The 114,142-nt window shown below is 48.5% G+C and carries 118 protein-coding genes and 1 tRNA gene (1 of these 119 cut by a window edge); 85 read left to right on the top strand and 34 right to left on the bottom strand.

Annotated elements, in window-relative coordinates:
- Nucleotides 1–350: 350 nt before the first annotated feature.
- The 4 genes from ACJJIS_RS17950 to ACJJIS_RS17935 form a co-directional block, all read right to left on the bottom strand.
- Nucleotides 351–2,984, bottom strand: coding sequence for a TonB-dependent receptor plug domain-containing protein (locus ACJJIS_RS17950; protein ID WP_475708747.1), 2,634 nt, complete (start codon nt 2,982–2,984; stop codon nt 351–353).
- 258 nt (nt 2,985–3,242) lie between these two features.
- Complete coding sequence (locus ACJJIS_RS17945; RefSeq protein ID WP_475708746.1) at nt 3,243–6,158, bottom strand: TonB-dependent receptor; 2,916 nt, start codon at nt 6,156–6,158, stop codon at nt 3,243–3,245.
- Between the two features lie 107 nt (nt 6,159–6,265).
- A complete protein-coding gene (locus ACJJIS_RS17940) occupies nt 6,266–7,306 on the bottom strand; it encodes a FecR family protein (protein ID WP_475708745.1) in 1,041 nt (346 codons plus the stop codon).
- Nucleotides 7,307–7,648: 342 nt separating this feature from the next.
- The gene (locus ACJJIS_RS17935) at nt 7,649–8,176 is read right to left on the bottom strand and encodes an RNA polymerase sigma factor (RefSeq protein ID WP_475708744.1); all 528 of its coding nucleotides are present in this window, start codon (nt 8,174–8,176) and stop codon (nt 7,649–7,651) included.
- 235 nt (nt 8,177–8,411) lie between these two features.
- Here ACJJIS_RS17935 and dnaX point away from each other — a divergent pair, with 235 nt between their 5' ends.
- The 10 genes from dnaX to ACJJIS_RS17885 all read left to right on the top strand — a co-directional run bounded on the left by dnaX (nt 8,412) and on the right by ACJJIS_RS17885 (nt 17,548).
- A complete protein-coding gene (dnaX, locus tag ACJJIS_RS17930) occupies nt 8,412–10,388 on the top strand; it encodes a DNA polymerase III subunit gamma/tau (RefSeq protein WP_445363285.1) in 1,977 nt (658 codons plus the stop codon).
- Between the two features lie 55 nt (nt 10,389–10,443).
- Entirely contained in the window at nt 10,444–10,788 is a 345-nt protein-coding gene (locus ACJJIS_RS17925; RefSeq protein ID WP_445360426.1) for a YbaB/EbfC family nucleoid-associated protein, read from the top strand.
- A gap of 30 nt (nt 10,789–10,818) precedes the next feature.
- Entirely contained in the window at nt 10,819–11,424 is a 606-nt protein-coding gene (gene recR, locus ACJJIS_RS17920) for a recombination mediator RecR (protein ID WP_282934172.1), read from the top strand.
- Between the two features lie 9 nt (nt 11,425–11,433).
- Entirely contained in the window at nt 11,434–12,564 is a 1,131-nt protein-coding gene (gene rnd / locus ACJJIS_RS17915) for a ribonuclease D (protein WP_445363287.1), read from the top strand.
- Nucleotides 12,561–12,848, top strand: coding sequence for a YcgL domain-containing protein (locus ACJJIS_RS17910; RefSeq protein ID WP_475708743.1), 288 nt, complete (start codon nt 12,561–12,563; stop codon nt 12,846–12,848). Before rnd ends, ACJJIS_RS17910 begins: the two co-directional genes overlap by 4 nt.
- A 10-nt stretch (nt 12,849–12,858) precedes the next feature.
- Complete coding sequence (locus tag ACJJIS_RS17905) at nt 12,859–13,308, top strand: YcgN family cysteine cluster protein (protein WP_475708742.1); 450 nt, start codon at nt 12,859–12,861, stop codon at nt 13,306–13,308.
- 463 nt (nt 13,309–13,771) lie between these two features.
- Nucleotides 13,772–14,152 carry a hypothetical protein gene (locus tag ACJJIS_RS17900; RefSeq protein WP_282934168.1) on the top strand — a complete coding sequence of 127 codons (381 nt, stop codon included), beginning with the start codon at nt 13,772–13,774 and terminating at the stop codon, nt 14,150–14,152.
- Between the two features lie 415 nt (nt 14,153–14,567).
- On the top strand, nt 14,568–15,248 hold the full coding sequence (locus ACJJIS_RS17895; protein WP_108731891.1) for a YEATS-associated helix-containing protein: 681 nt from the start codon (nt 14,568–14,570) through the stop codon (nt 15,246–15,248).
- Between the two features lie 172 nt (nt 15,249–15,420).
- The gene (locus ACJJIS_RS17890; protein WP_475708741.1) at nt 15,421–16,266 is read left to right on the top strand and encodes an AAA family ATPase; all 846 of its coding nucleotides are present in this window, start codon (nt 15,421–15,423) and stop codon (nt 16,264–16,266) included.
- A gap of 100 nt (nt 16,267–16,366) precedes the next feature.
- The gene (locus ACJJIS_RS17885) at nt 16,367–17,548 is read left to right on the top strand and encodes a vWA domain-containing protein (RefSeq protein ID WP_475708740.1); all 1,182 of its coding nucleotides are present in this window, start codon (nt 16,367–16,369) and stop codon (nt 17,546–17,548) included.
- A gap of 42 nt (nt 17,549–17,590) precedes the next feature.
- Here the strand turns inward: ACJJIS_RS17885 and ACJJIS_RS17880 are convergent, their stop codons facing one another.
- Together ACJJIS_RS17880 and ACJJIS_RS17875 are read right to left on the bottom strand one after the other, a co-directional pair.
- Nucleotides 17,591–18,808, bottom strand: a complete 1,218-nt coding sequence (locus ACJJIS_RS17880; RefSeq protein ID WP_475710368.1) for an amidase family protein — start codon at nt 18,806–18,808, stop codon at nt 17,591–17,593.
- 12 nt (nt 18,809–18,820) lie between these two features.
- Entirely contained in the window at nt 18,821–20,314 is a 1,494-nt protein-coding gene (locus ACJJIS_RS17875; protein WP_475708739.1) for a peptide MFS transporter, read from the bottom strand.
- 166 nt (nt 20,315–20,480) lie between these two features.
- Between ACJJIS_RS17875 and hrpA the strand changes: the two genes are divergently transcribed.
- From hrpA to ACJJIS_RS17840, 7 genes are all read left to right on the top strand, one after another.
- Nucleotides 20,481–24,395, top strand: a complete 3,915-nt coding sequence (hrpA, locus tag ACJJIS_RS17870; protein ID WP_475710367.1) for an ATP-dependent RNA helicase HrpA — start codon at nt 20,481–20,483, stop codon at nt 24,393–24,395.
- A 239-nt stretch (nt 24,396–24,634) separates the two neighbouring features.
- Nucleotides 24,635–24,934, top strand: coding sequence for an HvfA family oxazolone/thioamide-modified RiPP metallophore (locus ACJJIS_RS17865; RefSeq protein ID WP_108731896.1), 300 nt, complete (start codon nt 24,635–24,637; stop codon nt 24,932–24,934).
- Nucleotides 24,935–25,019: 85 nt separating this feature from the next.
- Nucleotides 25,020–25,868: an HvfB family MNIO-type RiPP peptide maturase gene (locus tag ACJJIS_RS17860; RefSeq protein ID WP_445360421.1), complete on the top strand. Its 849-nt coding sequence runs from the start codon at nt 25,020–25,022 to the stop codon at nt 25,866–25,868.
- The gene (locus ACJJIS_RS17855) at nt 25,849–26,619 is read left to right on the top strand and encodes an HvfC family RiPP maturation protein (RefSeq protein ID WP_445360420.1); all 771 of its coding nucleotides are present in this window, start codon (nt 25,849–25,851) and stop codon (nt 26,617–26,619) included. The genes ACJJIS_RS17860 and ACJJIS_RS17855 overlap by 20 nt, the downstream gene beginning before the upstream one ends.
- Before the next feature lie 127 nt (nt 26,620–26,746).
- Nucleotides 26,747–27,649 (top strand): MlaA family lipoprotein, encoded by a 903-nt coding sequence (locus ACJJIS_RS17850; protein ID WP_413664483.1) that lies wholly within the window; start codon nt 26,747–26,749, stop codon nt 27,647–27,649.
- A gap of 38 nt (nt 27,650–27,687) precedes the next feature.
- The gene (locus tag ACJJIS_RS17845) at nt 27,688–28,866 is read left to right on the top strand and encodes a PP2C family protein-serine/threonine phosphatase (protein WP_413664484.1); all 1,179 of its coding nucleotides are present in this window, start codon (nt 27,688–27,690) and stop codon (nt 28,864–28,866) included.
- A 220-nt stretch (nt 28,867–29,086) separates the two neighbouring features.
- On the top strand, nt 29,087–29,605 hold the full coding sequence (locus ACJJIS_RS17840; RefSeq protein WP_444914685.1) for an STAS domain-containing protein: 519 nt from the start codon (nt 29,087–29,089) through the stop codon (nt 29,603–29,605).
- A gap of 43 nt (nt 29,606–29,648) precedes the next feature.
- Here the strand turns inward: ACJJIS_RS17840 and ACJJIS_RS17835 are convergent, their stop codons facing one another.
- From ACJJIS_RS17835 to dusA, 3 genes are read right to left on the bottom strand one after another with little or no spacing between them, the layout of a single operon-like run.
- Nucleotides 29,649–30,107, bottom strand: coding sequence for a tellurite resistance TerB family protein (locus ACJJIS_RS17835; RefSeq protein WP_282934160.1), 459 nt, complete (start codon nt 30,105–30,107; stop codon nt 29,649–29,651).
- Entirely contained in the window at nt 30,088–31,083 is a 996-nt protein-coding gene (gene tal, locus ACJJIS_RS17830) for a transaldolase (RefSeq protein ID WP_475708738.1), read from the bottom strand. The genes ACJJIS_RS17835 and tal overlap by 20 nt, the downstream gene beginning before the upstream one ends.
- Before the next feature lie 44 nt (nt 31,084–31,127).
- Nucleotides 31,128–32,105 carry a tRNA dihydrouridine(20/20a) synthase DusA gene (gene dusA, locus ACJJIS_RS17825; protein ID WP_444956751.1) on the bottom strand — a complete coding sequence of 326 codons (978 nt, stop codon included), beginning with the start codon at nt 32,103–32,105 and terminating at the stop codon, nt 31,128–31,130.
- Nucleotides 32,106–32,649: 544 nt separating this feature from the next.
- Here dusA and ACJJIS_RS17820 point away from each other — a divergent pair.
- On the top strand, nt 32,650–32,910 hold the full coding sequence (locus ACJJIS_RS17820) for a hypothetical protein (RefSeq protein ID WP_475708737.1): 261 nt from the start codon (nt 32,650–32,652) through the stop codon (nt 32,908–32,910).
- A gap of 84 nt (nt 32,911–32,994) precedes the next feature.
- On the opposite strand, the gene ACJJIS_RS17815 is transcribed toward ACJJIS_RS17820, so the two are convergent.
- Nucleotides 32,995–34,203 (bottom strand): glycerol-3-phosphate dehydrogenase/oxidase, encoded by a 1,209-nt coding sequence (locus tag ACJJIS_RS17815; RefSeq protein ID WP_475708736.1) that lies wholly within the window; start codon nt 34,201–34,203, stop codon nt 32,995–32,997.
- Nucleotides 34,187–34,879: a glycerophosphodiester phosphodiesterase family protein gene (locus ACJJIS_RS17810; protein ID WP_444934988.1), complete on the bottom strand. Its 693-nt coding sequence runs from the start codon at nt 34,877–34,879 to the stop codon at nt 34,187–34,189. Before ACJJIS_RS17810 ends, ACJJIS_RS17815 begins: the two co-directional genes overlap by 17 nt.
- Nucleotides 34,880–35,339: 460 nt before the next feature.
- Between ACJJIS_RS17810 and ACJJIS_RS17805 the strand changes: the two genes are divergently transcribed.
- Nucleotides 35,340–36,023, top strand: a complete 684-nt coding sequence (locus ACJJIS_RS17805) for a fimbrial biogenesis chaperone (RefSeq protein WP_445359458.1) — start codon at nt 35,340–35,342, stop codon at nt 36,021–36,023.
- A gap of 61 nt (nt 36,024–36,084) precedes the next feature.
- On the opposite strand, the gene ACJJIS_RS17800 is transcribed toward ACJJIS_RS17805, so the two are convergent.
- The 3 genes from ACJJIS_RS17800 to ACJJIS_RS17790 are packed head-to-tail and all read right to left on the bottom strand — an operon-like array spanning nt 36,085 to nt 40,098.
- Nucleotides 36,085–37,032 (bottom strand): hypothetical protein, encoded by a 948-nt coding sequence (locus ACJJIS_RS17800; protein ID WP_475708735.1) that lies wholly within the window; start codon nt 37,030–37,032, stop codon nt 36,085–36,087.
- Nucleotides 37,019–39,532 (bottom strand): TcfC E-set like domain-containing protein, encoded by a 2,514-nt coding sequence (locus ACJJIS_RS17795; RefSeq protein ID WP_475708734.1) that lies wholly within the window; start codon nt 39,530–39,532, stop codon nt 37,019–37,021. Before ACJJIS_RS17795 ends, ACJJIS_RS17800 begins: the two co-directional genes overlap by 14 nt.
- A gap of 38 nt (nt 39,533–39,570) precedes the next feature.
- Entirely contained in the window at nt 39,571–40,098 is a 528-nt protein-coding gene (locus ACJJIS_RS17790; protein ID WP_445359460.1) for a hypothetical protein, read from the bottom strand.
- A 276-nt stretch (nt 40,099–40,374) separates the two neighbouring features.
- On the opposite strand from ACJJIS_RS17790, the gene gltX reads away from it, so the two are divergent.
- The 3 genes from gltX to ACJJIS_RS17775 all read left to right on the top strand — a co-directional run bounded on the left by gltX (nt 40,375) and on the right by ACJJIS_RS17775 (nt 43,288).
- Nucleotides 40,375–41,850: a glutamate--tRNA ligase gene (gene gltX, locus ACJJIS_RS17785; protein ID WP_475708733.1), complete on the top strand. Its 1,476-nt coding sequence runs from the start codon at nt 40,375–40,377 to the stop codon at nt 41,848–41,850.
- A gap of 161 nt (nt 41,851–42,011) precedes the next feature.
- Nucleotides 42,012–42,087: transfer RNA gene (locus tag ACJJIS_RS17780), tRNA-Ala, on the top strand.
- A gap of 388 nt (nt 42,088–42,475) precedes the next feature.
- Entirely contained in the window at nt 42,476–43,288 is an 813-nt protein-coding gene (locus ACJJIS_RS17775) for an FRG domain-containing protein (protein WP_475708732.1), read from the top strand.
- Between the two features lie 185 nt (nt 43,289–43,473).
- Here the strand turns inward: ACJJIS_RS17775 and ACJJIS_RS17770 are convergent, their stop codons facing one another.
- From ACJJIS_RS17770 to ACJJIS_RS17705, 14 genes are all read right to left on the bottom strand, one after another.
- Nucleotides 43,474–44,676, bottom strand: a complete 1,203-nt coding sequence (locus ACJJIS_RS17770; protein WP_475708731.1) for a tyrosine-type recombinase/integrase — start codon at nt 44,674–44,676, stop codon at nt 43,474–43,476.
- A gap of 30 nt (nt 44,677–44,706) precedes the next feature.
- Entirely contained in the window at nt 44,707–44,952 is a 246-nt protein-coding gene (locus tag ACJJIS_RS17765; protein ID WP_444919080.1) for a hypothetical protein, read from the bottom strand.
- A complete protein-coding gene (locus ACJJIS_RS17760) occupies nt 44,945–45,877 on the bottom strand; it encodes a hypothetical protein (protein WP_475708730.1) in 933 nt (310 codons plus the stop codon). Before ACJJIS_RS17760 ends, ACJJIS_RS17765 begins: the two co-directional genes overlap by 8 nt.
- Nucleotides 45,874–46,539 carry a hypothetical protein gene (locus ACJJIS_RS17755; RefSeq protein ID WP_475708729.1) on the bottom strand — a complete coding sequence of 222 codons (666 nt, stop codon included), beginning with the start codon at nt 46,537–46,539 and terminating at the stop codon, nt 45,874–45,876. Before ACJJIS_RS17755 ends, ACJJIS_RS17760 begins: the two co-directional genes overlap by 4 nt.
- Nucleotides 46,539–46,985: a hypothetical protein gene (locus ACJJIS_RS17750; protein WP_475708728.1), complete on the bottom strand. Its 447-nt coding sequence runs from the start codon at nt 46,983–46,985 to the stop codon at nt 46,539–46,541. The genes ACJJIS_RS17755 and ACJJIS_RS17750 overlap by 1 nt, the downstream gene beginning before the upstream one ends.
- 235 nt (nt 46,986–47,220) lie before the next feature.
- A complete protein-coding gene (locus tag ACJJIS_RS17745; RefSeq protein ID WP_475708727.1) occupies nt 47,221–47,475 on the bottom strand; it encodes a hypothetical protein in 255 nt (84 codons plus the stop codon).
- A gap of 90 nt (nt 47,476–47,565) precedes the next feature.
- The gene (locus tag ACJJIS_RS17740) at nt 47,566–48,249 is read right to left on the bottom strand and encodes a hypothetical protein (RefSeq protein WP_475708726.1); all 684 of its coding nucleotides are present in this window, start codon (nt 48,247–48,249) and stop codon (nt 47,566–47,568) included.
- A 31-nt stretch (nt 48,250–48,280) separates the two neighbouring features.
- Nucleotides 48,281–48,568 (bottom strand): phage antirepressor KilAC domain-containing protein, encoded by a 288-nt coding sequence (locus tag ACJJIS_RS17735; RefSeq protein WP_444914665.1) that lies wholly within the window; start codon nt 48,566–48,568, stop codon nt 48,281–48,283.
- The gene (locus ACJJIS_RS17730) at nt 48,565–48,723 is read right to left on the bottom strand and encodes a hypothetical protein (RefSeq protein WP_475708725.1); all 159 of its coding nucleotides are present in this window, start codon (nt 48,721–48,723) and stop codon (nt 48,565–48,567) included. The genes ACJJIS_RS17735 and ACJJIS_RS17730 overlap by 4 nt, the downstream gene beginning before the upstream one ends.
- 165 nt (nt 48,724–48,888) lie before the next feature.
- The gene (locus ACJJIS_RS17725) at nt 48,889–49,191 is read right to left on the bottom strand and encodes a DUF7673 family protein (RefSeq protein WP_475708724.1); all 303 of its coding nucleotides are present in this window, start codon (nt 49,189–49,191) and stop codon (nt 48,889–48,891) included.
- The gene (locus tag ACJJIS_RS17720) at nt 49,188–49,370 is read right to left on the bottom strand and encodes a hypothetical protein (RefSeq protein ID WP_444914662.1); all 183 of its coding nucleotides are present in this window, start codon (nt 49,368–49,370) and stop codon (nt 49,188–49,190) included. The genes ACJJIS_RS17725 and ACJJIS_RS17720 overlap by 4 nt, the downstream gene beginning before the upstream one ends.
- Nucleotides 49,367–49,699: a response regulator transcription factor gene (locus ACJJIS_RS17715; RefSeq protein ID WP_475708128.1), complete on the bottom strand. Its 333-nt coding sequence runs from the start codon at nt 49,697–49,699 to the stop codon at nt 49,367–49,369. Before ACJJIS_RS17715 ends, ACJJIS_RS17720 begins: the two co-directional genes overlap by 4 nt.
- A gap of 304 nt (nt 49,700–50,003) precedes the next feature.
- The gene (locus ACJJIS_RS17710) at nt 50,004–51,341 is read right to left on the bottom strand and encodes an SNIPE associated domain-containing protein (protein WP_444919089.1); all 1,338 of its coding nucleotides are present in this window, start codon (nt 51,339–51,341) and stop codon (nt 50,004–50,006) included.
- Nucleotides 51,342–51,560: 219 nt separating this feature from the next.
- Nucleotides 51,561–52,235, bottom strand: coding sequence for a LexA family protein (locus ACJJIS_RS17705; protein ID WP_444919090.1), 675 nt, complete (start codon nt 52,233–52,235; stop codon nt 51,561–51,563).
- A gap of 96 nt (nt 52,236–52,331) precedes the next feature.
- Here ACJJIS_RS17705 and ACJJIS_RS17700 point away from each other — a divergent pair, with 96 nt between their 5' ends.
- Both ACJJIS_RS17700 and ACJJIS_RS17695 read left to right on the top strand, forming a co-directional pair.
- On the top strand, nt 52,332–52,601 hold the full coding sequence (locus tag ACJJIS_RS17700) for a transcriptional regulator (RefSeq protein WP_444919091.1): 270 nt from the start codon (nt 52,332–52,334) through the stop codon (nt 52,599–52,601).
- Nucleotides 52,602–52,737: 136 nt separating this feature from the next.
- Nucleotides 52,738–52,950 carry a hypothetical protein gene (locus ACJJIS_RS17695; RefSeq protein ID WP_444919092.1) on the top strand — a complete coding sequence of 71 codons (213 nt, stop codon included), beginning with the start codon at nt 52,738–52,740 and terminating at the stop codon, nt 52,948–52,950.
- Between the two features lie 17 nt (nt 52,951–52,967).
- Here ACJJIS_RS17695 and ACJJIS_RS17690 read toward each other — a convergent pair whose 3' ends face one another.
- The gene (locus tag ACJJIS_RS17690; RefSeq protein WP_444919093.1) at nt 52,968–53,150 is read right to left on the bottom strand and encodes a hypothetical protein; all 183 of its coding nucleotides are present in this window, start codon (nt 53,148–53,150) and stop codon (nt 52,968–52,970) included.
- Between the two features lie 118 nt (nt 53,151–53,268).
- On the opposite strand from ACJJIS_RS17690, the gene ACJJIS_RS17685 reads away from it, so the two are divergent.
- The 32 genes from ACJJIS_RS17685 (at nt 53,269) to ACJJIS_RS17530 (ending at nt 77,741) form a co-directional block, all read left to right on the top strand.
- Nucleotides 53,269–53,502 (top strand): hypothetical protein, encoded by a 234-nt coding sequence (locus ACJJIS_RS17685; RefSeq protein ID WP_444919094.1) that lies wholly within the window; start codon nt 53,269–53,271, stop codon nt 53,500–53,502.
- Nucleotides 53,499–54,332, top strand: coding sequence for a hypothetical protein (locus tag ACJJIS_RS17680; protein WP_475708723.1), 834 nt, complete (start codon nt 53,499–53,501; stop codon nt 54,330–54,332). Before ACJJIS_RS17685 ends, ACJJIS_RS17680 begins: the two co-directional genes overlap by 4 nt.
- 25 nt (nt 54,333–54,357) lie before the next feature.
- A complete protein-coding gene (locus ACJJIS_RS17675) occupies nt 54,358–54,603 on the top strand; it encodes a hypothetical protein (protein WP_444919096.1) in 246 nt (81 codons plus the stop codon).
- 118 nt (nt 54,604–54,721) lie between these two features.
- A complete protein-coding gene (locus ACJJIS_RS17670) occupies nt 54,722–55,036 on the top strand; it encodes a hypothetical protein (protein WP_475708722.1) in 315 nt (104 codons plus the stop codon).
- Between the two features lie 158 nt (nt 55,037–55,194).
- The gene (locus ACJJIS_RS17665; RefSeq protein WP_444926761.1) at nt 55,195–55,587 is read left to right on the top strand and encodes a DUF5675 family protein; all 393 of its coding nucleotides are present in this window, start codon (nt 55,195–55,197) and stop codon (nt 55,585–55,587) included.
- Nucleotides 55,587–55,943: a hypothetical protein gene (locus ACJJIS_RS17660; RefSeq protein ID WP_444956775.1), complete on the top strand. Its 357-nt coding sequence runs from the start codon at nt 55,587–55,589 to the stop codon at nt 55,941–55,943. The genes ACJJIS_RS17665 and ACJJIS_RS17660 overlap by 1 nt, the downstream gene beginning before the upstream one ends.
- The gene (locus ACJJIS_RS17655; protein WP_475708721.1) at nt 55,940–56,170 is read left to right on the top strand and encodes a holin; all 231 of its coding nucleotides are present in this window, start codon (nt 55,940–55,942) and stop codon (nt 56,168–56,170) included. The genes ACJJIS_RS17660 and ACJJIS_RS17655 overlap by 4 nt, the downstream gene beginning before the upstream one ends.
- On the top strand, nt 56,160–56,879 hold the full coding sequence (locus ACJJIS_RS17650) for a hypothetical protein (protein ID WP_475708720.1): 720 nt from the start codon (nt 56,160–56,162) through the stop codon (nt 56,877–56,879). The genes ACJJIS_RS17655 and ACJJIS_RS17650 overlap by 11 nt, the downstream gene beginning before the upstream one ends.
- A gap of 88 nt (nt 56,880–56,967) precedes the next feature.
- Nucleotides 56,968–57,489, top strand: a complete 522-nt coding sequence (locus ACJJIS_RS17645) for a hypothetical protein (protein ID WP_444919103.1) — start codon at nt 56,968–56,970, stop codon at nt 57,487–57,489.
- Entirely contained in the window at nt 57,461–59,452 is a 1,992-nt protein-coding gene (locus tag ACJJIS_RS17640; protein WP_475708719.1) for a terminase gpA endonuclease subunit, read from the top strand. Before ACJJIS_RS17645 ends, ACJJIS_RS17640 begins: the two co-directional genes overlap by 29 nt.
- Entirely contained in the window at nt 59,453–59,668 is a 216-nt protein-coding gene (locus ACJJIS_RS17635) for a DUF6148 family protein (protein ID WP_444927171.1), read from the top strand. It begins immediately after the preceding gene.
- Nucleotides 59,668–61,149 carry a phage portal protein gene (locus ACJJIS_RS17630; protein ID WP_475708718.1) on the top strand — a complete coding sequence of 494 codons (1,482 nt, stop codon included), beginning with the start codon at nt 59,668–59,670 and terminating at the stop codon, nt 61,147–61,149. Before ACJJIS_RS17635 ends, ACJJIS_RS17630 begins: the two co-directional genes overlap by 1 nt.
- 9 nt (nt 61,150–61,158) lie before the next feature.
- The gene (locus ACJJIS_RS17625) at nt 61,159–63,216 is read left to right on the top strand and encodes a ClpP-like prohead protease/major capsid protein fusion protein (RefSeq protein ID WP_475708717.1); all 2,058 of its coding nucleotides are present in this window, start codon (nt 61,159–61,161) and stop codon (nt 63,214–63,216) included.
- Between the two features lie 85 nt (nt 63,217–63,301).
- The gene (locus ACJJIS_RS17620) at nt 63,302–63,673 is read left to right on the top strand and encodes a capsid cement protein (protein WP_444934959.1); all 372 of its coding nucleotides are present in this window, start codon (nt 63,302–63,304) and stop codon (nt 63,671–63,673) included.
- 7 nt (nt 63,674–63,680) lie between these two features.
- Nucleotides 63,681–63,980 (top strand): head-tail joining protein, encoded by a 300-nt coding sequence (locus ACJJIS_RS17615; RefSeq protein ID WP_444934960.1) that lies wholly within the window; start codon nt 63,681–63,683, stop codon nt 63,978–63,980.
- A gap of 891 nt (nt 63,981–64,871) precedes the next feature.
- Nucleotides 64,872–65,204 (top strand): hypothetical protein, encoded by a 333-nt coding sequence (locus ACJJIS_RS17610; RefSeq protein ID WP_475708716.1) that lies wholly within the window; start codon nt 64,872–64,874, stop codon nt 65,202–65,204.
- Between the two features lie 446 nt (nt 65,205–65,650).
- Nucleotides 65,651–65,899, top strand: a complete 249-nt coding sequence (locus tag ACJJIS_RS17605) for a hypothetical protein (RefSeq protein WP_444934962.1) — start codon at nt 65,651–65,653, stop codon at nt 65,897–65,899.
- Nucleotides 65,900–66,608: 709 nt separating this feature from the next.
- Entirely contained in the window at nt 66,609–66,746 is a 138-nt protein-coding gene (locus ACJJIS_RS17600; RefSeq protein WP_444934963.1) for a hypothetical protein, read from the top strand.
- Nucleotides 66,747–66,919: 173 nt separating this feature from the next.
- Nucleotides 66,920–67,240 carry a hypothetical protein gene (locus ACJJIS_RS17595; protein WP_475708715.1) on the top strand — a complete coding sequence of 107 codons (321 nt, stop codon included), beginning with the start codon at nt 66,920–66,922 and terminating at the stop codon, nt 67,238–67,240.
- Nucleotides 67,241–67,483: 243 nt separating this feature from the next.
- Nucleotides 67,484–67,876 carry a phage tail terminator protein gene (gene gpU / locus ACJJIS_RS17590; protein WP_444934965.1) on the top strand — a complete coding sequence of 131 codons (393 nt, stop codon included), beginning with the start codon at nt 67,484–67,486 and terminating at the stop codon, nt 67,874–67,876.
- A gap of 51 nt (nt 67,877–67,927) precedes the next feature.
- Complete coding sequence (locus tag ACJJIS_RS17585; protein WP_475708714.1) at nt 67,928–68,407, top strand: phage tail tube protein; 480 nt, start codon at nt 67,928–67,930, stop codon at nt 68,405–68,407.
- 10 nt (nt 68,408–68,417) lie between these two features.
- Nucleotides 68,418–68,777, top strand: a complete 360-nt coding sequence (locus ACJJIS_RS17580) for a phage tail assembly chaperone family protein, TAC (RefSeq protein WP_475708713.1) — start codon at nt 68,418–68,420, stop codon at nt 68,775–68,777.
- Nucleotides 68,778–68,797: 20 nt separating this feature from the next.
- The gene (locus ACJJIS_RS17575) at nt 68,798–69,061 is read left to right on the top strand and encodes a phage tail assembly protein T (RefSeq protein ID WP_444919120.1); all 264 of its coding nucleotides are present in this window, start codon (nt 68,798–68,800) and stop codon (nt 69,059–69,061) included.
- A 16-nt stretch (nt 69,062–69,077) separates the two neighbouring features.
- Nucleotides 69,078–71,342: a hypothetical protein gene (locus tag ACJJIS_RS17570; RefSeq protein ID WP_475708712.1), complete on the top strand. Its 2,265-nt coding sequence runs from the start codon at nt 69,078–69,080 to the stop codon at nt 71,340–71,342.
- Entirely contained in the window at nt 71,342–71,932 is a 591-nt protein-coding gene (locus ACJJIS_RS17565) for a DUF2460 domain-containing protein (RefSeq protein WP_475708711.1), read from the top strand. The genes ACJJIS_RS17570 and ACJJIS_RS17565 overlap by 1 nt, the downstream gene beginning before the upstream one ends.
- Entirely contained in the window at nt 71,929–72,864 is a 936-nt protein-coding gene (locus tag ACJJIS_RS17560) for a phage/gene transfer agent baseplate hub protein (RefSeq protein ID WP_475708710.1), read from the top strand. Before ACJJIS_RS17565 ends, ACJJIS_RS17560 begins: the two co-directional genes overlap by 4 nt.
- 1 nt (nt 72,865) lies before the next feature.
- The gene (locus tag ACJJIS_RS17555; RefSeq protein ID WP_475708709.1) at nt 72,866–73,300 is read left to right on the top strand and encodes an NlpC/P60 family protein; all 435 of its coding nucleotides are present in this window, start codon (nt 72,866–72,868) and stop codon (nt 73,298–73,300) included.
- Nucleotides 73,288–74,208 (top strand): hypothetical protein, encoded by a 921-nt coding sequence (locus ACJJIS_RS17550; protein WP_475708708.1) that lies wholly within the window; start codon nt 73,288–73,290, stop codon nt 74,206–74,208. Before ACJJIS_RS17555 ends, ACJJIS_RS17550 begins: the two co-directional genes overlap by 13 nt.
- Nucleotides 74,208–75,140, top strand: coding sequence for a hypothetical protein (locus ACJJIS_RS17545; RefSeq protein WP_475708707.1), 933 nt, complete (start codon nt 74,208–74,210; stop codon nt 75,138–75,140). The genes ACJJIS_RS17550 and ACJJIS_RS17545 overlap by 1 nt, the downstream gene beginning before the upstream one ends.
- A 1-nt stretch (nt 75,141) precedes the next feature.
- Nucleotides 75,142–75,720: a hypothetical protein gene (locus ACJJIS_RS17540; protein ID WP_445360518.1), complete on the top strand. Its 579-nt coding sequence runs from the start codon at nt 75,142–75,144 to the stop codon at nt 75,718–75,720.
- Nucleotides 75,721–75,832: 112 nt separating this feature from the next.
- Nucleotides 75,833–77,284 carry a phage tail protein gene (locus ACJJIS_RS17535; protein WP_475708706.1) on the top strand — a complete coding sequence of 484 codons (1,452 nt, stop codon included), beginning with the start codon at nt 75,833–75,835 and terminating at the stop codon, nt 77,282–77,284.
- 16 nt (nt 77,285–77,300) lie between these two features.
- Nucleotides 77,301–77,741 carry a DUF2793 domain-containing protein gene (locus tag ACJJIS_RS17530; RefSeq protein ID WP_475708705.1) on the top strand — a complete coding sequence of 147 codons (441 nt, stop codon included), beginning with the start codon at nt 77,301–77,303 and terminating at the stop codon, nt 77,739–77,741.
- Nucleotides 77,742–77,956: 215 nt separating this feature from the next.
- Here the strand turns inward: ACJJIS_RS17530 and ACJJIS_RS17525 are convergent, their stop codons facing one another.
- Entirely contained in the window at nt 77,957–78,604 is a 648-nt protein-coding gene (locus ACJJIS_RS17525) for a hypothetical protein (RefSeq protein WP_475708704.1), read from the bottom strand.
- 384 nt (nt 78,605–78,988) lie between these two features.
- Between ACJJIS_RS17525 and ACJJIS_RS17520 the strand changes: the two genes are divergently transcribed.
- On the top strand, nt 78,989–79,438 hold the full coding sequence (locus ACJJIS_RS17520) for a hypothetical protein (protein WP_475708703.1): 450 nt from the start codon (nt 78,989–78,991) through the stop codon (nt 79,436–79,438).
- A gap of 86 nt (nt 79,439–79,524) precedes the next feature.
- Here the strand turns inward: ACJJIS_RS17520 and ACJJIS_RS17515 are convergent, their stop codons facing one another.
- Together ACJJIS_RS17515 and ACJJIS_RS17510 are read right to left on the bottom strand one after the other, a co-directional pair.
- A complete protein-coding gene (locus tag ACJJIS_RS17515) occupies nt 79,525–80,067 on the bottom strand; it encodes a hypothetical protein (RefSeq protein ID WP_475708702.1) in 543 nt (180 codons plus the stop codon).
- Nucleotides 80,068–80,078: 11 nt separating this feature from the next.
- Nucleotides 80,079–80,675 carry an AHH domain-containing protein gene (locus tag ACJJIS_RS17510; protein ID WP_475708701.1) on the bottom strand — a complete coding sequence of 199 codons (597 nt, stop codon included), beginning with the start codon at nt 80,673–80,675 and terminating at the stop codon, nt 80,079–80,081.
- Between the two features lie 168 nt (nt 80,676–80,843).
- Between ACJJIS_RS17510 and ACJJIS_RS17505 the strand changes: the two genes are divergently transcribed.
- The gene (locus ACJJIS_RS17505) at nt 80,844–81,062 is read left to right on the top strand and encodes a DUF433 domain-containing protein (RefSeq protein ID WP_475708700.1); all 219 of its coding nucleotides are present in this window, start codon (nt 80,844–80,846) and stop codon (nt 81,060–81,062) included.
- A gap of 1 nt (nt 81,063) precedes the next feature.
- On the opposite strand, the gene ACJJIS_RS17500 is transcribed toward ACJJIS_RS17505, so the two are convergent.
- Nucleotides 81,064–81,405: a helix-turn-helix domain-containing protein gene (locus tag ACJJIS_RS17500; RefSeq protein ID WP_475708699.1), complete on the bottom strand. Its 342-nt coding sequence runs from the start codon at nt 81,403–81,405 to the stop codon at nt 81,064–81,066.
- 245 nt (nt 81,406–81,650) lie between these two features.
- Between ACJJIS_RS17500 and ACJJIS_RS17495 the strand changes: the two genes are divergently transcribed.
- The 4 genes from ACJJIS_RS17495 to ACJJIS_RS17480 all read left to right on the top strand — a co-directional run bounded on the left by ACJJIS_RS17495 (nt 81,651) and on the right by ACJJIS_RS17480 (nt 84,133).
- A complete protein-coding gene (locus ACJJIS_RS17495) occupies nt 81,651–81,860 on the top strand; it encodes a hypothetical protein (RefSeq protein ID WP_475708698.1) in 210 nt (69 codons plus the stop codon).
- Nucleotides 81,861–81,955: 95 nt separating this feature from the next.
- Nucleotides 81,956–82,345: a LexA family protein gene (locus ACJJIS_RS17490; RefSeq protein ID WP_475708697.1), complete on the top strand. Its 390-nt coding sequence runs from the start codon at nt 81,956–81,958 to the stop codon at nt 82,343–82,345.
- A 401-nt stretch (nt 82,346–82,746) separates the two neighbouring features.
- Nucleotides 82,747–83,049: a hypothetical protein gene (locus tag ACJJIS_RS17485; protein ID WP_475708696.1), complete on the top strand. Its 303-nt coding sequence runs from the start codon at nt 82,747–82,749 to the stop codon at nt 83,047–83,049.
- Between the two features lie 463 nt (nt 83,050–83,512).
- On the top strand, nt 83,513–84,133 hold the full coding sequence (locus tag ACJJIS_RS17480; protein WP_475708695.1) for a Type 1 glutamine amidotransferase-like domain-containing protein: 621 nt from the start codon (nt 83,513–83,515) through the stop codon (nt 84,131–84,133).
- A 238-nt stretch (nt 84,134–84,371) separates the two neighbouring features.
- On the opposite strand, the gene ACJJIS_RS17475 is transcribed toward ACJJIS_RS17480, so the two are convergent.
- Nucleotides 84,372–84,740, bottom strand: coding sequence for a hypothetical protein (locus tag ACJJIS_RS17475; protein WP_475708694.1), 369 nt, complete (start codon nt 84,738–84,740; stop codon nt 84,372–84,374).
- A 664-nt stretch (nt 84,741–85,404) separates the two neighbouring features.
- Between ACJJIS_RS17475 and ACJJIS_RS17470 the strand changes: the two genes are divergently transcribed.
- The 23 genes from ACJJIS_RS17470 to ACJJIS_RS17360 all read left to right on the top strand — a co-directional run.
- The gene (locus ACJJIS_RS17470; RefSeq protein ID WP_475708693.1) at nt 85,405–85,683 is read left to right on the top strand and encodes a hypothetical protein; all 279 of its coding nucleotides are present in this window, start codon (nt 85,405–85,407) and stop codon (nt 85,681–85,683) included.
- Nucleotides 85,684–85,866: 183 nt separating this feature from the next.
- Nucleotides 85,867–86,244: a hypothetical protein gene (locus tag ACJJIS_RS17465; RefSeq protein WP_475708692.1), complete on the top strand. Its 378-nt coding sequence runs from the start codon at nt 85,867–85,869 to the stop codon at nt 86,242–86,244.
- A gap of 262 nt (nt 86,245–86,506) precedes the next feature.
- On the top strand, nt 86,507–86,797 hold the full coding sequence (locus ACJJIS_RS17460; RefSeq protein ID WP_444956811.1) for a YciI family protein: 291 nt from the start codon (nt 86,507–86,509) through the stop codon (nt 86,795–86,797).
- A 1,481-nt stretch (nt 86,798–88,278) separates the two neighbouring features.
- Nucleotides 88,279–89,070, top strand: a complete 792-nt coding sequence (locus ACJJIS_RS17455) for an ABC transporter permease (protein ID WP_475708691.1) — start codon at nt 88,279–88,281, stop codon at nt 89,068–89,070.
- Entirely contained in the window at nt 89,067–89,780 is a 714-nt protein-coding gene (locus ACJJIS_RS17450; RefSeq protein WP_282934141.1) for an ABC transporter ATP-binding protein, read from the top strand. Before ACJJIS_RS17455 ends, ACJJIS_RS17450 begins: the two co-directional genes overlap by 4 nt.
- A 9-nt stretch (nt 89,781–89,789) precedes the next feature.
- On the top strand, nt 89,790–91,034 hold the full coding sequence (locus tag ACJJIS_RS17445) for a KpsE/RkpR family capsule polysaccharide export protein (protein ID WP_475708690.1): 1,245 nt from the start codon (nt 89,790–89,792) through the stop codon (nt 91,032–91,034).
- Nucleotides 91,035–91,123: 89 nt separating this feature from the next.
- On the top strand, nt 91,124–92,758 hold the full coding sequence (locus ACJJIS_RS17440) for a polysaccharide biosynthesis/export family protein (protein ID WP_475708689.1): 1,635 nt from the start codon (nt 91,124–91,126) through the stop codon (nt 92,756–92,758).
- Nucleotides 92,759–93,035: 277 nt separating this feature from the next.
- The gene (gene rfbA, locus ACJJIS_RS17435; protein WP_475708688.1) at nt 93,036–93,968 is read left to right on the top strand and encodes a glucose-1-phosphate thymidylyltransferase RfbA; all 933 of its coding nucleotides are present in this window, start codon (nt 93,036–93,038) and stop codon (nt 93,966–93,968) included.
- Between the two features lie 133 nt (nt 93,969–94,101).
- A complete protein-coding gene (gene rfbC / locus ACJJIS_RS17430) occupies nt 94,102–94,650 on the top strand; it encodes a dTDP-4-dehydrorhamnose 3,5-epimerase (RefSeq protein ID WP_475708687.1) in 549 nt (182 codons plus the stop codon).
- Nucleotides 94,651–94,789: 139 nt separating this feature from the next.
- A complete protein-coding gene (gene rfbD / locus ACJJIS_RS17425) occupies nt 94,790–95,659 on the top strand; it encodes a dTDP-4-dehydrorhamnose reductase (protein ID WP_282934136.1) in 870 nt (289 codons plus the stop codon).
- A gap of 46 nt (nt 95,660–95,705) precedes the next feature.
- Nucleotides 95,706–96,815, top strand: a complete 1,110-nt coding sequence (rfbB, locus tag ACJJIS_RS17420) for a dTDP-glucose 4,6-dehydratase (RefSeq protein WP_475708686.1) — start codon at nt 95,706–95,708, stop codon at nt 96,813–96,815.
- Between the two features lie 15 nt (nt 96,816–96,830).
- Nucleotides 96,831–98,702 (top strand): glycosyltransferase family 2 protein, encoded by a 1,872-nt coding sequence (locus ACJJIS_RS17415; RefSeq protein WP_475708685.1) that lies wholly within the window; start codon nt 96,831–96,833, stop codon nt 98,700–98,702.
- Between the two features lie 10 nt (nt 98,703–98,712).
- On the top strand, nt 98,713–99,951 hold the full coding sequence (locus tag ACJJIS_RS17410; RefSeq protein ID WP_475708684.1) for a glycosyltransferase family 4 protein: 1,239 nt from the start codon (nt 98,713–98,715) through the stop codon (nt 99,949–99,951).
- Nucleotides 99,944–100,903, top strand: coding sequence for a hypothetical protein (locus ACJJIS_RS17405; protein ID WP_475708683.1), 960 nt, complete (start codon nt 99,944–99,946; stop codon nt 100,901–100,903). The genes ACJJIS_RS17410 and ACJJIS_RS17405 overlap by 8 nt, the downstream gene beginning before the upstream one ends.
- A 56-nt stretch (nt 100,904–100,959) precedes the next feature.
- Complete coding sequence (locus tag ACJJIS_RS17400; protein WP_475708682.1) at nt 100,960–101,889, top strand: alginate O-acetyltransferase AlgX-related protein; 930 nt, start codon at nt 100,960–100,962, stop codon at nt 101,887–101,889.
- Between the two features lie 26 nt (nt 101,890–101,915).
- A complete protein-coding gene (locus tag ACJJIS_RS17395; RefSeq protein ID WP_475708681.1) occupies nt 101,916–102,677 on the top strand; it encodes a hypothetical protein in 762 nt (253 codons plus the stop codon).
- A 502-nt stretch (nt 102,678–103,179) separates the two neighbouring features.
- On the top strand, nt 103,180–104,136 hold the full coding sequence (locus tag ACJJIS_RS17390) for a sulfotransferase family 2 domain-containing protein (RefSeq protein WP_475708680.1): 957 nt from the start codon (nt 103,180–103,182) through the stop codon (nt 104,134–104,136).
- A gap of 297 nt (nt 104,137–104,433) precedes the next feature.
- Complete coding sequence (locus ACJJIS_RS17385) at nt 104,434–105,576, top strand: glycosyltransferase family 2 protein (RefSeq protein ID WP_475708679.1); 1,143 nt, start codon at nt 104,434–104,436, stop codon at nt 105,574–105,576.
- 291 nt (nt 105,577–105,867) lie between these two features.
- Nucleotides 105,868–107,967 (top strand): glycosyltransferase family 2 protein, encoded by a 2,100-nt coding sequence (locus ACJJIS_RS17380; RefSeq protein ID WP_475708678.1) that lies wholly within the window; start codon nt 105,868–105,870, stop codon nt 107,965–107,967.
- A gap of 238 nt (nt 107,968–108,205) precedes the next feature.
- On the top strand, nt 108,206–109,939 hold the full coding sequence (locus tag ACJJIS_RS17375; RefSeq protein WP_475708677.1) for an SLC13 family permease: 1,734 nt from the start codon (nt 108,206–108,208) through the stop codon (nt 109,937–109,939).
- A 466-nt stretch (nt 109,940–110,405) separates the two neighbouring features.
- The gene (locus ACJJIS_RS17370) at nt 110,406–110,876 is read left to right on the top strand and encodes a glycosyltransferase family protein (protein ID WP_475708676.1); all 471 of its coding nucleotides are present in this window, start codon (nt 110,406–110,408) and stop codon (nt 110,874–110,876) included.
- Nucleotides 110,867–112,912, top strand: coding sequence for a capsule polysaccharide biogenesis protein (locus ACJJIS_RS17365; protein ID WP_475708675.1), 2,046 nt, complete (start codon nt 110,867–110,869; stop codon nt 112,910–112,912). The genes ACJJIS_RS17370 and ACJJIS_RS17365 overlap by 10 nt, the downstream gene beginning before the upstream one ends.
- Nucleotides 112,913–113,593: 681 nt before the next feature.
- A protein-coding gene (locus ACJJIS_RS17360; protein WP_475708674.1) for a capsule polysaccharide biogenesis protein crosses the window boundary here: on the top strand, nt 113,594–114,142 show its beginning. It continues 687 nt past the right edge of the window; the window shows 549 of its 1,236 coding nt (coding positions 1–549); the start codon lies at nt 113,594–113,596; its stop codon lies beyond the right edge, outside the window.

Raw genomic sequence — 114,142 nt, 5'->3', positions numbered from 1 at the left:
TACTTTTTACGGGGCCTCATCTGCCTCAAGCCTCCTGTACTGGTAAAACTGTCACTCAGGGAATTCGCTTGTTAGGAAATTTGTCTTTCTTCTGAAACTTATAAATTTAAGGCTTGTGAAGCTGGCTGAAGCATTGAGCTACTACTTGTTAGTCGATATTTTTTTCTAATTCACCGCTTCTTCTCTTGGAAAAAGTGGCTTGGATGAGGGGTAAAGTTGAGGGGCTTTGTGGGGGGAGTGCTTTGTTTGCGGTCGCTAATGGGTTTTAGGGGGGGTTATAGAGTGGTGGACTCGCCTAAAAAAAAGGGCCGGCAAAGCCGACCCTTTCGATCTTCTTAGAGGTTTAACTCTTAGAAGCTCATGCTGTACTCAGCGTACAATACACGACCAGTATTGTCGTATAGGTTGTAGTGGTCACGAGCAAACTTGCCATCTTTATCCAGAACTGGATCTTCGTTGGTCAGGTTGCGAGCACCAATCTTAATCATGCCGTAAGATTCTGTATCGATGCTGTAGGACAGATTCACTGTGGTCCAGGACTCCAGGTCTTCTCCACTCTTAACTAGCTCACCACTATCAGTAACATTGGTGAACTCATCGTGACTAGCAACGTAGTCAACAGTCAGGTCTACAGAGTGTTGGTCCATGCTCCAGCCAATACCAAATTGACCACGGAAGTCTGGGTACAGGTTAAAGCCAGAAACATCCTGAACAGGGCCTTGGTAGTAGGCATCAGTATCATAGGACAACTGGTGGCTCACCAAAGTGCTAAGTGAGAGAAGTCCGTAAGGAAGTTCAAAGCTACCATCAACAGAAATATCGAGGCCAGTTACGTCAAGAACACCAGCGTTGGTGGTCTGAGAGTAGAAAACAGTCGAAGCACTGGAGCCATCACCGGTAAAGTAAATGCCACTTTCTTCTGTCAGCTCGACACCAGAGGCCCAAGCATAGAACATGCTCTGAACAGTTGGCTGATAGATTACGTCATCAACTTCTACGTTCCAGAGGCTCAGGTCCAGAGTCCAGTCGTCGATGAACTCCCAGTTACCGCCGATGGACATAGAAGTGGAGGTTTCCGCTTCAAGGTCCTCGCTAGTGGAATAGTAGATATCCCACTGCCTGTAGGTTTCAGTGACTGGGTTGGTAGCACTCTCAGCAGAGAAGGACGATGGGCCGTACAGCTCGTCAAGAGCCGGAGCACGGAAGCCTTTACCCACTCGAGCGCGCAGGCTGAGGGTGTCAGTAACGCGGTAGCTGGCAGACAGGGTCGGAGCAACATTAGAGCCAAAGTCACTGTAGTCATCGTAGCGAAGAGCGGCACTAACTTCGATTGCGTCAGTTACTGGCATAATGGCTTCAGCGAACAAGGCGACTACATCGCGATCACCGCTGGAAGAGTTACCAGAACTGCCACCTACGTAACCAGCTTCGGAGGCTGCGTCGTATTGGTTACCGTATTCCATGTTGTAAGCTTCGGCACCGGTCAGGACAAGGGTCTCACCTGCACCGAACCAGTCGCCAACACCAAACTGCACATGACCGTAGGCTTTGGACATGGCTGTGAAGTTGTCCTGAGAGGTACTTGCCTTCATTGCATCGGCACCCGCTTCGGAGAGGGGATCGATGTCATTTGCAAGTACGTAATCGAGGCCAGTGTAAGACAGGTAGTAGCTACCGAACTCTTTAGACTCGTAACGACCGGTTTGAACGTAGGTTTCATAGCTCACGTTGTCAGACAGATCGCCACGAAGCCCCAGGGTAACATCGTACTGGTAGTCAGTAACAACGTTGTCACGGGGGCCAATGTTGGTCCAGCGGTAATAGCCAGTCAGAGTGTAATCGTCAGTGATTGTACCGTCGGCTATCAATGCGTCGATTTCATCAGTAGTAAACGGATTATCTGCATAGTCTACAGGTACGTCAGACCAGGTAGCTGCTGGCGGAGCATAACGGCCAAAAGACTCTACTTTCGAGAAGAGAACGTTGGAGAAGAACTCTACTTTGTCAGAAATCTCGTAGTTGGCGGTCATGTAGGTGTTGACGCGCTTCAGTTCTGCTTTGTTCGCTGAGATATTGCCGTAAGGGTAAGCACAAAGAGTTCCGTCGGTATCACCGAAAACGCTAGAACCCTGCTCCTGGAACACTGAGTCAGAATCACAGCTATTAGTAGCTCGGTATGATTCGTAGCCTGTTGTGCTGTCTGAAAGCAGCATGGTTCTTCCGTAGTAGGAATAACCATCTGTATCAATATATGTATCTATCGCGCCATCGCCATTTTGATCCTGAATCCAAGGCGCTGTGTAATCGCGATCACCATCGAAGATTGGGTCACGACGGTCAAACTCGGCAGCAAACGTGATATTGCCACGGTCACCGCTGATACCGGTGATAAAGCTGAAGGACTCTTCAGAGCCATCATCCTCAGAACGGTCACCACGGCGAACGGAGAACTCGAGACCGTCGAAATTCTCGCGCATTACCATGTTCACAACACCTGCTACAGCGTCAGAACCGTAAACGGCGGAAGCACCATCGGCAAGGATATCGATGCGCTCAACAGCGGCCATCGGAATCATATTCAGGTTGACAGTTGCTGCACCCAGGTTAGGGGAGCCAGGCAGACGGCGACCATTCAGCATAACCATAGTACGCTGATCGCCCAGGCCGCGAAGGTCAACAGTGGCGTTGGACTGAGCGGAGCTACCGGAGCGCTCACTGAAAGAACCCAGAGAGTTCAGGGGAGTATTGCGCAGGGTGTCAGCAATCATCAGGCTGCCACCGGCCTCAATGTCGGCACGGTCCATGCTCACTACTTGAGCTGCTTCATCGAAATTGGTGCGCTTAATGCGGGAGCCAGTAACAACAACTTCCTCAACGAGGGTAGCGTCATCTTGTGCAAAGGCAGGCATTGCCGGAACCATGATCGCTGCTGCAGTCAGACCTAAGGCCCCTTTTACAGCTGCGGACAGGAGATTCTTTTTCATTGTCAATCCTCTCTTGATCGTTGGATTTATAGTCTTTTGCCATAAGTGGCGATCGTTAAAAGTGACTACCCCCAAGTGGTCACTTTCCTCCCAACAAAGAACAAGACGATTGGCGGGCAGAACCCCTCATAAGAATCGTATTTTTTTTCTAATACTACGTATTGTCAGGTTTGTTATGTATAGGGGTGGTTGCTATTTAAGCAGTTGGGGTGTTTTCTGAGCTTATTACTGTTTCTACTGCGCTTCTAGGCAGTGGAATCAAAGCTTGAAGGAGAGGCTGCCGTAGAAAAAGCGGCCGGTGAGGTCGTAAGTTTGATAGTCGTAATTATTGCTTACGGCAGTTGAGGCAAATGGTGGCGAGCGGTCTAGCAGATTGTTAACACCAGCTGTCAATTTAAGTCGCTGATTGGCAGTAAAGGTGAGTTGTAAGTCGTGCGCGGACCAGTCACTGATCGTGCGGTTGTCTTCAATACCTTCAATATTTGTATAGGACTCTTCAAGGCCGCCTACGTAATGAACGGTGTACCCTGCTCCCCATGGGCCTTTCTTCCAGTAAATCCCTGCATTTGCTTTCCACTTGGGAAGTGAGCCTGCACCGCCGGTCAATATGTCAGTAAAGGTACCCGTGAGATCCTGTTTGGTTGATTCGGGAGAACTTTGGTTGAGGTAATGTAGTGTGCGACTGATATTCAAGGCGAGTTGGATGTGGCTATTAACGCCAGGGTGGAATTCATAGCGGAAGGCTGTGTCGTAGCCGCGAATTTCTCGGTTGCCCTGGTTTATACGTGATGCGTAAATTTGGGTGACATCACCATAGCCATCGCGAATAACGAGATCCGTATAGCGGTTGAAGTAAGCATTTTGCTCTAGAAGAAACTGGGGGTTGGTAGCGATGACCTTATCTTCTTTGATGTCGTAAAGATCGAATGTCCCACTGAATCCTTCAATTGCAGCTGGTTGCCAGGTGACTCCCAGTGATAGTGTGCGGGAAGTTTCTGGTTTCAGGTCCGGATTGCCACTGAACTCAGTCAGGTACTGTACCCGAGAGCTGTCTGCTTGACCTTGGCATCCTGGAAGACTGATTGCGTTAGAGCTTGTGCAGGGGTCAAATAAAAACTCTTGGGTCTGATAACCTTCCTGGTTCATATCCGTCAGGGTGGGGGCCCTGAAGCCGGTCGTATAACTGCCGCGAATGAGTACTGATTCTATTGGCTTCCATCTCACAGCAAGTTTTGGGTTGCTAGTATCCCCAAAGTCATCGTAATGCGAGGTTCGGATAGCTCCGTCCAGCCATAAACTGTCCGGCGAAAGCGGAATTGAGATCTCGGCAAATGCCTCCTTGATTATGCGGCTGCCTTTCGTCGAGCCGGGGGCGTGCCCCCCAATAAACGAAAGTCCCGAACTGTCATTGGAGTATAGGTTTACACTCTCGCGTCTGAACTCAAGTCCGGCTGCGGCGAGAATGTTTCCTGCCGCTATCCTTTTGATGATGCCGTCAGTGATAAAAGTTAGCGAGGTCATGCGGGAATTGCTGGTCGTAACGCTCTTGCCCCGAATGAAGTTCAGTTGCTCTTGGCTGATGCTGCCGCTAGGGCCTAGAAGGTTAATTGGGATGCAGGAGGTGGTTTCATTGCAGGTATCGGGCCCTTTAAGTCCAATCGATAGGGCGTATGGGTCTATAACATTACTCAAGCTCTCCTTCTTGTGGGTTTGGTGAGTTGAGGCATTTAGTTCCCACTGCCAGTCATCCCAGAAACCCTTTAGCCCTGTGTTTATCCTCCAGGTGTTCGCCCGGTTTTCTTGAGTTCGGGCACCTAGCTCGACGATACGTCGACGTACATCGTAAATGTCCTGACCGAAGCTGTTATAAATATTGTCTGCAGATATCGTCAGATCGCCATTGTCGAATCGGGTAAAGACGGGGGTGGGGGACGATGCTGCTTCTCCTGTTGAGCGCACTCCCATAAACTCAGAGAAGGCAAGGGTGCTCTCTCCAATATCCAGATTGCCAGCTATATAGAAGGAGTCACTCTGCGTTGCTGGAATAGCTGAAGAGTAGTCGCTATAGTCGAACTTATCCTCCGGCGACCAGTCCTGATATGTACCAGATGAGAGGTTGGTTAATATTTCATCCTTGCTTATAGCAATAAACCCTTCAGGGATTGCTGACGATCGCTGATCAGAGCCACCTTCATTGCGGCTGTCGGCCGACTCCGAAACCCCTCTGTTGCGACTCATAACCTCTGCTTGGCGGGTCTGCGAGAGGTTGAGCATCACTTGAGCGCGATCATTTTTCCAGCCCCAGGTTAGTTGATGAGATTCGCTGCGGCGATCACCCTGTTGGGCTTGTCCGTAGTAGCTTTTTACAGCAAGGCCTTCAAAGTTCTTTTGCAGGATAATATTAACCACCCCGGCAATGGCATCAGAACCATAAACAGCTGAGGCTCCATCTTTTAAGATTTCTACTCTCTCGACAATCGACAAAGGGATGGTATTTAAATCCGTTGCTTCACCGTTAAATCCATCACTGATAATCCTTCGCCCATTAATTAACACTAATGTACTACTTGCTGGAAGGTTGCGTAGAGAGACTGTGGCTGTCCCGTCACTTTCCTGGCTAACAGATGTGCTGGTTGAGTTGCCCGATATTGCAGGTAGGAATTGAAGTAGATCCGCAATAGTTTGGGCGCCAGTCATTTCAAGTTGATCGCGAGACAGTCTATCGACTGGCAGGTATCCGTCGGATTGAAAATGGCGTAAATGGCTGCCGGTTAAGCTTTGCCCGGTGACGGTTACCTCTTCCGTTTGTGTAGGGGTGGGAAGGGGCGTGGATGTTGGGTCTGCTGTTGATGACTCGATAATTGCGACAGAGGAGGGGCCGACTTTTTTAAAGGAAAGGGGGGCTTCTTTGAGTAGTTCGGTCAGGGCGGGTTCAAACCGGCCTTGTGGACTCTGTAGTAATTGCTTATTTACTCGATAGTTTGCAGCAAAAGAAGTTCTAACAAGTAGTGATATTTTGCATTGTTTTCCCAGTGATATAAGGGCCTGTGATAGGCTTCCTGAGGATATCTGGATCCCAGACTCTGGGCACTGGGCGAGGGCAGCACTGGGAAGGATGAGTGCTGTCGCAAGGGATATTTTTATCCAGTGCTTAAAAGTCAAAAGGATGCCCATTATTTAGGTGCCAGCCATTGTAGGCGGCAACGGTGTCGCTATTTTGGTTTTATGGGCGGACTAACCTAATTGGACAAGAAACAACCGCCCTGAGGGACGGTTATAACTTAGTTATTCGCGGGAGACAAGATAGTCAGGTTGGTGTTACTGCGGTCTTGCTGTAAATCCAGTGCAGTTGCGATGGCTTTTAGGGTGCTGTCCGGATCAGAAACCTCAAAAGTTCCAGATACAAGTCGGTTTTCCACTTGGGGCGAAGCAGCAACGGGTACATTGAGGTAGCGGTTTAGCTCTGTGAGAGCATCCTTAAGCGGGGTCTTTTCAAAGACTAGTAAGCCTTTTGTCCAGTCCGTGGCCTCTTCCGGGGAGGTCCGACCGATTGGGCTGAGTCCGCGGTCAGATACGCTGACTTTTTGGTTCTTAACCAACTGCACTGACTCAGGTTTCAAGCCAGGAGCGCTTTCAGCCTCGGTGACTGAAACTGTACCTTCGGTTACAGATACCCGTGTGTTTTCAGGGTTTAGCTCTACATTGAACTCGGTTCCCAAAACCCGGATATTGGCGCTACCCGCAGAGACGGTGAATGGACGTGATGTTTGCCTGGCTACTTCAAAGAATGCCTCGCCGCGAACTAGCTCGGTTCGGCGCTCGTTCCGGTTATAGATTACTCTCAGCTTACTGTTGGAGTTCAGTTTTACTTCGGAGCCATCAGGTAGGCTGATGGTTTGTATTTGGCCGAGTTCTGTTGCATACATCTGAGCCTGGGTTTCGCCCCCCATACCTTGGAAACTTACCCACAGGGTTACAATCGCTCCGCAGGTTGCGAGCCCCCCGCCAATGAGCCACTGGGGTAGGGTCCAACTCTTGGGTTTGGTAGCTTTGGTGGACTCTGTTCTATTGAGGTTTCTTTTCTTTTGGGATGGAATGCTTTCAGGGAAAAGAGTTTCCAAAGGCATTTTGGATAGAGCTCCCAGGTCGCCCCACAGCTCAGTGATTTCTGCAAAGGCCCGCTGGTTCTCCTCGACGGAGCACCACTCTTTAAATTGAGAGCGATCGGCTAGAGTAATCGAATCAGAGCGCAGGCGAGCCACCCAAGCGCAAGCCTGATCCAGGCTGTCTTCGCTTACTGCTTGCTTCGGGTTGGTTCTCATGGCTGCTCAAATACCTTGTATCTTTAAACTTTAATTAGCACTGTGATGCTAAAAAGAGCATCTTACTCAAAATTCTCCGATTTGTGTGGCCTTTACCTTGTGGTGCGTAGGTCAATACAAAACAATTCCGGAAATTTCTCTTAGTTAGCAGTGAAAGATGCTGCTAATAGCAGGGATCTTAGTGCGGCTCAATTTCTTAATTGGTCCTTGCAAGCTGAGACGGCTGAACAGGTTTCCCCCTCAACTAATTTTTTGACTTGGCGAATCAGCAGTTTATGACTGCATTTTTAGTTATCGTTAATATTAACGTCGCGCTTGGAGTATGCCTGGCCGGAAGACTGCTTACCCATTAGGGTTCACCTTTTTGCGGCAGGCTCTCAAGGCTTGCAAAATATACTTTTCTACACTGCTCACCGAGATATTCATTTCTTGGGCAATCTCGCTGTAGGAGAGGCCACGTGTCCTGTGCAGGAGAAATGCTTGGCGGCACTTGAGGGGCAGCTTATCCATGGTTTCGTAGATGGACTGCAGCTGCTGGCGGGCTGCCAGTACCCTTTCTGGTGACTGATGGTCCGCGTGGTCGTCGGTGTAGGGCTCTCCTTCCATGGGAGCTTGCTGGCTTACATACTCTACGTGCAGCTTGCCTCGGCGCAGCTGGTCTACGGCCAGGTTATTGGCAATCTGATAGAGGTAGGCCCGTGGATTCTCGAGTTCCTTTTCATCGCTGAGTTTTTGCAGGCGTAGATAGGCGTGTTGGGCGATATCCTCGGCATCGTCAGGGCTTTTTACAATGCGAGAGACAAAGCGCACCAGGGCCTGTCCGTGCTCGGTAAACAGCCTTTCAAGAAGCGTCTTCCTGGCCTTATTCATTACTGATCGTGATCCCCGTACCCTGCTCGCTGTAGTTATGGACTGATTGTTCTTAGTGCGAGCTGGCGCACAGTTATATCACAAGCATTGGTTTCGCTACGAGAGGTACGATCGAACTTGAATGGTCACACTCTCCGATTCTCTATGCCTGAAGATGGATGCCGGTATAATGGCGGCCGCGCCACAGGCGCAGACAATAAGACCTTGCAGAGGTGTGTCGAGCACCGGAGATTGAATGAGTTATCAAGTACTGGCACGGAAGTGGCGGCCGAAGCTGTTTCGCGAGATGGTGGGACAGGAGCATGTTCTCCAGGCGTTGATCAACGCCCTGGATAATGGTCGCTTGCACCACGCCTACCTCTTTGCCGGTACCCGTGGTGTGGGTAAAACCACGATCGCACGAATCCTGGCCAAGTGTCTGAATTGTGAAGAGGGAGTCAGTTCTGAACCCTGTGGCCAGTGCCACACTTGCAATGAGATTGCCGATGGCCGTTTTGTCGACCTGATCGAAGTGGATGCAGCCTCGCGTACCAAGGTCGAAGATACTCGTGAACTGCTTGAGAACGTGCAGTACGCACCGACCCGGGGTCGCTTCAAGGTTTACCTGATCGATGAAGTCCATATGTTGTCGAACAGCTCGTTTAACGCGCTGTTAAAAACCCTCGAAGAACCGCCCCCCCATGTGAAGTTTCTGCTGGCAACGACTGATCCGCAGAAGTTGCCGGTGACTGTGTTGTCCCGCTGTCTCCAGTTCAAGCTGAAGAATATGAGCCCCGAGCGGGTTGTGGGGCACTTGAAGTTTGTGTTGGAGCAGGAGCAGGTCCCGTTTGAAGAAGGAGCCCTGTGGCATCTCGGTCGCGCCGCAGATGGCAGTATGCGAGATGGGATGAGTCTTACCGACCAGGCCATCGCATTTGGTGGGGGGCAAATTACCGAGGCAGAAGTGCGCGGTATGCTGGGCAGTATCGATACCGGCTTGGTGTGGAAGCTGCTGCAAGCCTTGTCTGAAGAGGACGCACAGGCTTTATTTGCCACAGTTGCTGAGTTGTCCCAGCAGGCCCCTGATTACAGTGCTGCGCTGGCAGAACTCGCCGACAACCTGCACCGCATTGCAGTGGCCCAGGTGTTGCCTCAATCTATCGATAATTCCCTGGGTGATGGTGAGCGACTGAGAAATTTAGCTGGGCGTATCGCCCCGGAAAATGTGCAGTTGTATTACCAGATGGCCCTGCTGGCCCGGCGTGACCTGCCTTTGGCCCCGGATCAGCGCAGTGGCTTTGAAATGGCTCTGCTGCGGATGTTGGCTTTCCGCCCCCAGGGTGTTGCGGATATTCCCCGTTCGCCACTGCCATCGGCTTCCGAACCCGTTTCACCAGCACCGGCTCCAGAAGCGCTACAGCCACAGGCTCCTGTAGCGCCAGAAGTACCGGAGGTCAGCCCGGCAAAAAAGCCTGAAGCGGCACAGCCGCAGGCTGTTACAAAGGTTGATGTGGCTCCCCCGCAGGTAGTGCAGGGCCTGCAGCCGTCGCAGAATCAGGCAGAGCAAAGGGAGGCAGAGCCTGCAGCCCCAACTGAAATGGTCAGTGAGTCAGCGACGGAGGCTCAGCCGGAGCAAATTATAAGCCCGCCCCCTGTTCGGGGAGTGGCAGAAGAGCGTCCCCAGCGTAAAGATGTCCTGGCCGAGCTGCGCCAGCGAGTTGCGGAAGTGGAGTCGGCGCCGGCACCACAGCAACCAGTACCACAAAATACGGTGAATACCTCGCGGGAGGCTCCGGTAGAAAGCCGCAGTCAGGAAGTGCCAAAAGGGCGTTTGGAAGCATTAACGCCTGGCAGTTGGCCGGTAATGTATGGACAGCTGGGTATTACCGGTATTTTGCACTCCATTGCCCAGCACTTGGAGATGGTGGGCAGGCAGGACAATATACTCTCGTTCACCCTGGATGAATCCTACAGCAGCCTCTACGACGAAGTTCACCAGCGGCGTCTGGGGGACTCTCTGGCTGACTTCTTCCAACAGCCTGTGGTAGCGCAGATACAAGTAGGGCAGGTACATGGGAGTACCCCCGCCCGATTAGTCGCAGCTACCCGCCAAGCGCGGCTTGAAGCTGCCCAGGATGCACTGGTCGCTGACCCACTGGTTCAAGAATTACAGACAGAATTGAGTGCGGAACTGGTGCCGGGCTCCGTAGAATCACTAGTAGTAGAAGATTAATGACAATTAGGGCCCGGTTTATTCCGGGGCCACATGCACAAGATAGAGGTTACCTATGAAAGGTTTGGGCGATTTGATGCAGCAGGCCCAGAAGATGCAGGCTGACATGCAGGAAAAAGTGCAGAAGATGCAGCAGGAGCTGACTGAACTGCGCATTTGCGGTGAGTCTGGGGCGGGTATGGTCAAGGTGATGATGAATGGTCGCCACGATGTGGTATCTGTGGAAATTGATCCCTCCCTGATGACTGAGGAGAAGGAAATGCTGGAAGACCTGCTGGCCGCTGCGGTCAACGACGCTGTGCGCCGTGTAGAGGAAAAAACACAGGAACTGCAAAAGCAGGGGATGGGAGACCTGACTTCAGGTATCAATTTGCCTGAAGGCTTTAAGTTCCCCTTTTAAGAAGTGGCCATCCACTGGTTTTGAGTTTGTATGTTTAGTCCCCTGATTGAAGAGCTGATCCGCGCGCTCCGCTGTCTGCCCAGTGTGGGCCCCAAGTCCGCGCAGCGCATGGCGATGTACCTGTTGGAAAAAGACCGAGAAGCTGCCTCCCTGCTGGCCCAGAGTTTGGCACGAGCGGTGGAACAAGTGGGGCGCTGTGGGCAGTGTCGCACCCTGACAGAGGAGCCCGTTTGCTCATTGTGTAGCAATAGCCGGCGCGAGCAGGACTCACTGTGCGTGGTTGAGACGCCCGCTGATGTTCTGGCTATTGAGCAGGCCGGTAATTACCACGGTCGCTACTTTGTCCTGCATGGGCATCTCTCGCCCATCGATGGTATTGGCCCGGGGGACCTGGGGATCGACTTGCTGGAGCAGAGGCTCGCTACTGAGCAGTTGCGCGAACTTATTGTCGCCACTAACCCTACGGTAGAAGGTGAAGCTACCGCGCAGTACATCGCGGAGAGAGCTCGTGCCCAGGGGGTGACGGTGAGCCGGATTGCCCACGGTGTGCCCATCGGCGGAGAGCTGGAATATATCGATGGCGGCACTCTCGCCCACGCCTTTAATAGTCGAACCGCATTTTTTTCCGGCAGTTGAGTGATATCGATGACAGAAATAGATACCACTCCACGCTGGGTCGACAGTTACGAGCAGCTGGTAGAGTTGTGTGCAGAATGGCGCAAGCAGAGTGCGGTAGCCCTGGATACCGAGTTCATGCGCAGCCGTACTTTTTATCCCCAGCCGGCGCTGGTCCAGGTAGGTGATGGAAAACACTGCTACCTGATCGACAATTTGGCGATTGAGGAGTTACAGCCGCTTCGCGACCTCTTGCTCGATACCGCTGTCACTAAAATCATGCACAGTTGTAGTGAGGACCTGGAAACCCTGGAGCGCTTACTAGGCGTGATTCCCGAGCCCATTTTTGATACCCAAATTGCCGCTGCAATCTGTGGTATGGGAGCAGGCTTGGGTTATGCGGCGACAGTTAACCAGCTACTGCATATAGAGTTGCCCAAGAGTGAAACCCGCTCGGACTGGCTGCAGAGACCTCTCAGCGATGCACAGAAAACCTATGCCGCCCTCGATGTTGCTTGGTTGCCGGTACTCTACGGCGTACTGGTAAAGGACCTCAATGCGAAGGGGCGCCTGGAGTGGTTGCAGGAAGACTGTGCATCATTGGTGGTCACGGCTCGAAACCCGAGCCCACCTGAGATTTACTACCAAAAAGTGAAAGGTGCCTGGCGCCTGCGCAGTAAACAACTGGCAGTGCTACAGGATGTGTGTGCCTGGCGCGAAAAGCAGGCCAGGGCGCTGAATATGCCGCGCAATCACTTGTTGAAAGAGAATATCTGTCTCGGCTTGGCCCAACAGTTGCCGCGGCATAGAGGTGCCTTGAGCCAACTGGGTATGGAAGGGCGAGCTCTGCGTGAGCACGGCGACGCCCTGTTAAAAATCGTTGCCCAAGCCTGCGGGAGAAGCGATCCACCTGCGCGAATGCAGCAGCCCCTCAACCGGCAGCAGGGAGAAATCCTCAAGCAACTGCGGCTTGAGATGGTGTCTATTGCCGAGCGGGCCGGGTTGCCTGCCGAAATATTAATTCGCAAAAAAGAGCTGGAAGCCTTGGTCCAGGCCCGTCGACCCGAGTTAGAGGGTCGGCTCAGAGGGTGGCGGGCCGATGTGATTGGCCACCCTTTGCTCGAAGCTCTGAAACAATTGCGTAAAGAGGAATTGAAGTGAAAATTTTATGCGATATTTATCGCAGTCCAAATAAAGACGAGATGTATCTGTACGTGGATAAGCGCGAGGGCACTGCGAGGGTTCCCAAAAATCTACTGGAGCTTTTCGGCAAGCCGCAGCACGTCACTACGATGTTGGTGACGCCGGACAAAAAACTGGCCCGTGCGGAGGCGGACAAGTTGCTCAAAGAGGTGCGCACTCGCGGCTATTACTTACAGATGCCGCCAATAGCCGATTCCGAAATGAGTGAAATCGCGCTGAAGAACAGCAAGTTGCAACGCTGAGTCGAGCTAAATGGCACAGGAGCCTTTTTGGCGGCGGAAAACGCTGGAGCAAATGAGTCGATCCGAGTGGGAGCAGCTTTGTGACGGTTGTGGTCGCTGCTGTCTGCATAGTTTGGAGGATGAGGATACGGGTGAGGTCTACCTCACTAATGTGGCCTGCCGCCTGTTGGATACCCATTCCTGCCAGTGCAGCAAGTACAGCCAGCGCAAAGCCCATGTTCCCGGATGCATTCAGTTGCGTATAGAGGATATTGCCGAATTCGATTGGTTGCCGCTCACCTGCGCATACCGCAGCCTTGCGGAAGGGCGCCCTCTTGCGGACTGGCACCCATTGGTATCGGGAGACCCGGAATCCGTTCATCGGGCGGGGATATCGGTGCGTGGGCGCGTTGTCAGTGAAGAGTCGGTTCATCCAGGCGATATGGAGGATCATATTGTCTCTTGGGTTGAACAGGGTTGATCGCAAACGGGAACTGCGACCTGTGAACGCCTTTGGATATTGCGCATAATTAAGGAGCCTCTGAATAACTCCGTAATGCCTCTGCGGGTCTTGAAGGCTGCAGATGTTAGGCGCAGCTCGCCGCGAATGGCCGTAGCCCTTTGCAAGAGCTGCAACACAGCAGATGCGGCCTTCAAGGCCCGCCCTTCGGGGCATTCGGAGCGATTCACACTCCGCGTTGCGACTTCTTGAAAGGTCTAGACATTCCTGCGAAGCCGCGCCTTGATTGTGAACCGCTCTGCATGCCAGAGGCATCACAGAGTTACTCAGAGGCTCCTCAAATCATTCTTCGGATCGATTTATGGCTGGCAGTGCTTGTCTGCGAAGCGGCGTAAATATGCCGGTTCCGAGCGAGTGACGATGTAAAGGACCCTGGCATATTTGCCCGATATTGGATCGGTGTGCCAGAAAGTAGAGTGAGAGAATGACAGAAGATTTCCAATTTGCCTGGATGGTATACGCCGCTTCAACACTGGTTATGCTGTTGGCGGGCTGGTGGTTTATGCGCAATTGGCGCTGGAGTTGGGTACGCCAGACTCTACTGTTAGTGGCTGCGGCGGTGTTGCTGGCGCCGGCAAAGACCTCTGTAGCGGAGTCAGTTGCTGTGCCGGTGTTGCCGCTATTTGTTTATCAAACGCTGTTTGAAGAAAATGGAGCGGCGCCAGAAGTCACTACCAATTTGATATTCGCTTCGGGTGGAGCCCTGGCGATCATGGTTGTTTGGGGGATTGTCAGCTTGCTGATGAGGTTTCGCCGGGATAGGCGTCGTCGCTTTGATGAAGATCCCTACTTTAACGAACAATAACCCAAGATATGGCTGTCATGCCTGAGGGCAGGGTAGCCATTCCCCCAGTATTTTTTGTTGCACTTTAATTCACTTGCGCAGCCATCGTCTCTCCTCGACGCCTATATCCAGGCCTTCACTCGGTTGCTCGTATCAAAGGCGCTAAAACCCTTTAGACCGACAACCCCAGTCAATGACAGCTGCTATATCTATTAAGCTGGTTCCCGCTGTGGCGCAATGCAAAACAATGTAAAAGCCGCGTCACTTTTCTGCCAGGTATCCAGTAACAACAAGAGGCGGCTGTATCCAGCATGTGGGAAATACCTCGCACCTAATAGGGGAAGAGGGCAAGGGCAGTCGTGAATAGAGTGAAATATTCAGTTCAATACCCACTTGCCCGGATTGGCAGTGAGAGCCGAATGGCTGAGGAATGCTGATGCTCGATCACCTGCTTATATTGACTGCAGTAATGCTGGTTTCGGGCATTTTGGGTGGGCTGGTCAATTACTATCAAATGCTGTTCACCGAAGAAGATCCAGCGGGGCTCGCACGTTGCCTGATTATGGGGCTGTGTGGCGCCTTGATGGTGCCGATATTCCTTAAATTCACCCAGAGTGACTTGTTGATAGAAATCCAGGGTGACCCCTCGCGTTTATTGATTTTTACCGGTTACTGCCTGCTCGCTGCAATTGCATCCCGTATGTTCGTGTTTAACGCTGCGCGGCGCCAGTTGCGCGACGCCAGTATTGCCCGCGCCCGAGTAGAGAATATGGAGCAGGAACTGCGCACCATGCAGTTGGAAATGATGCCCCTATTGGAGCATGAAATTGAGGGCGATCCCGAGCAGGGGCCGACCATCGATTTCAATCAGATCCGTAAATTGGATGACAATGCCCTACAGGTGCTGCATTTGTTAAATACCGGGGAGTGTGTATTTCGGTCTCTTTCCGGCATGGTGCAGGACAGCGGTATGGAAACCAATTCTATAGCCCGCGCCTTGAATAGCTTGCTGGTGTTGGAGATGGTCGGGAAAATTCACAGTCACCTGGGCATCCGCTGGTATATCACCGGCAAAGGTCGCCAGGTTGTACACCGCCGCAGTACCCAGATGGCCTAGGCTGCTTCGGTAAGCCCACGCGTACTTTCAAGGCTCGCCCTGCGGGACTGGCAAATTTCCCCAGCGCAAGCTGGTCATCCAAATTGAGCGTTACCGCCTCGCCCCCAACCTGTTGTTCAATTATCATTCGCTAAAAGAGATAGTTAGCCTCGACGACAGGATTGGAGCAGTTATGAAGTTTACCGGTACCGAAAGCTATGTAGCGACCGAAGACTTGCAGATGGCGGTGAATGCGGCCGTTACCCTGCAGCGCCCACTATTGATCAAGGGTGAGCCCGGCACCGGCAAAACACTGCTCGCCGAGCAGGTAGCAGAGAGCCTCGGACTAAAGCTGATCCAGTGGCATATTAAATCCACCACCAAAGCCCAGCAGGGCCTGTACGAGTACGACGCGGTATCCCGCCTGCGGGACTCCCAACTGGGGGTGGATAAGGTTCACGATATTGGCAACTACATTAAGCGCGGCAAGCTTTGGGAGGCCTTTGCGGCAGAAGAGCGCGTGGTGCTGCTGATCGATGAAATCGATAAAGCGGATATCGAATTCCCCAACGACCTGCTGGTTGAGCTGGATCGCATGGAGTTCTTTGTCTATGAGACTGGAGAAACCATCAAGGCCAAGCAGCGCCCCATCGTAATTATCACTTCCAATAATGAGAAAGAGTTGCCGGACGCCTTTTTACGCCGTTGCTTTTTCCATTACATCAGCTTCCCCGATCGTGACACCATGCGCAAAATTGTCGATGTGCACTACCCAGGGATCAAAGGGCAGCTGGTGGCCGAGGCAATGGATATTTTTTTCCAGCTGCGCGAGGTTCCAGGCCTGAAGAAAAAGCCTTCTACCTCTGAGCTGATCGATTGGCTCAAGCTGTTGATGGCTGATGATATTCCCGGGGAGATCCTGAAAAACAGCGATAGCAGCAATGCCATTCCGCCGCTCTACGGTGCCCTGCTGAAAAACGAGCAGGATGTCCATATGCTGGAGCGCCTGGCGTTTATGGCCCGTCGCGATAATCGCTAAACTGTGTTGGTTAATGTCACCGAGGGCTTAGGTTGTCCTCGGTGATTTCGGCCCGGTTTAACCGGGTGTTATTTTTTCCCTGTGCTGACTGCGAATTATTATGCTGATTGGCTTTTTCCAGAATTTACGCCGCTATAAATTACCGGTAACCATCACCGAACTGCTGGCCCTGCTTGAGGCATTACAGCAGCGCCTGGTGTTTGCCGACCTTGAGGGATTTTACTTCCTTGCCCGCGTTTGCCTCGTCAAGGACGAGAAGCACTTCGATAAATTTGATCGCGCTTTCGACGCCTATTTTAAGGACCTTGAGACCCTCGACGACATTGTCGAGCAAATGATTCCCGAGGACTGGCTGCGTGCAGAATTTATGAAACAGCTGACCGAAGAGGAAAAGGCCCAGGTGCAAAGCCTCGGTGGCTTGGAAAAACTACTGGAGGAATTTAAAAAGCGTCTAGAGGAGCAGAAGAAGCGTCACAGCGGTGGTAATCGCTGGATTGGTACTGGCGGCACCAGCCCGTTTGGCAATAGTGGTTATCATCCCGGCGGTATCCGTGTGGGCGGCAAGGGGCGCAATCGCTCGGCGTCAAAGGTTTGGGAGAAGCGCCAGTTTAAAAATCTGGATGACAGTATCAGTCTGGGCACCCGCAATATCCAGGTGGCTCTGCGCAAGTTGCGCAAATTTGCCCGCACCGGTGCCGCGGAGGAACTGGATCTGGATAACACCATTTCCTCTACTGCACGCAACGCAGGGTTACTGGATATTCAAATGGTGCCGGAGCGACATAATGCGATTAAGGTGCTGATCTTCTTCGATGTAGGGGGCTCTATGGACCCCTATGTGCGCGTCTGTGAAGAACTGTTCTCCGCCTGTCGCTCCGAGTTCAAGCATCTCGAATATTTTTATTTCCACAATTTTGTTTACGAGCATGTGTGGAAAGACAACCAGCGGCGCTATAGCGAAAATACCTCGCTGCTGGAAATACTGCGCACCTATGGCAAGGACTACAAAGTAATTTTTGTCGGCGATGCGTCTATGGCGCCCTACGAAATTACCAGTCGTTTCGGCAGTGTCGAACATATGAATGAAGAGCCCGGTGCGGCCTGGATGGAGCGTGTTACCGATACCTACAGTAACCTGATCTGGTTGAATCCTGTAGGAGAGGAGTACTGGCAATATACTCCCAGTATCGGTATGACCCAGAGACTGGTGGACGGGCATATGTATCCGATGACCCTGGAGGGGTTGGATCGAGCCATCGCTTATTTGGTTAAAGGGCGTTAAAAAGCTGATCGCTTTTTCAGGTAGCACCTTAGGTGCTACCTGCTATTCGTGGGGTTTCGTTAGTTGCTCAACTAGAGAGAGAAGCGAAAAATCGCTTCGTGGAGTCATTATTAATGAGAAGCCACTGGGTTTCTCTATCTCTTTTCCCCCAGTATTAATCCCATTTTCTACGATAGAAAACAACGGCAGATGACACTGGGGGGTGCCCCAAAGCCCTGCAATAGCGGTTAAACCCAATAGTCGCTGGCGATTTGTTTGTACTTTGCTGGGTTCACTATCGGTCCCTTTCTTAATTGCGGTTGTGGGGGTGGTTGGTACTAGTAAAACGCTACTGTTGTCCGGTAGTAATGTTTCCATCAACTTGCACCACTGTTGTCGTTTTTCGTTGGCCCAGGATATCTCATCGTCGGTAATTGATAGGGCCATAGTAATTCTCGTGGCGATGTCCTCTGAAAATACCGGCCGGTATTTTCGCAACCAGTCTCCGTGAGTATTGGCGATGGCGCGGCCCTGCAAAATTCTGAATACATCCGCCAGTTCGCCCAGTAATTCAATGTCAGACAGGTGTTTAATCTCGCAGATAGGAAATTGATTATTTAATGTAGGAATAAATTCCTGGATTGCTGATTGAATGGGCGTATCTGCCAGTTGACTTATCTCGGGGCAAGTAACCAGGCGGGTTACTTTATTTGCGGACAAGTGCTGTGACGGGATTAGAATTTTGCCGACGTCTACAAGTAATGAAGGAGTTTGACTAAACCAACCGACAGTATCAAAGCAGGGTGCTAAACCGAAAACACCTTCGGTAGGAATAAGTGAGTGACTGGTTCGAATGCCGAATAAACCACAATAGCTTGCAGGTACCCTCACCGATCCGCCGGTGTCGGTGCCTAAGCCAATATCGGCTGTTCCTGAGGCCACGGCGGCGGCCGATCCCATAGAGGAACCCCCACAAAAATAGCCGGGCAGTTTAGGGTTGTCGGCAGAACCGTAGTGTAAATTACTCCCCTGCATGCTGTAGGCGAGTTCATCAAGGTGAGTAAACCCAGTAAAGGTTGAGCCGGCCTCCAGTAATTGCTGCAAGCTAAGTGCGGTTTTATTGGCAGGAGGGTGGGTATTAAACCACTCGGGGCTGCCTGCCGTATTTTTCTCCCCTTTCAATTGAAAGAGGTCTTTGACCGCTAAACGTACGCCTGTTAGTGGTCCGGAATCTGATAACGTTAAAGAGCGTGGTCCGTGCTCGCAAAATACGCCTTTTATGGGTTGGCTCCCTTATTTGTCATTACCGCTAAAATGCTTCGGCGGTACACCGTCGTGATCGGCGGTGATGCTCAGTTCCTCCTTGGTGGTTTCGCCCACCTTTACGTGAACCTCTTCTGCACCGTGCATCCAGTCCACCAGTTTCTCGCGAATAAAGTACAGGATAATTCCGGCAATAATTGCGGCCAGGGCTACTCCGCCAAAGGTTGCGAGTGGGCCGGATACACCAACGAGTTTACCGATCTCTGCGGCTCCTTTGTTGGCAATACCAATAAAGGCAAACCAAAGCCCCATCATCAGGGATAAATAGCGCAGCGGAGATAATTTAGTTACGACAGAGAGCCCAATTGGCGATAGGCAAAGTTCGCCAATGGTGTGGAAAATATAGGCAAATACCAGCCACCAAATACTCGCTTTAATGGTCTCTGAATCGCCAATTTGCAGGGCGGCACCGCACATGGATAAGAATCCCACGCCGAGAAAAACTAGTCCCAAACTGAATTTGGCCGGTGAGCTGGGTTCCCGGTCTCCCATGCCTACCCAGATACTGGCCATAATCGGCGCGAGGATAATAATAAACAGAGGGTTAACCATCTGCAGCCAACTGGCGGGAATCTCCCACCCCAGCACATTCAGGTCGGTTCGATATTTGGCGAATAAGTTCATTGAGCCGGCAGCTTGCTCAAAGCCAGCCCAAAAAATCACGATAAACACACCCAGCACCAAAATAACTTTGATGCGGTCGCGCTCCTCTTGAGTCAACGGGCGGCGCTTATCGACGTCCTCATCTTTCTTGTCTTTCAGTTCCAGGTGCGCAGAAGGTTCTACACCGATTTCTCCCAGGTAGCGTTTGGCTTGGGTCAACTGCAGGATTAGGCCGGCTAACATGCCAAGGCCAGCGACGATAAAGGCCAGCTGGTAATCCACCTTTTCCCCAATCCAGCCCACCAGTAGGTAACCGAGGATAGAGCCCAGGTTGATGCCCATATAAAAAATGGTAAAGGCGGTATCCCGGCGGTGGTCACCTTCCTCGTAAAGGTCCCCGACCATGGTAGAGATATTTGGCTTGAAGAAACCGTTGCCGATAATCAGTAAGGCTAACCCGATCCATAGCATATAAATTTGGCTGCCATTTGGCAGCCAATCGTGGGGGAATCCCAGGGCGAACTGCCCCAGCATCATCAAGGTGCCGCCGAACATAATACAGCGGCGCTGGCCCCAGCGATTATCTGCCATCCAACCGCCAATAATGGGGGTTAGGTAGACCAGCATTGCATACCAGCCCAGGTAGCTGAGGGCTTTGGATTGCAATTCGGTATCGGTCAGTTGTTCCCAGCCGAAGACTGCGGCAGTCGCTGTAGAGGTCAGGTAGAAGACAAAAATACCACGCATGCCGTAGTAGCTGAGACGTTCCCACATCTCAGTACCAAACAACAGGAAGAGTCCTTTGGGGTGGCCAAACAGCTGGCCTGCGCTGGCGGGGGGCTTGGGCTTGATCTCTTGCATAGTACTGCTCGCAAGGTATGACCCTGAGGAATTGCACCAGCAGTATAGGCCGTGCCCCTCAGAAGAAGTGCTATTCGCACCAGTATAGATGAGCGCCACAATAAGGTTTGATAGCCCTGCGGTGCTCAAGGGGTATAATCCCGCGTTTGCCATTGCTGTACGAATTATGAGTCACACCGAAGCAGAAAAAGTACTGGGGGCGCTGCAGGCCCGAATCTCCGCGACCATGGGGCGTGACCGCTATGGGTTGCGCAGGACTGTCAAAAATGTGCGCCGGCGCCAGAAAGAGGGCAAGCCGGTAGATCGCATGTTGGCCCAATTGGAGCAACAGCTCCAAGCGTCTGAGACCCTGGTGGAGGAGCGCCGGCGCAAGTTGCCGGAAGTGCAGTGGCCGGAGTCTTTGCCAGTGGTAGCGCGGCGGGAGGAAATCGCCGAGCAGATCGAGAGAAATCAGGTTGTAGTGATTGCCGGTGAAACCGGTTCTGGTAAAACCACTCAGTTACCAAAAATTTGCCTGTCACTGGGCCGGGGAATTTTCGGCCAGATCGGCCACACTCAGCCGCGCAGGATTGCCGCGCGCACTGTAGCCAATCGAATTGCTGAGGAACTGGGGCAGCCCCTGGGAGAGTCCGTCGGTTACCAGGTGCGCTTTACCGACCACAGCACCGAGCATACCCACGTCAAACTGATGACAGACGGTATCCTGCTGGCTGAAATTCAGCGCGATCCCCTGTTAAATAAATACGATACGTTGATCATCGATGAGGCCCATGAGCGCAGCCTTAATATTGATTTTCTGTTGGGCTATTTGAAAACCATACTGCCCAAGCGCCCTGACCTGAAACTGATAATTACCTCGGCCACCATCGACCTAGAAAAATTTTCCCGGCACTTTGGCGATGCGCCGATTATCGAGGTTTCCGGTCGTACCTACCCGGTGGAAGTTCACTATCGCCCCGCAGCGGATACGGATGCAGATCTCAACGAGCAGGTGGTCACTGCTGTGGAGGAGTTGCTGCACGAGGAAAAGTCCAGCAGTCGGCGCGGTGGGGATATCCTGGTATTTATGAGCGGCGAGCGGGAAATCCGCGAGTGCGCCAAGGCTTTGCGCGATGCACAGATAGCGCAATTGGAAGTGCTGCCCTTGTATGCCCGCTTGAGCCTTGCGGAGCAAGCCAAAGTTTTCCACGGCCATAAAGGCCGTCGCATTGTACTCGCTACCAATGTGGCAGAGACCTCTATTACGGTGCCCGGTATCCGCTATGTGATCGACCCGGGTACTGCACGAGTGAGCCGCTACAGCTACCGCAGTAAAATTCAGCGGCTGCCTATAGAGCCGGTTTCCCAGGCCAGCGCCAACCAGCGTGCCGGTCGCTGTGGCCGTGTCAGCGCCGGTGTTTGTGTGCGCTTGTATGAAGAGCGGGATTTTGAGCAGCGCCCGGAATTTACCGATGCGGAAATCCTGCGTACGAATCTGGCCGCAGTCATTCTGCAAATGTTGCAGTTGCGTATCGGTGATATCCGCGAGTTTCCATTTGTCGATCCGCCGGACCCACGACTGATTAATGACGGCTATAAATTGCTGCAGGAATTACAGGCGGTAGATGAGCAGGGCCGGGTCACTAAATTGGGGCGATCCCTATCTAGGTTGCCTTTAGACCCGCGCCTGAGCCGTATGTTATTGGCGGGGGCAGAGAATGGCAGTGCGCGGGAGCTCTTGATTATTGTCGCCGCTCTGGCCGTGCAGGACCCGCGCGAGCGCCCGGCAGAAAAGCGCCAGGCTGCGGATGAAAAGCATCGCCAGTGGCAACATGAACAATCGGATTTTTTATCCTTCGTTCAGCTGTGGGATGCCTTTGAAGTCCAGCGTCAGGAACTGAGTCAAAATCAGTTGCGCAAGTGGTGCCAGAAAAACTTCCTGTCCTGGCTGCGTATGCGCGAGTGGAGAGATATCCACCACCAGCTGCGTGTGGCCTGTCGCGATCTCGAAGTTAAAGAAAACAAAGAGCCGGCGGAATACGAAGCGATACACCGAGCCATCGTGGTGGGATTGCTGGGCAATATTGGCGCGCGGGATGAAAACAAGGAGTTTAACGGCTGCCGCAATCGTCGTTTCCATATTTTCCCAGGCTCCGGTCAATTTAAAAAACCTCCCCGCTGGGTGGTGTCTGCCCAGTTACTGGAGACCAGCCGCCTGTTCGCCCATACCGTAGCCAAGGTCGAGCCCGAGTGGATATTGGCCGCCGCGCAGCACCTGGTTAAGCGCAATTATTTTGAACCCCATTTTGACGCTCGCTCCGGGCAGGTAATGGCCTTTGAGAAGGTCTCCCTTTACGGTTTGGTGCTGGTGGAAAAACGCCGAATCCCCTACGGCAAACTGGACCCGCAAACTTCTCGGGAAGTGTTTATTCGCCAGGCGCTGGTGGAGCAACGCTATCGCGGTAAGGGCCGATTTTATAAGCACTATCTCGACCTGTTGAAGTCCCTGGAAGAGCTGGAAGCCAAATCCCGTCGCCGGGATATTCTGGTGGATGATGAAGTGGTGTACCGTTTCTTCGATGAGCGTATCCCAGCGGATATCGTCAACCTGGCTGGATTTGAGCACTGGCGCAAGAAAGCGGAATCCAGCGATACACAGCTGCTGTTTATTCCCCGCGACTTATTGATGCAGCAGAGTGCCGATCATGTGGGAGAGGCCCAATTCCCCAATGAGTTGCAGGCGGGCGGTATTGTCTATCCGCTCAGCTATCACTTTGAGCCTGGCAGTGTGGATGATGGCGTCAGTATCCAGGTGCCGGTTGCAGCGCTGCACCAGGTGCCGGCAGCTCGCCTCTCCTGGTTGGTGCCGGGAATCTTGCGGGACAAGTGCATCGCTCTGGTAAAAGCCCTGCCCAAGCAGTGGCGCAAGTATTTTGTGCCAGTGCCGGCTGCGATAGATAAGGCTTTGCCCCGACTGCGTGCAGACAATACCCCGTTGTGGCAGTCGTTGGCTCTGGAGCTGAAGCGCCAGACAGCGCAGCAGCTGCCAGATGAGGTATGGGAGTCTGCGGAACAGGCCCTGGAAGATTATTACCGTTTCAATATCCAGGTGATGGATGAAGCCGGTAAATTGCTGGATCAAGATCGGGATTTGGCCCTATTGCAGGCGCGCTACCGGGATCGGGTACAGCAGGGGCTGGCAACAGCTGGCGACAGTTTTGAGCGGGAGGGTATTTCCCGATGGGACTTCGGTAATCTTCCAGAGACCCACACCCTCAACCAGGGCGGGCTCAAGGTGCGGGCTTACCCCGCGCTGGTTGAAGGAAAAGACAGTGTTTCCCTGAAGCTACTGGATAACCCCAGTGAGGCTCGCAGGCTTACTCGCGCCGGTATTTGCCGTTTGGCTCTGTTGCACTTGCCGGAGAAGGTGAAGTATCTGCGCAAAGAGCTGTTGCGAGGCAAGGAGCTGGGGCTTTCTGCAGCGGATCTGGGGCGCCGTGAGGAGGTAGCTGACGACATCCTGATGGCAGCCGTGCGCGAAGTTTTCTGGCCCAAAGAGGAGTTGCCGCGCACCGAAGCTGAATTCCTGGCCGCTTTGGAAAATGACGGTGACTTGGTGGGGGTGGCCCAGGAGATTGGTGATCTGTTGGTCAAGGCCCTGGCTCAGCTGGTGCCACTGCGCAAACAAATCAAACAGCAGAAAAACCTGGCGGTCGCAATGGCGGTGGGGGATATCCAGCAGCAACTGGCTGGGCTCTTCTACCGAGGCTGCTTGTTTGATACTCCGCTGTCATGGCTGCGCCAGTACGGCCGCTATCTGAAGGCGATCGCAATGCGCTTGGAAAAGGCCGCTCTCGACCCTAACCGTGACCGAAAACTGCAAGTTGAATACCAGAAGGCGGCGGAGCCTTACTTGGCGCAAGTGGAGAAATATTCACCCAGAGAACTCTCTGCAGAGGCAGAATTGCGTGAGTTTCGCTGGATGTTGGAGGAATTTCGTGTTTCCTTATTCGCGCAGACTCTAAAAACCCTGATGCCGGTGTCATCCAAGCGCTTAAGCAAGTCATGGGCAGAAATTGATGGGAAAGGTTTGCTTGGTTGATTTTCTCTATGGAAAAGAGATCACAAAAAAAATTTTGATCAAGTGTAAGAATTTGATGGAGAGCCCGACAGAAGTACTGAAAGCAGGCCTGGAGCCCAGAATGACCCCTTGATACCGGTTATTTTGTGGCGGGTTCTATTCAATGACTGATTTTTGTTTCGCAGCATTATACTTCTGCGGAGTGGAAAAAAGTCTCTTGTACTTTTTATTGCTAAGGACACCTAGTTAGGAGATTCACTATGAACAAGAAGCACCTTTCCCCTGTAGCCGCCGCAGTTGGCGCAGCGTTTATCGCCACTGCCGCTATGAATGTATCTGCTGCCAACAGTAATGCTAACCCCTTTGCCGCAGCAGACCTGAGCTCAGGCTACAACGTGGCGCTGGCTGATCACGACGGTGATGATAAAAAGAAAGAGGGTAAGTGCGGCGAAGGCAAGTGTGGCGAAGGTAAGAAAAAAGAAGGCAAGTGCGGCGAAGGTAAGTGCGGCGAAGGCAAGAAAAAAGAAGGTAAGTGCGGCGAAGGTAAGTGTGGCGGGTAATTTTTCGCTGTACTCAAAGAGGGTGGATACGCTTTAGCGATCCACCCTGTTTTTTATTGATCGCTGAAAAAAGTGAGACCTGAAAGTGTTGCGCGAGTTTTCCATAGAAGGTGCTGGGTTTGGATTGCGCCGGTCAATGATGGGTGAAAACCTTGATACAGATGCCGTAGATTTTCTGGAGGTAGCACCTGAGAATTGGATTGGTGTTGGCGGTCGCTATGGGCGCTGGTTTAAGGAATATACAGAGCGTTTTCCTTTTTTACTTCACGGTTTATCTCTCTCGATTGGTGCACCAGAACCATTGGATATGGACTTGGTTGCAGCCATTAAAAAATTTATCAAGCAACACAATATTCGCGGTTACAGTGAGCACTTGAGTTATTGCTCAGATCACGGCCATCTGTACGATTTATTGCCCATTCCCTTTACGCAAGAAGCGGTGATGTATGTTGCCGAGCGAATCCGTATGGTCCAGGACGCACTGGAAGAACGGATTGCAATGGAGAATGTCTCCTACTATGCGGCGCCGGGCCAGGAGATGACTGAACTGGCTTTTTTAAATGCGGTGCTGGAAGAGGCCGATTGTGATTTGCTTCTGGACGTGAACAATATTTATGTAAACTCGATTAACCACCGCTACGATGCGCTGGACTTTCTATCTGCACTACCTACTGAAAGAATTCGCTACGTACATATTGCCGGGCACTATGATGAGGCAGAGGATTTAAAGGTGGACACCCATGGTGCACCGGTTATTGATCCTGTGTGGGAACTACTCGATCGCGCCTACGATATTCACGGTGTGATGCCGACGCTACTTGAGCGGGATTTTAATATTCCGCCGATTCCCAAATTACTCGAAGAAGTAGGACATATTAAAACCATTCAGGCCAGTCACCAGGTGGAAGAGAGTTATGTCCTCAGTCGTCGATAAGCCCGAGACATTCAAAAGTGTGCAGCGGGACTTTGCTGCCCATTTGCGCGCACCGGATCAAGTTGCGCCGCCGGCAGAAATTGAGGACCGGCGTGTCGCTATTTATCGAGATTTGATTTACAACAATATTGAATCCTTTGTTGCCAGTGGATTCCCGGTATTGCGCAGTCTTTATAGCGACGAAAACTGGCATCAAATGGTACGTGATTTTGTCCACAAACACACATCCGTTAGCCCGTATTTTTTGCAGATCAGTGAAGAGTTTCTCTCATATTTACAGAACGAACGGGGAGAACAACCACAAGATCCTCCGTTCCTGTTGGAGCTTGCCCACTACGAGTGGGTAGAGTTGGCTTTAGATGTCAGTGCTGTGGAATTACCGGAAGGGCTGGCGATAGAGGGGGATGTTTTACAGCAAGTTCCTGTAGTTTCCCCTCTTGTCTGGAGCCTCAGCTACCGCTACCCAGTGCATCGGTTGGGGCCGGATTTTCAGCCCCAAGAGCCGCCGGAGGTACCGACGTTCCTTTTCGTATACCGGGATCGTTCCGACAAAGTGAATTTTATGGAGATCAATGCCGTCACCGCCAGATTGTTGCAGTTGGTCTCTGCGGGCGATTACACCGGCTTACAAATATTGGAACAGATGGCTCAGGAATTACCCAATATTAGTCGTGACTCCTTATTTGATTTTGGTGCCGATTTATTAGAAAAACTACTGAATAAAGGGGTTATTGCCGGTTTAAAGGCTTAGCCTGTGATTGCCTGAAACTCCTTTATCTTTGGCAAATCCCAGCTGCTATGCTGCCGAGGGTAGCTTACGAATTACTAGGGCGTTAGAATCCTTGGTCTCACTAGTTTGATATAAGAGGAGCAGGGTTGTGCTTGGAAGCAAAACTTTATCGCCCTGGTTAATGGCAACTCTGATAGCTGTTACTCCAGTAGGGGCGCTAGCGCAACAAGATCCGTTTGGTGGTGCAGCTCAAAACCCGGCTGCGGTAGATACCAGCGGAGCAGAGGATGCCAGTGCCGATGACGGGGGCCTGTCTCTCGAGGATGAGTACGGCTTTGATCCTGCCGATGAATTTGGTGGTGCCGAGGGCGAAGATTTATCACTTCGCGACCCCTGGGAAGGTTTTAATCGGGCCATATTCTCCTTCAACGATGGTGCAGATCGCTATGTGTTGAAGCCCGCCGCTGTCAGCTATCGCCAAATTACCCCGATTTTCGTGCAGCACGGTGTCAGCAACTTTTTCGACAATCTGCGCGAAGTTACCAATACTTTTAATGATGTTCTGCAGGGTAAATGGGGCCAAGCGGGCAATGACGCGGGTCGTTTCCTGGTGAATTCCACGGTAGGTATTGTCGGTATTCTGGATGTTGCCCAGCACATGGGTCTCGAGCAGGGTGATGGCGAGGACTTTGGCCAGACTTTGGCTGTTTGGGGTGTGCCTTCTGGCCCCTACCTGGTTTTGCCGCTACTGGGGCCATCCACTGTACGGGATACCCCAGCTAGGGTCGTGGATTACTACACCAACCCCTTGACCTATGTAAATGACGACGCGACCAAATATGCATTGAAGGGTACAGATATCATTCAGAGCCGTGCCAGCCTGCTGCAAGCGGAGTCCCTGTTGCATGGTGATCGCTATGTACTCTTGCGGGATGCTTACCTGCAGCGCCGCGACTATTTGATTGTCGATGGTGAAATGGATGTTCAAACCGAAGAAGAGGCCGCAGAGGCAATTGATCAGGGTGAAGTGGAAGAGGCTTCCGACTACTGATTTGTCACCTAGGGCAGATAACTTTTTAGAGCCTTTATATGGCCGGCCCCAGTAGCCTGGTGCTTACCGACGATGAGCGCTCCCGCAATTTTTTGCGAGGGGCGCTTTCGCGTTTTGGCTTCCAGGTAAGTGTTGCCAACAACGGGGAAGATGGCATCGGCCAGTTCAGCCCCGGCGCTTTCCATATCGTATTGATTGATCGCTATTTGCCGGATATGAGTGGGCTGGAGGTGTTGCGGCGGATAAAGCGCATAGCCCCAGAGGTGGCTGCGGTAATTATTGCCTCAGATAGCGCTGCCGATGATGTACTCCAAGCGATGCGCCTTGGAGCCAAAGACTACCTGGTTAAACCCCTGGAAGAAGCAGCGGCTATTGATCGTATGATCTGCCGTATCAGCGGTGAAGAAAACCTGGCGAAGCAGAATCGCGAATATAAAGTGACCTTGGAGCGTCGCAACAGTGAACTGCGGGATCATGTGGAGCTGCTGCGCAGAGACCAGGAAGCTGGCCGTTTACTGCAACAGCATTTACTTCCCCGTACCCCCTATCACTACCCCAGCGGTGTGGAAGCATCCTACCGGCTGGTTCCCTCCCTGTACCTGAGCGGTGATTTTGTTGATTACGGCTTGTTCGGTGAGCGCTTTGTAGCCTTTTACCTGGTCGATGTGTCGGGCCATGGTGTCTCTTCTGCGCTGGTTACTGCCCTGATTAAGCACAGCATTATGCATCGTTTGCGGGAGCGCCCCTTATTTGCCCAGCTGGACTCCCTCAGTGATGACTTGCTGGATGTCCTTAATCTGGTCAATGGCGAGTTGTTATCCACAAAATTGGGCAAGCACGCCAGTATGTTTGTCGGGGTTGTGGATAGTAGTGCCCGGCAATTGCACTATGCCGTCGCCGGGCAAATACCTATGCCGGCCCTGGTTAGTGAGGCGGGTGCAGACTGGTTGCCGGGAAAAGGGCGTCCCCTGGGTATTTTTGAACGGGGTGATTGGCAAGTGATGCGTGCTGAGCTGCCGCCCGCTTGGCGCCTGGTCGCTTGTTCCGACGGTGTACTTGAATTATTACAGGGCGATTTGCTCGATAAAGAGGCCCAGCTTTTGCAGGCTATTTCAGAGAGTGGGGGAGAACTCGACAGGCTCTGTCAGTCTCTAAAAATGGATACTTTTGGTGCCCTTCCGGACGATATTACGATTCTCACTTTAGGCCGCCAGTAATGCCTAAAACTTCTATCGATAGTCTTCGACTATGAAGTCGAATTTTGTGCTTTATCGCACTTGTCAGTCTGCATAGTCAGGAGTAAGCTCCGCCCACTTTATGCACAAAATTGCACTAGGCGCCAAAAACGTCAAATGCTATTGTGTTCTCTACCAGTGAACTTTTGCCATCCGCCTGCACTTCTATCAAAAGGTGTATTCGGGTGAGCCAGGGGTTGTTATGCAGTCCGGGCAAATTATGGTTGGGGCCCACCAGGGCATCTACGTCATCAAGTTAGTAGGTGATGTTCGTCTCAACCTTTGTACCTCATTTGATAGCTTTATCGACAACATGTTTGCACGGGGTGATTTTGCCGGAGTGGCATTTGATCTCGGTGGTGCAGAAGGTGTCGATAGTACGACTCTCGGCCTGATGGCGAAGATTGCTATTCGCGCTCTGGAGCGGGGCTGTGATAAGCCGTTGGTATTCTCTGCGGGTAAAGGTATCCGCCACCTGTTGGACGCTATGGGCTTTGATTCGTTGGTTGAAATCAGCGATACGGTCCACGATTTGAGCGTACCCACCACGCCTTTGGTATGTAATAGCCCTGACGAATGTGCTGCGCGGGAAAAGGTGTTGGAAGCTCACCGGGTATTGATGAGCATGAACGAGCAAAACGCCGAGACTTTTCGCGACTTGGTACATACCCTTGAGCGAGAATGTTCCCCGGTTGCCAAATCTTCGGCGCATTATCACTAGCTCTTATTCTCTCCTAATCCCCAGTCCTGGAAATCTCCCTTTCTTAGCAACGCTTCATATCCCTCGCTTCGGCGCGTGCCTTGGTGAAGAGTCCGTGTGGCAGATAAATTAGCTCTGCCACCCTGCGAATCAGGTGCTCCTCGAAAGCCTCGATAACATCATCTGAAAAAGCTACCTGCCACATCTGCAAAATCAGCAGGTATTTATCTCTCTCGCTGAACTGTTCATTCACCGCCTGGGTGAACTCGAACAGGGATGTGGCTCTGTCCCGTTGGCCAATAGCTTCACTGACTATTTCTGTGGCACTAGTCTGGTCGAGAGAGTAGTGCTGGCATAAGAGCTGTGTGAGCGTTTCACGCTCACACTCATCGAGCTTTTGATCGACAGTGGCGACCTCGACTAACAGCGCAGCGCTGATCATCCGCACGTCTTTTTCGTCACGTGCTTCAACATCAACGCTATTTCCTATCTGCTCAAACAGTTTACGGATTTGTTGCAGCATGAATTTCCTGCTGTCCCTTTACTCGGTTCTGTAACAATAGCTCTAAACGTTCCTGATCCTTCACGAAGTTCCGGATGCCATCGGCAAGCTTTTCAGTGGCCATGGCATCGCTATTCAATTGAAAGCGGAATTCGGCTTCAGGCAGATCCTGTGTCGGCCGGGATTTGGTTGCGGATACCGGTGGCAGGCCAGCAGCGAGAGGTGCCTCACTGTCCTCCAGGGCCTGTAATAGCTGAGGGCTGATTGTCAGTCGATCGCAACCAGCCAGAGCCTCAATCTCCCCGGTATTGCGGAAGCTGGCGCCCATCACAATGGTTTTGTAATCCCGGGACTTGTAGTACTCATAGATATTGCGCACCGAGATTACGCCCGGGTCCTCTTCCGCAGGGAATGACTCGCGGCCGCTGTTGGCGATATGCCAATCGAGGATTCGACCGACGAAGGGGGAGATCAGAGTTACCCCGGCTTCGGCACAGGCAATCGCCTGGGATTGACTGAACAACAAGGTCAGGTTGCAGTGGATTCCCTCGCGCTCCAGTACTGATGCGGCAGCAATGCCTTCCCATGTCGACGCGATCTTGATCAATACCCGCTCTTTGGCAATACCTGCGCGTTCATAGAGGGCGATCAGGTGGCGTGCGTAATCAATAGTAGCGCGGGTATCAAAGGAGAGGCGAGCATCGACCTCGGTGGATACCACCCCGGGCACCAACTGCAAGATTTCCGTGCCGATGCTGACAGCCAGTTTGATGGCGGCCAGGCGTGCAATATTTTCCGCGTTCGAGCCACCCTGGTGGCTTTCGGCCCACTGAAGTGCCTCGGCGATATGGTTGTCGTACTGAGGGAGCTGGGCGGCCTTAAACAGTAGGGAGGGGTTGGTTGTGGCATCTTGAGGACAATATCGGCGAATTGCTTCAATATCTCCTGTATCTGCTACAACCTGGCTGCGCTGTTTGAGTTGCTCCAACTTGTTCATGGTTCCTCCCTTAATTATTCACTGGTCTACATATTGAAAGCGGTCTAAGCGGCTTGGGTGACCTGGGCCAATGCCTGTTCAAGCACCTCGGGACCCGCCCCCGGCTTGTGGGCATTTTCGCTCAAATGGCGGCGGAAGCGTCGAGCACCAGGAAGCCCCTGGAATAACCCGAGCATATGCCGGGTGATATGATTCAAGCGCTGTCCGCGCTGCATTTCCTGCTCGATATAGGGCAGCATCTGCTCTACCACCTGGATGGCATCCGGGCCGGTCTCACCGCCAAATAATTGGCTGTCCACCTGGGCCAGGATTGTCGGGGTTTGGTAAGCCGCGCGCCCCAGCATTACACCATCCACGTGGCTTAAATGTTGCTGGCATTCCTCAATTGAATTGATCCCCCCATTAATAACAATTTGTAGCTGGGGGTAATCCTTCTTTAACTGGTAAACCATGTCGTAATTGAGCGGAGGAATTTCACGGTTTTCCTTGGGGCTTAGCCCCTTTAGCCACGCTTTGCGCGCATGGACGATAAAGGTATCCACACCGGCATTGGCCTGGGCCTCCACGAAGCGGGTCAGGCCTGGGTAGTCTTCCATATCGTCGATGCCGATACGGTGCTTGACGGTAACCGGAATAGATACCGCTTCCCGCATGGCAGTGAGTCCTGCGGCTACCACATCCGGTTCCGCCATAAGGCAGGCACCAAAACGCCCGGACTGGACTCGGTCACTGGGGCAGCCACAGTTTAGGTTGATTTCGCTATAGCCCCATTCCTCGGCGATACGGGCGCATTCAGCCAGTTCTTGAGGGTCACTGCCCCCCAACTGCAGGGCGACAGGTTGTTCAGCTGCATCAAATTGCAAATGTCGCTGTTGGTCACCATGCAGTATTGCCCCGGTGGTCACCATTTCCGAATACAGGCGTGCATGCTTGCTCAATAGGCGCCACATATAGCGGCAATGGCGGTCGCTCCAATCGAGAAGTGGTGCAGTGCAGAAACGGTGGGTATTAAATTCGGACATAAACTGCGGAGTAAAACACTAATAAAAACAGAGTAGCCGCCATTATATGGGATGCCTATGGTGATGTGCGGCTTTATTGTGAAACTTCGGGCACCTTTCCTGGAGTGAGTGCTTGCGGAACAGCAAGGTGGAACTCGAATAAGGTGGAACTCGAATAATGGTTGGCGGGCTTTATAAGGGGTGCTCTTATCCTAGCGGTTGCTTGTGTAACTAATAGTGTGAGAGATCTACGGTGGATGTAAAAGCTGGAACGGGTTGATATACCAAGAGCTTCTCATTCGATCCTTGATGGCTGATGTATGCAAGGTAAAGAGAGATCAGGTTTTATTCAGTTTGTACTTGCTGGTAATTTGAATTATCCACATTAGCAAAATAAATAGTGAGTGAACACAATGTTCTTCTGCTGACAGATTTCTGTGATGAAAGATAGAATTGCTCCGTCCTTAATACTGAGCCGATTATTTTGAGTGCAGTCTTTTCTTTGGTGGCAGTGCACTTCTGACTTTTTGGCCAAGCTCAACAAAATTTATAAAAGGAGTTTAGTATGAAGTTAAAATTAATCAGTGTGGGAGCTGTGGTACTGGTTTTGGGTGGATGCGCTTCATTAATGAAAGAAACTGTATCTAAAAGGGCGCCTTTTGATCTGAACTGTGATGCGGGCTCAATAACGATCCAGCAACTGGGATACAGAACTTATGGGGTTTCAGGATGTGATAAGCGTGCCACTTATGTATTGCAGGGACCTTGTTCAGGTCCGGGAAGTCAGTGTTTAGCAGTAATGAATTCCAATGTGGATGAAGGTTAATAGTAAAATTCGGGGGTAGGAGGTTTTTCTTGCTCCCCATTTTCTGGCTCCCAAGTAAATGGGGGCTATTGCGAGAAAGAAATTTTAGATATTTCTCTCGCGTTCAGAAGAGTTTTTTGCGGTTTCGGAATGTTGGGTATTGGGTGGGGTGGGTGGTTCCACACATAAAGTGGGTTCAAGTTTATTTAGTAATTTACGTGCAGTGGCACGATAGCTGGTTAGCTTACCGCCTGCTACCGCTAGAATTCTAGGCTTCTTGTTATCATCACAGCAAATAATGGTTTCCCGGGAGCGCGCAAAAGGACTCTTTTCCATTTCCGGAAGTACCCGTAGTCCGGAATAACTCTCGCAAATATCTTCTCCATTGAGCTCCCGGGCTTGAGAGAAATATTTCTGTACGGTCTGCAGAAGGTAACTCTCTTCTTCTAGTGTGGGGGTGACATCCCGAGGATCGCCAAAATAGGGGCGTTCTGTAGTTCCAACCAGAGTTTTATCCTGCCAGGGCATCACGAAAATCGCACGGCCATCATCGGCCTCCACATAGTAGATTTTATCGCCAAGAGAGAGGGGCAATAAAATATGGGTACCTGCGACCAGATCGATAGGGGGCAGCTCCACTGGCGGTGAACAGCGTGCATTCGTGTTGGCTACCCAGGGGCCACTGCAATTTATGAGCGCCCGGGTGCGCAACGTGCTGAGCTTGCCATTAGCAACATAGTCAACGCGGACCCCATCCCCAGTGACTTCTGCACCTACTAGGCTACCGGGACAGATAATCTGCGCCCCATGGGCAACCGCTGAGGCAACTACGTCCCGGGTAAGGGCTGCGTCATCGGTCTGCGCATCGTTATAGCGGAAGACCTCTTTTAGGCCTTCCCTATTCAGGCCTGGAAGGCTGTCCCACTGGGATTTGGGTATTCTGCGAAAGTATGAATCGGTGTTACTCAGTCCAGACAGAAGGCTGTAGAGGCTCAACCCAAAGCGGACCAGCCAGGCCGGTCTCTTGCTGTGCTGGTAGATAGGGATATAAAAAGGGACCATTCTCACGAGTTCAGGCTTGTTATCCAGTAGCCACTTTCTCTCCCGCAGGCACTCGTAGACCAAACGGAACTGGCCGCTCTCCAGGTAACGCAAGCCGCCGTGAATGAGTTTGGAGGAGCGAGAGGAAGTGGCGGCGGCGATACCCAGCTGTTCGAGTATCACCACGGAATAGTGATTTGTGGCCAGAACCTCAGCGGCTCCCGCTCCCTGTATACCTGCGCCGACTACCAGGACATCAAAATCCGTAGACATCACTCGCTTCCCGGGAGCGCATCAGCAGCGGCAAGTTGCCGGTGAGAATATGGTGAGCACCGCGCTTGCGCCAGAGTACTGCCTCTTCTGTTGAGTTGATTTCATAGACAACCCATTGCCAGGGGCCTGGGGGCAATTCGTCACATTCAACCTGGCTGTCGCGAATTAGTAGATATTCTGGCGCCAAAGTAACAATGTCGGCAGATAGGCACCGGGAGACACTATTGATCTCAAGGGCAACCCGATGCCAGCCCATATTGCGGGCGGCTCTGAGGCTGCGGCAGTCTGCGGTGAGTAGAGCGAATGACTCATTCTCAGTGTGCATCAGCTCCATTAACTTTTTAACGGCGGTGACAAATCCAGTGGCGGCGATATTGGCAGGTGAGATACCGATAAACCAATCCAGGTGGCGATGGCAGCTGGCCCAGTCTACCAGCTCGATAAAGCGATTGATCGACTGGTGGTGTAACTGTGAATCCCTAAGGGAGTGGAAGACCTGGGACTGGTCATTGCCGGGGATGTGCAGGCTATCCTCGTGGAAGCACCAGGGGGTGCCGTCGGCGCTGAAGCGGATATCGCACTGAATAGCGCAGGCCCCCAGATTATGGGCCGCCTCGAAAGCGGCAATCGTATTCTCTGGTTGGCGGGTCTTGTCGCCGCGATGAGCAATTAACATGTGAATCTGGTCCGAAAAGCGGGTGTTATTGTCGTCTGGAATTGGGCGTGATTTGGCCTTTGCCCAGAGATGAACCGGACCCTGGCTGGAGCCGGGTCATACAGGAAAAATAGACGGTGCCACCGCTGTTGCAAGGTTCACGGGGAGGAAATACGGGACCAGAGGGCTATCAATGGAGGGCTGGGGTTTTTACATAGTGATGATGCTGAATCGATTGCATACTGCCCATATGGATAGCGCGCCACTGAGTGAGCTAGCGGTATGTCGCGTCAGGATGATCTATTACGTTGGCAGTGTTTTACTTTTCAGGCGGTGTAGGGCAAATCAGTATTGTCTCTTATTTACTAGCGGGGCTGGTGATATTGATTTAAGGGAGGCTCATTAGGTTCCGATTTGACTTGTGGATAAAACAGCCCGATATTGCGCTTACTATAAGAAGTTCTAAGACTACCCGCTCTTTATGAAAAAAGTACTGCTTTCACTGCTATTCTTTGTCGTCCAGCCAGTAATGGCAGCTATGTCTGTGGATAAAATTGTCCTTTACCTGGAAGATACTCCCAGCGCCCGGGATGATGTTCTCGTCAGCAATCCAGATAATGAGACGCTATATATCCAAACTGAAATATTCCGTGTGGATAATCCCGGCCATGATAATGAGAGTCGAGTCAGGGTGATAAATCCTGATGAATTTAAACTCCTTGTCAGCCCCGCAAGAGCTGTCCTGGCTCCCGGAGAGAGAAAGCGCTTTCGCTTAATGGCCTTAGATAAAGATCTTGAAGAGGAAAAAGTCTACCGGGTGACTTTTAAACCCGTTGTAGGTGATATCAAGAGTGACAGAACGGCACTAAAAATCCTTGTAGCTTATCAGGCATTGGTATTTGTGCAGCCAAAAGGCGGAGCTTATAAAATTGATTTAGTGGCTGAAGGGGATAATTACCGACTCACGAATAGTGGCAATATTAATGTAGAAGTCGTGGAAGTTCGTCATTGTGTGACTGAAGAGAAGTGTGAAAAACTTGAGGCCACCGGTCGGTTATATGCTGGCACCAGTATCGAAGTAACGGGTAAACCCGTTGGCGGCGAGCTGGAAGTTTTACTGCGAGGGCAGCAGAGTGAGCGGGTTCGTTTTCCTCTTAGTGGCTAATTAGAATTGGTTGCTTGCCTATAGCAGGCTGGGCGGATTAAAGGATTATTTTGTATTTAGCTCACTGGCTGCTCACCGTTACTGTGAGTACATCGGTGTAGAGAGGTTCGCCCGCGTTTTCCCAGTCTGAGGGCGCAATGGAAATATAAATTCGCGCATTATCAGAAAGGCAGTTTTCATCCGAAGTTCGGCTAAAACTGCCGGAGATATCGCCAAGGCTATCCGGGGAAATGCCTGAAGTTGCAGCCAGGTTGTCTGAGAAGGCAACGCTGTAGGGGATTTGTTCACTGTTTCCCCCCAATTGATAGGCACTACTGCCTGATCCCCCGGTGCTGCCATTGGCGCTGGACAGGTTTACTGTGTAACCGCTAAATCCTATACCGCCAACACAAAAGTCCTCACTGCCCTCAATGGCCTGTCCAAACAGGGTGCCACTGTTGCTGAGGTCAATATCACCCAGATTGCGAATGGCGATGTTTGGCTCTACGTCCAGCACAATGTCAAACTGAACTGTTTCGGTGCCGGCAGTCCAAATAATAAAATAATTATTCAGTGTCATCTCAAAGCTGGCGGAGTAGCGGCTGGAAGAGGGTATTTGGCTGCTGTCCAGCTCGATCACTAAATAAGTATCTGCATCGTCGCTGGTGCCAGCAAAAGTAGCGGACTGAGTTCCTGGACTGAGTGTTTCCGTGGTGCCGTTATTGGCTCGAAATGAAATATCAATATCCAGCTGTTCACCACTGTCCGCAAATAGTGCGAAAGTAGATCCACTGAGCGGACTCACTTCTACATCGTAGCGTAGGGTCCAGCTTCCCAGCAGGCTTCGGGTAGTGAACTGAATTTCTTTAGGTTCTGATTCGTAATCAATAGTGTGTGAATCTTCCAAGCCACAAACTCGCAAATCGTCATTGCTGGAGCAATTTACCTGGGCTTGTACTGGTATATTAAATAGCGGAATCAACAGCGCAGAGACTAGGCCAAGTTTTTGCAGCTTCTTAGTTATGGACACGGCTTACCTCTGCTATTTGCCCAGTCTGGCATTTGGCCTCTGACTCTTCTATGGTTCCCAGGTTGAGCCAGCTATCACCTGATGAAGTGGCCTCGATTGAGGCTTTACAATTTCCCCAGCGAACTTCTGTATTTAGGATGGTGTTATGTTCACCGTGGAATTCCATTTGGAAAACGCCGTATTGGTCAGTTTTCGCTGAGTGTTCGCCAATGATTACTTCTGTATTTGCCAGCCCCTGGCCAAGGCTGGTTAATCGGCCCAGTACCAGGATTTGTGGCAGTATTTGGTAGCTGCTGGCGCCCACATTGCCCGGATACAGGGTAATGGTTTCGGAGGTTTCCCGGTAATCGAAAAAGCCCTCTTCCAGAGGCCGGAGGGAAAGGTCGTAACTGCGATAAGCCGGTAAATTAATCACTGACGTTGTGCCGCCTTTGGCGTATCCACGGCGGCTGCCATTAACCAAAACTTCAAAATCTTTATCTTCACTGCCTTCGATATTTACGATAACTGCGCTCTGGAGATTTTGCTCACCGCCCCAATTGAGGGAATTTTTTGTGGCAATTAGGTTGGTGCTGAACCCTCCGAGGTAGTTGATCGCACGGCCTTCATCATCATCGTAAAGCCCAACTGCAGTATTCAAATATCCGTGATGTCCCGCTAAATGCGTACGGGCCTCCAGGTAATTGGCTTCAGGGGATGCTTCCATAGAAAGCTGCTGTTCAAATTCAGCCGCCCATAAATCCCGGTCGTACCAGCGGCTTTGTAGTGCAAATCGCTCGCTGCTAGTGGTTTGTTCGCTGTTGTCGCTATAGAGATTAGCGGTGTGTTGCCAGTGTTTGGAGCGCATTCGGAACTGGAATTCCAGACTGGTGTATTGATCGCCGTCTGCATCACTGTGGGACAGAGTGGCGTTGCCGAGCCAGCGGGTGCTCTTAAAAATGGGGTGGCGGAACTCCAGGGTTTTTAACTTCTGGGCACTGCTCAGTGAATCGCCGTTGTCGATACTGCCGGGGAGTTGGTTTTGGTCCCGCTCGCTGAATCTTAGGGATAGCTGTCCGCCCAATATTGCTGTGCGCAAACTCAGACTTGTTTGGGAATAGCTGCCCGGCAGCAATGTATATTTATCGTTATTGAACGGCGTTTTATTGGCATCCAGCTCGGTTTTTACTGCACTAAAAGTCCCGTAGGGCATTTTAAGTAATGCCTGCAATCGGTATCCACTGCGTCCATCACCGGATGTCACCAAGCTTGGGGAGACTTCAACGCCTTCGCCAATCCAGCGACCGCCGACTTCCAACAATTGCTGCTCCTCGGTTGCGGCACCAGAAACAAAAAGACCCAATCCGGTCGTTAAACGGCGTGCGATAGAGGCCGTAATAATTCCATCGTCGTAGTGGTCCGGCAGAGTATCGTCCCAAAAACTGCGGGTGGGCAAACCTGCCTGCAAGCTCCAAAACCACTCGCCTGGGGCTGGCAATAGCGAATCCTTGGCAAAGAATTCGATATGCCGGCTTAATACCCGCCCCGCTTCATCGTAGGTGCGCACCTCAATGTCGTAGGCGCCGTGGGGTAGGGTAGAGGTGTTTAACAGGCGGTTGCCGGCCTCCAGTAGTTCAGTGTGGATAAGTCGCTCATCCTGATATACCTCGACTCTACCGCGCACCGGCATATTAATTTCAACCGGCGCTCCCTGTTGATAACTGATATCGGTTCGGGTGCGCTGGGAAGTGCGTAGCTCTACGCCATAGATCGCTTCCAGGGGCCGGAAATAGCCAAAGCCACCCTGGGGTTGTAAAAGGCCGGCCGAATAGGCTTGCCCCCGAAAATCCCGACTCCAATACAGGCTATGGATCCGGCTGTCCTGCTCTGAGGCTGCAGACCATTGTGAATGCAGAGCGCTCTCACCAAAGCTTACTATGGTGTTGCCATTTAATGCAGCGCTATAGCTGTCCGGGCCCCAATCACTTTCAACCCCACTCCAGGAACCGCTCAGGTTTTGCACGATAGAGAAGTCAGAACTCGCTTCCGGCAGATAAGGATCATTGATTGCCGCTTGTTGCGGCAACAGCTCTTGTGAGAAAAAAAGATCCAACCGGTAGAGCTGCTCATCGTAAATAACGGCAAACTCCGAGGGCATTAAGTAGCCGCAGCCAATCTGCCGGTTTGAGCGGCATACATGGTGACTGTTTCTTGTTTGCGGTCGTTCGAGGATGGAGAGAATCCGCTCGGTATCGCGAACCTCGGGCAACAGTTCGAGTACCTCAGACGGGGAGTCAAAGCGAACAAAGCGCGGATCTATTGTGACTTGCGCAGCACCAATTTCCCGGCCGCCGTAGTAGAGATCCACCACGAGTTGCTGGGGTTCGGTGAGATCATCAAACCCTTCAGGAGCAGAGGTTTCCAATAGGAAAGTCGCTGCGGTCGCTGCAAGGGTATCGGGGCAGGAGGCTTGCACCAGACACAAAGCCAGCGCAAGGCGCCCCAGATGACGTCCTGCCATATTGAGCTATGGCTGGCAGGGCCAGCCACTCTTTACTGTTACTCGGAGGCGACAGTGATCAGCAGGGTATCGGTATAGGTGGTGCCATTTAGCACAGTTGCAGTTTCCCAATCGCTGTTGGCCACAGTGATTTGGAAGCGCGCATTATCGCTGGAGCCACAGGAAGCGATATTCCGGGTTTGGCCTGTCAACGCATCGCCTTCGGTAACAGTTGTAAAAGTACCGGAAGTGCTGTTATCAAAACCAACACTGTAAGGGACATTGTTGGTGCCGTCAGTGAGGGTGAACTCAGTATCATTTACTGAATCATTACTGTCGAAAGTGATGCTGTAGGTGGAGAACCCGAGGCCGCCCACACAGAAATCTTCGGTGCCTACGGCATCGGTACCCAAAGTGGGATCGGTAATCGTGAGGTTGTCTACACGAGTGATCTCAATGGTGGGAGTGAAAGAGAGGGTGATATCACTGCTTGCACTATCAGTAGCGGCCATTGAAGCGGCAGAAATGCTGAAAAGGGTACCTGCTGCAATAGCAGAAAACAGTGTGCGAACTACATTTTTTTGCATGGTATGCCATCCTGAGCGATTAATTTATCGTTCTTAGGGAGAAGCTGCTCGCGGAAACCCCTGCAAAATTTGGGGTAATACGTTAGTCAAGCCATTCCTTCTTTATGGCCGCAATAATACTTTTTTCGTGATGTATGTCACGTCATTAGCTCACAATAATGAAGTTATGGCGCGTAAATATTCTTATTGAGGAGAAAACCCCGCCTGTGCCAAGAGGCTGGCCAGCGCTATAATCCTGCGGTTTAACGAGTCCTCCATTTATCAATCAGGTTTATCATGACCGTAAGAACCCGAATCGCACCGTCTCCAACCGGTGATCCCCACGTTGGTACAGCCTATATTGCCCTCTTCAACCAGTGCTTTGCCCGCGCTCAAGGCGGCCAGTTTGTATTGCGTATTGAAGACACCGACCAGCAGCGCAGTACCCCGGAATCGGAGAAAGCCATTCTCGACAGCCTGCGTTGGCTCGGGCTGGATTGGCAGGAAGGACCGGATGTCGGCGGCCCTCATGGCCCCTATCGCCAAAGTGAGCGCGGCGATATCTACAAAACTTACTGCGATGAGCTGGTACAAAAAGGGCACGCCTTCCACTGCTATCGCACTGCGGAAGAGCTGGAGCAGCTCCGCGAAGAACTGCGTGAAGCAGGTCGCATCGCACTGAAGCCCAGCGACTTGGCGCTCCCTGAAGAGGAAGTGGAAAAGCGACGCGCTGCCGGAGCACCTTATGTGGTGCGTATGAACGTGCCCGAAGAGGGCTCATGTGTAATTGAAGACCTGCTGCGCGGTACTATTGAAATCGACTGGGCCCAAGTAGACGCACAAATTCTGCTCAAGTCCGATGGTATGCCCACTTACCACCTGGCGAACGTGGTGGATGATCACCTGATGGAGATCACTCATGTTCTTCGCGGTGAGGAGTGGATCAACTCCGCACCCAAGCACAAACTGCTGTACGAATACTTCGGTTGGGAAATGCCGGTGCTCTGCCACCTGCCGCTGTTGCGCAACCCGGACAAGACCAAGCTTTCCAAGCGCAAGAACCCCACCTCTATCCTGTATTACCAGCGCGCCGGCTTTATGCCCGAAGCACTGCTTAACTACCTGGGCCGTATGGGTTGGTCCATGCCGGATGAGCGCGAGAAGTTTTCTCTCGAAGAGATGCTGGAGCACTTCGATATTAAGCGTGTTTCCCTGGGTGGCCCGGTATTCGATGTAGAGAAACTGTCCTGGTTGAACGGTCTGTGGATTCGTGAACTGGAAAACGAGCAACTCGCCGATCGCCTGACCGAGTGGATGTTTAACCGCGACAACCTGCTTAAGGTTCTGCCCCAGGCGAAAGAGCGCATGGAAACCTTCGGTGACTTTGCTCCGCTGGTTAGCTTCCTCGCCTCTGGCAAACTGCCCCTGACCGAAGACAGCTTCAGCGGTAACAAGCTGCCCCTGGATGACCAGAAGAAGCTACTCCAGTTTGCCCTGTGGCGTTTGGAAGCCCTTCGCGCTTGGGACAAGGACAGTATCTTCCAGGCGGTGAAGGCGCTGTCCACGGCCATGGAAATCAAGCTAAAAGACTTTAACGCTCCACTGTTTGTCGCCATCAGCGGCACCACTGCGTCCTTCTCCGTGATGGAAGCCATGGTGCTCCTGGGCCCCGATCTCAGCCGCGCCCGCCTGCGTCAGGCGATCGACGTATTGGGCGGTGCCGGGAAGAAGGTGCTGAAGCGCTGGGAAAAAGAGTACGCTGGACTCAAGTAAGGCTGATTCGCGTTGGTGAGCCCCTGGAAGCGGCAGCCTCCGGGGGCCTATGGTGTCGGCAGCTAACTAATTGATTAAAGAGTTATTTTTTCTGTTGACAGGCGCCTAAACCTTGCTAAAATGCGCCCCGCTTTCGACGGAAACGTCAAGCAACAAAATTTGGGGCTATAGCTCAGCTGGGAGAGCGCAACACTGGCAGTGTTGAGGTCAGCGGTTCGATCCCGCTTAGCTCCACCAAATTTCCCTTGTAATTCAAGGGGTTGTAGAAGAAGAGAAATTGACTTCTACAAGGTGCACACAAACTGCACATAAACCCGTACACAAACTTGCGGGTAACAGAAAAGGGCCTTTCGGGCCCTTTTTTTTTATCTTGATTTTCCTTTTAAACCTACCTACCTACCTACCTACCTACCTACCTGTAGCCTGTTTTTGATCCGGCAAAAGTCTATTTCAATTCAGTTGGTGTCCCATTTAGCTTGGTATTTTGTGGTGATATTGAGCGGTAACAGAGGCGCTTTGTGAATTAATTGATTGCTTACTGAGAATTAAGATTTTGTGAGCTAAGTCTCTTTTAGAGTGGTATAAAGCCCTTTATTAGGTTAGCTGTCGGAAATTGGAGGTTGCGATGGAGGTGAAGAATGTTTCTACCTGGGGAGAGTTTAAGGAATTTGTTGAAAATATACGGGCTAAATATGGCATTATCGATCGAGATACTGACTATCCAATAAAAAATGATATTCTTTTCAGGGGGCATGCGGATAGTTCTTGGAAATTAGAAACAACTCTAGAGCGGCGTACAAAAGAAAAATTCCACTTGGCTAGCTATCTGGAAATAGCTGTAAGGCATAGTCGAGAAATAGAATCTTTTTCGGGAAAAGATTGGAGGCTCAAAGATTTTCCCCATATACAAGAAGAAATAGATAATTTTGGCAATAGCTTTCATAGTCTGCCTTGCTATGAATACCTTGTTTACTTAAGGCATTTTGGGTTTCCAAGTCCGCTATTGGACTGGTCAAAATCACCTTTTGTTGCTGCATTTTTTGCTTTTGAAGATCCTTATCAATCAGCTGATCGTTCTATATATGTGTATGTACCAAGTGCTGATGGCTGTAGAGGAGGTATAGTTGGCTCCCCTGATATTAAGATTCATCCATCTTTTGTAAAGACAGATAGAAGGCATTTTTCACAGCAAGCTTGGTATACAACTTGTACAAAGTACAACTATGAAAAAAATAGACATGACTTTATAAATCATGAGAATTTGTTTGCCGAAAATAGAGATGATCAAGACTTTCTCTATAAAATAGTTTTACCAGGGCATTTGAGGCAAGAAATACTTAGAGAACTGGCGGATTACAACTTAAGTAATTTCACAATATTCCATAGTGAAGATGCTTTGATTGATACAGTAGCTGCACGCGTGTTCGACTTAGGGTGAATGTTAAGATAGAGCAGATATTAAGGGGGCTTTGAAAAAGTCTCCATAATGTCTGCTATTTTCAAAATAGTTCTTACATGTGTTGGTGTTTCAAGTTTTTTTGTGGGTTAAAAAAGTTAGAAATTGAAGGTCGGTAGGTGAGTGGTTTAGGCGGGAAGCTAGAAAATGGCGAATCTTTAAATTATTCAAAATTCTCTCCCAATAGCCTGCTCATCCAAATAAATACTAATCTCCTCATAATCAATACCATGTCCCGCTTGGTAGGATTGTGTAACCCGCTCATCAGTATGCGCCATCAATTGCTGCACTGACTTCACGTCATACCCCATTCGCTTAAACCGGTCAGAAGCCAAGCTGCGCACTTCATGGAAACTGGGCGGGGTTTGGTTTTTGGGTAAGCCGATATAGAGCCCAGTAGCATTGCGGACTTCGGTGAACAAATCGCTAAGTCGGTCTGGGCTTACCTGGCAAACATGCTCTTTAGTTTTTCCTGTCCGCCGTTGTTTAGGTGTGTGGCTCAGTACATAAGGGCATCGGTAATTTCTTAAGCTGAGTTCTTTGGATCGGGTAATTAGCTTGCTGAGTTGTTGATGTGTTTTTAAGTTAAAACTTAAATGGCTTGAGGCGAGGCTATCCCGTTGCGCTTCGGATTTATTGATTGTCTTGCGTAGGTGGTCACCCTTAAGGTGTTTCTCAAAATTTAATTCGCAAATATCAGCGCGGCGCATGGTGGTTAGCATGCTGATACCCATGGCAACCTGTAGTGCCTCATAGCCTAGTTCGCCGGCCTTTTCATAGATGGTCCAATAAGATTCCAGGGTCAGGCGTTGGCGCTTTTTAATGGGTTTACCTTTTTCAAGTAAGCGTGGACGATCGTCGGCGGTGGTGAATGGATTGCTTTCCAGTTTGCACAAACCTTCAGCCATCAAAAAATTAAAGAACTTATTAAATTCTGCGCGGCGGGCATGTTGCTGGTGATAGGTAAGGGATTCCCACCATTTGCGCAGGTCAGCCAGTTTGGCTTTGTGGATGGGGGTCACTTCGAAGTCTTCACCAAACCTCTTCAAGGCGTTACAGCGATTGCGCCAGCTAGCCTTGTTGGGTAAGCGTGGGTCATTTTCAATACGCCAATCTATATAGCGTGCTGCGTGATAGGCGAAGCTAGCTCTGTCTGGGGCTTTTACAGCTTTGCGCTCAAGCTTAATACCGCGCTGTGTGTTGGCCTGCTCAGCCATACGAATAGCGTCTTCAAGCGTTGCTGAGAAAACTTTATCCGTCAGGTCTGGGCGGCGATAGCGCCAATAGTTTTCCCGTCCGCGAGAATCTGGATAAAGGTTATCGGGTAATAGAGTGTCACCCACCATACGGGGCTTTCTAGGTCTGGCCATTTCCTTGCTCGCCTACTGCTTAATTTGTTCTCAGCCTGCCAACAGGTCTAGCCCGCTTCTGGGCTGGCCGTCGTTGGCGGAGGTGTTTTGTGCTGGGGTTTTGCCGGTGTGATCGCGTATGGCGAACCTGTCGGCATCCACATAGGGCTCCCCGGCGATGATCTGGCCGGGGATATGCTCGGCCTCTATCCACTCCAAGATTTTCTCTTTGCCAGGGCGGGAGCCTTTTTCGAATTGCTCCTTGGCCCATGTGACCCCTTTAACCAGCTTACCCATTGGGCAGCCCTCCCTGACTCGCGAGGAAGTATCCCCGGCCATTTTTATTGAGTGCGCCCGCCTGTTGCAGGGCGTCGAAAACGGGTTTAACGGTTCCGTGCCTAAGGCGCATATCGTTGATGATGTTGCGCATTACGGGCTTGTGGCCGAACTCCCCGGCGCGGATTCGCTGGGCGAGCTGCTGTTGTTCTTCGTTCAAGTGGGTGGTGTGTAACGGTTGTGTTTCCACCGTTTCAGGCTGTTGCAACGGTGCAGTGGCGCGTTTCGCAACTGTTGCGGCGGCGTTAAACGCTAGTAACGCAACCAATCCTACGATATCTGTGATGATCGCTAGGGCGAGGAAGCCGATATGCTGAACCTTTGCCGGGTCTGCGTTGAGGGTGTTCGCCAAGCTGCTGAAGGCGCTGTGCGTGCTGGGTGTCTGTTCGATTGTGGATAGCTTTTCTATGAGCTGCGTGCGCTTAGCTTCCAATGTGGATAACTGTGCAGCGGTATCAATAGCGCGTTGACGGTAGCCGTTGTTGGCGTCGGTGTTGATCAGGCCGTTTAGGGTGTTGATCTGCTGTTGCAAACTGTTTAACTGCTGTTGCGACGCTTGGTATTCCTGGCTGTTACGGGTGCTGCGCTGTTGCTGTTCGTCGCTGTGGGTGGCGAGGAATCCGACCGTTGCAACAATGCTGATTACTACCAGCAGGGGCCAGAGGCAGAGTAGGGCATAGCCACTGGCCTGGCCCTGGCCGCGCAACCAAAGGCCGAGAGGGGCGAAGCTGAACTTGCACAGCTCCAGGGCCACCGCAGTAGCACCGGCCACCACCTGCCCGCCGAGACCTGCGGGCATGGATATCCACAGCTGCACAGTAAATGCGAGGCTGGTGCCGCAGAAGATCAGGGCGGCGATACCGGTGAGGGGTTGCCAGAGTTTCACGCGGCGGCCTCCGCCTGCTGTTCTACTCGACGAAACTCAATAACCCATACCCAGGGATTTTGGTCCCAGCTGTGGTCGCCGTAAATGGATTTCCACATCCGGCTAAATGCGGTAACTGGATAGCCACCTAAATTGCTATTCTGGTGATACGTTGGCCGCGCTTTAAAGCTGTCTATCCAAGATTGAATCCCTTCAGCATTGGCATCATCGCCGTTTATATCCTGAATGCGCTCGATGCGAACGTTGGTTATTTCTAAGCAGATACGGCTGGCCCAGCGGGGCATGTAGATTGAGGGGCGCCACTTCTCCCCAATCATTGAGCAGTCTTCCCCACATTCGTCCTCATTGAAAGGATTGAAGGGGTAATCGGCTCTATAGGTGACTTTGTTTTGGTGGCTAAAGTGATGTGTTTCACGCACCCATAAGCGGTCACTAGGTTTTCCAAGGGGGCAAGGGATATCCGCATACCCACTTCGCCAAGCTTGGTTAATTACCTGATGCAAGGAGAGTCTAGGGGGCAAACCACCAATTTGTTTGATGGCCTCTTCATCGCTTGCGCCATTAAATGGCTGCGGCTTTATCAGCCTGCGCGTCTGGGTTTTACGGCCATCCAGAATTGCACGCACCATTTCCGCATTAAATAAGATTGGTTTCTCTTTCACTACGCAGCTCTCCCTTTTTCCTGTTTACGATTCGGTAGAATCTCTGCCTGCCAGCCGTGGTCTTTGTAGTGGTTGGGGTTGGCTTTGTTTTTAATGGTGTCTAATTCCGGGCGCACTAATTCGGCTAGGTCATTAAGGCGGACGCCGTAGGCTTCGAACTCGGTCGAGTCTTTATAGAAATCGCCTTCAGGGGTTTTGCACTCGACAAATACCGTTACCAGCCAGTGGTGTTGCCAGTTCAATATTTCATGCTGGTAGTCAGCGCGGGCGATATCGCCCACGGCGCCGCGTTGGCGGCGGTGGGTGATCTTTAAAATAGGATCGCCATCGCTATCCAGGCCGGTGCTGCTGCGCGCGGTGAGAATTAAACCGGGTAGCCAGCGGTTTACCCGGCGGGCGTGCAGGGCGCGTTGGCTCATGGGTTTACGGGTTTTACGGTTAGCCATTGGGTTTTATTCGCTGCTATTTTCTACCCACTTAGCCCGCGAGGGGCGGGCTTAGGGAGCTATTTAGAGCTTGCAAATATATTGGTTCGCTCACTCGGTTCAACTCTAGGGGCGTTACTCCTGCGTTATCATTTTCTTACCCTCGGTTGGGTGAAATTACTGGTTAATTTAATGGGCTGAGCCCTGCACCCACTTAGCCCGCACGGGGCGGGCTTAGAAAGTTATTGGCTGTGGGTCAGGCGGCGTTCGGTTCTGGGTGAGGGCAGTCTTGGGGTTTGTCCTTGGTAATTTTTTTATCGTCGATAAGATAAATTTTTGCCGTATCGGTTTTCTTATCGAAGATTTGCGCCCAGTGTGTGAATGGGTCGGTTTGGGCAATGCGCTCTACCTCTTGGTAGGCTTCTTCTTCAGTGGCGTAGGAGCGTTTGAAATCTTTAATGCCACCCATCATTAAGTTGTAGGTGCCAGTGAATAGTGCGAATCTTTTCATGGAGTTCTCCAATTAATTAAAATTGGGCTCCGTACCGGCAGCCCTAACGGTTACAGCTGACTGATGCGCCTGGGGCGCGGGTAAAGGTTTTTAATCGTAATCGAGGTAAATAGAATCGCCGTAGACTTCATCTATATTGGTAATCAAAGTTCTGCGGGCATATAGCTTGAATAGTTCACCGGGAAGCCCGTAATTAAGTGTGTGGGCCTGCACTCCTCTTCTAAAGTTTTTGCCATCCTCTCGGATAATCGAGATGTAGTGATGCTCTTCATCGCGGTCCTTATAAAGTGAAATCTCAATATTATTGAATGAATATTCACCGTGGAGGATTTTCACTCTTGTAAAATATTCGGATCGCTCCCACTCTAGTCTTATTTCTTCATGCCCTTCACTAAGGTGCTCCTCTTGCCATTCCTTTTTAATGAGTTCTAAAAACTCTTCAGATGTTATTGCAGCCGGAACGGGTTGGAGAGCTTTATCTAATAGCGGTTTTAAATGTGCACCTGCTTGCTCATCTAGAGCTTTGATGTACAGCTCACCGATCATGTCGGTAATATATTTGTTGTACTCGGGCAGGGTTATTTGGTTTGTGCAGATAGAGATTTTATCTTCAATAGCCGTTTTTAAAGACTTTCCGAAATCGCTGTACTCTCTAAGTACTGAATCCAGAATTCCAACAATGGTTGCTTCAACTTTTAAGTCGATAGACTTTTCCAGTTTTCCGCTGTCGATGTACTTACCAAGACTTTCAGTGACGAGTTGCTGTAGTTCCATTTTTCAATCCTTTGCTTTTATTTGTGGGTGATTAACTGGCTTCGGGTACGGTTTGTTTTTCGATAAGGTCGCGCATCCAAACCATGCCGTTAGATGTAACTTTGGTATTGATATACGGTACTGCCACTGGACCGCGTTTGTATTCAGCGTTTTCTGCTACGAGCAGGCCCTGTGTGGTGGCCCACTTTGTGGGGGAGTTGCGCATGGGTTCTTGGCTGTGTAATAAGCCGTTGTTCCGCATGAGTTTCATTAAATTGTTTCTGCCCATTCCCAATAGGCGGGCGGCTTGGGTGACGGTGAAGGTTTTTTCCTTTCTCACGCTGCCTCCTGATTTTCTTTTTGTGGGGCTTGGCCTTGGATGGCTTCGGAAAGTGTCGCGACTTGTTCGCGCATACTTTTCATTTCAACTTCTTGCAGCTTCACCTTGGACAGCAGTTCTTCGTATAGCTCTAAGATTCGGGTGAATTCACTCATGGCCGGGCCCCGTTTTTTTGAACTTCCTTTCTCTACCGATGGCGGGTTCCCAGTATCGGCAGGGTTGGCAATTCCAGCCGCGTAATTGCAATTGCCCATTAAATACAGGCCCTGCTGGCTTGCCACAGTGAGGGCAGGGCATTTGCGGTAGCGGCTGGGCTTGGTTCACGCGGCTTCCTTCCTCTGGATTTCCAAGTGGTTCCAGTCGCGGTAGAGGGCGTGGAATTTTTTCTCACCATCCGCAATGACGTTTTCAGGTGATCTGCCGTGGTAGCGCAGATTCATCACGTTGATTGCGTGTTGGAAGTTGTCGCCATCTAGTAACGCAAGGCTTGCTACGGGGACTGAAAAGTCGTAGCTATTCCAGGCTGAAAGCAAAACCAGTGCGGCAATTTTGCTGGCTCCAGAATTTCCATTAGCGACGGTGAGCAGGGTTTCCACGCTGTGGGCTGGGTTGTTCTGGTTCATGCGGCATCACCTCCAAATGGTGGCCAGTTGTTATTTACTGGCTTTGCGGTGGTGGGTTTTGGCTGCACTAGGCGGGTGCCAATTTTGTGGACGGCGTTGGCGATATCGATGCGGCGCTTGAGGCGGTCGATATTGTTTTTGCTCATCGCCGTGGGGTGTACAAACACGGTGGCGGTCATGCGATTCCCTCCCGGTTGTTTCGGATGGTTTGTGAGGTGAGGCGGCGTTGGAATCGGGTGCGTAGCTGTTCTTGCTCTGCGCCAATTCCGCTGACAATCGTGGCGATCAGGACGAATTGGATTAATCCGTGCTTTACCGCCTTGGCCACGGCGTCTGTGCTGTTGCGGGCGTGGAGCTTGTAGAAGCACTCCGCGAGCAGGTTGCTGACGTTGGTGACGGAGCACTGCATAGCTTGGGCGGTTTCCCGGTTTGAGAGCCCTCGGGCGCGATGTGTTAGCGCTTCCGCTTGGCGTGGTGCTAGCTGTCGGAACTCCGTTTCGGTGCGCATTTTGGGTGCCCTGTCCTTGATTTGCATGAAGACAGTAGCCGAAAGTTAATGTGTTCGTCAATAGCCGAAAGTTAATACTAGGGGTTGTAGTGGTGTCGTTTGTCGTGAGGGGCAAGTAACTTATTGAATATCAATGGCGCTAGGAGTGGCTGCCAGAAAGGGATAATGGCTCTATCTAGTTTTGAGCTTGAGCAGAATATTGTCGCTTTATGAAGAATTTAGCGCCAATGGAGGCTGCGAGCTTCTACTTAATTGGGCAAGCAGCCAATGACTAGTGCATGTACAGGGTGCTTTTATGTAGCTGTTATATAGTTTCAGGAAACTCTTCAGCTAGATTATTTGCGGCTTTCTTACTTTGACGTTGGGCAATTATACTTCGAGATTCTCTGTAATCTCTGGCTTCAGCGGTTTTAATAAATTCAGCATTTGGATATTCCCTTTTAACTACTCTTTCAATATCCGAAAGGGATACACGGAAGAACTCTTTTCTTGTATTAACTAAATTGAGTCTTCTTTGATCAAATACCTTATGAAGTTTGTTTTCTAGCGCCGGAGCATTGTCTGAAAAGATCATGGCGTGGACATCAAAGGTGAAGGGGACACTAGCGTCACCAAGCTCTTTGACCCGATCATTTGGTTCTAGTCGTCTGGTCATTCCAATTTTATATACATGCGCACCAAATGATCCTACATTTGAAATAACATATACGTGCCCTTGTTTAGTTTGTTCTGCCATAGATTTGGCGCGTTCAGATTTTTTATGGGCCTCTGTGAGTTCTTCGTTTAGCTTGGCTATTTTTGCGTTAAGGTTTTCAAGTTTACTTCCTGTGGCTTTTTCAGCCTCTTTCTTTGCTTTGTCTAATAATTTTTTATACTTATCCTCCTCTTTGAGAGATCTTTCCATCTCTTGTTCTAGTTTTAACTCTTCTCGCATTTGGCGTTTAATTTCTTGCTGCTCTTCCTTTTCTTTTTGCTTCTTATCTTTGTATTCATAGGCTAGTCGTAGCTCTTTAAGCTTTAGGAGGTAGTACTCATGTGAGATAACTATAGAGTTAGATTGATTCATTTTGTTTATGGCGTCATAGGCAGCTTCTATTCGCTTTTCCATTCTGTCAACATTATTCCAGGTTGTATTGGAAATTGCGGAGTCGCATTCATTATTAAAAGCTCTGGCAGTTAACTTGATGGCCCGATTAGTCATCGTTCTGCCTTTCGCTTTGCTTCCTTCTACAGTCCACTGGGTGTTGCAATATATTGCCTTTTTAGAAGAAATTAAGCCTTTTTGTTCATTTTTTATATGGCCTATTTTCTGCTTGTATACCTCTGATGTGTCAAAGTCAAAGTGAGGTTTGTAGAATCCTAACTCAGCAAGCTGGATTTCCTCGTCATAGATGGCAGCTTTCTTGATTAGCTTGTTTAGTATTTCTCTTTTTTCTTTATAGTTTTGTATAAGGGTTGCTGTTTCAGTGGATATTTTTTGTTTCTCTTTTTTAGCTTTTTCAACTTCTTCATCAATATTTATTATTTTTGAATACTTCTGTTTAATTTTTTTAAGCTGTAGGTAAATTTTTGTTGTTACCACTGAAAGTGCTATAAGGGTCGCAATTGTTATGGATATTCCGATAATTAGCTGTTGCTCCATTTGACTCTATCCTTAGTGCAAGATGCAAAATCGACTATGTTCTATTTTTTGTTCACTTGAGGTGAAAGTGCAGAGAATTAGAAATATATCTAATCGGATAGATGTGAAGCAACAAAGTTATTTCATTTGTTGCTTTTTGATTGAGGTGAATTTCGGCTTGGGGGAGGCTATGTCACAAGTTAAAGTGATTTTTGTACATCTGTGCTAATTGCGAAGGTGTTAGTCTGGGGTGTAGGAACCAAGTATGACGCCGCAAAAGCTAACATCCATATCCGTGATATCCATTGATGGATAGCTGGGATTGATTGGCCGTAAGAAAGTGCGACCCATATCTTCGGCATAAATCTTGAAGGTAACTTCGTCATTAAGCTTGGCTATAACTCGACAACCATTAGTGAGAGGTTTGTCAGGGTCAACAAATATAATGGTTCCTTCAGGGTAAGATCGTTGGCCTGGGTAGGGGCTTGTCATGCTATCGCCATTAACACGTAGAGCGTAGGCTCGGTCAGAATGTGTTGCTGGGCAGGGCAGCCAAGCTTCGGCTTCACTCGGATCAATTAAGTCTAGAGCTTCACAAAAGGCTCCAGCTTGTACCCAGCTAATCAGGGGGATTCTCCCTTGAATCCTTGGTCCTTGGGTAACATTGCTTCCCTCCTTAGTGTTTCCTTCACCTGGTCCTTTACCAGTACCGGTGAGAAGCCAATCAACAGAGACACCAAGCGTTTCTGCAATTCGTTTGGCTGTACTCATTCGTGGCAGCTTCTCTCCATTGCGGTAGCTCCATATCGTTACGGTGCTTACCTCAAACAGGCGCGCCAATGCCTCCTGCGTATCTTCCACGCCGGCATGAGTAACCGCCTGCTTGAATCTCTTTGCAAAGTCTGGATGTTTCATGGCGACATATTAGCTATAAGTTAATTAATTATCGGCTATTGATTTCTGGTAGCTGAAAGTTAATACTCTAGCTTCTGATGACAAGGAGCAGCAGCAATGGTGCAGGAAACGACAGACTCTGCCCTAGATATCGCTATCAAACTGGTCGGATCACAGGCCAACCTTGCAAGGGCGATAGGGGTAACCCCGGTCTTTGTCTCCCAGATGCGTAATGGATTAAAGGCGATACCGCCAAAGCTTTGCTCAAAGATAGAGCTAGCTACTCAGAGGAAGGTTTCCCGGGCGTGTCTTCGGCCTGATGTCTTTGGGCCGTTGGATGATCTAGTTGAGGAGCAAGCCATGCCAGAAGTTCGGCAGGCAAGTTAAGGCCGTGCGGGTTCGTTTCAGAAACCAGAATAACGATCATTTTCAATTCCCCATTTTATTGTCCTGCCATTCTGCGGTTTCTGAAGATCGGGATTAATTCATTGCGGTATATGGGTATTTGTACAGGAGAGTGTAAATGGCTAAGGAGGTAGAGAAGTCCTTAATTTCAGAGCAGGGGGAAGCGCAGGAGACTGGTAACTCAGCAGGGCTTGGTCCAAAAGTAATTCTGACACGTGAGCAGATATTCGAGCGGGCAATGTGTCTCACAGAGACGCATGGTGAGGATGTGGAATTTTGGGTTAGTTCGATCCAGGGAGCAATTCAGGCAGTAAATGGGGCCCAGCTTTAACTGGGCCAATAGCCGGATTACTTCTGTTTACGTGCGTTGTGTACTGCATCAAAAATCGTTTGGTAGGCAGCTGTAACATTTTGTGTGGCTCGGTCAAGTTTATCGCCTGCAAGCTTCTCCAATTTGTTAGTGCTTTCTGTATTTGTGCCAATCATGGCGATAAGTATGTCTGCGGCAATGCGCTCATCTGAATCGCTCATAGCAAATCTCCGTTGCTGTTGGTGTAGGAGCTTTCAGCATACCGAGAAACCCGTCACCTGGGTAGTGGTGAGGCGGCCGGGGCTGTCCGGTGTTTTTCTCAAGGATAGGTATAAGAATATGAGCAACTTATTGTTTTATAAGGGGTATAGGGGTTCTGTCGAAACTGATCCCGATGAAGGTTTTTTGTACGGGAAAGTTTTGTATGTTGAGGACCTTATCAGCTATCAGGCAGAGAATATCAAATCGCTAAATGTGGCATTCGTTGAGGCTGTTGATGATTATTTGGCTGATTGCAAGCGGTTGAATATTTCTCCCTGTGATCCGTGTGATACAGCTGGAGGGAAGCAATGATTCGTCGAAGCGCTCGACCGTCTTCAAATTACTTGGTGGTTTCAAATTCCGTTGTGTGTGATCGCCGTATTTCATTCGCTGCTGGCGGCTTGCTGCTGCACTTGCTGTCGAAGCCGGATCATTGGGAGGTTTCACCTTCGGCACTGGCCAAAGAGGCTCAGGAGGGCAGGGACAAGATCTACAAGCTGCTGGGTGAGTTAATCGATGCTGGTTATTGCCAGCGAATTACTCGGCGTGGTGAGCGGGGAAAAATAGTCGGTACAGACTATGAAATCTCGGACATGCCACGAAATGCTGATCCACTTCCTGAAAACCCGGATACGGATTTACCGGATACGGATTTACCGGATACGGATTTACCGGATACGGATTTACCGGATACGGATTTACCGGATACGGATTTACCAGATACGGGTTTACCGTATCCGGATTTGCCGACACAAGAAAGTAAAGATACTAAGAAAGTAACCACTCTAGAAAATAACCAGAGAGAGAGCGGTCAGGGTGGTGCCCTTGCTGTCCGTCAGGAACCCGCCCCGCCATCGAAGCGTGGTACCCGCCTTCCCGATGATTGGCAGTTAACCCAAGAATTTTACGATGAGGCGGTCAAGACGCGGCCAGAGGTGATGCACCAGATCTACGACATTGCGGCCAGCTTTGGTGATTACTGGAAATCTCAGTCGGGCAAGCAGGGAGTACGGCGTGATTGGTTGGCGGTGTGGCGCAACTGGGTGAGGCGCGAAAAGTTTATTCCACCGCAGCGAGTAGCGCCCCAGCAGCGAACACGGGACCGGCCAATCGGTGAAATGCTGACAGACACTGGCTGGTAAACACGGATTTTCAAGGAGCGATGCTATGACCGTTGTGACTCTGACAGAAGCCAAAGAGCGAATTATGACTACCGTTGCGAGTAGACCCTTAGCGGTATTTCGCACGGATAACCCTCGCCAAGTGGATTTGGTGTTTGCCCATACGGTGGTGACTCAAAATAAAATTCGACAGGTGCATGAGGATTATTTGGGGACTTTCCATCGGGATAATCTGCATGTGGCGAGAAAGGTTTTTCAGGAGCATTTCGATAGTTTTCAGCAGGCTGCGTGATAGGGCGCGGTTGGTAAGTTAGTTGGTCGGGGAGAGGGTATTCGTAATGTCAGAACTAGGTATTCGTGAGCTATTGTGGGAATGGGCTAGGGCATATCCTGAGAGGGCAGGGGATTCTGTGTCCTGGCCTCGTATGGCGGCATTTCACAAGGGGATGGTTTGTGAGGGGCAGGTGATACCCGCATTAATCAACTGGGATAGGGCAGACAGGATGGATGCTGTGGTGCTGGCCTATTTGAATGCAATTGCTCGACGCCGGGACAAGGAGAAAGCGGAGTTGGAGGGGTTGGTTTTTTGGTTGAGATATTATTACCGGTGGGAAATGCAGGACGTGTGTAAAAAGCTCGGTCAGGGTAAAACCTGGGTGGTGAATATGTGTCGAGTAATTGAGGGAACGATTGAGGCATTTTATTTGGCGCGAGATGCTGCATAACTGGGTTTTAATTCAGTAGGTGGGTGTTGACAGTGCGCACGTGCGCACACTAATATCTGCAACGCTGCCGAGTTTTGTGATTCGGCGAACAGAATACCCCCCATAAACCGGCCCTTGAGCCGGTTTTTTTGTGCCCGAAATCCGGGAGCTAAAACCTCATGTTTGAATTAACGCGATTCGCCTATGGGCCAGATGCCACATTGGGGCGACTGAGAGTGCGCGACTGTGTGTTTTATACGGTTGAGCGTCCTTGGTTGGGTAACCGCCCGTTTGAGAGTTGTATCCCCGAGGGTATTTATTCTTGTGAGGCGTATAGCTCACAGCGATACCCCAATGTGTGGGAACTGCTGGAGGTTCCTGGGCGCTCAAAAATATTAATCCACACGGCTAATTATTCCTCTGATGTTCAAGGCTGCATTGGTGTTGGTTCTGGTGTGGCTCCGGGTGGCTGGTGGGTGATGCAGTCACGCAAGGCAATGGGGCAACTGCGGGATATGTTGCCGCCTAACTTTAATCTGACAATTACGCACTATGTGCCGGAGTATCCGTGATGGGTATTTTGTCTGGAGTTAAGAGTTTATTTGCTGGCCCCGAGTCGGCAGGCAAAGTGCTGGATGCCACTGTAAATACTGTGGATGCGGTGTGGTTTACCAATGAGGAAAAATCCCGTTGGTATCTCAAATACCTGGAAGCCACGCAGCCGCAAAACCGGGCGCGAAGATTAATAGCCTTTCTGGTGACATTGGTTTGGGCGTTGTTGGTTTTATTTATTGCGGCGGCCATGGCTTTCAAGGCGCCTTTTGTGGCGGACCTAAAGGGCCTGCTCGTTGATGTGGTTGTGCAGCCTTACAGCATCATCATCGGTTTCTATTTCGTGAAGTCGTGGGTGAGTGAAGTTAAGCGGTGAACACTGTAGCTCAAGAGGCAGCGAGGGAAGCCATGGTTCAAAAGGTCGCCAGTGCAACTACAACGGTTGCTGCGGGTACAGCGGTAGTCGGTGGATATGCAGCGCAGGAGTTATTGGCGGTAGGTGGTTTCTTGATTGCTTTGGGTGGGTTCATTGTTAATTGGTATTACAACCACAAGCGTTTGAAGCTGCAGGAAAGGCAGCGGGGTGAGGACGATGGACGTTAGTGTAAAGCTGGATACCTCGAAGTTTGATAAGGCAGCTGCTGAATTAAAAAAGCAGTTGCCTTATGCCAGTTCGGTTGCTCTGAATAATGTGGCGTTTCGTATTCGGGGGGAGGAGCGGGCAGAAATTGGGCGCGTATTTGTAAATCCGGCGAAGCTGACACTGAACTCTGTACTGGTAAAGAAAGCTACCAAGCGTTCGGGCGTTGCGAAAGTCTTTATTCGCGATCAGGCCCCGAACGGCACTGCACCTAGTGAGTATTTAGCACCGTCGGTAATGGGTGAGAACCGAATTGATAAACGCTTTGAGCGAGCGCTTCGACACGCTGGCTTCTTACCGAGTGGCATGTATGTGGTGCACGGGAAACAAGCCAAGTTAAATAAGCATGGCAACATTTCGGTGGGTATCTATAAAAGGATCTTGTCAGAGCTGCGCGCTAACTCGGGTGCTAGAAAGAGTAAGGCTGATAGTTCTCAAGGACCTAAGTCTAAATATTTTGTTGGGAAAATTAATGGTGTCCTGGGTATATGGAAAAGGGCGGGCGGCAAGCGTAATCCAACGGCTAAACCCATTCTTATTTTCCTTAAAGGCAGGCCGAACTACCGCCAGCGTTTCCCCTTTGCTCGAATTGCTCAGGGTTTAGCGCAGCGGTACCTGCCGATAGAGCTTGATAAGGCAATGGATCATGCAATCAAGACTTCAAAGCGTTGATGAACGGGTCCTCCTGGGCGACCCAAAACACGAGCAATTCGGGCGCGTGTTTTTAACAGCTATCTGAGATTTCCTAGGGGGTTATACCTTGGCTGACAACCCATCACTTAATGATCAGGCCACTCAGTCGGGGTTCGCTCGGCTGGTGGGAACTTCTCAACCGGCAATTGCTAAGCATGTGCAGGCTGGGGTGTTGCCGCAAGGCTCTACTTACAGCGTGTGGCTGCAAGTTTATTGTGAGCGGCTGCGTACTGAAGCTGCTGGCCGTCAGGCTAATGAAGCTCGCAATCAAAAAGATTTGGCTGATGCAGATAAGGCTAGGATGAGCGCGGAGAAAATTAGACGCGAATTATACCGAGAGGATCAATTAATAGTTGATGTTGAGTCTGTACGTAAGGTGATGGTGGAGTGGTCCACCATTGGTAAGAATGAATTTTTAGGAGCGGTAGAAAGCATCCTTATTGCTATCGAAAGTCAGCATGCCATTACCGTCGATCGAGAACCCTTACAGCCTAGTATTGACGCTGCCCTCAGAGCTATTGGTAGTTACGAGATCGAATCTCTCGCGCCTAGTGAAGGAGGTGCGGGAAACCTGGATACCGCAGCCTAAAGTCCCGCTGATTGAGTGGTTGCCGGAAAATATCAAACTGCCGTCTGAGGATAGCGATAACGCGGGCTATTACCGCAACGATTATGTGCCCTATTTCTGGGGCGTGATGCACGCGCTGGATAATCCGGTGTCATGGATGGTGGTGATGCAAAAGGCCGCGCAGATCGGCTGGACGGTTTTGCTGGCTACCGATATCTGCAAGGTTGCCGCTACTGAGCCCGCCCGCATCCTGATGCTGTTTCCCAAGGATGAAAAAGGGCGGCTGTTTATGGATGAAAAGCTGGTGCCGATTATCGAAGGCTCACCAGCAGTGAATCGGGTGATCGATGTCACCACCAGCCGCAAAGGCGGCAGCCGTTCAACGCGAAAGAAATTTCCCGGTGGTGAAGTGCGCACCATTGGCTCCAACTCTATTTCCAATGTGAAATCCACATCAGCCCGCCGGGGCTATGTAGAGGAGCCTGACGATACCAACAAAGACGTCGGTGATCAGGGCGATTCTATTCGCCACCTGCGCGAACGCCTTAAGCGGATGCGCAATAAAAAATTAATTATTGGCGGTACACCTGCGGTTGCGGATCTCTCCCAGGTAGAGCACTACACCAAACTCGGCACCATGCGTGTGTTACCGATTACCTGCCACGACTGCGGTGAGTCTCATGTGTTGGATTGGGAAAACGTCAGCTGGCTGGAGAAAGAGGGCGGCACACCGCACCCGGTATTCGGCCTGCACCAGCCAGAAAGCGCAGTGTATGGCTGCCCGCACTGTGGTAGCGAATGGGATGACTACCGCCGTCAGGCCAATATTTTGCAGACCTGTAAAACTGCTCTGGAAAATGGCGATGACTTTGCCGGCTGGGTAAAAACTCAATGCGGCGAGGATTATTCTGAGGACGAAATCGAACCGATAGAAACCTTTATGGAGCTATCGGAGCTTTATGTGTGTATCCCCGGTACCGGCCTTGCCGATGTAGTGCGGGATTTTCTTGAAGCGGAGCACGAAGCGAAAAGCGGTGATGAATCCGCAAGGATTGTTTTCCAGAACAACAAACTGGGCCGGCCCTATCAGTACGCCGCCAGTCGTTTGCTTGACCATGAAAAGCTGCAAGAGGCCGCCGAGGATTACCCGGAATTAGTATGCCCTGCCGGTGGCCTGCTGGTAACGGTCGGCATAGATGTACAGCACGACCGACTCGCAATCACCATTCGCGCCTTTGGCCGCAATGAAGAAAGTTGGCAGATGTACTGGGGCGAGATCGATGGCGATACCGCCGATAAAAAAGATGATTGCTGGTCAGCTCTGGATAAGCTGGTGTTCCAAAGTTTTGAGCACGAGCGCTTCGGCGAAATTCGCGCAGCGGCGGTAAGTATCGACTCCTCCGATGGTGGCACCAGTAACGCGGTGTACCACTGGGTGCGAACTCGCGATAAAAAATATCGCGGCGTGCTGGTGATGGCGATTAAAGGTGACAGCAACGACTTTGGCACCAAGGAAATCTTTAACCAGCCCCGGCAGGTGGATTTTAGCAACCCCAAGCGCCGCACCAAGGCAGACCGCTTTGGGGTAAAGGTATATATGGTTGGCACCCACAAAGCCAAAGACCTGATGGCCAAGCGGCTTCTCGGCACCAGTGCCTATATGCACAGCTGCAAGCATGTGCGGCAGGATTACTGGGAGCAGGTGACTGCGGAAGTCAAAGCCCCCAGCAAGAAAAATAAAGGCCGGGAAACCTGGCAGCCGCGCCCAGGCCGGCCCAATGAAGGCACCGATACCGAGGTCTACGCACTGCACGCCGCCCACGCCATGGGCATGCACAAATACAACGAGAAAAAATGGTCCACCATCGAATCGCGCCTGGGCCAGCGCACGCTATTTAGCGAACCTCAACAAACTACAGAACAGCCCATCGTTAAAAAACCAAGGCAGCCCGCGCAGCCAGCCGGCTCCCTACTGGATAGTTAAATGTCGAAAACTGCCGCTGAAATGGTCGACCTCTATATCGAGGCCGAGATAGACGTGCTCGCCGGAAAAACCACGGTGATTAATGGCCGCCAATTTACCGCCGAGAACCTGCAGGAAATCCGCGCGGGCCGTCAGGAGTGGGAGCGCCGCGCAACTGCTGAAACCTTAAAGGCCGCCGGCAAACGCCGTGGGCCCGCCTACGCGAATTTTAATTAATGAATAAATTAGATTCTGTCATCGGGTTTTTTGCACCCGAGGCTGCCCTGCGCCGTGTACAAGCCCGGCGCGCCCTGGAGATTGCCGCCGCCTATGAAGCTGCGCGCCCCAGTCGCCTGCGCAAAAACCCCGGTGATAACCGCAGCGGTGATCTGGTACTGGAAGGCAGTGTGGAAACCCTGCGCGGCCAAGCCCGGCACCTGGAGCAAAACCACGATTTTGCCTTTGGCATTCTCACCACCCTGGTCAACAACATTGTCGGCCCGCGCGGTATCGATGTGGAATTCCAGCCCAAAACCTGGGATGGCGATATCCATGACGGTCTCGCCAGCCAAATGAATGACGCCCACAAGGAATGGGCGCGGCGCCCGGAATGTACCCGGCAGTTCAGCTGGGGCAAAGCCCAGCGGCTTTTGTGCAATACCTGGCTGCGCGATGGTGAAACTTTAATGCGGCACTTGCAGGGCACAGTGCCTGGATTAAAGCACCGCACCCCGGTGCCTTACACCATCGAATGCCTGGAACCGGATTTCCTGCCGATGGATTACAACGATCCCAGCAAGCGTATTGTGCAAGGTATTCAAAAATCTGCCTGGGGCGAGCCATCAGGGTTTTGGTTGTACGACGAACATCCAGGGGCTTCATTTAACTGGCGTATGAAACGCAGGCTCCACAGCGCTGAAAATATCGAGCACCTGAAATTTGTACGCCGCCTGCACCAAACCCGTGGGGTTTCCATTTTTGCAGCGGTGATGAATCGCCTTACCGATATTAAAGACTATGAAGAAAACGAACGCGTTGCCGCCAAGATTGCCTCAGCCATGGTCGGCTTTATTCAAAAGGGCAGCCCTGATACTTATAACGCTGAGTCTTATGATGAGGATGGAAACCGCACCCTGGATATCCGTGCCGGTGCCATCTATGACGATCTCCGCCCTGGGGAATCTGTCGGCACCATTCAAAGCAATCGCCCCAGCGGTCTGCTAACGCCATTTTTAGAAACCATGCACCGCATGGCCGCCGCCGGCACCATGGCCAGCTTTAGCAGCATCAGCAAAAACTACAACGGCACCTACAGCGCACAGCGTCAGGAGCTAGTAGAGCAGTGGGGAAATTACGAAACCCTTAGCCTGGAATTCTGTGAGGAAATTGTAGAGCCGGCCACCCGCCGCTGGGTGCAGATGGGTTTGCTAGCGGATGCCTTCAAAGTGCCGAGTGATGTCGATCCATCCACATTAATGCACGTCGATTTTATTACCCCGGTGATGCCCTGGATTAATCCGGTTCATGAAGCCAGCGCCGATGAAACCCTGCTGGAAAATGTACTGGCCAGCCCACAGCAGACCATCCGCCGCCGAGGCAAAAAGCCGGACGATGTAATTAAGCAAACTGCTGCCTGGCAGCGGAAGCTCAAACAAAACGACATTACCACCCCAACCAAACGCGAAGCCGTACCCGCGCAAGAAACTGAATCTGAATAGGAGGCAGCCATGCCGAATAAATCCTGGTACAGCATGACCGCTGCCGCCAATACCAGTGAAGCCGATATTTATTTGTATGACTACATCGGCTACTGGGATATGACTGCAAAAGACTTTGCCCGCGATCTCAAAGCGCTCGGTGATGTCAGCAAGATCAATCTGCATATCAATTGCCCCGGCGGTGATGTGTTCGACGGTACCGCCATCTACAACCTGCTCAAAGATCACAAAGCCGAAGTGGAAACCTGGATTGAAGGCATCGCAGCCAGTATGGGCAGTGTGATCGCCCTGGCCGGGGATACGGTCCATATTGCCGAGAACGCCTATTACATGGTGCACAACCCCAGTGCCGGTGTTCGCGGTGATGAGCGCGCTCTGGAAAAAACCAAGAGCCTGCTGGCCAAAGTCAAAGCCACCATGAAAAGCCTGTATTCCTCCCGTTCCGGAATGTCGGATGAGGAAATCAGCCAAGTGATGGATGACGAGACTTGGTATACCGGCACCGAAGCGGTAGAGGCCGGCTTCGCCACCGACACCACCGCAGCCATAGAGATGGCTGCCAGCTTCAGTGCCGATCACTTAAATCAATTTAAAAACACCCCGCAAGCCATTAACGCATTGGTCATGCAGGGGCCCGCTGAATTTAGATTCCCGTCTGCGGTTGCAGGCAATCCAACCCAAACCCAAACCCAAACCAAGGAAGCGCAAGCTATGACCACAACTACCACCACCACGCCAGCTGCAACCGCTGCGCCCGAGGTTACCCCAGAAATGAAAGCGCAGATTGCCGCCGATGCCAAAGCGCAATTTGCCGCCGATGAGAAAAAGCGCAAAGACGATATCACGGCCGTATTTAAAGGCTTCGAAGCGCACAGTGTTGTGATGCAGGAATGTCTCAATGATATGGACTGCACCGCCGATAAAGCCAAAGACAAACTGCTCACAGCCCTCGGCAGCCAAACCCCAACCCCCGTGCAAAGCTATAGTGTGGTAGTACAGGAAGGTGAAGGCATTAAGCGAATGAAAGCCGATGCCGAAAATGCGATTGCTGTACGTGCCCTCGGTGAAAAACGCACTGAGGGCAATGAGCTCAGCGGCTACACCATGATGGAGATTGCCCGGATTCTGATGCAGGCCCACGGCCAAAGCCTGTCCGGACTCGACAGAATGGGTGTGGTCGCTGCAGCGTTTACCCATAGCTCGGGTGACTTCGCAACGGTACTCGGCAATATCGCCAATAAATCCATGCTCAAAGGCTATGAAGAAGCACAGGAAATCTTCCCGCGCTTTACCAGTGTCGGCAACCTCAGTGACTTTAAACTCACCACCCGCACGGACCTGGGCAGCTTCCCCTCACTGCGCCAAGTGGCGCCGGGGGCAGAATTTAAGTATGTGAGTATCGGCGAGCGCGCCGAAACTGCCGCACTGGCCACTTACGGTGAACTCTTCTCCATTAACCGCCAAGCGATTATTAATGACGACCTGGGCGCATTCACCCGCATCCCACAAAAGATGGGCCTTGCCGCCGTGCGCACCGTGGGGGATCTGGTATTTAGCATCCTGCTCAATAATCCCAATATGGCTGACGATAAGCCCTTGTTCGACGCAAGTCATGGCAACCTCGCTAGCGCAGCGGTAATCAATACCAGCAGTATTGATATTGCGCGGGTATTGATGGGCAAGCAGAAGGATGGTGAAGCAGTGCTCAACATCCGGCCCAAGTTCCTACTTTGTGATATTGCGGATGAAGGCAGCGCAAAGGTTGCCCTGGAATCTGAATTCGAAGTGGGCGCATCCACCAAAAACAACACCACTCCGAACAGCGTACGCAACATTGCCGAAGTGCTCTCTGATGCGCGCCTTAGTGGCCACAATGCGTGGTACCTCAATGCCGACCCAGTAGCGCATGACACTATCGAAGTGCTCTATCTGGATGGCCAGCAAGCCCCGGTGTTAGAAGAGCAAAATGGTTGGAGTATTGATGGGGTGGAATTCAAAGTGCGCCTGGATGCTGCAGCCAAAGCCTGGGACCCCAAAGGCATGGTGAAGACCCCAAAAACCAGCTAACAGCTAGTTCTAACAACATCCATTGAAAAGGCTGCATCGCGCGGCCTTTTTGCTTTCAGTTACAAACCCAATTGAGGGAAAGAGAATGGCTACTAATTTTGTACAAGATGGGCGCATGTTGGATTACACCAATAACTCCAGTGCGAAGATTACCTCTGGTCAAGTGGTGGTAGTAGGCGCGGTGCTGGGTGTGGCGATGGATGATATCGCGGTAGGTGAGTCCGGCGTGATTGGTATTGATGGCGTATTCACCGTGCCCAAGGTATCCGCCGCAGAAATCAATCAGGGCGAAACCCTCACCTGGGTGGTCGCCTCCAGCTCATTCGATAGTAATGCAGCCACCGCAGCCACTGGCGATATCACCGGCTCCACCGCCTTCGCCGCAGAGGCCGCCGGGAATGGCGTTACCAGTTTTGCTGTGAAGTTTACCGGCGTACCGGGCACCGTGAAGGCATAAGTGACTCATGGACCTGGACCAGAGAGCCGCAGAACGCGCGTTCCGCAAATGGGGCAAGGCCGCTACCTATACCGATGGTAGCGGCGCTGAGCCTATTGATTGCAAGGTGATCTTTGAGCAGGAGATCGACGAGTTCGCAGAGGAGGAGCGGCTGCGGGTAGCGCGTATTGAGTTGAGCCTTCTGGTGAGTGAGGTGGGGGCTTATAACCCTGATGCGGTGATTGTGTTGGGTGGTGTCGCCTATACAGTGCGTAAGCGGCTGGCGGATGATGGGGTGGTTTGGCGAGTGCAGGTAGTTGATTTATAAGATACGTTTTGGTGCGACTTTATAAATAAACGCGAAACAGAGATAATGGAAGGGCTGTACTGAAATCGATTTATATTAATTATTCTTTCTGTATATCAGAAAGTATCGACCGTTTTTTTTAGTTTATCTAAGGGGGCGAGACATAAGATTGATATAGGTAAAGAGGTTTCTGAGAGTATTCCGTTATTTTCTTTTGAGTGTGAGTTATGAAATACGTTTTATTTTTTATCTTTTATCTTTCTAATTTTTCATGGTCAGGCATCTGCCGATTGGATATACAATACTAAAATTGTCGATGTTCGCTGGTATACAGATTACGGTTTTATTACCGTTGAAGATGACGATGCCACTCAATGTCCTGGGGCGGAGCGAACAAAGCACAAAAGACTGCTTAAAGGTGATGAAGGTGGTGATGAGAAAATCATTAGCATGGCGCTAGCGGCCATGATGGCAAACAAACAGATAGATTTAAATGTAAAGGGTTGTTTTACGGATGAGTTCGGTAAGGAGTACCCGTTGGTCACTGGTATTGTTGTGAAATCGTAAAACCTAAAGGCGTTGTAGCTCAAACATGTCGATTAAGAATTAATTTAACAAGTAAAGTGGTGGGCACTTTTTATTCAGTGTTTAATCACATGAGGTACGGCGATGATAGTTATAAGCCCTAGAGCCCGAGTGTAACACCGGGCTCTTTTAATTATGGAGCGATCTTCTAAGAAGATGTCCTCTGTATACGCATGAGCGGAAGTGCAGACTTACAGAGGAAAGTGAAATACCGTGTTGGTTAACCCATACTAAAAAAGGCACCCATCAAGCGTTCAAAAATTCATCGTTTAAGAGTATAGTGAGGTCTTGGCTAAAGTCATCAATCATATAATAAAGGGGGTATATATGAAAAATTTACTTTCAATTTCAATTTCACTTTTGGCTAGCATTTCAATTTCTGTGAGTGCTGAGACTACTGAATGGCTTGACGCTGATAGTCTTCAGGAGTTCTTTCCGGATGATGGCGGTGTAAATGTGGTTTTGGACACTGTCACATCAAATTATTCGTCATGCAATAATGGGCGTAGATTCTATCTACCAATGACCCATCCAAATTATGAAGTTACATCTTCAACGCTTCTAACTTCATTTGCCAGCGGAAAAAAAGTTAAGCTCGTGATCAATCAAACCTCGGCTTGTGCTCCTGAGATACAGAAGGTTGTTCTCGTTAATTACTAGATTCGTTAATTTGATTGTCATAGTGCTGAAGCCACCCTGCTGCAATGCCCTCTGAGGGTACTAGTATTGCGTGCAAAGACGAGAGTAAATTGATAGTTAGTACATTGTGACTCCGTCCTATAGCCAACACCCAAACCCGCATTAGCGGGTTTTTTTATGCCCGAAATTCCTGGAGCGATCCCCAATAACCCAGCGCATAACAATCCGCGATGCCGCGCTAAACAAACTAAAAACCCTAACCGGCTACAACTTCTCCTCAGCGGGAAGCACTGAAGGTATCGAGCGGGAAAAGCTGCCGGCTATCCTTGTGGGGTTTGCTACAGAACAAAAAGAACAAGAATTCTCAGGTACTACCCGCCGTCTGGATCTTGTTATGGCGGTGGCGGTGCAATCCGGCGGGATATCTATGAACTGCTGGGTAAGGCTATCTGGGAAAATCGTACCAGATGAGTGCCCGAGAGTTCAACGCCATCCTACAGCAGATGGGGCTCCAGAAGCATGTGGAATACAAACCGCGCAAGAAACGCTGGGAGCTAACCCCCAAAGGTGAGGAGTTTGGCCGCTACTGCGATACCGGCAAGAATCACTCCGGCGGCGCCCCAGTGCAGCAGCTCAAATGGCGTAAGGCAGTATTGGAAGATGCCGAACAGCTCCGCGACAAGTTGCCTGGGGGCTCCTTCCTCAAAGTAGTTTAAGTTTCACGGCGGCCATGAGCGTGAATACAATACCGCAAGGAAATAGCGCTCGCCCACTTTTCATTCTCCTTTGGGTGTTCAATGGCTGCCGCCTTTTTAAAGGCTTTCTAAGGTGATATAAAGGGGTCTCTATTGAATAGACTATTAGAGATTAAGGGATTTAAGCACATGGATAGAAAAAAATTAGTGCAGTAGCTTGGGCAATTTCATCATGTATATTTTTATGGCTTTTTAGTTTGGTTCAAGCTGAAGGACTGTCAAGCCCTCCCGGTAGTGATGAGTTATTTAAATCATTTTGTTTATTTTCTTTTATGTTGCTTGGAGGTGGTGCTTGCTATCACTTTCTCACAGAAATTATTTTTAGTCCTTACACTTCAGAGAACGCGCATTTGTGGGTGCGGCTGTCTAAATATATGGTGTCTCTGATGTTGGTTTTAATTAGCATGCCTTCGTTAATGTTAGTGTTCAGAGAGAATCTACATTTATCTACAGCATGGATTCTATCATTCTTTTACTTGCTGACTGGTTATGGAGTCTCGGCTTGGTTGGGCACAAGAATTAAGCCCATTTTTATCGAAATACGTTCTATGGGTTCATTGCAGACGGTCGATAATATGGCAGGCTGATAGATAATCATTAAAAACCACAACAATTACCTAAACCCGCACCAGCGGGTTTTTTTATGCCCAAAATTCCCGGAGCAATCCCAATGACCCAACGCATCACCATCCGCGATGCCGCGCTAAACAAACTAAAAACCCTATCCGGCTATAACTTCCCCTCAGCCGGAACCATCGAAGGCATCGAGCGGGAAAAGCTGCCGGCAATCCTACGTTACCATAAGTAAAATTCAACCTCGCTTACATATCGACGAAAATTATTAACTTACTGATGTTAAAGCGCTTTCCAAAGTGGAAAAAAGCGCGCAAAATACTGGAGTAGAAAGAGGCTGCTTTATACCTATTTTGGTAAATTGGTGCCAGTTATTCACAAAACCATAAATTTTACGAAGGTTTGCATATGTTAAAAAAATTAAGTGCGTTTGTTCTGTTGTTTGGTTTTTCAGCAATTGGCCACTCTGAGACAATAGCTACAACTGTTGAAGAACTTGGATGCTACTCAGATAAGGACATTTGTTTTGCTTATGTCAGTACAGATTTGCCATCCGGTACTTGCGTCTCGAATAACTCACTTCGATGGAATGGTATTACTGACGAGTATGGTAAGGCACTGCTGTCAATACTGCTGACGGCTCAAGCATCAAACCAAACTGTAGTCTTTAATGTGAGTGGGTGTTATGAAAACAGGCCTACATTTGAGTGGGCAAAAATTAAAGGATAGTTCATTTAAAAAACTATAATGAAAACCTTCATGAATTTGACTAAGAAAACAGATAATCCCCACGGGATGTGCACTGAGTGTTAAAGCTAAAGACTTGATAAGTACATTTTGATTTTTAAGATTCATTGAGGCTCAGGTAGCCATTGCAAAAAACGGTTGATGCAAAAGCACGCTTTGCTACTATCGATACATAAACCCGCATCAGCGGGTTTTTTTATGCCCAAAATTCCTGGAGCAATCCCAATGACCCAACGCATCACCATCCGCGATGCCGTTTTAAGCAAACTAAAAACCCTATCCGGCTATAACTTCCCCTCAGCCGGTACCACCGAAGGCATCGAGCGGGAAAAGCTGCCGGCCATTCTCGTCGGCTTTGCCACGGAACAAACACAGCAAGAGTTCTCTGGCACCACCCGCCAGCTGGATCTTGTGGTAGCGGTGGTGGTGCACAGCCGGGGGGATATTTATGAATTACTGGATCAGGCTACTGAGGATGTTGAGAGTGTCCTGCAGGATCGAACCCTGGACGGTACTTGTGAACTCTTCGCTATATCACAAACCGATTTCGCCCTGGATCAAGACCACCCCTTGGGCGAAGTGCGCCTGACCTACAGCGCCCAATATTCCACTGAATGACGCACCCCTGCGTCGATTATTAATTTTCATTAAAGCGACTGGAGATTCCCTATGTCCCAATTGGCTCAGGGCACCAATATCTATTTTATCGACCCGGCAGGTTCTGGTGATACCGTGAAGGTGATCACCGGGGTAACCTCATTTAATCCCGGCGGCAGTCCCGCCGACCAGCTGGATGACACTTCCCTGGAGGACGTGAATAAAAAGTTCAAGCGCGGCCTGCGTACACCGGGGCAGGCGTCGGTAGGGCTCAAAATAAACCCGCAGAACGCGGTGCATAAGCGCCTGCATGAACTGTCCCAGGATGACACGGTGGATAGCATCAAGTGGGCGGTGGGTTGGAGTGATGGCACTGAAGCACCCACCGTAACAACCGGCGAGTGGTCACTGCCCACCACGCGCACTTGGTTCACCTTTGAAGGCTATGTGGCTGACTTCCCCTTTGATTTCCAGCTGAACACCTTGGTCAGTGGTGAAATGTCGATCCAGCGCAGCGGCGGTTCTGCCTGGACGCCCAAAAATATAACCTAAGGGGTAACCCATGGAATTATCGATTGAAGCCCTGCAGCAGCAGGGCAGCTTTTCCGGGGCGCCGGTTAAGCGTTCCATTACCTGGAAGCAGGGCGATGAGGAGTTCACGGCGACGGTTTATATTCGCCGTTTCTCCTACTACAGCGCCGTCAATGATGTGGAGGCATTGCGTGGTAAGGTCGATTTGGTTGCCGGGCGCATTGCTGCCTGTGTTGTCGATGCCGAGGGCAAGCCGGTATTTACTGCGAAGGATATTACCGGCGAGGCAGATCCAGATCGCGGCCCGCTCAACGCGGATTTAACCCAGGCGCTGCTGATGGAAATCGGTGCGGTCAATAACCTGGGAAAGGTGAAAAGCTCAGCGAGCTAGAGGAACTCTGGCACGAGCTGGTGCTAAACGGCATTGGCGGTTGCACCATCGAAGAGGCCCAGCGGCGGCTGAGCTATCAAGAAGTACAAAGCTGGGCGAAATATCGTGAGCTGCGCGGCTCCCTGCATCCGGGAATGCGCACTGAAAGATCCACGGCATTACTTGCCACCCTCTACGCCAATACCCATCGCGGCAAAGGCGCCCCCGCAAAAATCACAGACTTTATGCCCCATGAGAAGGAGCCGGAAATCTCGCTGGAACAAGCGATGAAGACCTGGCACTAAGGGGCGGTGGATCGTTATGTCTAATAAAAATCTGGGTACACTAAGCGTTGACTTAATTGCTAAAACCGGGGGCTTTGAAAAGGGTCTTGGCAAAGCTGAAAAGAGCACTGAAAAGTGGCAGAAAACAGTAAAGAGTAGTGTCTCTGCGGTAAATAAGGCATTTGCTGCGGGCACCGTTGCCGCTGCCGGCGCACTAGCGGTAATGACCTCGCGGGTGATAGAGCAATCTGCAGAGATTGAAAACCTGTCTGCGGTGGCCAACACCGGCAGCCTGGAATTCCAGCGCATGTCCTACGCTGCGCAGCGCTACGGCGTTGAGCAGGATAAGGTTGCGGATATTCTCAAGGATACCTCGGATAAGGTCGGTGATTTCCTGCAGACCGGCGCCGGCCCGATGGCGGACTTCTTTGAAAATATCGCCCCGCAAGTGGGAGTCACTGCCGAAGAGTTCCGCAATTTGTCGGGCCGTGATGCGCTGGGGCTTTATGTTAGCAGCCTGGAAAAAGCCAATTTATCCCAGAGCGAAATGACCTTCTATATGGAGGCCATTGCCAGTGATGCCACCTTGTTGCTGCCGCTGCTGCGCAACAACGGCAAGGAACTTGGCCGGCTGGGGGATGAGGCCGAGGACGTGGGCGCGGTGCTGTCGGACCTGGATCTGCAGCAGTTGGGTGAGGTGCGCGAAGATCTGGATAAACTGAAGGGCGCGCTTGATGGATTCGAAAAAGAAGTTGTAAAAGGCGCACTGCCAGCGATCAAGGATTTCACAGAGTTAATTGCAGACCCCAAAACCAGAGATGCCTTCGCATCACTAACCACGGCAATTATTAAAGTGGGATCTGCTGCGGCTTCTGCGGTGGTGGAGCTGGTGGAGTTCACCCAGGAAGTCGGTAAATCCGTGGCCCGTATGACGCACGGCGAACCGGAAGTTATGAAGCTGGAGCGTTCGCTGAAACAGCTGAGCGCAACGATTGATAGCGGTGTGATCGGTGATGGCAAACTGCTCACGGGTATTCGCCTGGCTACCGGGGAATATATTCATCAGGGTACTTCTGTCGATGACTTGCGGGAAAAGCTCGCGGAGTTACAAAAGCAGCGGGATGATTTCTATGGGTTTAGCACACCAGCGAAAACTAAAACCCAAACAGAGATCACCATTGAAGGACCGTTACTCGGCGATGATTTCCATCAAGCGCTTGCTGAAGCAGAGAAAGAATTAAAACTACAGGCAGCCATCGGCGATCCCTGGGAAACCTTCTCGGATGTATTGGGGGATATCGAAGGCGAACTGGAGAAAGAGGCGGAGCAGCGCGAGCGAATGCTGCGCGCGCAGCAGGCTTTTAATTCTCTGGTTTCAGACCTGCAAACCGATGAAGAGCGCAATCTGGATTTATTGCGCGAGCGCCTGGATATCCTCGAAGCGGTAAAAGATATCACCGACGAACAGCGCCAGCAGACGCTGGGCCGTATCGCCGACGCCGCCACTGAAGACTCCCCCGCACTCGGTGGCCTCGATAGTGGCTCCGATATCGAATCTGCGCGCACAGAACTGGAAGACTGGTATTCCACTCAGCTCGATATGCTGGAGCAATTCCGCAGCGAGCGCGCCGACCTCAATGCCACCTGGGATGAGGAAGAGCTGGCCATTCGCCAGCAGTATGAAGAAAAGCTCACCGAAATTACCCAAGCCAATGAAGACCTGCGCCGACAGCAGCAGCTGGAGGGCTACAACTTGTTGATGTCGGTGGCCTCGGAATATTACTCCGGTATGGAGGGCGAAGAGGCGGCCTATATGCGCGCAGCGCTCGCCATCGGTCAAACCCTGTTGGATGAGAAAAAGCGCAACGCACTAACCAGTATTATTGCCAACACCAATGATGCGGCCATGGGCGCCTATAACGCGATGGCTTCTATTCCCTATGTGGGCCCGGTACTGGGCGCAGCAGCAGCTGGTGCCGTGTATGTCACCGGTGGCCTGGCTGCGGCAAAGCTTACCGGTATGGCCCATGACGGCCTTGATGCGGTACCTGAAACCGGCACCTGGCTGCTTGAGAAAGGTGAGCGTGTAACCACCTCAGAAACCAGTGCAAAACTGGATCGCACCCTAGCCATGATCCAAGCGGATATGCACGGCGGTGGCCGTGGTGGCAGCTCCGGTAGCGCTATGGCGTTTACTCAAAATATTAATGTGTCCGGCAAAGTCGATAATCGCACGGCTAGCCAATTAGCCCGCGAGGGCACTCGCCAGCAACGTATTAACCGCAGGAGGCTCGGCTCTTAATGTTTAATGAAAGTCGATTGCTGGAGCGTGTGGCCTATGGCTCCGAATATGGCCACCGTTACAAAACGGATATTCGCGAATTGCGCAATGGGGTAGAGCGCCGCAATGCGGAGTGGGAGCGCCCGCTGGGGCAGTACTCGGTGATCTTCAAAAACCTGGATCATGAAGACCACCAGATAGTGATCGCCGCACACCACGCCTGTGCCGGTGCCCTGGTAGGATTTCGCTTTAAAGACGCCAGTGATTTTTTTGCAGACGGTGAGGTGATCGGTTACGGCAGCGGCAGTACCGAAACTTACCAGCTAATAAAAAGCTATATGTTTGGCTCACTGTCTTACCAGCGCGAGATTGTTAAACCGGTCACTGGCACGGTAAAAATTTTTGCCGATGGCCAAGAGGTGGCCGCTGCGATTGATTACACCACCGGCCAAGTGGAGATCAGCGCGACTGCCGGTGCAGAGATTACCTGGGTGGGTGAGTTCGATGTGCCGGTGCGCTTTGAGGACGATGTCAGCTTTAGAATTGAAAATCGCCATAGGGGCCAGCCGGTGTGTAGCGGCAGTGTTGAGCTGCTGGAGATTCGCTTGTGAGGTACATTCCCGGCGCACTGCAAGCCCACTACGACAGCGGCGTCACTACCACTTGCCGCCTATTAAAAATCACCCTCACCGATGGCCGCGTGTTTGGTGCCACCACGCTGGACCGCAATGTCGAATACAACGGGATTATCTATTACGCCCAGAACGGCTTCGACCCCAGTGTGATTGCCAGCGATACATCGTTTGATGTGGACAACGCCGAGGGCTATTCCCTGTACTCCACCGACGTACCCGGCATCACCGTCGAGATGGCCGAGCGCGGTGAGCTGGATAATGCAGAGTGGGTGATGTATGAGGTTAATTACCGCGATCTATCCATGGACGCTATCGAGCTGGACGGCGGTGATATTGGCGAAGTAAAGACGGTTCGCAATACGGTATTTATCCCTGAACTGCTGAGCTACATGATGCGGCTGCGCCAGTCTGTCGGCCATGTGGATTCCGTCACCTGCCGGGCCATATTCGGCACCGATGCCAATTCGCAAACCGGGTGCGGTGTGAATGCGGATGCGCTGTGGCAATCGGCTACGGTCACCGCCGTTAATAGCGACGAACCCAAAGTCACCTATCTGGTAGATGATATTGCCTCACTGTCTACGACGGCTAACCGCTGGCGAGTGCGCTGGAAATCCGGTGATAACGTCTCCTCGCGCCTCTATCAGGTCGAGGCCGTGGATACCGCCACCGGCCAGATCACCCAGATCGAACCCCTGCCGTTTGCCGTGCAACCCGGTGATGAGTTGGAAATTCGCGAAGACTGCGACGGACAATTTTCTACCTGTAAATACCACGGCAATTGGTTGGATTTTAAAGGCGAGAATCTAATCCCTATCGGGCAAGCCTCTGATACGCCCGGTGCCGGCATCTCTGGCAGTGCCGGCGGCGGCAGCGCCTGGCCCGGCGTGACCAGTCACCAGGAATAATATGAATCAACAAAGACAAGCGACACTGGTTTATGCAAGAAGCCTGGTGGCTAACCGCGTGCGCTGGCGTCACCGGGGTCGCACCGCCTGGGCCGTGGATTGTGTGGGCATGATCGTGCTCAGCCTGCGCGCTGCCAGTGTTGAGATTGAAGATGAAAAGCACTACGGCCGTGAACCCTGGAAAGATGGCCTGCGGCAAAAAATGCAGCGGCGTTTCGGCAATCCGGTCGCGGAAGCTTTGTGGCAGCCGGGGGATATTGCAGTATTTAAATCGCCGCAAAAATCCGACCCCAGCCATGTAGGTTTTTTAGGGGATTACCCGCACGGTGGATTCTCTCTAATTCACGCCCACGCCGACCAAGATTGCCGCGAGCATATTTTAGATAAGCGCTGGCGCCGCCTATTGGTGGAGGTGTATTCCCCATGGGTAACTTAATTTTCGGTACCACGACGATTGAGGGGCGCACCTTTGACGATATCAAAGTGCAGACCTCCAAAGCCGGCGTACCGCGCCCGATTATTTTTGGCAAGGTGCTGCCGGTCATCGGCAATATTATTGCCACCACCGCGCCCAAGATTGTTAAGAAAAAAGAAAAACAAAAATCCGGAAAGGGCGGCGGCTCGACAGAAGTTGTCAACGAGGAGGTTTACCGCACCTACGCCATACGGATTTGCGAGGGGCCTATCACCGGTATCTCCCGCGTCTGGCGCAACAACGAATTGGTATACGACCGCGATAGCATCGACAGCACGCAAGCCACCAACAACCTGGCCTTTTTACGCATTGCCGAATTCTTTCTCGGCGACTGGGATCAGATGCCCAGCTCAGTGATGCAAGCGGCGTTTGGGGTTAGCGAGGTACACGCCTATCGCGGCACCTGTTACATGGTGATCGACAACGAAAACCTCACCAGTACCGGCGGTGCTATTCCCCAATTTGCCTTTGAAGTGGAGCGGGCTGAGGGGGTGGCGCTCACCTCCAAGCCCTACGCACTGGAATTTGCCGATTCCCTTGAAGCGAACTTTATAGAAGCGCGAGGCGCGCCCGAAGCTCTGGCGCGCGATAGCGTGCGCGCGGGGTTCGCGGGTGTCTCGGGTGAGCTGCGTTCGATCAAGGCCAGCTACGAAAACTGGAGCCCGGAAAAACTGGAATCTGCATTTGTCGGAGTCGCGGGGGAGTTGCGTTCGCTATTAACGAGTTACGACCTCTACAGCCCGGAATCCGTTTCCTCGCAGTTTGTCAGCGTGGCGGGTGATTTACAAAAGGCCCTGATTAGTTATGACCAAAGCATCCCGGATAATTTGTCTGCGACGTTTGTCGGCGTTACTGGAGATTTAACCTAATGAAATCTAATAACCGCGTGCGCGGTTTCTACAAAATAGAAACCTTTAAAGCCACACAGTCAGAGGCGGGGCTTCGCGAAATCCCCGGTAGCCGCGTGTGTCGCGCCGAGTTTGAAAATCTGATTACGGATCTGGGGTTGGATCAGCTGGGCACCAAGTCGCCCCACAACTGCACATCCAACTGCTATGTGGGCAGCGGATCGACAACCCCCACGGTGAACGATACCGATATGTCCGCTTATAAAGCCATTCACAACACCTTGCAATCCAGCGCGCGCAGCGCCCAGGCCAGCACGGACCCCTGGTACCTGTCGCTGCAAAAAGTGTATCGCTTTGATCAGGGCGACGCCGCCGGCAATTTATCCGAGGTGGGTGTGGGTTGGGCTAACACGTCGAGCGGCAATCTGTTTTCGCGGGCACTGATTCAAGATGCCGACGGCAATCCCAGCAGCATCACCGTACTCTCTGATGAGTACCTGGACGTGACTTACGAGCTGCGTATTTACCCCGAACTGGACGACGTGACCGGGGTTGTCACTATTGGCGGTGTGGACTACGACTATATTGCCCGCCCCTGCCGCGTATCCACTGCGGGCTCTAGCGCTTGGGATTTTGACCGCTCCGGTAACAGCGGGGTTTATGCCTATGCTTATGCCGGTGATATTGGCGATGTGACCGGTTTACCAACCGGCACCAGCGTTAGCGGTAGCACTGCGGATGGCGGTTACTCCGCAGGGAGTTTTCAGGCTTCGGGGCAGTACTCCTGGGGGTTAAATCAAGCCAACTTTGGTGGGGTGCGTTCAATTGCCGCCAATACCGGTTGGGCGCGCTGGCAAGTGCAATTTGCGGCGGTGTCCGATGGCAGCGCCATACCTAAAGATTCTGAAACCGTTCTCACCATTACGCTCTCCCACTCCTGGGCGCGGGGCTGACATGCTGCCGGAGAATGAGTTGTCACAGGAAAGCGTGCCTGCGCCTTTTATGGGCGGTGCCGCCTTGCCGGTGCGGAATGTTACCGACTATGAATCCGGCGGTATTGCCCTGCAAGATCCCAGCGAGGGGCTGAATTATCAGGTCTGGCGCGCGCGGGTATTGAATAACGGCTGCGACATTGTGCTGAATGCCCATGAGGTGGCCGAGTTCACGCTAATCAGCGGCACGGATATTACTGAGGTCTCACTGTCCTTCGACCAGAATATGCGCCCCGTGGTTGCCTATGTGGAGGGCGGCACAGCCAAGCTCTACTGGTACGACTCCTCACAGGGTGCACAGGTGATTACCGACTGGCCCGGCATTATCACTCCGCGCGTTACCCTGGATGATAAGCGGCAATTACAGTCCGGTGTCAGTGATGTCATTTTTGCTTATCTCAAAGACGGCAACCTCTATTGCCGGCAACAGCGCGACCGCTACCAAACCGAATACCTATTGCACGAAAACGTGAATAGCGATGGCCTGATTAAAATCGGTATGCACAAACAGTACCGCCTGCAATTCCTATTAAAGTCTTAATCCTATGTCCGCCCAATATCCTCTATACGCCATCGTCGCCGAGTTGTGCGAGCGCGCCGGCCTGCCCCCTGGGAAATTTAATACCACGCGACTTGAAGGTTATGTGCAGGGAATGCAGGTCACGAATGAATCCCCGGTATACGAGCATATCCAAGAGCTGGCTCAGTTATTCTTTTTTGATCCGGTCAATCGCGGGGGTGAAATAGATTTTGTCCCGCGCGGTGGCGAGCCGGTAATGGAAATCGACGAGAACGATTTAATCGGCGATAGCGACGACGAGAAAACCCGACGCTCCCCCGAGGATATTGTGCAGGTATTAAACCTGAACTATTACGATTCTGTTGGCGGTATCGATACCTGCAAACAAACCTCAGACCGCAGTATCGATACTCGCGGCGAAGGGGAAAAAAGTATTGAAACCCCCGTGGTACTGGAAACCGATCAGGCCGCGCAGATCGCTGTCATCATGCATAAGGTGATGATCGAAGAGCAGCGCGGCGAGTTTGATATTACGTTACCCCGCAATTACCTGGGGCTCACCGCTGGCGATGTGGTGCTGTATCAGGGCGACCGCCTTCGCATTGACGAAGTGAATATCGATCGGGGCGAGCAAAAATACAAACTGATCCACGACCGCAAAAGCGCCTACCAAAGTCAGGCCCTAGGCGTGGCTCCCATGGCTGCACCGGACCCGGTGCCGCTGGTAGCCGGCTCGACCTATATCGAATTTATCGACGCGCCGATACTGTCCAGCGGCGACGATACCCAGCTGGGGTATTACATCGCTATCGCCGGCAGCAACAGCGCCTGGAGCGGCGCCACCGTCGCGCTGTCTTTAGATGGTGGAGAGAACTATACCGAGTCCGATACCACCGACGTGGAAGCGGTAATGGGTGAGCTGGTCACTGCACTTGGCACCCACAAGCGCGAGATCCCCGACACCCACAACCGCGTGCAAATCCAACTCTATGATGATGGCGACGCGCTCGAGTATCGCACGCTAGCGCAGCTGCTCAACCGGCAGAACCGGGCACTGATCGGTAATGAAATAGTGAGCTTTGGCGAGGCCGACGAGATCAGCCCCGGCGTGTGGGAAATTGGCTACCTGCTGCGCGGCCGCCTGAATACCGAAATCAGCCAGCACTCAGCGGGTACCCGCTTTGTCCTGCTGGATCGCAACACGCTCAACTATATCCCCACCGAGCGCTACAACCTGAACCAACTACTCACCTTCCGTGCCACCAGTAGCGGCAGCGGCGAGGAGACGACTACCGCCGCCACCTACACTGGCGCCAGCCACAGTGAACCCGCACCCACCAGCCTGCGCGCCTACCGCAGCGGCGGCCAGCTAACCATTGAATGGGGTGGGGTAGGGTATCTCGGCGGCCGCGCCGCCTACGATCAAAGCCAGTTCTTTACCGGCTACCGGGTAACGGTCAACGGCCAAAGCACCGACACCACTGCCACCACACTAACAATCACCGACCCAGGCACCGCCACGATTCAAGTGAGCCAAATCAACAGCATCACCGGTCCCGGCCCGGCTGCAGAAATTACGGCATAAATAGGATAAAAGGACCATGAGCAACACACCCAACAACGCCATACCCTACGCCGACGAAGGCACCCTGGACCCAGCCGCGAGCCTCAACCAAGCCCTGGATACCATCGACGCGCTGTTACAGATCGAAGTGCTGGGGATCCAAAACGATCCCCCCGGCTCCCCCAGTGATGGCGACCGCTACCTAGTTGCCACCGGTAGCGGCGATTGGGCAAACCAAAACGGCCAGCTGGCCCGCTATGTGGCGGCCCCTGGTTACTGGCAATTCTTCCCGGCAAAAGTGGCCCTGAATAAAGCGGATGGTCTTCTATATGTAAAAGCCAGTAGCGGCTGGCAGATCGCCAACCGCCCGGCAACGCTGCCGCAAATTACTGGTGACACAAGCAGCGATTTGGCTGGGGTGGTTGGGCAGATACTAAGCGCTTTGAATGGTGTATTTTGGGATGATCAGGTGAATTAAGGCGTAACGAGGTAAGGTCCTCTTTAAAGCCGGCAACTCGCTATAAGTTTATTGGAGCTAAGGTGATTCTGAATAGGTAGGTATGGTGGTGGTCAATTACGATGAGCTAGCTTATGGGGAAATGATAGTGATAATGTCCAATCTTGATATTGAGGTAACTAGCCGCAAGCTTGTGTATAGCATTATTGCGGCTATGACAATATCGAGTGGGTTTCCTAATAAAGTACAAGATCGTCTGGCCAACCGCCGGAAATGTTAAAGGATTTCTTCCCGTTCCTTGTCTGACGTGTATTTTGAAGTAGTGCATTCCTATTTATTCTAGACTTTATTCTATTATCAACGACTCCTCGTAATAAAGCTAAAGAGCTAGGTATCCCTGGTCCTTCTATGCTGCGAGCCAGTAATGCAAGCCCATGTAAATGTTCGTCTTGGAAAAGGTTTGCAGCATCCTCAGCGTATGAAGTATTGGTACTGGTAGATGAAAATAAGGTTACTTTGTATTGTCCGTTACCGCGTGGCCCGACAAAACTTCTACAATTTTCACATGGTATATATGGCCTCCCGCCAAGACCCGTGATGTCTTTGAAAACTATTTTAGTTAGATCGGTACATTGGTAATCTAATACCGCTCTCATTAGAGCGTGGGCTTCAGCGCATGCTTCACGTTGTATGTGATCAAATCTTTTAGTCGGCCTAGTAAGATTTTCGTATACTCTTTTGCAGGCAGCCTGCCGGGCACCCTGACCATGTTCACATGTATACTTAATTCTATTTAGCAAGTTTCCCCCTTTCCCCGAGCCAGCTACATACCAGTCACCATTTCCATTATTGACATTAAATGAAAGGCTAACAGAATTTGCCATTTTTTATCCTTAAATTATATTTTTTTTGTGGAGCTAAAATTGCTTCAAAGAAGACCTCTTAAATGTAATAGTTGTTGTGATTGATGTAAATATAAGAAAATGGTTTCAATTGTGATCAATAATGGCAGGCTGTGAGTTGCTTTTCTTTGAATTCTGTTCCCGTATAAGTCAGTAGCATAATGTCTGAAGTGTGGTTGCCTCCATAACAGTCCGCCCGCTCAATCTATAAGCGTCAGTTTGAGGTGCTAGCCGGTAAGTATGGGCTGATGTAACTAGTTGCGGTAAGCTGTTGGTTTTTGATTCAAATAATAACTAGTCTCATATGTTAATAGACTTTTATCTATTAGCCGGCTTGACTGTTCGAATGGGCAGTAGGGAGGAGGGGTGTATATTTTAAAGGGTGGTAGAAAAGATTTTTTAGACTTCTTAAGGAATATGACACCGCAGATAATTATCTTTTCCCTGATTGTCATATCGGGACAAAAGATGAGTTTGTCTGAATTTACAGGCGAAGGGGTGGGGATCACATTTATATTTTGGGTTTTTGTTGGGATTTTTGCCCTGGCCTTCTGGGCTAATACATCTTTACTCGTAAAAAGTATTGTCGAATCAAAATCAGAAATAGCTTTTGAATTTAAGGTGCTTGAGAAGCAATTTAGGCGATGTGGCCTGTTTGTAAGGAAGGTGATCCTTGTATGGAAAAAAGATAAATGGATATTCCTTGAGGCATTTATTGTTGGGGTTGTCGTTCAGTTTGTTCTTATTATTATAGTTATCTATGGAGCAAAGTCTGGGGCGGACTTCCTGATGCTTATGAAAGTTGATGGCCAGTGATGGATGATTTAGGGTAAATAATATGATTTATAATAAAAGCTACCCACTGACTGAGCTTGATTAAGTGGGTAACTTCTTGCTTACTACTAATAATGTGTCAGGTTGGTGCTAAATCTTAGCCCTTCAAGCTTCTCTGACTCTACGATGTTTTTGAAAGCTTCAGTGCAGTAAATGGTTATATTAGACTCTTTGCACCTGAATACCGGCACTTCTTTTAGTTTCTCCTCGTCAAATTCAATCCCTGAGATCAGGTTGCCTTCTCTTGTAACAGAGCCCGGCACTACCGCATTGAGATCTTCAGCGATAGTTAGAGGGTTAAACAGGTAAAACTTAGTTCCTTGATAAGTGCAGGGGAGAAATTCCCCATAAGGGCCTAACATGCCTTCGAGAGCCTTATAGGCTGCTTCGTGCAGCACGAGATAGTTTTGCCACCGCGATAGCGTGGGAATATTGGGGGGAGAGTCACAGGCTTTAATACTCAACTCTAAAGGTACCCAGTCACTGGCGTAGGGCTGTGGTTGTGTGAAAATGATAAAATCATCATCACCGCGCTTCTCTTCAACCTCATCAGGGTCGAAGTAGACCGTCATGTAGTTATTGTCGTCTTCAGATACTTGATAGATATTCATATTTTCAATGCTTAGAGTTTATCGGCAGGCAACATAACAAAGCTTGGGAAGCTGGAGAACTTCAAGTCGTACTCTATCCCTTTAAGAAGCTTTTCTACACTCTCAGCCGTAAGATTATTTAAGTCTAGGGTATCAAACTCCAGATTAAGCCACTGGTAATAACCATTCCTATGTATGCGCGAGTGAGGTACAGCGCTTGGCATTTTAGGGTGTGGAGTGTCCGCAGTTCTTCTTGGAAGCCAGGTACCATTTCTTATATCGTCTATGCGGACCTTCGCTCTCGCTAAGATACCCCGTTGCCGAGTGGCCTTTGGGTGTGCTCCTGAAACGATCGCATGGGCATCGCAATTTCCGCCGGGATGGGGCTTGCCATTTTTTTCCAGAAATTGGCCTAGCCGTGCGGAGTCGTGCTCTTCATCCCTCAATTCCTTTCTAGACATGGTGGTTGCTTCTTGGCGGTACTTGTCGAGGGTTTCTTCCACCTGCTCGACAACTTGTAGGGCCATATAGTCCGCCTTGGAGATATTGTCCTTAGAGGCGAACCTATCTATAGCGATCTCGCGGCGGTCTTTAAGGTAGTACGGCTTTGGCTGTTCATAATGTCCCATTTGACGCATTCCTCCTTGTAAAGCAGTTGCGAAGTATACAAAAGGGAATGGGCTGCAGAGTATGCTGTAAATCAAGATAGGGAAGATTAATTAACTCAAGTAGAAATAATTTGATTTTGGAGTGGCTATTGCCTGCTGAAAGATCCCAATAACCTGTGGAGGTGCTGAATGGACTATCAGCCGTATATTGAGGTGGATATGGAAAAGCGCGGTGGGAAAGCTTGTGTGAAAGGAACCAGAATAGCCGTGGTAGATATTTTGCAGATGCTCAGTGCCGGTATGACCACTAGAGAAATCATTGAAGACTTCCCCAACCTGGACGAAACCAAAATACGCGCGGCAATTGGATATGCCGCCGACCACCTTCCGAAAGGTGATGAGGTCTAATTTAACGTCGGCTCTTCCATAGCTGGTAGGTGTTCTCAATCATCCGATGAATATGCCGGCGAAACTCCTGCGGTAGCTGTTCATAGAGCTTTGCGACTATCGGCGGAAAGGGGATCTGTTCAAAGTGATGCCGGTTCTCTGCTCCGTACACTTCCGCCAGGGTAATACCCACCACCTCACACCAGTCAGGCAGCATCTCCGCCGGCACCTTCTGACCGCCTGTTTCCATTTTAGAAATCTGCGAAGGTGCTAGCCCCAGCCTCTTACTTAGCTGCGCCCCCGTCATCCTCTTTCTTATCCTTGCTTCGCGCAGGCGCCTGCCTAGTGTGCCTGGCTCTAACATCCAGCCGTTGCCGTACCCTCATGTATTGACAAAATTTCGATTATCGAAATTCAACCGCATTTTGCATTGCTAGATTGGAAATAATCCAGAATATTCATTTATACACTGTGATTTTGTTAGTAGTGTTTCGGTGTTTGTCGCCAAAAGCCCGAATAAATCACTGAAGGCATTCACGACGACAGGCCGCCGTCGCTCGGAGATTCTTGCGGCGGTGAGGGTTTAGAAGTTCCTACAGGAGGTAGACCATGCCAATCACTGCTCATATTCAACAGCTTCATCATATCGATAGCCTTTGTTCCGGCCTGGAGTGGGTCACGGACTGCCCGGATCAAGGTGCGCGGGATGTGTTGATACGGTTAATCGGCGAGGAGATGGGCGCAATCGTTCGCGGTGTAATTCATACGGCGGAGGTGTTGAATGCTGGTAGATGTTGCTTGAAGGAGGAGGCGGATTAGAACCCTACCCAGACAGTTAGCTTTTCGGGCCTGCTTGCCAAGTGGAGGGCTACAAAATAAACTGTATAAATATACAGCTTTCTGAGCATTCCCTTATGGCACTTACCCCCCTGTACAGCCACGGCATCAGCTGTGGCTTCCCTTCACCTGCAGATGATTTCAAAGAAGCCGCACTCAGCCTTGATGAGCACCTGATCACAAGGCCAGCGGCAACTTACATGGTCCGCGCCAATGGCGACTCAATGGTAAATGTCGGTATCCATAATGGTGATCTATTGGTTGTTGATCGATCGCTAACCCCTAAGCACGGTGATGTGGTTGTGGTGGCCCTGGACGGCCAGCTAACGTGCAAGATATTGGATCGACGCCGGGGACGGCTGATGTCAGCAAATGATAAATATGCGTACATTCCAATTTGGGAAGGGCAAGAGTTGATTGTGGAGGGGGTGGTTAAAGCGTCAGTGCGCTATCATCGAGGAGAGTGAGAGGGTTGAGGCTGGCAAACCGATGTTTTCCTTTAAAATTCAGTAACTTACATTTTTGTGTACTGAAGACTGGCAGTGTTGAGGTCAGCGGTTCGATCCCGCTTAGCTCCACCAAATTTCCCTTATCTATCAAGGGGTGCGAGAAGAGATGGAAAATCTCTTATCCAGAACTCGCAAAAATAAAAAGGGTCTTTTAGGCCCTTTTTTTTGCCTAAAATTCCTATCACGCCTTGCCTTCCAGTCAATCGATTTTAATCATCGGTGCAATACATGTATCAGCCAACAAAACCGGAGAAAATTGCTCGAGGGATAATGCTAGGCTGTATCCCGGTAACTCTTCTGCTTTTTCTAATGTGATTTTAATTATGGGGTTCGCCCGGGGGGTAAACCCCAAAGAGGGTATGGAAGAGCTGTTTTTTCCTGACCGTGAAGCCATATTCTTTTGTACTTTGTTTGTGGTTTATATCGTGGCTGCGATTTTCGGCTACTTTAAAGGCTGGGAAGGCTATACCAAAATATATTCGTTTTTTGCTAAATGGTTAGATATCACTGGTGGGATTCAGGTAGATTCGGGAGCAAGAGTGCTCACTCCGAAAGATCGTGTACGAAAAATGCATCATAAACAAGGGCAGCAAAAGCCGCAGCCTCTGGAGCGACTTATCTCCCCCTCCATTTTGCGTATGCTAATTGGCTCCTACTATTAGGTAAATGGTACAAAAGTTAAGCTGCCGAATCTTTATGTAATATGGTTCTTACAGATTTTGCTTGCTTATGCTTCTGGTTCTATGAGAGATGCCAAGATAGTGAATGATAAAGAAGTGATTTTGGTTACCTGTTAGTTCCACTTAGATCATACTTTAAACTTGGCTTTAGCTGCTTATAAATATTGTTGAAATTCATAGTCAAACCAGCCTGATATAAACATTCCTGTAAAAATCAGGGGGGAGAAGCTTCGCCATTTATTATTGGATTTAGTGACAAAGTTGGCCACTTTCAAGGTGGAATCGGTAATTGATGATTTTGTTGCGAGATAATAAAAAAATAATATTGGGCCCTCCATACATAATCGGATAATGTGATACATCTTTATTGACCTGTTCACATCTCGAGTAAACTATATCGATATCAAGTAATTGATTAATTAAGTACTTTAAAGGATTAAAATATATGGCCAAGCTATTCTTGACTTCGTATTTTGCTGAGGTCGCGAGCGCAATCGCGAGTTTTGATAAGCGGCTTGAAGGTAAGAAGGTTACATTCATCCCTACTGCAAGCATTCCCGAAGAGATCACTTTTTATGTGGAAGATGCCAAGAAGGAGCTGGAGCAGTTAGGTCTTATTGTAGATGAATTGGAAGTGTCTAAGGCTTCAGTGGATGAGATTAAAGATAAACTGCAAAACAATGAGTATATCTATGTAACTGGTGGTAACACCTATTTCCTACTTCAAGAGCTTAGGCGAAGTGGGGCAGACAAAATCTTGTTGGAGCAGATTAGGCTGGGTAAGCCCTATATAGGTGAGTCGGCAGGTACTGTAATCCTCTCGCCGAATATCGCGTATATTCGGGAGATGGATAACCCCGATGCAGCGAAGAATCTAGAGTCTTATGAAGGGTTAAATCTTGTGCACTTCTATCCCTTACCTCACTATGGAAACCAACCGTTTAAGGATGCTGCTGAACTTGTTATTTCTAAATATTCAGATGAGCTGGAATTAGCTCCATTCAGTAACAATCAGTTGATCGCTGTAATCGATGGGGAAGCAGAGACCTGGATCGCGGTGTCTTAGTGAGTCGATAACCGTTGTATGATAAGTCATACTATCTATATTTCATTAAGATTGCTGCAATTATCTAGTGGCGAAGAAAAAGACAAATTCTAGAAATTTTCTCTTCTTTAGGGCTTTTTTCAAGGAGTAGCTTAAAATTGGGGTAAGCAAGAAGTTATAGTTTGAGTTGAGCGGAATGTTAAAGAATACTGCCGGGGAGCAAGTGATAATGTGACTTGCTCCCTGGGGATGTTAGCGCTTATTCGCTAGCAGCACTACAGTTATAGATTTTCGCTGGGATATGCGTGCCTGTTACAGCCTTACCTGCCGATACTCCGTTAGGCATATAGATATCGCCAAATTGCGCCTTTGAAGAAGCCTTAACCACATGGGTTCCGCCTCTTCGCACAGCCCTTTTTTGTAACCAAGGAGTACAAACATCTCCCTGGTTAACCCTGATTGTTTTGCATGTTACATCTTCTACTAGTACGCATCCTTCTATAGCTTCAGCGTTAGAAAATACTATCTTCTGCATCGCTTCTTTTTCCTGGGCACTTGTACATCCCATCAAAGTAATTGCGGATGCTAGGATGGTAAGGCCAGTTTTAATGGATAACTTTTTATACATTACATCGTTTCCATAGGCTGAGAATTAATTTACGTAGTTGAATATGATGCCACAACCAGACTTTGCTTACTGTTTGAAAAATGCTCAAATGCTTTATAGGACTGTATTTTTTACCAATTAAGGTGGGAAACTTACAAGAAGTTCTTTAAGCGAATCTCTTATTTAGCTTATCGCGACATCTATGATTCGCGAACTCAAAAAAAGCTAAATATGACAGTCCTCTATTACCAGCTAAATTATACGGTTTTCAGATCGCCTAGATTTTTTGATATTGGGGTGAATAATTATTAGGGCATGCTTACTTGTGATTTTAGGGGGCCTACAAGAGATATTATGCACTTTTATCTATTAGACCAAATTCCTGACATTACGCTTCGGGTATTATGAAACGGTACTTTACGTGTAGCCTTTGCTACGTATGAGCTACTTGGAAACTTTCTTCGGTCGCTATTTCGATGGTTATTTGTAGAGTCATTACAAAGATAAAAATTAGCTCTCAACATCTATTCCCCACTTTAGAAATCTTTCGGCTGGTCAGATAGAGAAAAGTGGCTCAATCTAAAATAAAAGAAGGTGTATTTATTGACTTCTTAGTCGGCCATATGTTCCTATCGTAAAGGATGGATAGATAAGAAGTTTAAGAGTTAGTTCTAAAAGGAAGTCAATGAAAAAGCATAGTATCTTATTCTCTGGATTACTTGGATTAGTAGTTTCTCTTGGGGCTTTAAACGCTTTTGCTGAAGCTGATCCTGAGGAGAGTAAAGAGCAATCAGATGAGCAGCTAAGTGAATGCTTTGCTGCTACTTTATGGCAAGTATCTGGAAGGTCATTAAACAAAGGGGAAGTTCCAGAGAAAACTGTAAAAGTACCCGAGGGGTGGAAAGTTGTAGGGGGAGGTATTGGTGGAGCAAGAGGTGAAGCTCTTATGATTCTTTGCCGATAATACTCATTCGTATAACTCTAAGTTTATTAATGGGTGAATGCTTCGGCTGATTTGTGTCAGCATGCACAACGTATGCTGACGATTAACTGCCTCATAGAGTAGATGAGATAAAGTCCATATCTGTATCATGAAGTTACAATCATGCTGGTTTATATGGATAATTTTACTGTTAAGGATTATCAGATGTCAGAAGGATACCAGCGAGTAAAGTTATCTATCAAAAAATATATAGTGATTTTTTGTGCATTAGCTCTTGGTTTTGTTATTTCCAGTTTTTTAGATGCCAGAGCTCAATTGCTGGAGGATATGAGTAAATATAATAGAGAAGCCATATTTATTGATAGGCTATTAAAAATTTACAGCAATACCTGCAATAAATTTGAGTATGGTCAGTATTATTCTTTTCAAGAACATGCCTTAGCAAGATATGACTTTATTATATTCAGCAATAGTGGTTTTCCCTATTATTTGGATCCGAAGACTTTAACGTTCCACTATGATGCAAGTATTTACTATCGTGAAAACTGGCTTTTAACCAAAAAGCAAATAGACAACTGTTAATCTATTCTTCATTAATTTGGGGCCTTATTGAATCCTTATTTGGATTTTGCACTTGAGGTAATGCTATCTGGAAAGGTCCTTACTTATTAGGCATCAATACCGAGCTCTTTGTCCTTATTTGCAGATTGCCTGTAGGTATAATGCTCCTCTAATGAAGTCGAGAGTTGTAGATTGGCAATCTACGTTAATAAGAGATTGGATGGAAGATAAATCTACGATCTCTACTTTTGATATTTTGAATTGCAAGTAGAGGTTGATCAACATGTTCATAGTATCCCTTACCTATATAAAACCCCTTGAGGAGGTGGAAAAGTTTATTTCAGAGCACATTGATTTTTTGAATAAGTACTACGAGCTAGGATATTTCCAGCTTTCCGGCCGTAAGGAGCCTCGCACAGGTGGGGTAATCCTGGTGACCATAGATAGTCGGTCTGCGTTAGATCAGGTACTAAAACAAGATCCATTCTATCGTGAGGAATTGGCTGCTTATGAAGTGACGCAAGTTGTACCGACAAAATCCTCACCAGAGTTAGAGTTTCTGATTGATACTTAAACAAAAAATTAAGAAGGATGATAGTTTTTCGATTGCACAACTCTTTGGAGCATATTGGCCTAGATTGAGCATAATTGAACAAATAGACAAAATGAGGCAGCAGAAAATATGTAATTGAGGAGAGAACTATAAATCACCTGAAAGTAAAACTACTATGGGCAGTCTTAGGTACGCTGTTATTTTTGGGGGTTATATTCTACAGTATGCCCTTGTTCTTTTGCTTTGGTATTAACGGTAAAGCTGAAAATGATTCTACCTATGCTTGTGATTTGTCAGGTATGAAGAAAGGTGAATACAGAGAGTAGGGTTTATTCTCAGTTAATCGAAGGACCAACAGAGATAAGCCACTCGTTAATCACTATTTAGAAGCACTGCAAGACCCATACTCAATAGGAAGCTTTCAGCCTAGGAGCACTGATAACGTATGGAATTTGGGAGGTGAGGACCTCTCTGTATTTTACCCCTATGCCCTTAATCGCCACTGTTCAGTAGGTTTTTCGAGCTAATCATGAACCCTATGGAGAATGGATGAATACTAGCCATAACATCACACATTTTGTTGATCTCTGTGAGAGTAGGGTTTGGGATACAAGCAGAGGGATACTTAAAAAGGTCTTGCTCGCCCCTTGAGGTTAATCTTACTGTGCCAAAAGCAAAGTGATACTTAAGTACCAAAATGGTCTTGATACTGGGCGGTTAAACTTTCTGGCCACTCCCAATTACTTCTTCTCATTAACCTACAGCGAGTTAGATGGAGAGCAGTAAGATCATGTTGTACAGATGTGCCAAATTTGACTATCAAATCTGGGGCAAAGTGTTGGGAGTTTCTACTTAGATAGAATAGCCTCTTCCTTAACACCTTAAGTTCCCTTTTAAAAGTTATCTTGGCGTGGATTTTGCTCAGAAATATTGGGTAAATCTTGAAAGGGTTATGTATCAGAGACTCGGAGCTGGTTATATCTTAATCAGTACAGGATCTCAGCAATTAGGCCGGATATGGCATTAAGTGCTCTATTGATGTCTGTTTGCGTCTGTTTCTCCCAGTTAATGCTTGTGTATTCACATTCGCAAAATGCGTGAGTGATAGCATTGTTGTCCGCGGCTAATATGCATTTTGGAGATGTCGCCTGCTTATTCATAGAGAAATTGATAATCATCATTGGCGATCATCTAGAAGGGCGTATCGTCCACGATAGATAGCTTTGAGCTAGACTGTTGGGACGAACGTAATGGCACGTAATTAATTAAAAAATGACGAAGAAGAGACGCTGCGATAGGATTCCGCGTCCATTTTGCGGTGCCTTGAGCTCGAACTAAGCTTGGCGGCCCAGAGTGGTGGCGTCATATCTCGATAGAGCCGACCCAACAAGCGAAGGCATTTTGGCTTCAAGAATGCCTCGATATTATTTGAATTAATTGTCTCAGTTCTAACCCAAGATTGGGTAACGACTGGTTCACAGATTGCCAAGAAAGTAATCGCTATGCATCCATCAGTTCAACGCTCCGTCTGGCAAATTCAGCGTGACGTCATTTACGCATTGCTAGTGCGCGAGATGAAAACTCGCTTTGGCAAGTGGCGACTGGGATATGCCTGGATGCTTCTCGAACCAGTACTGCATATTATGGTCTTGGTTGCAGTCTTTAGTTTCCTGAAGGATGCATTCTATCCCGGTGTTCCAACTCCGCTATTCATGCTAGGAGGAATTGCCCCATTCCTATTTTTCACTCACTGTTTTCAAAAGGGGCTGGCAGCAGTGGAATCGAATCGAGGGCTCTTTAATTATCGTCAGCTAAGGCCCTTCGATGCTGTGCTTACACGGGTGCTCCTTGAATTTGCTATTTATCTAGCAACAATTATTACCTTAATAATTGTGTTTGCTTGGTTTGGCGTCACAAGCCCATTCAATAATTTTTTGCTCCTAGTAATAGTAAATATATTTTTCTTCTGCTTTTGCTTAGGCCTGAGCCTGGCTCTCTGTGTTGTTGGGGTAAAATTCCCTGAGCTTGCAAAGCTGTCACCAATGCTAATACGACCTTTGTATTTTATGTCTGGAGTATTTTTTTCTCTGGAGCAAGTTCCTCAAGAATACCATGTCTACCTAGCGTGGAATCCAATACTGCATGTGATTGAGTTGACACGTGAGGGGCTATTCAAAAACTACCATGGAATTTTTGGAAGCCTGCAGTACTTAATGGGTGCTTCAATTTCGATGTTGGCTTTCGGTCTGTTGTGTTACCGGGCCAATTGGCGGGATTTGGTAAGAAGCCAATGATTAGACTAGAAAAACTAACCAAATCTTTTCGAACTCCCCATGGAAGAAAGGTTCTCTTTAGGGATGTAAGTGCAAATTTCCCTGAGGGAAAAAATATTGGCATCCTAGGGCGTAATGGAGCTGGGAAAACAACTTTACTGCGGATTATGGGTGGTATTGATTATCCAGATTATGGGCGGGTAGTCACGGATCAGAGAATTTCCTGGCCCATGGGATTATCTGGAGGATTTCAAGGAAGCATGACTGGCCGCGAAAATGTGGCCTTTATTTGCGGTATCCACGGTATCTGGGGAGCTACCCAGCGGAAGTTGATGGATAGGGTTCAGGATTTTGCCGAGATTGGCAATTACTTTGATGCACCCGTAAAGAGCTATTCATCTGGTATGCGTTCGCGTTTGGCCTTTGGTTTAAGTATCGGCGTAGATTTTGATATTTATTTAGTCGATGAAGTGATGTCTGTTGGTGATGCTCACTTTAAAAAGAAATGTGAAGAAGTTATTGCCGAAAAGCGTAAGAACTCTTCTTTTATTATCGTTGCCCATGCAATGGGGATGCTTAAGAAAAACTGTGATGTAGGAATTTACCTTGATTCAAATGGCCTCAGAATTTTTGATACCGTAGATGAGGCTATTGATCTATACAAGGGCGAAAAACCAGTGAAAAAACCGCAATCCGAAAGTGGCGCAGCTAAGCCGGCAGTGAGTGCATAAGAGTCGATTATGGAAGCCAAAGAACCAGTCATTGAAGAGCAAAAAAAAGACCTTGAGCTAGCAGGGGGAGGATCGAATAGTTTTCTATATAAAACAAAAAAACTATTTATCAAATTAACCGGCAACAATGAGAATGAAGGGAAAGGGAAACTATTCAAAAAAATCTATCATTCCAGAGGTCTCGGCCTGTTAGTCATATTTCCCCTTATTCTAATGGCAGGATATTACCTATTTTGGGTTTCTGAGCGTTATGTAAGCAATACCCAATTAATCGTAAAAGATAGTGTTTCCTCACAGGCTGCATCACCCGCATTAGGTTTTTTAATTCCAGGGATGTCAGCAGATAATCAGGATGCGTTTTTAGTGGTGAACTATATCCAGTCATTGGATATGGCCCTGTATTTGGATGACACGTTACATTTGGCTGATTATTACAGAAGTACTAGCCACGATATCTTTTCGCGCTTGGCTTCAGATGCTACTCAGGAGGACTACCTGAAATACTATCGTGATCATATTGGTGTTATCCATAATGAAGCTACCGGAATTATTACTATAGAAATGCAGGCATTCGACCCGGCTTTTGCTAAAAGATTGGTTGAGACAGTTATTCAAAAGTCAGAAGATTTTGTTAACGAGATCAGCAATCAGCTTGCAGATAAGCAAGTGGCTTTTGTAAAGAGTGAAGTTGATTTGGCACAAGCTAAGTTACGCAGTACTAAGCAAGAAATTCTTGACTTCCAGAATAGTCATAAAGTTGTAAGTCCCGAAGAACTTACAAAAGGTATCAGTACCATTATTCAAGGGCTAGAGGCGCGATTGGCTGAGCAACGAGCAAACCTGACTGCAGCAAAATCCTATCTAAATGCTGATTCATCACAAGTGGTCTCCATGCAGGCAGACATCGATGCGTTAGAAAACCAAATTGAGATAGAAAAGGTACGCCTAGTGGGGATAGGGGAAGAAGAAGGAGAGCAACGGCTTAATTTTCTTGGTGCTCATTTCCAGAATCTTGAACTCGATTTGCAATTTGCAACCGATGCCTATGCAGCTTCTTTAAAAGCATTGGAAACTGCTCGTATGGAAGCGTCAGGTAAACTTAAGCACTTGATGGTGGTAACCCAGCCATCGTTAGCAGAGAAAGCAGAGTATCCGCACAAGCTCTATAACCTAGCCAGCTTGGGAATTATTCTGCTAATGCTTTATGGAATAGGAAAGATGCTAGTTGTGACTATTCGGGATCATAGGATGTAGCGACAGACAAAAGGCTGCAAGACAGAATAGTGTCGGTGAATTTTTGATGTCGCTGACAGAGTAAATATCAATTTACAAAGAACAAGCAAATGATTACTGAAAAAATAAAGCGCTTTAGTTTTGGTATAGGGTTGTTGTTATCACTGTCCAGTATTCAGGCCGGAGCATTGGAAACTCAATTAATTGATGAGGTTGCCTCAACAGAAATGCCTGAGACAGGTATACCCGTTTTTGGGGAGTCACTGTTTCAGGGCGCGTTTAAAGATCAGCCATTTAGTGGATTTAATCCCGACTATAGAATATCGATTGGCGACCAGGTTAATCTACAGCTCTGGGGTGCCTATAGCTTTAGTGCGACGTTACCGGTAGACCCGAAAGGCAATATTTTTGTCCCCGAGGTTGGCCCAGTTCATGTTGCTGGAGTAAAGAATGGCGCATTGAATGACTTCGTTCTGCGTCATGTAAAGCGAGTATTCAAGAATAATGTGCAAGCGTATGCCAACTTGGAGGCGAGCCAGCCGGTTAAAGTCTTTGTAACAGGCTTTGTGGAGAACCCTGGTCTCTATAACGGCTTTAGCTCAGACTCGATCCTTTACTATTTGGATAGTGCTGGAGGTATCGATGAGCAAAGTGGCAGCTTTGTTGATATCAAAGTAATGCGTCAGGGAGAGGAAATACAAAAGGTAAACTTGTATAGCTTCCTGGTGGATGGAATTATGCCTGCTTTACAACTTCGCAATGGCGATGTTGTAGTCGTTGGTGCTCGTAATGGTTCGGTAACAGTTGAAGGAGCGGTGCAGCAAGCTGCACAGATGGAGTTTATAGGACCCTACACCCAACTGGGTGAGATGCTTCTCGTAACAAAACCTGACCCTCAGGCGAACTTTGCACGAATTACTCAGGTAATTGATGGTCTTCAGCAAGCCGACTATATGCCACTTGCAAGTGCCATGACCACACGCCTCTATCCGGGAGCGCATATAGAATTGGTACGCGATAACGATATTGAGTCTATTTCAATCCGGGTATCCGGTGAGTTGGATGGGCCTGCAACTTATGTACTGCCCTATGGTGCAACTCTTGACGAATTACTTAGTCAATTGAGTTTTCGCGATAATGCAGATAGAAACTCTATACAGCTGTATAGAAAGAGTGTCGCTGATCGCCAGCGGGCTGCTCTTGATCGTTCTTTAGATGCGCTTCAGATGGAAGTTCTAACTCGCCAGCCCAATACTGACCTGGAAAAGTCTGCGCAAAAAGACAACGCCATGATGATTCAGAACTTTATCGAGCAGGCGCGAAAGGCCGAACCCAGAGGCCAGGTTGTTATTGCGAACAACCCAAACGCAGCAGAAATGCTGCTTGAAGATGGTGATGAGTTGATTGTGCCTTTGAAATCATCAACTGTGTCAATCGTGGGAGAGGTAATTTTCCCAACTTCCCTGGTCTTCAGCAAGAAGCGGACTTTGGAGGACTATATAGAATTGGCCGGTGGATTCGCCAATAATGCAAACCGTAAAGAGTTGGTGATTCTACATCTCGATGGAACGATTAATCGTATAGAAGATAGTGATTTTGATAATCGTCTGGGGGATAGATTACGCCCTGGAGATGAAATTATGATTATGCCAAAAATTCATTCCAGTGAATTACAAGTAACCAAAGATGTAACAGAAATACTCTACCGTATAGCTGTTGGAACCGCCGCAGTTCTATCTTTCTAATTTGGTACTGATAGGTTGTAAACTTTTTTAAGATTGGCTCCCATATTGCACGATATAAATCGGTATGGTTAGTTTCCTTACTGGCTGTTATAAGCTGTAAGTCTTACACCATACCGATTTAAAGTGTTGTATGTAATTATTCACTTCGAATTTGTCATTATAAAGTTTGATAACTTTCCTGGACTCTTAAGTCTATAAATCCTGTATTTTTGCATCGACATCTTTTTGTTTGATGTGATTAATAAATGAATATTGATTCAACGTTGGGGGAAAAACTGTGAAGGGGTCTTCTGATCGGAAGGGAATTATCTTGGCTGGAGGTTCTGGTACACGCTTATATCCCTTAACAAAGGGTGTCGGGAAGCAGTTAATGGCTGTTTATGACAAACCGATGATCTATTACCCCCTAACTACCCTTATGTTGGCAGGAATCAAGGATATTCTGATTATTACAACACCAGATGAGCAATGTTTGTACCGGCGTCTGCTTGAAGATGGTGCACAGTGGGGATTAAACATTTCTTATGCGGTGCAGCCGTCTCCAGACGGCTTGGCCCAAGCATTTTTAATTGGTCGTGATCATGTAGGCGATAGTAATAGTGCACTGGTTCTGGGCGATAATATTTTTTACGCACATAACTTTAGCCAAATTCTTCAGCAGGCTGATAAAAGAGACAATGGTGCTACTGTCTTTGGTTATCGTGTTGCAGACCCTAAAGCATATGGTGTTGTGGAGTTCGATACTGAAGGAAAAGCAGTCAGCCTAGAGGAAAAGCCCGAAGCACCCAAGTCAAACTATGCTGTAACGGGGTTGTACTTCTATGACAGCCAAGTCTGTGACATTGCTAAAGAAGTCAAACCTAGTACTCGTGGAGAGCTGGAAATCACTGATATCAATAAGGTGTATTTAGAGCAGGGGCAGCTAGATGTAGAGCACCTTGGTCGAGGTAGCGCCTGGCTGGATACAGGTACCCATGACAACCTTTTGGATGCAGCGCAATTTGTTCAGACGATTGAGCGCCGACAAGGGCAGAAAATAGCTTGCCCTGAAGAGGTCGCTTATCGCAAAGGCTTTATTAGTGCTCAAGAACTGGAAGCTCAAATACAGCCACTTATGAAAAGTGGATATGGTAAGTACTTAATGCAATTGCTAATTGAAAATGGCGAAATATCATCTTTAAGTGAGCGCAGGTATGCTTCAAATCTTTAAGTAAGCGATAACATATATTGGTTATTTGAAGTTTAACCAGGGTATCGTCTAAGGATGGACGGCTCCACTTCTTACAGTTTTTAGCTTGAGCTTGATAGAGCTTGGTCTTGGCAGTTGTAGACATTTAGACCTTATGAATATTATTGAAACAGATATACCCGATGTAAAAATCATCGAACCAAAGATCTTTGGTGATGAAAGAGGATTTTTCTTTGAGTCATTTCGTGATGATGTATTTTTGGATAAATGTGCAAATAGTGTATTTGTACAAGATAATCATAGTAAATCTTCCAGGGGTATTTTACGCGGTCTGCACTATCAAACAGAGCAAACTCAAGGAAAACTTGTGCGAGTGGTACAAGGAGAGGTCTTTGATGTTGCCGTAGACCTACGCAAAAGCTCACCAACTTTCGGCAGCTGGGTCGGTGTCTATTTGTCAGCTGAGAACAAACGGCAACTATGGATACCAGAGGGATTCGCGCACGGGTTTTATGTTACAAGTGAATCGGCTGAATTTGTATATAAATGTACAGATTATTACGCTCCAAGCTCAGAGCAGTCGATATTGTGGAATGATCTGGACCTAAATATAAGCTGGCCGATCGAAGATGGGCGTCCCCCCATACTCTCAAGGAAAGATGCTGAAGGTAGGCACTTTCGGGATGCCGACTACTTTGCATAACAAACGATAACAGTATATTTCTGAAGTTGTAGTTAAATCCTTATACAGGGTCTCCTCGTAATTTATAAATTAATTGCTATGCAATGCTGCGCATATAAGCCATGTGTATCGTTACTATAGGCAATCGGTTGGCGTATCTATGAAAATTCTAGTAACTGGCAAAAACGGTCAGCTTGGACGTGAACTTCAGCGTCTATGTCCTGTGGAGTATGAGCTGATAGGCTTATCTCGTGAGGAGCTTGATATTACTGATCGGTCCACCGTTGAATCGGTAGTAGAGAAGTATCGCCCAAATTTAATTATTAATGCAGCAGCTTATACGGCTGTAGATAAAGCTGAAAAAGAGCAAGACCTAGCTTTTTCTGTTAATGCAATTGGTGCATCAAACCTAGCTGAGGTATGTAAGAGACTTAGTATTAGACTTATTCACATATCTACTGATTTCGTTTTTGATGGGAAAAAGTCATCCCCTTATTTGGTAACAAATAAGTTGAATCCATTGGGGGTATATGGCGCTAGTAAAGCGGAAGCTGAAGTTGCCGTTCAGAATGTACTACCAGAAGCGGTAATAGTACGTACTGCTTGGGTTTATTCTGCCCATGGTAATAATTTTGTTAGTACGATGCTTAGACTAATGTCTGACAGGAAGATATTAGGTGTAGTTGCAGATCAGATAGGCACACCAACATGGACTGGAACTCTTGCTAAGGTTCTATTCATATTAGCCGAGCAAAATAGTGTAAAAGGTATCTTTCATTGCACCGATCTGGGAGTGGCAAGTTGGTATGATTTTGCAGTAGCAATATTCGAAGAAAGTAAGAAATTTGGCCTTATTCCTTCCGATAAAGAGCTTTCCATTGATGCAATTAGAACTGAAGACTATCCAACACCGGCTGAAAGGCCAGCATACAGTGTGCTAGATAAGAGCCGATTGATAAATGAACTGGAAGTTGAACTGCCACATTGGCGGGAGTCTCTGAGACAAGCACTATCCCTAAAATCTCAATAGTACAAATCGACTTTAAATAAATCGTAGCTAATTTTTTGGTATGAAGATGAAACACTTGCTGGTAACCGGTGGCGCAGGCTTTATAGGAGCCAATTTTGTTCACTACTGGATGAAAACCTATCCACAAGACGTAGTAGTAGTTCTGGATGCGCTCACCTATGCTGGTAATTTTGCAAATTTAGATTCAGTTAGTGATCTGCCAACCTTTAAGTTCTATCAAGGCGATATTTCAGATACACATTTAGTCGAAAATATACTTAGAGAGCATCGGATTGATACTTTGGTACATTTTGCAGCTGAGAGCCATGTAGACCGTTCGATAAGTGGGCCAGATGCCTTTATCCAGACAAATATTATCGGTACTCACAGCTTGTTAAAGGCGGTAAAAAAAGTATGGCTGGATGAAGGGCTCCATCGAGAAACTCACCGTTTTCACCATGTATCAACCGATGAAGTGTATGGCACTCTTGAAGCAGAAGATCCTGCGTTTAGTGAAACGAGCCAATACGCTCCAAATAGCCCATACTCTGCCAGCAAGGCTGCCTCTGATCATCTAGTTCGAGCCTATCACCATACTTATGGACTGAAAGTAACAACCAGTAATTGCTCCAATAATTATGGCCCTTACCATTTTCCAGAGAAACTAATTCCGCTGGTGATCACAAATATTTTGCTCAATCAACCATTACCTATATATGGAGATGGAAAACAGATTCGTGATTGGCTTTATGTCGAAGATCACGCTAGGGGCATTGAGCAGGTGATACAAAAAGGGCAACTTGGAGAGTGCTATAACATCGGTGGCATTAATGAATGGGCAAACATCGATATTGTTACACTCATCTGTGACTTGATGAATCGTGAGTTTGCTGAAAAAACTTCGTTAGCCACTAAGTACCCTCAAGCGCTATCTGTTATCAAAGGTAATGCGCAAGAGTTAATTACTTTCGTCCAGGATAGGGCCGGCCATGACCGCCGCTATGCCATTGATCCAAAGAAATCCAACAACGAACTTGGTTATCAACCCCTGGAGAGCTTTGAGACAGGCATTTATAAGACCTTGCAATGGTATTTGAACAATGATTGTTGGTGGAGAGCGGTAATGGATGGCAGTTACCGTAAATGGATTGCACAACAATATCGTACCGCTGAATAAGGATGGAATGAGATAATGGGAATTAAGATACTAGAGCGTTTAAAGGCGGCAACAACTAAGCCAACTAAGAATTTCCCGGAAATAGCTCAGGTTTGGGTTGATATATGTGGTGTTATTGGTGGCAAGCATTTATTGATACAAGGTTGGGCCTTTCACCCCGCCCATAGCACATTGGACTTTCGCCTTGAATATATTGATAGCGATGAAGATTTTGAAGGACCAAATATTGGTGAACTTAATTACTCAACGCTGCGCACAACTCGCTTAGATGTAAATCGACATTTTGGCTTTGAAGGTAGTGCCCGTTGGGGGTATAGCCTATTGGTAGACTGGCCTTATGATCACCCAGTGAACGAAAAATCCCTATGTTTATCTGTTTCAGCTAAAGACTCTAAAGCTAAGAGCGTTGAGTTAAATGCTTTTGTTGAATTAAGTGGTGAATCCCTATTTGGCCATTGTATGACTTGGCGTACGGATGAAAAGGCACAACTACTTGATCTGATGTTCGAAAGTATGGGTAGCAGTGTATTTGTAATCCCAGGATTGCGTACACTGGATGAAAACCAACTTAAATCTAAAGTTAACTCCCACTGGGATAACATTTTAGCAGTACCGGGGCACGGTTTATTCCTATCAGGCTGGCTATTAGATGGACAAAATGACTTGGCGAGTTTGGTTTTGCGTACTACCGATGGTAGTTATAGCGAAAACTTACTCAAAGAGTCTGCTCGTTATACTCGCCAGGATGTTCTGGAAGCTTTTCCTGGAAAAGCAAGTCCAACTTATAAGGCTGGATTCTTTGCTTGGATACCTATGCCACATTTAATTGAGCAAGCTAAGTTAGAACTTCTTTTTTTTACTAAAGATGGTGCTTTAGGCACAATTCCAGTACAGCAATCCAATGTGCGGGAAGATATTATTTTGGCTAGCCAACAAGTGTTAGTGAATTTTAATGTTACCGGAAGAGATTACCAGGTAAATATGCGTCAACATATCGGCCCGGCATTATCTGCACTTTGGTCGAATCGGCGTGATCTTCTAGATGAACCTCAAGTTGAAGTATTGCAGTTTGGCACAGAGGTTCGCAATCCTAAACGTAGTGTCATTGTTCCGCTTTATGGCCGCTATGATTTTCTTTTACACCAGATTGCACAGTTTATTAATGATGAAGATTTTAATGAAACTGAATTAATCTACGTCCTGGATGATCCCAGACTCTACGATGAGTTTATCCCATTCTGTTACGACACCAGTATGTTGTTCCCTATTGGCTTCAAGGTGATCTATGGTGGCAGAAACCTGGGCTATGCTGGTGCCAATAACCTGGGCGTCAAGTATGCAACCGCAGATAAACTAGTACTGCTTAATTCAGATATTATTCCAAGTCGTAATGGTTGGCTTTCTAGAATTGAAGAAAAATCATCGGGCTTGGAAGATGTTGGCGTTGTTGCACCAAAGCTGGTATTTGATGATGGCACTATACAGCATGTGGGTATGAGTTTTTCCAAGAGTATGCAGTTTGGCAATCTATGGCTTAATGAACACCCAGGAAAAGGTAATCCTGAGTGGCTGTTAAATATAGATCCGGTCACTGAGTCCCCAGCTGTTACTGGGGCTTGCATGTTTATCACTAAATCGCTCTACCAGTCTGTCGGTGGTCTAGATGAGACTTATGTGCTCGGTGATTTTGAGGATTCAGATCTTTGTCTGAAGTTGCGTGATATGGGATATCGCCATTACGTACTTTCTGATGAGAAGCTCTATCATTTAGAGAGATTGTCTCAGAACTTATTTGAAAATCGCGATTGGAAATTCAAGATTACCCTATACAACGCTTGGCAACACACAGAGCGCTGGGGAAATCTAATTGAGCAGCTGGTGCACTAAGGACTTACCGATGACAGAACAAAGAATACTGATCGTTTCGCATGGCCACCCGGATCACAGTAAAGGTGGAGCTGAAGTTGCTGCTTACAATTTATTTAAAGAGTATGAACGGCGGGGCTTGGATACCGTATTTTTAGCTCGGACTAACCAAGCGTCTCATGGTGGGTCTGCCTTTTCTACAATTAACTCTGAGAAAGAGATCCTATTTCATACGCATATGTCTGACTTCTTCCTGTTTCAATCAGGTTGTAAAAAGCATGTATGGCAGGAATTCCGCGCATTTCTCCAACGATATCGACCAACAGTAGTTCACTTTCATCACTATATTCATATGGGACTTGAATTAGTACGTGAAGTTAGAAATACACTGCCGGATACGCGTATTGTGATGACATTGCATGAATATTTGGCAATTTGTGCAAACAATGGACAGATGGTAAAGCCGGGCAAACAGATGAAGCTCTGCTATAAGTCATCACCAGCTGACTGTGGACGTTGTTTTCCTGAACGCTCTACTGCAGATTTTTTCCTACGGGAAAAATATATCAAGTCCATCTTTAATCTTGTGGATAAATTTGTTTCGCCCAGCCATTTTTTAATTGATCGTTATAAAGATTGGGGGATTCCCGAAGAAAAACTGATCATGATCGAAAATGGTCAACCAGAAGTAGAGCGCCCGGTTGCCAGGCCGCTGGGTGAAGGCGAAAAACGCGGTCGCTTTGCATTTTTTGGCCAAATCAATCCATTTAAAGGTGTTGATATATTACTAGAAGCCTTTAAATTACTGCCGGATGAAGTTCGGGAAGAAGTACATCTCGACATTCATGGCGCAAATTTAGAGGGTCAGACTGAGGAATTTCAGCAAAAAATTCATGATTTATTAGAGGAGCTGGGTGATCTAGTGACTTTGCATGGATCATATGAATCCCATGAGATTGGCAAGTTAATGGAGCAAGCGGACTGGGTAATTATTCCCTCGGTGTGGTGGGAGAACTCCCCAATGGTAATTCAGGAAGCTTTTAATCATGGTCGACCATTGATAGGTAGTGATATTGGCGGGATGGTTGAAAAAATTTCCGATAATATAAGTGGATATCATTTCCGTAACGGGAATAGTAACTCTCTGAAACAGGCAATACTGAAGGCCTGTGGAGAGGATAGTAGCTGGAACCTGATCGCAAGTAATATTCCGAAACCTCTAACTGTTAGTGAATGCGCAGATAAACATATGGGAGTTTATTGTGGCTAAATTATATTTACATGTGGGAATGCCTAAAACTGGCACAAGCTATATACAGTCTCTATTTAATTTGAACGTTAATTTTTTTCATTTAAATCATAATCTTGGTGTTCTTTCTAATAGGTTCCCTCATCAGTTGGCATGCTCATTTATTAACGATGAACATTTGAATGTAAGGGCTGATATAAAAAATTTAAAAGAAGAGATTGATTTAGAACGGGTAAAGGAAGATGTGCACAATCTCGCCAAGAGAAATAGTGCAGTTTTTTGTTCTTCAGAATATTTTATTCTCCCAGAAAAGGATTTGATATATAACTTTTTTAAAGAGTTTTTTTCTGAAATAGAGGTAATTTATACTGTGCGAAGACAGGACCGCCTTCTTGCTTCAGGTTTTAATCAAGATGTCAAAGCACTTAATAGAACAGCTGATCTCCTTTGGAGTAAAAAAGACAAGACCTTAAACTATTATGATAACTGCAAAGAATGGACTGAGTTGGGTTGTGAGGTTTCATTAATACCTTATGATTTAGTTATTTCTGAAGATCAAGGGCTTGACAGGGCTATTTCAAAAATTCTTTTTGGTGATGATAGGATTAATTCATCAAATCTTGATTTACCATCAAAAAAAGCGTCAAACTCATCTCTTTCAAAACAGGCGTTATTTCTTAAGTTAGCAATGAATCGATTGGGGTTGCAAAATAGTGAATTACTTCGCCTCTTTTCGCAAAAAATAGAGGAGAGTGATTCTGTATTTGAGTTACCTCCGGTGTTCGCAAAAACTATTATGTCTGCCTATGAATTGCCAAATACAAAACTTGCAGAAGAGTTTGGCGATGAAAATTTGGCAGCTAGCCTCACTTTTACTGAATTCTGTGAAAAGGATAGTTTGGGTGATGAGGTTCGCTGGAACCCATTATCCGGCGTTGAAGATCTCATTTCTTTTTTGTGCGCTAGGCAATAATATTTGCATGATGCAAAATCATAAATATCAAATTTGTATGGATGTTCAGGTATTTTATGCGTGAGAATTTGAATATACGAAACGGTGTTCTAATTGGCGCTCACGACGAGCTTTATCTGGCGCAAGGTAATCATAGCCCTGTTGATTATTTTCTTGGGAACGTTACGGTCGCCAGAGATTCAATAGACTCTTTTTGGGATAATTTTGATTTTAGGTCAAAGTTTTGCTCGGATCTAGGTGCTATTTTTTCACATGTAGTATTTCCTGATAAGCATGTTATAGAGAGTGATAACTTTCCATTAGGTAGAGTTTCTGGATTGTTTGAATGCTACAAAGAAAAGCGTCGAAGTAGTAAGGTGATATATCCCGCTTCCAGTTTAAGGGAATCAGATGAGAGGGTGTTTCATCGAGATGATACTCATATGAATATCCAGGGTGTAAAAATAGTTCTGCTAGAAATTGTCAGATCTATTTTGCCTGATCTGACCGAAAAAGAAGTTTGGAATTGCTTGAATCCCGTAGTTAAATTGAAATCCTGTGTTGGAGATTTGTCTTCAAAAATTGGAGCGGGTTCTAGAGAAATTGAGGTATTTACGCCTCCCAAAGGAACTAGGGTTCTCAGTAATGGGGTCAAGGGGGGGAATAATGGAATTGCTGATATTTATATAAATAAATCTGCAAAATATTCAGCAAAGCTTTTGATTTTTGGCGACTCATTTTTGAGGGGAATGTTGCCTGTTCTTAGCTGTTATTTTACGGAGATACTTTTCCTAAGGTCACCGTTTTTACATTGTGAAATGTTGAAAATGTTTAATCCTGATTATGTGATAACAGGGAACGTGGAACGATATTTATCTAGGGTTCGCTCGGATAAGGGTGCTCCGCCTTTTTTTTCATATCGATATGGGAGTTCAGGTGTTGATATGGAAAATGAAACTCAAGGTTTTTCAGAGTTATTTTTTTCTATGTTGAAAAATAATCACTAAAATGTGCTTTTAACTAGGTTGAAATTGTGAATACTTTCATTTTTCTGGCTTCTGCAACATCTGGCACTGGATCTATGATTAGAATTTTTAGTGAGATGGCAGGATTCAATGTAGCAGATAGTAAGTATGTAGATAAATTTATTCTGGAGGGCAAGCTTTCGGAGCTAAAGAAATCCATAGTGCCAATGGATGGAGGATTCCATGTATTCAATAGACCTATAGATTTTAATACGCTGATGGATTTCTCTAAATATCAATTTTTAGTTAATTTTAGAGATCCGAGGGATCGTCTGTGTAATATGTTTCATTGGACACAGTCTCATCCCGCTCCAGGGGTATGTAAGGATGAGCTTCAGAAGAGGAGGGAGAGGATAGCTGAGCAAGGTATAGATTCTTGGGTATTACAGCAATCTTTATCAGAAGCTAGTTATTATGAAAATTTTTGGAGGGTATTAGAAGGTTCTCTGGAAAATTCTATAGTTTTAAGTTATGCCGAACTATGTATGGATTTTGATTCATTTATTAGGCGTTCCAGTGAGTTTATTGGAACCACGCTGAGCATTGACTTGCTGGATAAGCTTGAAGTGGAGCGGCCTGAAAATATTTCATTAAATAAAAAATGGGTGGGCAATAAGTGGTCAGGATCAGATGTCATGCCAGGAAGGTATTTGAAAGAATTATCGCCTGATACTATTAACAAGCTTAATAAAAGCCTAGCCGATGTGTTAAAAAATATGGCACATTTCGATCCTAAGTACAGTGAGCTATACTTGAAAGGTATCGATTAAAATTATTGGCATGTATACATTATTGTGAGTTTTATATCGATGAAAATATTTCTCTTTTGAGTTTATGAAAGATTAAGATTGAGCATGTGCTTTACCGGATGCGCACAGGCAGTTTGCGTTGAAGGGGATCAGAAAATATGAATAGGTAGTTATTGGGTATATTAGCTCTCGCACACTGGTGGTATTGCAAGAGACTGGATTTATGGCTGTGGTTATCGAGAGCCTATGTAATACTCTCAGTTAGCTTTACATTAGTGATAAGCTATTATGCTTCTGTCGTGATGACATTAGGAGCTGCATATTGTTGGTCGAAGGTTTTTTGTGAACGCGATTTATGTCTTGATTCGCCCTTCTGGGTTGTAGGAAATAGGTGAGTTCTTGTATTTAAGGTTTCCCCTCTATTGTTGTACGCAGGCCTTCAGTTGTTTTAGTCAGTTGCATCTGATGAATTTATGAATAGAGAGCTATTTTTAGTCCTGTTAATATTGGTTGGGATGTTCTAGTGAAATCCATAATATTTGTGCATATCCCAAAAACTGCAGGTACCAGCTTCCGAAAAGGTGCCGATACTTATTTTGGTAAAAATAAAATTTGCCGGGATTATGGAAGGGGTTCAGCTTTGACAAGCCCTCTCGTTGAAAAATGGACTTCTGGAGGGGTGGATAGCTGGGGCTTTTATCAGGACTTTGACAGGCGAGGCTATAAATTTTTGACGGGTCATTTTCATGCATCAAAATACATTGATATATTTGGTGTTGGACGGATGGTAACGTTTTTACGTGATCCAGTCGATAGAATTATTTCTGAGTATAATCATAAAATTTGGAAGCAAAATTATAAAGGTAGTTTTGAGGATTTTTACCGGTCTCGTGAAAATATTAATAGACAGCTTCGTCTTGTCGGCCAGGAAGACTGGTCTCAGTTTGGTTTTATAGGGTTTGTTGATTCATATGAGGATTCTCTTTTCCTGCTTAACCAAAAATTTGATATTAAGCTTCCAGTTTTACGTCAAAACGTTGCTGTCAATGAGGCTGTTCACTCGAGAAAGCTCACAAGTGAACAAATATCTGAATTGCATGAGTTGAATGCAAAGGAGTATGAGTTTTATACCCTTGCCCGGAATCAATTTGACTGGCGCCTTCATCTGGCTCTAGATCAAGCATGCTTTACGCTAGGTGCTGTCACAGCTTTAGAAAATGGGTATTTGAAGGGATGGGCGATATCAGAGGGAGAAGCTGAAGCGACTCTGCTTAACGCTAGGTTAAATGGCAAAGTTGTGGCAGAGACTAGAGCTAGTGAATATAGTCCTATCTACAAGGCGCGAGGGCTGGGTCGGGGGGGGTTTGTTGGCTTTACTTTTGATTTAGCTCATATCACTGATTTAGCTTCTTTAGAGGTTGTTGTGGCCGGAACTGGCCAGCCTCTGCTGATTTTACCATCTCTGCCGAGATTTTCTTAGTGTGCATTGCCCATGATATTGGATCTAGGCTATTTCCTAAGAAGTTGGCGGGTTCAAGTCTGTCAGATCAAGTGTGTTGGAGAAAACCGTTCTCCCGTTGATGGGCGGAAGCTAAAAGAGTTTATTGGTTGTTCAAGATTGCATACTTCTTTTTATACACATGACCACTTGCTGGAGAAGTTGGGCGTTTACCTATTTGATAGATATATTAGGTACTCGCCAATCGTGAACTTTATATATTTTGTTGTGAGAGTATTGGAAATAGTACTATCACCTAAAAAGGTCTTTTGAGTGCGAATGAAGTTTGGAATCGCTGCAATTTTTAAGAACGAATATGAGTATATCCTTGAATGGATTGTGTATCACCAGTTGATCGGTGTTGATGCATTTTATGTTGCAGATAACATCAGTGATGATGGCACCTCTCAGTTGTTGGAGGCCCTGGATAGCCTGGGCGTGATAAATAGAATTTATTTTCCTAGGGTGGAGGATCGCGGTCCGCAGATGCCGGCGTATAACCTGATATTAAATCGCTTTGGCGATGAAGTTGATTTGCTAGGATTTATTGATGCTGATGAGTTTATCGTTAATACTCAAGACGTTAATCTAAAAGACCTGTTGTCTGGCTTCAATCAAATTGAGGATGCCGGTGCACTAGCGCTCAACTGGAGGAATTTTGGCTCATCTGGTCATAGATTTAAAAGTGATGGCCTAGTGATTGAGCGATTTACTCAAGCTTCCAAGCAAGGGCATGAATTTAATCGCCACATTAAAACAATCTTGAAGCCGCCTATGGTTGAGAAAATGCATGTCCATGAGTGTGTGCTTAAGGCCGGGTGTTATTATTCTGCTAACTTCCAACCTACTGAATTTGAAAATGGCGGGCCTAATGAACCCAAAACAGCTCAAGTTTCCTATGATGGGTTAAGAATTAATCATTATGTTGTCAAGTCCAGATATGAACATGCAATGAAAAAGGAGCATAAAGGTTCTGGTGCTGGCAGTTCAACTAGAAAAAAGGGTGAAGCTTATTTTAAAGCCCATGATTTAAATGATGAGCATGATGATGCACTTCTCTGTTATGTAGAGAATGTGAAGAACGGTGTTGCACAATTGAAGGAGCGCATAGCTGCCGAGACTCCTTATCTGTGTTATGGAAAAATTTTTATCGATGTAGGCCCGGACTTGATTACTGGTTGGGCGACAGCGGAATTTGCGGGACCGATAAAAATTCGCTTGCTAATTAACGGGGAAGAGTACTTAGTTGAGTTAAATAGAGACCGCCCCGACGTTGTGCGAAAGGGACTTTCACAGAACTTGAAATGTGGGTTTGCTTTTAAGCCTAAAAAGAGTTTATCCAGTCGAGATGAGATTGAGGCCTATATTTATGGTACGAACATTGCTGCCAAAGTGAACTCCAGACTGGATGCTAACCTTTAGGTTAAGGTGTGTACCAGGTAGTTCATACTTGCTAGTTTCAGCGTAATTTGAAATAGCTATTATTTTATTGATGAATGCATGCGGTGCGCCTAAGAGTGCTGAGTAATAATTGGATTTGTTACAGTGTTAAATATTTTTAAGTCCTTTTTCTATGTAAATTTGGCTCCCAGGCTTAAGCCTGGACTTGCGATTGAGCCCTCTGATTGCACCGAAACAGATTTTGTATGGCATGCATCTGGAGCGGATCCCCAATTCCAAGTACCGGGACGATCTCCTGGACCTGGCTGGTATATGGTGGAACTTGATTTGCGGCACAATCAGTCGTCTGCAGATTCTAAACTTTATTTTGACTACGGGAATGGCTTCAGTGAGTCGGACAGCATATTTCTTCCAATTAAATCGGGTCGTGTTAGTAAGCGTCTAATTTATCTTCAGCAGCGCCCTAGAGCTTTGCGCTTCGACCCTATGGAATCCGAAGGCCTATTTAGTGTACAACACTTCCAGTTTGTGAAGCTTCTCCCCCGGTTTGCCTATGATCGGCTGGCGCAGCGCTTGGCCAATATGCACTTTAAATTTCGTAGTCAGGGAAAGGCAAAGGTTTTACAAGTTATTCGTGAAGAGGCCCGTGATTCAGGTTGTAACTGGCGAAATTTGGCTTTACAGCACTATGCAAGAACTTTTGTTAAACGGAAGCAAACCAGTGATTATTCTGAATGGATTAGAACTGTAGAGGCAAAAAGAGTTGCTTCTTATCCGGACTCACCGGATTTAGCTAAAGGCTCTGGTAGACCTTTAATTTCTATTATTCTTCCAACCTATAACACTGATATTGAACTGTTAAGCTCATGTATCGATTCAGTTTTGGCACAAAGTTATAGTCATTGGGAGTTGTGTATTGCTGATGATTCTTCTCGCCAGGCTCAGGTTAAGTCTTGCTTAGAGAAATATCAAAAGCTGGACCAGCGTATCAAAGTAGTATTTCGAACAGAAAATGGACATATTTCGGCTGCAAGTAATAGTGCCTTGTCGTTGGCTGGTGGTGAATATGTTGCGCTATTAGATCATGATGACACCTTGGCTCCCTTTGCGCTACAGCGGGTTGCTCAGTCAATTGTAGATAATCCGCAGTTACTATTATTGTATAGCGATGAAGATAAAATTGATGAACAGGGCGTGCGCTTTGATCCTCACTTCAAGCCAGGCTGGAATCCAGATCTTCTGCTATCACAAAATTATATTTGCCATTTAACGGTATTGCACCGTGCGCTGGTTGAGCGTATAGGAAGATTTCGTGCTGGCCTTGAGGGAAGTCAGGACCACGATTTGTTACTGCGCTGTATGCCCTATTTGAATCAGGAAAACGTAGCCCATATTCCTGAAGTGCTCTATCACTGGCGGGCTATTAGTGGCTCGACAGCACAAGAGAGTTGTGCAAAAGGTTATGCGGCTTCTGCGGGTCTTAGGGCTGTGAGTGACTACCTGGAAAGTGAGGGCCTGAAAGCCAGAGCTCTGCCTGGCATAGCCCCTAATAGCTATCGGGTGCGATGGGATATTTCTGACCCCCCCCCTTTGGTAAGCTTGCTCATTCCAACCCGCGATGGCTTGGATATACTGAAGCCCTGCGTGGAGGCTATCCTTGCCCGAACATGTTATCCCAATTTTGAATTACTGATTTTAGACAATCAGAGTCGTTGTGAAGGAACATTGCGCTTTCTGAATGAAATGAAGGCTACTGATTCTCGAGTCTCAGTACATCGCTGGGATCACCCCTTTAACTACTCTGCAATTAATAATTTTGGAGTCAGTCTTGCCAAGGGCGAGATCATCGGACTGATTAATAATGATATTGAGCCAATTAGTGATGAATGGCTAACGGAGATGGTCGGCCAGGTTCGGAGGCCTGAAATCGGTTGTGTAGGGGCGAAGCTCTACTACCCAAATGATACCATCCAGCACGGTGGGGTGATTTTGGGGATTGGTGGTGTTGCTGGTCACTCCCATAAGTACTTCAGCCGCCATGAATATGGATACTTTTCGCGCCTGCATCTGGTACAGAATCTTTCCGCTGTAACTGCGGCATGCTTATTGATACGCAAATTAGTATTTGAGGAAGTAGCTGGCCTGGATGCGGAGAACCTGGCTGTTGCGTTTAATGATGTTGATCTGTGTTTAAAAGTACGTGAAGCAGGTTATCGCAACTTATGGACCCCATACGCAGAGCTGTATCACCATGAGTCGGTATCACGGGGTGCTGATAATACCTTCAGTAAACGCCAACGGGCACAGCGTGAGGCGGAGTATATGCGCACTCGCTGGGGGGATTTACTAGACACTGACCCAGCTTATAACCCGAATCTGACTCTGGCTCATGAAGATTTTTCCTTGGCTTAGTCGAGTGTGAGGTATCTCAATGTTGTTAAGAGCCTATGTTATGGCGAGTTTCCGGATCGAGTTTCGTTCAAACAGTGAGTATCGTGTAAGGGGGGTAAAAATCTCCAACTCAGGGCGTGATGGGGGGTGTTTACACTAGGGGTATACTCACCCAAGATTTGGCATAATTTGATTTCACCACAGGTGTGTATATAAAGACGAACAATAGTATTGGTAACCAGAGCGACCTTTCGACCTTATGACTTTCCCCCAAATATTTGTTTCCGGTATCTTCGCCCTGGTTATCGGATGTTTAATTTTCACTCACTTCCGACCGTCCCTGGTGTTTGCCGCGGCGGCTGGTGCCTGTTTTCTTACTGGTTTGGTTCCGGCGGAATCGGCGTTACAGAAAGGAGCCAACCCCGGTTTAGCCACCTTAGTTGTATTGATGCTCGTGTCGGTGGGACTGGAGAAGGCGCGCTGGTTGCGTTCTATCTCAGAGGGCCTGATCAAGGGGTCTTTAAAAGCCAGTTTATTGAGACTTACAACGGCTACCGCCTTAAGCTCCGCATTTCTTAACAATACGGCAGTGGTGGCGGCCCTATCTTCAAGTGTGAAAGGGCAGCGGCGCTTGCCTGCGGCCAAGTTGCTGATCCCGTTATCCTATGCGGCAATTCTCGGTGGTACTCTGACGCTTATTGGTACTTCTACGAACTTGATCGTTAACAGCTTTGTACTCGATCGCGGCCTTCCCAGTTTGGACTTTTTCGCCTTTGTGCCGGTGGGCTTGGCCGCAGCTTTAGTGGGCTTGGTGGTATTGCTTTTGTGCAATCGTCTTCTCCCTGAAGGGGGAGTAACGGAGGAGCCTGTCACTGAGTATCTGCTGGAGGCTGAAGTGGTGGCTAACTCTCCATTGGATGGGAAGAGTGTTGAGCAAAACCGTCTACGCCAACTTGAGACCTTTTACTTAATTGAAATTGTTCGCAGAAATCAGGTTATTAGCCCTGTCGGCCCCTCTGAAGTTATCCGTTGCGGGGACAAGTTAATTTTTAGTGGCGATGTACGTGATCTTGGTCGCTTGCAGGATATTGAAGGGCTGCGCTTATTTGCGCTGGAAGATGAGGATCTGGACCTGAATCTTACAGAAGTAGTGATTACGCCCAGTTCCAGTATTCTTGGCCAGACCTTAAAAGGGTGTAATTTTCGTACTCGCTTCGATGCGGCAGTGGTTGCTATGCGCCGTGGCGGTGAGCGATTGTCTGGCAAGCTCGGGGAGATTGAGCTTCGTGCTGGGGATGCCCTGCTGTTGGCGGTGGGTCCGGATTTTCGTCATCATCTGAATATTGATAAGAATTTCTATGTGATCAGCGGCACAGAGGTTCGGCGCGACCTCTCTCGACGTAATAACTGGCTTTTGGCGTTGGGTTTTGCTGCCGTTGTAGCTGGTGCGGCACTGGGTATCTTCTCGCTGCTAAAAGGGCTTATCGTTCTCCTTGGTGGAATGATTGGCCTGGGAATTATATCTACTACTGAGTTACAGCGGCGCTTCCCATTTCAGATATGGTTGATTATCACTAGTGCCCTGATTTTGGCTGAGGCTTTCGCGGGTAGTGGTTTGGCAGATTCACTGGCGCTAGGGCTGCGTAGTTTACTAGCGGACTGGGGGCCATTAGCTGGGTTGGTAGGCGTCTTCTTGTTGACATTGGCGCTGACAGAATTGATGACCAACAACGCCGCAGCTGCATTGGCTTTCCCCCTCGCATGGAGTTTGGCTGAGAGCTTTGGGGTTAGCTGGATGCCCTTTGTAATGGCCGTAGCCTATGGAGCGAGTGCCAGCTTTCTCACCCCATTTGGCTATCAGACCAACCTGATTGTGCAAAACTTGGGAGGATATCATTTACGCGACTTCCTCAGAGCTGGGTTACCCCTGACTATTGCTTACTCGATAACAGTTTTGATTTTGATTCCAATCGTGTTTCCGCTAGAAGGGTAGTAGTTTGGCACTTGACTCGAGTCCCACAGAAAGCTGTATAGTCATTGAAGAAGGTGCGAACCCGTCAACAGACTATTTTATCCGGCCATATTTGTATGACAGGGGAATCAATTTCCGGTGTATAACTTGGTCCAGCTCTCCATTTGAACAGGATATTAATGAAAAATCCTTAGTCTTTGTTCGTTATATTCCTCGAGAATGGAAGTTATTTATAGATAAAAACAGAGGTCAGTTTCAGAGGATCTACCTATTTATCGATGATGATTTATTTGATTGGTATGCGTTTTCCAGTATGCCACTTCGATATCAAGCAAAAATATTACGGCTTAGCTGGTCTAAGCAGAGTTGGCTGAAATCTGTCGGCGCGCAACTATTGGTATCGACCCCCTACCTTGCGGAAAAGTATCAAAGTTGGTCTCCAGAGTTACTGCAGCCTGCTCCCTTGAGTTGTGAGCAGGAGCAGCCTTTGACTGTGTTTTACCATGGCTCTGCGTCTCACCTTGAGGATGTTCAGTGGCTGCGGCCGGTGATCGAGGAAGTCCTCAGCCGCAGTCCAATTCTCAATTTTGAGATAATTGGAGATCAGCGTGTCAATCGGCTCTTTCGAGGAATGCCACGGGTGCAGATACTGCACCCGATGAAGTGGCCTACCTACGTGTCGATGCTTCGAGGGCGAGGGCGATCAATTGGTTTGGCACCTTTGCTCGATTTGCCGTTTAATCGCGCCAGGTCGCATACAAAGTTTTTTGACATTACCCAGGCTGGTGCCGCAGGTATCTTTGCTCAAGGGGACATATACGGTTCCGTAGTGCGGCATGGGGAAAATGGTCTGTTGTTACCAATGGAACCTTCAGCTTGGGTCGAGGGAATCTTGGATCTTGCCAACGATCATAGCCTTCGGGATGCACTTTCACTTGAGGCAAGGAAATGCCTGTAATTGGACACTGCTCACTCGGGCTTCGGCGTTTATCTAACCTTGATAACTTCCTGGAAGCTGAGTGTCGCTATGTAGCTCTCAAGCCGGGTAGATCAATTTCCATGATGGCGGGCTGGGGGTTAAAAAAAAGCGCCCTTAAAGCACAGCGCCTTGCCACTCATTTGAGTTTGCCTTATATCGCTATAGAAGATGGGTTTTTACGTTCACTCGGCCTTGGCGTAAATGGCGCTGAACCGCATAGTTTGGTTGTTGACTCGACAGGTATTTATTACGACGCCTCCCGGCCAAGTGACCTGGAAATATTAATCAGTGAGGCTGATTTCTCGCCGGATGAACTTGTTCGTGCAGAAAAAGGCTTAAAACTTATACGAGAGAGTCGACTGTCGAAATATAACCAATCGACTGATATATCACTGGAAATTTTGCCTGAGCAAAAGACCATTTTAGTGGTCGATCAAACACTTGGAGATATCTCCGTTAAAGGTGGGTTGGCTTCTAAGCAGCATTTCTCTCAAATGCTTGAGTCCGCAATTAATGAAAATCCTGATGCTGAAATTCTTGTAAAGATTCACCCTGATGTTATCGCAGGGAAAAAGCGTGGCTATCTAAAGGAACTGGCTGAACTGAGGGGTTGTAGGATTATCTCTGAGGATATCTCCCCATGGTCAATCCTGGATCGAGTTGAAAAGGTTTATGTGGTCAGCAGCCAGCTGGGTTTTGAGGCGCTGGTCGCCGGTAAGGAGGTCCACTGCTTTGGAATGCCTTTTTATGCGGGGTGGGGTTTATCTCGAGATAGGCAAAAGTGTAATCGCCGTGGTGTGAAGCGAACGTTGCTTCAGGTTTTTTGTGCTGCGTACCTAAAATACTCCCGATATATTAATCCGTATACTGGCAATCGGTGTAACTTTGAGGACACTGTGGCATTAATTGCTGAGCAACGCAGGCAATGGAGACGCTTCGATGGCGACTGGGTTGGAGTAGGATTTTCTCACTGGAAAAGGAGTTTTCTTCCAGGTTTTATCGGTGGAAAGGGAAGGATTAAATTTTCTTCTGCAAAGGTACCAGATGCAAGGGCAGGAACCAATATTCTGGTATGGGCAAGTCGGATTACAGATGGTTTGCTTGATGAGGCTAAGAAATCTGATTTAAATGTCTGGAGGGTTGAAGACGGTTTCTTGCGTTCTGTTGGTTTGGGGGCTGATCTAGTCGTTCCGAATTCACTGGTTCTAGATAGATGTGGTATTTACTTCGACGCCAGGCAGCCCAGCGATTTAGAGGTGCTGTTAAATACCTGTAGTTTTCCTGGTCCTCTTCTAGATAGAGCTAGAAAGTTACGAGATAAATTGATCGATAAAGGGATTAGCAAATACAACGTTGTAGAAGATCAACCTACAGTTGATTTTGATTTCTCCTCTGGTAAAAAAATTATTTTAGTTCCCGGGCAGGTAGAAAGCGATGCCTCGATAGCTAATGGCTCCCCAGTAATAAAAAGTAACTTGGCGCTTCTTGAACGCGTCAGGCTCAATAACCCCGATGCTCATATTATTTATAAACCTCACCCTGACGTAGTTTGTGGTGCTCGCCTAGGTACTTTGCAGGGGAGTTCTGATTCCCTTTATGACACATTGCTTGAACAGGGTGATATAGTTTCTGCTATTAAAGTCGCTGATGAAATTCACACTATGAGCTCCCTGAGTGGTTTTGAGGCACTACTGAGAGGCAAGCAAGTGGTAACTTATGGGTTACCCTTTTATGCTGGCTGGGGGCTCACAAGGGATACGCTTGTTGAAAATAGAGAAATCCCCACAGGTGAGTTAAGGAATTTTTTATCGAGAAGGCAGCGCAATTTAACTTTAAACCAGATGATTGCCGCTACTTTGCTGTTATACCCAGTCTATGTAGATCCCAAAACGGCTGAATTTGTCAACGCAGAAACTACCATTGAACTACTTGGGAAGGCGCGCTCTTTGGGAATTAAAAAAGGAGTAGTTTTTAAACTCTTCTCCTTGTACCGAAGAATATTTATGAGATATTGAAAATTGTACCCGTAATTCAGTATATGGCTATCTATTCAATTTCTTTTGATGCATTAGTTTAAATTTTTAGACCTCAGGGAATATAGTTTCAAACTTCTATTTTGCTAACTTTTATATTTCCCCCTTCTGCGCTAATTGTTCGGGAACTGGTTGTCAAGGTTTTCTGACCGCAAGCCAATCTTAGTCTATTACGCCCGATTACACTTTGGTGATTATAGTACCAGTTGTACTGACATCTTTTTTTTCCTGGTATAAGATGTGGTATTAAATGGAGTTGGAATTTATTCGGATTGTTACAGGATTGGCCTCTAGTTGCGTGTCGCTATATGCCAAGCGTCCTGGTGGGCGGAGTGGTTGTGCTTCTATATAAATTGACTTTATGGTTTGTACCAAATACAAATTGTGTGTTGGCATTTTTAGACTATACATTTTGATTGATGGGAAGACCCTTGAAGTAAGAAACCACAGAGGGCAATTTTTGATGCCAAATTTACAAAAGTTTCTGCCCTTCTCGTAGCAGCTCTAATATCCAAGTTCTATGTTGTTAGATGGTTCGCATAGATGTAAAAAGCAGTTCAATATAATAACTGTGAAGTTTGCTTAATTTCACAGTCATTTCTTTTTTATTCATCGCCTCGTTTCAACGTATCCAGTGACCTTAGCTCAAGGAAAAGCCAATACATGTCTGTGGCAGTATTTTTACAAGGACCTCATGGCCCATTCTTTGCCCAAGTGGCAAGGCGCTTGTCACAGAGCGGAGTCATTACTCATAAGATCAACTTTAATGGCGGGGATCGCTACTTCGCTTGGGCTGATTTTCAGGTGGATTTCACCGGGGAGGAAAGTGATTGGAGTGCCTTCTTCTCAGATTATCTATCTAAAAATAATGTAGATACTGTTTTTTGCTATGGGGACTGCCGCCGCCTGCATACCATTGCAAAATCCATCTGCGAGTCCAAGGGTATCGCTTTTGGTGTATTTGAAGAGGGATATTTGCGCCCGGATTTTATCACTCTTGAATTTGGCGGGGTTAACGCTCATTCGCGTACGGACTGGTCTCGAGAAGCAATTAATAGTTATCGAGCCAGGGAGCGAAAGCCGGTAAAATCTGTTGGGCAAACTTTTTTTAGGCGAGCGCGTTTTGCAATGGCCTATTATCTTGCGATGCGGGTTTCTCAATTGGAATTTCCCCACTATCGGCACCACCGAAGTCTCAGTTGGCTAGGTGAA

Source organism: Microbulbifer maximicatervae (SeqCode) (assembly GCF_056231245.1).
This window is presented reverse-complemented; position numbering and strand designations above follow the sequence as displayed.

Coding starts and splice junctions, on each gene's coding strand:
- ACJJIS_RS17950 (WP_475708747.1), bottom strand. CDS start 2,984: ATGAAAAAGAATCTCCTGTCCGCAGCTGTAAAAGGGGCCTTAGGTCTG.
- ACJJIS_RS17945 (WP_475708746.1), bottom strand. CDS start 6,158: ATGGGCATCCTTTTGACTTTTAAGCACTGGATAAAAATATCCCTTGCG.
- ACJJIS_RS17940 (WP_475708745.1), bottom strand. CDS start 7,306: ATGAGAACCAACCCGAAGCAAGCAGTAAGCGAAGACAGCCTGGATCAG.
- ACJJIS_RS17935 (WP_475708744.1), bottom strand. CDS start 8,176: ATGAATAAGGCCAGGAAGACGCTTCTTGAAAGGCTGTTTACCGAGCAC.
- dnaX (WP_445363285.1), top strand. CDS start 8,412: ATGAGTTATCAAGTACTGGCACGGAAGTGGCGGCCGAAGCTGTTTCGC.
- ACJJIS_RS17925 (WP_445360426.1), top strand. CDS start 10,444: ATGAAAGGTTTGGGCGATTTGATGCAGCAGGCCCAGAAGATGCAGGCT.
- recR (WP_282934172.1), top strand. CDS start 10,819: ATGTTTAGTCCCCTGATTGAAGAGCTGATCCGCGCGCTCCGCTGTCTG.
- rnd (WP_445363287.1), top strand. CDS start 11,434: ATGACAGAAATAGATACCACTCCACGCTGGGTCGACAGTTACGAGCAG.
- ACJJIS_RS17905 (WP_475708742.1), top strand. CDS start 12,859: ATGGCACAGGAGCCTTTTTGGCGGCGGAAAACGCTGGAGCAAATGAGT.
- ACJJIS_RS17900 (WP_282934168.1), top strand. CDS start 13,772: ATGACAGAAGATTTCCAATTTGCCTGGATGGTATACGCCGCTTCAACA.
- ACJJIS_RS17895 (WP_108731891.1), top strand. CDS start 14,568: ATGCTCGATCACCTGCTTATATTGACTGCAGTAATGCTGGTTTCGGGC.
- ACJJIS_RS17890 (WP_475708741.1), top strand. CDS start 15,421: ATGAAGTTTACCGGTACCGAAAGCTATGTAGCGACCGAAGACTTGCAG.
- ACJJIS_RS17885 (WP_475708740.1), top strand. CDS start 16,367: ATGCTGATTGGCTTTTTCCAGAATTTACGCCGCTATAAATTACCGGTA.
- ACJJIS_RS17875 (WP_475708739.1), bottom strand. CDS start 20,314: ATGCAAGAGATCAAGCCCAAGCCCCCCGCCAGCGCAGGCCAGCTGTTT.
- hrpA (WP_475710367.1), top strand. CDS start 20,481: ATGAGTCACACCGAAGCAGAAAAAGTACTGGGGGCGCTGCAGGCCCGA.
- ACJJIS_RS17865 (WP_108731896.1), top strand. CDS start 24,635: ATGAACAAGAAGCACCTTTCCCCTGTAGCCGCCGCAGTTGGCGCAGCG.
- ACJJIS_RS17855 (WP_445360420.1), top strand. CDS start 25,849: ATGTCCTCAGTCGTCGATAAGCCCGAGACATTCAAAAGTGTGCAGCGG.
- ACJJIS_RS17845 (WP_413664484.1), top strand. CDS start 27,688: ATGGCCGGCCCCAGTAGCCTGGTGCTTACCGACGATGAGCGCTCCCGC.
- ACJJIS_RS17840 (WP_444914685.1), top strand. CDS start 29,087: ATGCAGTCCGGGCAAATTATGGTTGGGGCCCACCAGGGCATCTACGTC.
- ACJJIS_RS17835 (WP_282934160.1), bottom strand. CDS start 30,107: ATGCTGCAACAAATCCGTAAACTGTTTGAGCAGATAGGAAATAGCGTT.
- tal (WP_475708738.1), bottom strand. CDS start 31,083: ATGAACAAGTTGGAGCAACTCAAACAGCGCAGCCAGGTTGTAGCAGAT.
- dusA (WP_444956751.1), bottom strand. CDS start 32,105: ATGTCCGAATTTAATACCCACCGTTTCTGCACTGCACCACTTCTCGAT.
- ACJJIS_RS17820 (WP_475708737.1), top strand. CDS start 32,650: ATGAAGTTAAAATTAATCAGTGTGGGAGCTGTGGTACTGGTTTTGGGT.
- ACJJIS_RS17815 (WP_475708736.1), bottom strand. CDS start 34,203: ATGTCTACGGATTTTGATGTCCTGGTAGTCGGCGCAGGTATACAGGGA.
- ACJJIS_RS17810 (WP_444934988.1), bottom strand. CDS start 34,879: ATGTTAATTGCTCATCGCGGCGACAAGACCCGCCAACCAGAGAATACG.
- ACJJIS_RS17805 (WP_445359458.1), top strand. CDS start 35,340: ATGAAAAAAGTACTGCTTTCACTGCTATTCTTTGTCGTCCAGCCAGTA.
- ACJJIS_RS17795 (WP_475708734.1), bottom strand. CDS start 39,532: ATGGCAGGACGTCATCTGGGGCGCCTTGCGCTGGCTTTGTGTCTGGTG.
- ACJJIS_RS17790 (WP_445359460.1), bottom strand. CDS start 40,098: ATGCAAAAAAATGTAGTTCGCACACTGTTTTCTGCTATTGCAGCAGGT.
- gltX (WP_475708733.1), top strand. CDS start 40,375: ATGACCGTAAGAACCCGAATCGCACCGTCTCCAACCGGTGATCCCCAC.
- ACJJIS_RS17775 (WP_475708732.1), top strand. CDS start 42,476: ATGGAGGTGAAGAATGTTTCTACCTGGGGAGAGTTTAAGGAATTTGTT.
- ACJJIS_RS17770 (WP_475708731.1), bottom strand. CDS start 44,676: ATGGCCAGACCTAGAAAGCCCCGTATGGTGGGTGACACTCTATTACCC.
- ACJJIS_RS17765 (WP_444919080.1), bottom strand. CDS start 44,952: ATGGGTAAGCTGGTTAAAGGGGTCACATGGGCCAAGGAGCAATTCGAA.
- ACJJIS_RS17750 (WP_475708728.1), bottom strand. CDS start 46,985: ATGGCTAACCGTAAAACCCGTAAACCCATGAGCCAACGCGCCCTGCAC.
- ACJJIS_RS17745 (WP_475708727.1), bottom strand. CDS start 47,475: ATGAAAAGATTCGCACTATTCACTGGCACCTACAACTTAATGATGGGT.
- ACJJIS_RS17740 (WP_475708726.1), bottom strand. CDS start 48,249: ATGGAACTACAGCAACTCGTCACTGAAAGTCTTGGTAAGTACATCGAC.
- ACJJIS_RS17730 (WP_475708725.1), bottom strand. CDS start 48,723: ATGAGTGAATTCACCCGAATCTTAGAGCTATACGAAGAACTGCTGTCC.
- ACJJIS_RS17725 (WP_475708724.1), bottom strand. CDS start 49,191: ATGAACCAGAACAACCCAGCCCACAGCGTGGAAACCCTGCTCACCGTC.
- ACJJIS_RS17720 (WP_444914662.1), bottom strand. CDS start 49,370: ATGACCGCCACCGTGTTTGTACACCCCACGGCGATGAGCAAAAACAAT.
- ACJJIS_RS17715 (WP_475708128.1), bottom strand. CDS start 49,699: ATGCGCACCGAAACGGAGTTCCGACAGCTAGCACCACGCCAAGCGGAA.
- ACJJIS_RS17710 (WP_444919089.1), bottom strand. CDS start 51,341: ATGGAGCAACAGCTAATTATCGGAATATCCATAACAATTGCGACCCTT.
- ACJJIS_RS17705 (WP_444919090.1), bottom strand. CDS start 52,235: ATGAAACATCCAGACTTTGCAAAGAGATTCAAGCAGGCGGTTACTCAT.
- ACJJIS_RS17700 (WP_444919091.1), top strand. CDS start 52,332: ATGGTGCAGGAAACGACAGACTCTGCCCTAGATATCGCTATCAAACTG.
- ACJJIS_RS17695 (WP_444919092.1), top strand. CDS start 52,738: ATGGCTAAGGAGGTAGAGAAGTCCTTAATTTCAGAGCAGGGGGAAGCG.
- ACJJIS_RS17690 (WP_444919093.1), bottom strand. CDS start 53,150: ATGAGCGATTCAGATGAGCGCATTGCCGCAGACATACTTATCGCCATG.
- ACJJIS_RS17685 (WP_444919094.1), top strand. CDS start 53,269: ATGAGCAACTTATTGTTTTATAAGGGGTATAGGGGTTCTGTCGAAACT.
- ACJJIS_RS17680 (WP_475708723.1), top strand. CDS start 53,499: ATGATTCGTCGAAGCGCTCGACCGTCTTCAAATTACTTGGTGGTTTCA.
- ACJJIS_RS17675 (WP_444919096.1), top strand. CDS start 54,358: ATGACCGTTGTGACTCTGACAGAAGCCAAAGAGCGAATTATGACTACC.
- ACJJIS_RS17665 (WP_444926761.1), top strand. CDS start 55,195: ATGTTTGAATTAACGCGATTCGCCTATGGGCCAGATGCCACATTGGGG.
- ACJJIS_RS17660 (WP_444956775.1), top strand. CDS start 55,587: ATGGGTATTTTGTCTGGAGTTAAGAGTTTATTTGCTGGCCCCGAGTCG.
- ACJJIS_RS17650 (WP_475708720.1), top strand. CDS start 56,160: ATGGACGTTAGTGTAAAGCTGGATACCTCGAAGTTTGATAAGGCAGCT.
- ACJJIS_RS17635 (WP_444927171.1), top strand. CDS start 59,453: ATGTCGAAAACTGCCGCTGAAATGGTCGACCTCTATATCGAGGCCGAG.
- ACJJIS_RS17630 (WP_475708718.1), top strand. CDS start 59,668: ATGAATAAATTAGATTCTGTCATCGGGTTTTTTGCACCCGAGGCTGCC.
- ACJJIS_RS17625 (WP_475708717.1), top strand. CDS start 61,159: ATGCCGAATAAATCCTGGTACAGCATGACCGCTGCCGCCAATACCAGT.
- ACJJIS_RS17620 (WP_444934959.1), top strand. CDS start 63,302: ATGGCTACTAATTTTGTACAAGATGGGCGCATGTTGGATTACACCAAT.
- ACJJIS_RS17615 (WP_444934960.1), top strand. CDS start 63,681: ATGGACCTGGACCAGAGAGCCGCAGAACGCGCGTTCCGCAAATGGGGC.
- ACJJIS_RS17610 (WP_475708716.1), top strand. CDS start 64,872: ATGAAAAATTTACTTTCAATTTCAATTTCACTTTTGGCTAGCATTTCA.
- ACJJIS_RS17605 (WP_444934962.1), top strand. CDS start 65,651: ATGAGTGCCCGAGAGTTCAACGCCATCCTACAGCAGATGGGGCTCCAG.
- ACJJIS_RS17600 (WP_444934963.1), top strand. CDS start 66,609: ATGACCCAACGCATCACCATCCGCGATGCCGCGCTAAACAAACTAAAA.
- ACJJIS_RS17595 (WP_475708715.1), top strand. CDS start 66,920: ATGTTAAAAAAATTAAGTGCGTTTGTTCTGTTGTTTGGTTTTTCAGCA.
- gpU (WP_444934965.1), top strand. CDS start 67,484: ATGACCCAACGCATCACCATCCGCGATGCCGTTTTAAGCAAACTAAAA.
- ACJJIS_RS17585 (WP_475708714.1), top strand. CDS start 67,928: ATGTCCCAATTGGCTCAGGGCACCAATATCTATTTTATCGACCCGGCA.
- ACJJIS_RS17580 (WP_475708713.1), top strand. CDS start 68,418: ATGGAATTATCGATTGAAGCCCTGCAGCAGCAGGGCAGCTTTTCCGGG.
- ACJJIS_RS17570 (WP_475708712.1), top strand. CDS start 69,078: ATGTCTAATAAAAATCTGGGTACACTAAGCGTTGACTTAATTGCTAAA.
- ACJJIS_RS17565 (WP_475708711.1), top strand. CDS start 71,342: ATGTTTAATGAAAGTCGATTGCTGGAGCGTGTGGCCTATGGCTCCGAA.
- ACJJIS_RS17555 (WP_475708709.1), top strand. CDS start 72,866: ATGAATCAACAAAGACAAGCGACACTGGTTTATGCAAGAAGCCTGGTG.
- ACJJIS_RS17550 (WP_475708708.1), top strand. CDS start 73,288: ATGGGTAACTTAATTTTCGGTACCACGACGATTGAGGGGCGCACCTTT.
- ACJJIS_RS17545 (WP_475708707.1), top strand. CDS start 74,208: ATGAAATCTAATAACCGCGTGCGCGGTTTCTACAAAATAGAAACCTTT.
- ACJJIS_RS17540 (WP_445360518.1), top strand. CDS start 75,142: ATGCTGCCGGAGAATGAGTTGTCACAGGAAAGCGTGCCTGCGCCTTTT.
- ACJJIS_RS17535 (WP_475708706.1), top strand. CDS start 75,833: ATGCAGGTCACGAATGAATCCCCGGTATACGAGCATATCCAAGAGCTG.
- ACJJIS_RS17530 (WP_475708705.1), top strand. CDS start 77,301: ATGAGCAACACACCCAACAACGCCATACCCTACGCCGACGAAGGCACC.
- ACJJIS_RS17525 (WP_475708704.1), bottom strand. CDS start 78,604: ATGGCAAATTCTGTTAGCCTTTCATTTAATGTCAATAATGGAAATGGT.
- ACJJIS_RS17515 (WP_475708702.1), bottom strand. CDS start 80,067: ATGAATATCTATCAAGTATCTGAAGACGACAATAACTACATGACGGTC.
- ACJJIS_RS17510 (WP_475708701.1), bottom strand. CDS start 80,675: ATGGGACATTATGAACAGCCAAAGCCGTACTACCTTAAAGACCGCCGC.
- ACJJIS_RS17505 (WP_475708700.1), top strand. CDS start 80,844: ATGGACTATCAGCCGTATATTGAGGTGGATATGGAAAAGCGCGGTGGG.
- ACJJIS_RS17500 (WP_475708699.1), bottom strand. CDS start 81,405: ATGTTAGAGCCAGGCACACTAGGCAGGCGCCTGCGCGAAGCAAGGATA.
- ACJJIS_RS17495 (WP_475708698.1), top strand. CDS start 81,651: ATGCCAATCACTGCTCATATTCAACAGCTTCATCATATCGATAGCCTT.
- ACJJIS_RS17490 (WP_475708697.1), top strand. CDS start 81,956: ATGGCACTTACCCCCCTGTACAGCCACGGCATCAGCTGTGGCTTCCCT.
- ACJJIS_RS17485 (WP_475708696.1), top strand. CDS start 82,747: ATGGAAGAGCTGTTTTTTCCTGACCGTGAAGCCATATTCTTTTGTACT.
- ACJJIS_RS17480 (WP_475708695.1), top strand. CDS start 83,513: ATGGCCAAGCTATTCTTGACTTCGTATTTTGCTGAGGTCGCGAGCGCA.
- ACJJIS_RS17475 (WP_475708694.1), bottom strand. CDS start 84,740: ATGTATAAAAAGTTATCCATTAAAACTGGCCTTACCATCCTAGCATCC.
- ACJJIS_RS17470 (WP_475708693.1), top strand. CDS start 85,405: ATGAAAAAGCATAGTATCTTATTCTCTGGATTACTTGGATTAGTAGTT.
- ACJJIS_RS17465 (WP_475708692.1), top strand. CDS start 85,867: ATGTCAGAAGGATACCAGCGAGTAAAGTTATCTATCAAAAAATATATA.
- ACJJIS_RS17460 (WP_444956811.1), top strand. CDS start 86,507: ATGTTCATAGTATCCCTTACCTATATAAAACCCCTTGAGGAGGTGGAA.
- ACJJIS_RS17455 (WP_475708691.1), top strand. CDS start 88,279: ATGCATCCATCAGTTCAACGCTCCGTCTGGCAAATTCAGCGTGACGTC.
- ACJJIS_RS17450 (WP_282934141.1), top strand. CDS start 89,067: ATGATTAGACTAGAAAAACTAACCAAATCTTTTCGAACTCCCCATGGA.
- ACJJIS_RS17445 (WP_475708690.1), top strand. CDS start 89,790: ATGGAAGCCAAAGAACCAGTCATTGAAGAGCAAAAAAAAGACCTTGAG.
- ACJJIS_RS17440 (WP_475708689.1), top strand. CDS start 91,124: ATGATTACTGAAAAAATAAAGCGCTTTAGTTTTGGTATAGGGTTGTTG.
- rfbC (WP_475708687.1), top strand. CDS start 94,102: ATGAATATTATTGAAACAGATATACCCGATGTAAAAATCATCGAACCA.
- rfbD (WP_282934136.1), top strand. CDS start 94,790: ATGAAAATTCTAGTAACTGGCAAAAACGGTCAGCTTGGACGTGAACTT.
- rfbB (WP_475708686.1), top strand. CDS start 95,706: ATGAAACACTTGCTGGTAACCGGTGGCGCAGGCTTTATAGGAGCCAAT.
- ACJJIS_RS17415 (WP_475708685.1), top strand. CDS start 96,831: ATGGGAATTAAGATACTAGAGCGTTTAAAGGCGGCAACAACTAAGCCA.
- ACJJIS_RS17410 (WP_475708684.1), top strand. CDS start 98,713: ATGACAGAACAAAGAATACTGATCGTTTCGCATGGCCACCCGGATCAC.
- ACJJIS_RS17400 (WP_475708682.1), top strand. CDS start 100,960: ATGCGTGAGAATTTGAATATACGAAACGGTGTTCTAATTGGCGCTCAC.
- ACJJIS_RS17385 (WP_475708679.1), top strand. CDS start 104,434: ATGAAGTTTGGAATCGCTGCAATTTTTAAGAACGAATATGAGTATATC.
- ACJJIS_RS17380 (WP_475708678.1), top strand. CDS start 105,868: ATGGTGGAACTTGATTTGCGGCACAATCAGTCGTCTGCAGATTCTAAA.
- ACJJIS_RS17375 (WP_475708677.1), top strand. CDS start 108,206: ATGACTTTCCCCCAAATATTTGTTTCCGGTATCTTCGCCCTGGTTATC.
- ACJJIS_RS17365 (WP_475708675.1), top strand. CDS start 110,867: ATGCCTGTAATTGGACACTGCTCACTCGGGCTTCGGCGTTTATCTAAC.